This is a genomic window from Mesorhizobium sp. B2-3-4 (assembly GCF_006442315.1).
Lineage (GTDB): Bacteria > Pseudomonadota > Alphaproteobacteria > Rhizobiales > Rhizobiaceae > Mesorhizobium.
The window spans coordinates 1-84,609 of the sequence record NZ_VFVY01000028.1 but is presented as its reverse complement, the minus strand read 5'-3'; the positions used below and the strand labels follow the sequence as shown (position 1 = coordinate 84,609).

The following is an 84,609-nucleotide window of genomic DNA, read 5'->3' as shown; positions in this document are numbered from 1 at the left end:
AATCCAGCCAGCATCTTGAATCACAAACACCTTGATTTGGGAATCCTACGATTCTCTCAAAGCAGGAAACGCTCTAGCCTGGTGGCCGGGGGCAAGCGCGGATGCGTACCGGCAGTGGTTGGGCGCTCGGCTCCGCCAGAACCTACAAGCATGCCGCCATGAGTTTGTCGACGTCCACGTTCGGTGCCACGAATTCCTGTACGAAGTTCCCGTCCTTCAGCACCAGGACCCGGTCGCAGACCTTCGGCAACTCCTCTATCTCGCTGGACACGAAGATGATGCTTTTGCCCTCCCCGGCAAGCTGGCGAATGATGGCGTAGATTTGCGACTTCGCTTCGACGTCGACACCGCGTGTAGGCTCGTCGAGCAGCAGGATGCGGCTTCCGGCATAGACCCACCGGCCGATCACCACCTTCTGCTGGTTGCCGCCCGACAGGGTGCCGACCGGCGTGTCTATGCGCGCCGTTTTGACGCCGATGCGACGGACGATGTCACCTGCCGCTGCCTCCATCCTCGATGCCGAGATGACGCCGTTCACCGTCACTTTTGAAAAGTCGGTGGCAACGGTGTTCTCGTCGACGCCGAGCAACGGCAGGATTCCATCCTCCTTGCGACTTTCAGGGGTCATGCCGATCCCACTTTTCACCCGCTCGCCATACGAGACGCGGGTGATGTCCTTTTGATCGAGCAGGACCGTACCGGCACGTACGGCATCGAGCCCACCGATCGCCCTCAGAAGCTCGGTGCGTCCCGAGCCGAGCAGGCCGGCAAAACCGAGCACCTCGCCTCGCTTGAGGTCAAACGATACACCTGAAAGCTTCGGCGGCACGGCCAGATCGCGCACCGACAGCACGCTGTCGCCGCCCCTCGCTTGGCCGACCAACTGTTCTTCCTGCTCGCTGCGACCAAGCATCAGCCGGATGATCTCGGCGGTGTCGGCGCCGGCCACCTCGACGGTGGCCGCCACCTTGCCGTCGCGCATCACCGTAGCGGCCCGGGCGATCTGTCGGATCTCGCTCATGCGATGGCTGACATAGATCACCGCGATGCCGGCGGCGGCCAGATTGCGCACGGCGGTGAACAGGAGTTCGACCTCCGCGGCAGCAAGCGAACTGGTTGGCTCGTCGAGGATAACGAGCTTCGGTTCGCCAATCATGACACGGGCGATCTCGACGAGTTGCCGCTCGGCCGGGCTTAGCGTCCCGACACGGCGGCGGGGATCCAGCTTCAGCCCCAGCCGGGCCAGGGTTTCGCGCGCCTGATGTTCCATTTCGCCATGGGAGAGCACGCCCATGCTGGATGGCCAGCGGCCGAGGAACAGGTTCTCGGCGATGCTCATGCCGACAATCAGGCTCAGTTCCTGGTAGACCGCACGCACCCCCAGCCGGGCAGCTTCGACCGTGCGCTGGGTACCGAGGCCGTTCAGCGCGTCACCGTCGATGGAAACCTCGCCGCTGTCAGGCACGGTAGCACCTGTCAACAGCCGGATCAGCGTCGATTTCCCGGCACCGTTCTTGCCAAGCAGCGCGCGGACTTCGCCGCGGCTGATCTCGAAATCGACATCGTCCAGCGCCAGCACGCCGGGATAGTGTTTGGTCGCGCCACGTACGGTGGCGACCAAGGGCTGAGGATCCGGCTCGCGGGCGGTCTGCATGGACTGATCCTCCCAGCTTCTCGTCACGCGCCGAAAACACGGCGTTCGCGATAGCGCGTGACCAGGATATTGGCGAGCACGGCCGCGACAATGATGACACCGCGCACAACCTCCTGGAAGAACGGATTGATGCCGCGCAGCACCAGGCCGTTGCCGATCAGCGTGATGACAAAGACGCCAAGCAGCGTGCCGAGCATCGAGCCGCGTCCGCCTGACAGCGCCGTGCCGCCGATGACGACGGCAGCGATCACGTCGAATTCGAGACCGGATGCGGTGCCGGCATTTCCGGAACCGAGCCGCGCCGTCAAAAGCACGCCGGCGAGCGCTGCCATCACGCCCGAGGTCGTGAAGATCAGCACGCGGATGCGCGCGACGTTGATGCCGCACAGTTCCGCTGCATTGGCGTTGCCGCCGACCGCGAAGATCGACCGGCCGTAGGCGGTCTTCTGGCTTATGAAGGAAAAAATCGCGAACAGCACCAGCATGACGACGGCCGAGGTGGGGATGCCGAACATGTTGTCGGCAAGAATGTCGAGAAAGTCATTGTCTGGGAAGGTGACGGGCAGCGCGTTGGTGGTGAAGAAAGACATGCCGCGCAGCGCACTCCACAGGCCGAGCGTGGCAACGAAGGACGGCACTCCGAAAAAGGCGCGCAACGATCCGGCAAAGGTGCCGAGCGCACCGCCGATGGCAAGCGAAGCCAGAATGGCGAGCGCGACATTGACGTCGGCTTTCAGCATGAAGGCGAGACACACGGAGGTGAAGGCGACCATTGGCCCGACGCTGACGTCGATCTCACCGGCGATGATGATGAGCGTCACCGCCCAGGCGGCGATCGCGATCGAGGCAGCATCGCGCAGCAGGGAAAGATGATTGTTGGCCGACAGAAAGCCGTTGGTGGTCGCACCGAAGCCGAAATAGAGCAGCAGCAAGATGACGATCAGACCGATCTCGTTCATGTCGAGCGCAAGCAGGCGAAAGCCGCGCCGACGGCTGGTTGTGGTTGGGGTGGCGCTCATCGCAATCTTCCTCGTCAATGCCGGTGGCAGGTGTAGCGGACAGACCCGGTGAGGCTTTCCCCTGGCGCCAGCCTCACCAGCCCGCCGCCAGCGGGCATGTTATGCCCGTCGGCGCTGTGGCTCATCGGTTCGAAACAGAAAAAGTCATAGTCGTAGCCGGCATCGAAAGCCGGATCGGAGACAAAGACCAGGTAGCGGGAGAAGACCGGATCGGCATCGATTGCCAGCGAAAGCCGGGTCTCCGGCCAGTCGATGTCAGCCGCGCCGTTCCAGCCCTCGAAGACCGTATTGACCCAGCGATGCGGCAGAGAGCGCGGACTGGCAAAGTCGATATCGCCGGCGACTGGATGTTCGACGGTCGGCAGCCAGGAAGCATCCTCCTCCCAATAGGAGCGAGCGGCGGCCTTGAGCGTGGTCCCTCCCGTCAGCGGGAAATAGGGATGCCAGCCGAGGCCGAACGGCAGCGCCGCGGCGCCGCGATTGGTGACGGCAAGCGTCGTCGTCAGCGTGGATCCGGCAAGCGAAAAGCGCTGTTCGGCATCATAGGCGTACGGAGTGCCGGTGCCGCGATGGCTGAACGCAAGTGCCACCTCCGTGCTTGTGCGGTCGGCAATTTGCCATTCAGCGGTCCAGCCGTCGCCATGCAGATAGTGCTTGTCCCATTCCGTGTTGGGTGGAAGCGAACGCTCCGTGCCCTCGAAGACAAAGCGGTTGTCGCGCACCCGATTGCCGAAAGGCACGAGCGGAAAACAGCCTGACTTCAACGCCGCGCGTTCCCCTCCCTGCGGCGGCTCACGAAACAGCGGGATCTCAACACCGTGGGAGCGCGCAAGAAACCGCCACACCGCTCCGCCGGTCGTGGTGGCGGTAAGGCTCAGCGCTTCATTGGCGATTTCGATATCGGGCATCGCTCAATCCGGAAACTCTACGATGACTTTTCCGGACTTTCCGCCAGCCATCAGAGCATAGGCCTCCGGCGCCTTTTCCAGCGCGAAGGCGTCGGTGATAATGTCATGGGGGTGCAGACCCCAGGCGTCGAGGTCCTCGCAGCACTGATCCATATTGTGGACGCTGGTCACCCAGGAGCCGTAGATGGTCCGCTGGCGGTGCAGCAGATCGTCGCTGACATCGAACTCGACCTTGCCGGTTTCGCCGATATAGACGCAGCGCCCCCAGGTGCGGGTCGCCTGCAGCGCCAGTACCCGGCCGCGCGGATTGCCCGAACAGTCGATGGCGACGGCGGCACCGCCCTTGGTCAATTCATTGATCGCGTCGAGCGCGCCTGGTCCAGCAACGAGGCCATTATCGAGCAGTCCGAGCTTCCTCGCCGTCTCGACCCTATCGGGCTGGGTATCGACACCGATCGCCAGGCGTGCGCCGCGACCCTTGGCCAGCATGAGCGCCGCCATGCCGACCGGACCGAGGCCGACGACGAGCACCGCGTCGCTGCCGGAGACATTGCCGCGCAGAACCGCCTCGTAAGCGGTGCCGACACCGCAGGAGATAAAGCAGCCGTCGCGGTAGGAGAGCGTGTCAGGCAGATGCACGAGATCGCGCTCATCGGCGACCAGATATTCGGCATGGCCACCGTCGCGTTGCCAGCCATAGGCGGCGCGCTGCGGGTCGGTGCAGGAGATTTGAAATCCCCGGCGGCAGTTGCGGCAGAAGCCGCAGCCGGAAATATGATAGACCGCGACGCGGTCGCCGGGCTTGAAATGCCGGCAGCCGGCGCCAAGCTCGACAACCTGTCCCGCCGGCTCATGCCCCGCCACGACACCCTGGTAGGATGTGCGCGGATCGGCGCCGAGATGCTTGTGGTAGATGTAGTGGATGTCGCTGCCACAGATGCCCGATGCCTTCATCTTCAGGAGCACTTGGCCAATACCCGGCTGAGGACGGTCGATTTCGCGCAGGTCGACGGTGGAATTACCAGGAAGGTAGGCCGCAAGCATTTTTGGCATGACAAGGCTCCGAACCGTGGCTCGTTCGGCCGCGGGCAGTATCCAAGATTATCGGTTTCCCAGACAAGGCTGGCCGCCGGTATGCGGCGGCCAGCATCGCACAATTGGGGAGGATGCGATCAGGAGAGGCCGTCCTTGTGGGTTTCCAACCATTTCTTTGCATCGTCGGCCGATTTGAAGATCGAGATGCCCATGGGCACGATGATATCGGCGGCCTTCTTGCCCTCGGCGCCGTTTAAAGCCTGTTCGAGCGCCAGCTTGCCGATGCCTTGGCCGGACACGTCGGCAATCGCCTTCATCACCGAGAAGTCGGCGAGTTCGGTCGCCGCCGAAGATGTCATATCAGCCGCGAAGACGACGACTTTTCCGGCCAGGCCGCGCTGCTTGATGGTGCGCACCGCACCCGTGCCGGCATCGCCGCCTTCGCCGAAGAAGGCGTTGATGTCGGGATTGGCCGACAGCATCTGGTCGCTCACCGATACGGCATCGTCGAGCACGGTGCCGCGCTGGTTCGCCGCAATGACGTAACCCGGAAGCTTGGCTTTGAGCGCCGCTTCGAAGCCTTCGCGGCGCTTGACGCAGACTTCGACGAATTCGCAGTTCAGCACACCGATCTTCGGTGCCTTGATGCCCTGGGCGATGAAATAGTCGGCGGCAACGTCGCCGAGCTGACGGCCGAACTCGGTCGGATCGGCGACCACATAGGCATAAACATATTTCTTCATGTCGGCGTCGTTGATGCAGGTGTTGTAGCAGACGACAGGGATGCCTGCTTCATGGGCCCGCTTGATGGCGCGCACCGAGCCGTCGGCGGAGACGGCGGACAGAATGATCGCCTTGACGTTGGCCGAGATCAAGCGGTCGATGAAGGAGGCTTCGGCACCTGGATCGGCGCGCGCGTTCGTCTCGAGCAGATCAACCTTCTTTCCCATCGAGGTGGCGCCGTCCTGGATGCCCTTGCGCACGGCGGCATAGAAGCCAACATCGTCAAGATAGATGGCACCGATGCCGGTGGAATCGGCGAAGGCCGGCGCAGCGGCCGAGGCAAACGTGGCCACCGCGAGCGCTGCGATTGCAAACTGCTTGATTGATTTCATGACGTCCTCCCAACTGATGATGAATTGCGTCGTCGCGCCGCTGCACGCACGGCTCCCCCCTCCCAAGCTCGCCGTACTCCATCTGACTAGATCAGATCAAACTGTCATATAGATACTATGTTTTATGGGACTGTCAATGCATATTGAGCCCAGATTGGAGGCTAATAGGAATCGATTTTGCCATATTTGTGCGAAATCAACCCGATTGCCCTCGGCGCAGATATTTAATACATATGATCTATAGTGGCGTCGCGTGGCGAAGCGAGAGTACATAGGCGGGGCACCCCGAAAAGGCAGCCATCGTTGCGCGGCTTGGCGGGCACGCCTATGAGTTGCCCATGGCGAGGAACGGACATCATGGCATCTGACCTGAGCGTGGCTGAAGAGAGCTCATTTCATCGCGCCGAGCCTGACGGCGCAGGCGGCAGCCGGGTCCACGATTCCGTCGTCAATGTTCTGGGCAGCCGCATCCTTGGTGGCGTTTACCAGCCGGGGGACATGCTGCCGCGGGAAGAAGAGCTGTGCGCCATGCTTGGCGTCAGCCGCACATCGGTGCGCGAAGCAGTCAAGGTCCTCTCGGCCAAAGGGCTGGTAGAGGCGAGGCGCCGTGTCGGCGTACGTGTCCTGTCGCGCGATGATTGGCGGCTGCTCGATCCCGTGGTGCTGAGCTGGCACCCCGATATCCAGAACGACGGCGAACTGGTCTCCGGTTTGGTCGAGGCGCGCCGCATATTCGAACCGGCCGCGGCGGAACTCGCCGCCAGGCGCGCGACCGGCTCGGATCTCGCGGCGATCGAAGCTGCGTTCAACAGCATGCGCGATTCGATCCCGCATGACCTCGACGGGGTGTGCCGAGCGGACCTTGCCTTCCACCGCAGTGTGATCGCGGCAAGCCACAATGTCGTTCTGAAAGGGTTGATCGGGATGCTGGAGGCAGCCCTGAGCGCCTCGTTCCGCCTGACCAACACGCTGATGGAGGCGCAGTCGCGGGCACTGACGGCGCATCAGAACGTGCTCGAGGCTATTCGCTTGCGGGACACCGCCGGAGCCAGAAACGCGATGAACCGGCTTCTCGATATTGCTGCTGAGGACCTGCACACGAACTGATGGTCGCGCGGCTGTTCCAGCAGCGCGATCGTCGAATGTCCTGTGGTCAGAAAAAACGCCTCCTGAAGCATGGTCGAGCCGGCGAAGCCGGCCTACCTCGGTGTCGACCCGGTAGAGCGCCTGCTCGGCGACGTCCCGGACCGGAACCTCGCCAGGCCGGCGCGGGAAGTCACCCCTTGATGCCGGTCGCGGCGATGCCGCGCACGAAGTGGCGCTGCAAGGCCAGGAAGAAGATCGCCGTCGGCAAGGTCGCCACCACCGAGGAGGCCATCAGCACGCTCTGCTTCATCGACATGCCGGCTCCGCCAACCAGCGTCGCCAGCCCGACCGGAAGTGTACGTGTCTCGTCCGAGTTGGTGGCGATCAGCGGCCAGAAGAAATTGTTCCAGCTGGCAACGAAGGTGAAGATGGCGACCGTGGCGAGACCCGGCTTGGTCAGCGGCAAAAGGATGCGCCAGAAGAAGCCGAAGCGGCTGCAGCCGTCCATGATGGCGGCGTCCTCCAGTTCGCGCGGCACGGCCTGGAAGAACTGGGTGAGCAGGAAGACGCCGAAGGCGTTGGCCGAAGCCGGAACGGTCAGGCTGAAGATGCTGTCGACCAGGCCATAACTGTTCAGGCCGAGGAACAACGGCACAAACAGCAACTCATAAGGCAAAAGAAAGGTCGCGAAGACCACGCCCATGATGATGCGACGGCCGGGGAACTGCATGCGCGCCAGTGGATAGGCAGCCAGCGCGTCCACCGCGAGCGTCAGCACGGTGGTGATAATGCCGACAATGGCCGAGTTGCGAAACCAGGTCAGCATCGGAAAGCGCTGAAACAGCGCGCCATACGCCTCGAGTGTTGGCACATCCGGGATCCAGGTCGGCGGGTAAGCGTAGATTTCGCTTTCCGGCTTGATCGAAGTCACCAACATCCACAGGATCGGCGCGCCCCAGAGCGCCGTCACGACGATCATCAGCACATAGGCAAGCGAACGCCCGCCAAGCGACTGTCCGGCACGACTGGATCGCTGGTCCTGCATCAGATCGCCTTCATCAGCTTCATCTGGGCCAGTGAGAACACCAGTGTGATCAACAGCAGCACCACGCCCGCGGCAGCGGCCGGACCCATCTCGAAATTCTGGAATGCGGTCAGATAGATATATTGCACGATAACGAAGGTGCTTGCCTCCGGCCCGCCCTGCGTCATCACATAGGCCTGCCCGAAGACGCGCCAGCCATTGATTATGGTGAGCGCGGTGACCAGCGCCATGGCGGGCCGCAGCAAGGGCAGCGTGATGTAGACGAAACGCTGCCCCGGGCCGGCGCCGTCGAGCGTGGCGGCATCATGCAGGTCTTCCGAAATGTCCTGCAAGGCTGCCAGGAAGATGATCATGTTGGTGTTGACCGTCCACCAGATGGTCGTGATGGCCAATGCCGGCATCGACCAATGCGGATCCTTGAGCCAGGCGATGGGGTCGAGGCCGATCATGGTCAGGTAGTAATTGACGAGGCCGGTGCCCTTGTCGAACAACCAGCCCCACAGGATGCCCACCGTCGAGACCATGACGACATAGGGCAGGAACACCACGGTGCGCACCAAGGCGGTGCCCATGAGCTTCTGATCAAGCAGCATGGCAAGCCCGAGGCCGAGCGCGACCATCGGAAGCGCCGTCGGCAACAGCATGAAGACGGTAAACAGCGCCAGATAGGGCGACAGGAAGAGATAAGCGGCAAGCGTCATGCCGCTTCGCACCGCCCCGCCTTCCGGCGCGGAGGCACGGCGGGCCTTGGAACGGCCCGCCGGTTGTGATGAAACCGATGACATCAGCCCTTCTTCTGCAGCTGCGTGTCGAGGCCTTCCTTCATCGCCTTCAAGGCGTCCGGCACCGGTTTGGAGCCGCTGAGGGCTGCCTGCAGATTGGTGACCAGCGGCGTCGGCTTGTCGAAGGAGAACACAGACAGGTACTGCGGGATCAGCGGCTCGTAGACGATGTTGGGCAGGTCGTCGACGAAGGACTTGAAGTATTTGTACTGCTCGGTGCCGGTGAAGGCGGCGCTCTCGCGCACGGCCTTGCTCTGCGGGATGATGCCGACAGTCGTCGCGGGGGCTGCGAAATTGTCGAAGAACCATTTCATGAAGGTGCCGGCGGCGGCGAGCTTGTCGTCGCTTTTCTGCTTCGAGACCGCCATGCAGTGCGAGTTCGCCCACACGGCCGGCTTGGCGCCGAACACCGGCAGCTGCGCGGTCATGAAGTTCATCTTCTGCGCCATACGCAGATTGACCTCCCAAGGGCCGATGAATTTCATCGCGACCTGCTTCGAGGCGAAGGCGTCCTCGCCCTTGTTGCCACCGACTTCCGGATTGGTCACGCCATGCACGTTGATCAGATCTACGAGGTATTGCAGCGCCTTCTGCGAGGCGTCGCCGTCGACCGCGGCCAGGCCCTTGTCGTCGAGGAAGGTGCCGCCGTTCTGATACATCAGGCTGAACCAGATCCAGCGGGCCGTCGCCCACGTGTTCGGCAATTCGAAGCCATAGCGGGTGACCTTGCCGCTACCGTCCTTGACCGTGAGCTTCTTTGCCCATTCGAGGAATTCCTCGCCGGTCTTAGGCGGCTTGCCCGGATCGAGGCCGGCCTCCTGGACCATGTCGACATTGTAGTAGAAACCGAGCGGGTGCACGTCGAGCGGCGCGGCATAGACCTTGCCGTCGAAGGTCACGCCGGTGCGGCCGGCGTCAGGAACCTGCGACAGGTCGAGGCCGGACGAAGCGACGACATCGTCGATCGGGCGGATGACGTTGCGCGTGGCGAATTCCGGCAGTTCGGTGATGTGGAAGAGCACCAGGTCCGGCGCGCGCCCGCCGGCCGAGGAGACGACCCATTTGGAGAACAGCGTATCCCAGTCATAGCCGGTCGGCTCGACCGTGACGCCCTTGCCGCCCTTGTTGAAGGCATCGATCACGCCGTTGAGCGCCGTGGTGTTGTCGGCGCCGGTCCAGCCATGCCAGAGCGTGACATTCTGGTCCTGCGCGAAGGCGATGCGAGGCAGCGAACCCGCCAGCGTGGCGCCCGCGCCAAGCGCAAGCGCAAGCGCCTGCCGACGCGTCAACGGGGTTTTTGCGAAGACGTCATTTGCCATTTTTTCCTCCATTATGGCTTGTTGTCAGGGGTGGTGAAGCACGCTCAGGCCGCCATCCGCGACGAGGCAGGCGGCATTGATGAAGGGGCATTCGTCGGAGACGAGGAAGAGCACAGCCATGGCGATCTCCTGCGGCGTGGCGATCCTCCCGCCCGGGTGCAGCGCCAGCGTCTTGGCGCGCGCGGCCTCGGGATCGTCGAAGCTGTTCCAGTAGTCGATGACCGTCTGCGTCGCGACATAGCCGGGCGCCAGCGCGTTCACGCGCACATTGTTGCCGGCATATTCGATCGCCAGTGACTTGGTCAGGCCGATGAGCGCGTGTTTGGCGACGGGATAAGGAAAAGTGTGCGGGATGATGGTGAAAGCATGCGTCGAGGCTACGTTGAGGATGACGCCGCCACCTTGCTGGATCATACCGGGCAGCGCTGCCCTGGCGCAGTGCCAGGCGCCTTTCACATTCACATCGAGATTGCGCGTCCACTCGTCCTCGGTGGCCTCGAGCGGCGTCGAAAAGACGTTCATGCCGGCATTGTTGATGACGGTGTTGATCGGGCCGATGGCCTTCGCTGCCCCAGACATCGCGGCATCGATTGCCTTGGCGTCAGCAATGTCGGCCGCCGCATGCGCGACCTCTCCCAAGCGTGCGGCGCTTTCGGCAAGCAGGCTCGCGTCGCGGTCGACCAGGAACAGCTCGGCCTCTTCGCGCAGGCAGGCCTCGGCGATGGCGTAGCCGATGCCTTGCGCGGCGCCGGTGAGGAAGATGCGTTTTCCGGAGAGTCTTCCCATCAGCGCCTTCCCAATGCCGAGGACCGAAGATTGTCGAGTAGCACCGCCAGAAGCAGGATCACGCCGCGCACGATGTACTGGTAGAAGGCCGGGATGTTGAGCAGGTTCATCGCGTTCTCGGCGATGCCCATGATGAGTACGCCGACGATGACACCCGACATCGTCGCCCTACCGCCGGCGAGCGAAACGCCACCCAGCACGCAAGCCGAGATGACCGAGAGCTCCAGCCCGACCGCCGCGTTGGGCTGGCCCGAAGTGATGCGAGAAGCCAGGAGGATGCCGGCAATGCCGCAGACGACGCCCTGTAGCGCGAAGATCCAGATGCGCGTCCGGTCGACATTGACACCCGCCAGCCGCGAAGCCTCCGGATTGCCGCCGATAGCCAGCGTGTTCTTGCCGAACACGGTGCGGTTCAGCACAAAGCCGAAGATGCCGAACAAGACGGCCAGGACCCAGATCGGCGTCGGGATGCCCAGGAATTTCGACAGAGCGAGCTGATAGAAGTCAGGGCTGTTGATGCCGACGGCGCGGCCGTCGGAGGCAATCAGAGCCAGACCGCGCACGATCTGCATGGTGGCGAGCGTGGTGATCAGCGCGTTGATGCGGAATTTGGCGATGACGACGCCGTTGATGAAGCCGACGAATGCGCCGCAGGCGATTGCCGCCACAAGCCCGAGCAGGATCGAGCCGATATAGTTCGAGGCCATCACCGCGACCATGCCGGCAAAGGCGACGATCGAGCCGACCGACAGGTCGAAGTCGCGCGCGGCAAGGCAGAACATCATGGTGCAGGCGACGATGCCGACGGTGACCACCGACTGTAGCAGACCGAGCATGTTGCGGTCGGTGAGGAAATTCGGCACCAAGAGCGACACCAGCGCGAAGGCAACGATGAAGATGACGACGAGGCCCTGTTCGCCGAGCAAGAGCTTCTTCAACTGGTCGGTCATGGCAAAGTCCTTAGGATGCGATCGCGTCGGGGGTTTTGGTGTCAGGAAGGGCCGCGGCCAGGATCGTCTTCTCGGCGAACTGGTCGCGCGTCAGTTCGGCGCCGATGCGCCCGCCGCACATCACCAGGATCCGGTCGCAGATGCCCATCACCTCGGGCAGTTCTGACGAAACGACAATGATCGCCATGCCGTCCTCGGCAAGCTGGTAGAGCAGTTCGTAGATCTCGGATTTAGCGCCGACATCGATGCCGCGCGTCGGCTCGTCGACAATGAGGACGCGCACGCCCTGCTCCGACAGCCAGCGGCCGAGTATGACCTTCTGCTGGTTGCCGCCGGAGAGGTTGATGATGTCCTGCTTGCGCGACGGAGTGCGCACCTTGAGCTTCTTGATGAAGGTCTCGGCAGTGGCGATCTCGTTGGCGCGGTTCAAGACACCGAAGCGCGCGTGGTGGCGCCGCGAAGAGATGTTGATGTTCTCCTCGATCGAGCGGCCCTGGATGATGCCGTCATGCTTGCGGTCTTCCGAGCACAGCACGATGCCGGCGCGGATCGCCCCGTGCGGATCCGTGGCATGAACGACTTTGCCGTCGACGCTGATGGCGCCGCCCGAACGCGGATCGGCGCCGAACACCAGGCGCATCAGTTCCGAGCGGCCGGCGCCGATCAGGCCGAAGAAGCCGACGATCTCGCCGGCGCGTGCCTCGAAACTCGCCGGCGTCTTCAGTTTTGCCCCGGAGACGGCATCGACCTTCAGCCTGACATCGCCGGATTTGCGCGGACGAAAACCCCAGATGTCGGAGATTTCGCGGCCTACCATTTCGGCGACGACCTGGTCGCGGGTGACGCCTTCCAGAGACGTATGGTGCGCGGCGAGCTTGCCGTCGCGCAGCACGGTCAGGCTGTCGCAGAGCCGGAACACCTCGTCGAGCCGATGCGAGACGTAGATGATGACCTTGCCTTCGGCGCGCAGGCGATCGATCAGGGCAAACAGGATTTCGCTTTCGCGCGACGACAGCGACGAAGTCGGTTCGTCGAGCGCGATGACGCGCGCGTCGAGCATGACGGCCTTGGCGATCTCGACCATCTGACGCTCGCCGATGGACAGCGTCTTGACCTTGCGGCTGATGTCGATGTCGATGCCGGCCGATTTCAGCTTGGCGCCGACCTCATCGAGCATGCGGCGGCCGGCGATAATGCCGGCGCTGGCGGGGAAGCGGCCGAGGCTGAGGTTTTCGGCAACGGTGAGTTCCGGGACGAGTTGCAGTTCCTGATGGATGACGATGACGCCATTGTCGAAGGCATCCCGCGTCGATGAATAGGCCTGAACCTTGCCGTCGATGCGGATTTCGCCGGCATCGGCATGCTGGTCGCCGGAGAGGATCTTGATCAGGGTGGATTTGCCGGCGCCGTTCTCGCCCATCAGGCCATGCACGGCGCCCCTGGCGACGCCGAAGGAGACGTCCGACAGCGCCTTGACGCCCGGATAGGTCTTGGTGATGCGCGAGAAGTCGAGAAACGACACGAGCGCCGATCCTTCTTCAGTCATGACAAACAGGCGGCGGGATGAGCCGCCGCCTGTTTGTACAGGGAGGACTATTGGATGCCGAGGCCCTGGCGGACCTTCTGGTAATCGTCGCGCTTGGCCAGCGCGCCGGAGGTCAGGATCAGCTTCTCCGGTTCCTTGTTGTTGGCGACCCAGTCGTACATGTTGAGCGCCGTCTCGTAGCCATGGCGCTTCGGCGAAATGATCACCGTGCCGACAAAGCCGGTGGCGGCGGGCTTCTTGAACTCGTTGATCGCCGAATCGGCGCCGCCGATGCCGACGCCGATCATGCCGTCAGCCGGAATGCCGACGCTTTCGGACGCACGCACGGCGCCGAGCACGGCCTCGTCGTTGAGGCCGAAGGACACCCACTTCTTGATATCGGCATGGGCATTGAGCACCACCGTTGCCGCGTTGAGCGCGGCTTCGGTATCAGTCTTGGCCTGCGGCGCGTCAAAAATGTTCTCGGCCTTGAAGCCGTTCGCCTTCAGCACCGAGATGGCGCCTTCGACGCGGTCGACGGCGGTCGGCAGTTGGTCGTAGGAGACGCGGATGGCGCCGACCTCGTCGGCCTTCCAGCCGCGCGCCTTCATCTCGTCGACGATCGCCTGGCCGACGGCCTCGCCGATCTTGGTGGCCGAGATGCCCATATGCGGGACGTCTTCCAGCGCCTTGCCGTCGGCGCCGACCAGACGGTCGTCCACGGTCATCAGCTTGAGATTGTTGGCGGCGGCCTTGGCGACGATGCCGGGGCCGAGCTTCACATCGGGCGTGCAAACGATGAAGCCTTGCGCGCCCTGGGCGCCGAGATTGTCGATGGCCGACATCAGCTTCTCGCCGTCCTCGGCGCCTATCTTGACCAGGGTAAAGCCCTTCTCCTTGGCGGCCTGGTCGGCGAACTTCCATTCGTCCTGGAACCATGGCTCTTCGGGCTGTTTGACGATGAAGCCGATCTTGGTGTCCTGAGCATATGCGGCAATGGTCGTGGCGGACAGCACGGCAAGCGCGCCCGCGACGAGCGCGGTCTTCAAAAATCGCATGATTACCTCCCAGCGATAGGCCGGGCGCCCGGCCCGGGTGCTGGAGTCTGTAATTCTTTTTATCATACCGGTCAATTGATCTGGTATGATAATTAAGCTAGATGCTCTTACAAAGGATCGCTGGCGCAACCGATCGGCATCCGGTAAGGCCGGGATGGTTGCGCGAAATCAGTGAGTTCGCCGCCTTGGAGGAGGGCTGAGGTGACCGGGACGTCCAGGAAAACACAGAGCGACACCCGCCGCCCGCGCGTCATGCCCGACGTGACGAAGGCGCTTGCTTCCGACATTTTTTCCGGACGCTATCCGGCCGGATCCTCCTTGCCGACCGAAAACGAACTCGGCGTCGAATATGGGGTCAGCCGCACGGTCATCCGTGAGGCGTTGAAGGTGCTGGCCGCCAAGGGACTGGTGCTGTCACGGCCGCGAATCGGTACGGTTGTCTGCGAACAGGACAATTGGAACATCATCGATCCGCAGGTGCTGGCCTGGCATGCGCCGCATGCGCTGGACGACAAGCTGTTCGATGCCATCCTGGAAACGCGCCGCGCCATCGAACCGCTGGTCGCCGAACTCGCCGCGACCCGCGCGACACTGCAGGAGGTCGCCGACCTCGAAGCAGCATGGCGCGGCATGGCCGATGCCGGCGAGGATCTCGCCGCCTTCTCGCGCAGCGACGTCGTGTTCCACCAGATCGTCTATGCCGCCAGCCACAACCCGATCTTCCGCCAGATCGGCAATCTGATCGACACCGGGCTGAAATTCTCGCTGGAGGCGTCGGCGACGATTTCGCTTGAGCGGCGCATGGAAGCGGTGGCGGCGCACCGCGAGGTGGTCGAGGCGCTTCGCATGCGCGATGCCGCCGCCGCCAGGGCCGCGGCGAGCAAGATCCTCGACCTTGCGGCGCGCGATCTTCTCAGCGCCAAGAAACTCAAGACCAACTGAGACATGCCAGCATGAAAATCACGTCTTTGACCACCTATGTCGTCCCGCCGCGCTGGCTGTTCCTCAAGATCGAGACCGATGCCGGCGTCACCGGCTGGGGCGAGCCTGTGGTCGAGGGCCGGGCGCTGACCGTCGAGGCGGCGGTGAATGAACTCGCCGACTATCTCATCGGCAAGGACCCGCGCCTGATCGAGGACCACTGGACGGTGATGCACCGCGGCGGCTTCTACCGCGGCGGGCCGATCCTGATGAGCGCGATTGCCGGCGTCGATCAGGCGCTGTGGGACATCAAGGGCAAGGCGCTTGGCGTGCCCGTTCATGAGCTGCTCGGCGGCAAACTGCGCGACACCATCAAGGTCTATTCCTGGATCGGCGGCGACCGTCCGGCGGACGTGGCTGATGGCGCCAGGGAAATGGTGGCGCGCGGCTTCCAGGCGCTCAAGATGAACGGCACCGAGGAACTGCAGATCGTCGACAGCCACGACAGGATCGACGCCACGGTCGAGCGCGTCGCCATGGTGCGCGAAGCGGTCGGGCCCAATATCGGCATCGCCGTCGATTTCCATGGCCGCGTGCACCGGCCGATGGCGCGTATGCTGGTCAAGGAACTGGAGCCCTACCGGCTGATGTTCATCGAGGAGCCGGTGCTCTCGGAAAACCGCGAGGCGTTGAAGGAGATAGCCGCGCTTGGCTCGACGCCGATCGCGCTCGGCGAGCGGCTCTACAGCCGCTGGGATTTCAAATCGGTGTTCGCCGAAGGCGTCGTCGACATCATCCAGCCGGATCTGTCGCATGCCGGCGGCATCACCGAATGCCGCAAGATCGCGGCGATGGCGGAAGCCTATGACGTGGCGGTGGCGCCGCACTGCCCGCTGGGCCCGATCGCGCTGGCCGCCTGCCTGCAACTCGACGCGGTCAGCTACAACTGCTTCATCCAGGAGCAGAGCCTCGGCATCCATTATAACGGCGCCAACGACCTGCTCGACTATGCCGCCAACAAGGATGTCTTCCGCTACGAAGATGGCTATGTCGCCATTCCCGACGGCCCGGGCCTGGGCGTCGAGATCGACGAGGACTATGTCAGGGAGCGGGCCAAGGAGGGGCACCGCTGGCGCAACCCGATCTGGCGCCACAAGGACGGCTCATTCGCCGAGTGGTAAGTCGGCACAGGAGATACCGTATCGAATTCGCCGGTGCATGGTGACGTCCTCATGCAATATCGGCTGAGCACGGGCCGCGCGCCTTTTCAGCGAATCCAGCCGCCGCCGGGTTGTCCGGGATTCCCCTCACATCCGCGAGATGGAACAAGCATCAATTTCCAAAAACTTGTGTCTCTGGTCCGAATTGCGGCTAAGCCACGGAAAGACGAGACTATTTCCTAGCTCCGAGAGACCAGTGGCTAGAGAAGGACGTTTGGTGGAGCCAATCGGAATCGAACCGACGACCTCTTGAATGCCATTCAAGCGCTCTCCCAACTGAGCTATGGCCCCACTCCCGGCAATCAGCCGGCGCCGTTTCCGGCGAGAGATCGGCGCGGGTTGGAAGACCGCGCCGTTAGTGCAGGCGGCTTCTAACCCCGCCTTTCCGAGATATCAAGCCTGAATAGAGGCTTTTTATTCGGATGTTGCGAAAGCCGGCAAATGCCCGCTTTTCGCAGCCGATCAGACCTCGTCGTCGTCGTCGCCGACGCCGATCATGTCGGAGACGTCGTCGTCTTCTTCCTCTTCGTCGGCGAGGAACGTGTCGTCCTCGTCGTCGCCGAGGTCGACGTCATCCTCATCGTCGCCCAGGTCGGGAAGATCGTCGCCGCCCTTGGCCTCGTCATCGGCTTCTTCGAGCGAAACGATCTCGGCGCCTTCTTCCTCGTCGCCGTCCACTTCCTTCTCGGCCACTTCCTCGTCTTCCTCGAGGGCGGCAATCTTGCCATCCTCGAAATAGGAACGCGGATAGGTCTTGCCCGTATAGGGCGAGACGATCGGGTCCTTGTTCAGGTCGTAGAATTTTCGGCCCGTCTCAGGGTCGATACGCTTTGTGCCAAGTTCGGTTTTTGCCACGGCAAGCCTCGTGAATAAAAGAGTGGTCCCCTTAACCGCAGTTTGCAGCGCTGTCAAAGCCAAAAGCCGGCGTCACAAAACCATGGATTGAAGGGGCTCGCGCCAAGTGACGACCATGGGGATGACCATTTCGCCCCGCCGTGATACGAGACCGCCGCACCAAATGAAAAGCGCCGGTCAGCCGGCATTCCGTCCAGGGAAATTCCATGTCTCACGCCGCCGCTGCCAAGCCGGCCACCGCCCGCAAATCACAAGCCCTTTCCGGTACCGCGCGCGTGCCGGGCGACAAATCGATCTCGCACCGCTCCTTCATGTTCGGCGGGCTCGCCTCGGGCGAGACCCGCATCACCGGCCTGCTCGAGGGCGAGGACGTGATGCGGACGGGAGAAGCCATGAAGGCTATGGGCGCGCATATCGAGAAACGCGGCGCCGAATGGGTGATCCGCGGCACCGGCAACGGCGCGCTGCTGCAGCCGGAAGGTCCGCTCGACTTCGGCAATGCGGGCACCGGCTCGCGGCTGACCATGGGCCTGGTCGGCACCTACGACATGGAGACGACCTTCATTGGCGACGCCTCGCTGTCGGGCCGGCCGATGGGCCGCGTGCTCGAACCCTTGCGCCAGATGGGCGTGCAGGTGCTGAAGGCGACGCCCGGCGACCGCATGCCGATCACGCTGCATGGGCCGAAACACGCCGCCCCCATCACCTACCGCGTGCCGATGGCCTCGGCGCAGGTGAAGTCGGCGGTGCTGCTGGCTGGGCTGAACACACCGGGAGTCACCACCGTCATCGAGCCTGTCATGACGCGTGACCACACTGAGAAGATGCTGAAAGGCTTTGGCGCCAACCTGTCGGTCGAGACCGACGAGCGCGGCGTGCGCCACATTTTCATCGAGGGCCAGGGCAAGCTGACCGGACAGACCATCGCCGTGCCTGGCGACCCCTCCTCGGCCGGCTTCCCGCTGGTGGCGGCGCTGATCGTGCCGGGTTCCGACATCGTCATCGAGAACGTGCTGATGAACCCGACCCGCACCGGACTGCTTTTGACGCTGCAGGAAATGGGCGGGCAGATCGACATATTGAACCCGCGCAATGCCGGCGGCGAGGATGTCGCCGACCTGCGCGTGCGCTCCTCGGACCTGAAGGGCGTCACGGTGCCGCCGGAACGGGCGCCTTCGATGATCGACGAATATCCGGTGCTGGCGGTGGCTGCCAGCTTCGCCGAGGGCGAGACGCTGATGCAGGGGCTGGAAGAGCTGCGGGTGAAGGAATCCGACCGGCTGTCGGCCGTCGCCAACGGGCTGAAGCTCAACGGCGTCGACTGCACCGAGGGCGAGGCGTCGCTGGCCGTGCGCGGCAAGCCCGGCGGCAAGGGCCTCGGCGGCCATCCCAACGGCCTGGACACGACGGTGAAGACGCATCTCGACCACCGCATCGCCATGAGTTTTCTGGTGATGGGGCTGGCAACGGAGAGGCCTGTCACTATCGACGACGCCGCTATGATCGCGACGAGCTTTCCGGAATTCATGGGGCTGATGAAGGGTCTGGGCGCGGAAATCGGGTGATGTCAGGGGACTGGCTGGTCGTAGCAGCTTATCTAGGAGCTGCGCTGGTCCCGTATCTGATCGAACGCTTTGTCTTCAAAAAACGGCTGGGTGTTTTTGCCTTTCTGTTCTGGATTTTCGCCCTTCAAGTCACGATCCTTTACTTGTCGGTCGGAACCTCCGGATTTCTAGAAAACAAAGGCTGGGTGATTCTTGCAGGCGTTTTCAAAGCAATCGGAGCAATGGCCTTCATGACAATCGGCGTCATGCCTTTCATCGTATTGCCGTTGTCGGTTTTGATCGCCGCGTCGGTACTGGCGTTCCAGTTCATTAGGAACGTCAGATGAGTTCAACCTTCACCATCGCCATCGACGGTCCCGCCGGCGCCGGCAAGGGTACGCTCGCCCGGCGTCTCGCCGACCACTACCGCCTCAACCTGCTCGACACCGGCCTCACCTATCGCGCCGTGGCGCATGCTTTGCTGCAGGTCGGCCTGCCGCTCGACAATGTCTCGGCGGCCGAAACCGCTGCCCGCCAGGTCGATCTGGCGCGACTTGACCGCGCGGTCTTGTCGGCGCATGCCGTGGGCGAGGCTGCCTCGAAGGTGGCGGTGTTTCCTACCGTGCGGCGCATCCTGGTCGAAAAGCAGCGCGACTTCGCCAAGGCGCCCCCGGGCGCCGTGCTCGACGGGCGCGACATCGGCACGGTGGTGTGCCCCGACGCCGACATCAAGCTCTACGTGACGGCGAGTGCGGAGGTGCGCGCCAAGCGTCGTCTGGCCGAGATCGAAAGCATCGGCGGCACCGCTGATTTCGCCGAGATCCTTGCCGACATCGAACGCCGTGACGAGCGCGACATGGGCCGGGCCGACTCACCGCTCAAGCCCGCCGCCGACGCGCACTTGCTTGATACCAGCGAAATGGCTATAGAAGCCGCGTTTCTCGCGGCCATGGCTGTCATCGACGACGCATTGGCTAAAAGAAACAAGGCCTGATCCGGGTTTTCATGCTGCTTCCGATTGCCGGAGGCGAAGAAAATACCCATATCGGGCACGAACCAGCCTGCCAGCATTCTTCATGCGCCGGAATTGCCGCTCGAAAAGCGGCCCAGGGTTTTTTAACCCGGAATGACGGCAGGCCAACGCAACGCTAACCCACGGCGCCCGTCCCGCAGATGCGGGGCACTCCAGGAGAAAATATGTCAGCTGCAAATCCCACTCGCGATGATTTCGCGAGCCTGCTCGAAGAATCATTCACCACCGGCCACTCCGGCGAAGGTCAGGTCGTCAAGGGCACGATCACCGCGATCGAAAAGGACATGGCCATTATCGACGTCGGCCTGAAGGTCGAAGGCCGCGTGCCGCTGAAGGAATTCGGCGTCAAGGGCAAGGACTCCACCCTCAAGGTCGGAGACACCGTCGAAGTCTATGTCGAGCGCATCGAGAACGCGCTGGGCGAAGCCATGCTGTCGCGCGAGAAGGCTCGCCGCGAAGAGAGCTGGGTCCGTCTCGAAGAGAAATTCACCAAGGGTGAGCGCGTCGAAGGCGTCATCTTCAACCAGGTCAAGGGCGGCTTCACCGTCGACCTCGACGGCGCCGTGGCGTTCCTGCCGCGCAGCCAGGTCGATATCCGCCCGATCCGCGACGTTTCCCCGCTGATGCACAATCCGCAGCCCTTCGAGATCCTCAAGATGGATCGCCGCCGCGGCAACATCGTGGTGTCGCGCCGCACCGTGCTCGAGGAGAGCCGCGCCGAACAGCGTTCGGAAATCGTGCAGAACCTCGAAGAAGGCCAGGTTGTCGAAGGCGTCGTCAAGAACATCACCGACTACGGTGCGTTCGTCGACCTCGGCGGCATCGACGGCCTGCTGCATGTCACCGACATGGCCTGGCGCCGCGTCAACCATCCGACCGAAATCCTCAACATCGGTCAGACGGTCAAGGTGCAGATCATCCGCATCAACCAGGAAACCCACCGCATCTCGCTCGGCATGAAGCAGCTCGAGTCGGATCCGTGGTCCGAGATCGGCACCAAGTTCCCGATCGGCAAGAAGATCAAGGGCACCGTCACCAACATCACCGACTACGGCGCGTTCGTCGAGCTGGAGCCGGGCATCGAAGGCCTCATCCACGTTTCGGAAATGTCGTGGACCAAGAAGAACGTGCACCCCGGCAAGATCCTGTCGACGACGCAGGAAGTCGACGTGGTGGTGCTCGAGGTCGATCCGGCCAAGCGCCGCATCTCGCTCGGCCTCAAGCAGACGCTGGAAAACCCGTGGGAAGCCTTCGCGCGCAACCATCCGGTCGGCAGCCAGGTCGAGGGCGAGGTCAAGAACAAGACCGAGTTCGGCCTGTTCATCGGCCTGGAAGGCGACGTGGACGGCATGGTGCACCTCTCCGACCTCGACTGGACCCGTCCGGGCGAGCAGGTCATCGAAGAGTACAATCGCGGCGACATGGTCAAGGCGCAGGTGCTCGACGTCGACATCGAGAAGGAGCGCATCTCCCTCGGCATCAAGCAGCTGGCCCGCGACACCGTCGGTGAAGCAGCGACTTCAGGCGAACTGCGCAAGAATGCCGTCGTCACCTGCGAAGTCATCGGCGTGAAGGATGGCGGTCTGGAAGTGCGGCTGGTCGAAAGCGGCATCGAGACCTTCATCAAGCGCTCCGACCTTTCGCGCGACCGCGACGAGCAGCGCCCCGAGCGCTTCACCGTCGGCCAGAAGGTCGACGCCCGTGTCATCGCCTTCGACAAGAAGACCCGCAAGCTGCAGGTCTCGATCAAGGCGCTGGAAATCGCCGAAGAGAAGGAAGCCGTCGCACAGTATGGCTCGACCGACTCCGGCGCTTCGCTGGGCGACATCCTGGGTGCCGCGCTGAAGAAGCAGGGCAACTAAGTCCGGCCGGCGCCGCGCCTCGCGCGCGGACCGAAAATCAAGACAACCCGCGGGCCGCCAGGCTCGCGGGTTTTTTCATGGTCGAAGAGAGGCTTTCCCTTATCGGGATTGGCACAAGACAAAGATGCCGCAACCCCTTCAATTCCGCCCTTGCGGCTATAGGCTCACACGCATGTCGGAGAAGGATTGTCCATGAAGGTCGTCGAACTCTATCGCTATCCGGTCAAGAGCCTGCGCGGCCATCCAGTGCCGCGTGCCGACATCGAGACCATGGGCATGGCCGGGGATCGTCGCTGGATGGTCGTCGACAAGGGAGGACAGTTCCTCACCATTCGCCAGATACCGGCCATGACGACCGTAGACGTCGAGCATCGCGACGCGAGCATTGTGTTGAAACACGACCTGCATGGGTCCTTGGTCGTCGAAGTTCCAGGCCCTGACGCTGCGCTGCGTCCCGTCAAGATATGGAAGGACAGCGTCGTTGCGCGGCAGGCAGATCCGGCGGCCGGCGACTATCTGTCGGGCATTCTTGGCCGACCTGTCGATCTCGTCCATTTCGATGATCCAAAGAACCGACCGGTCGACCCGGAATTCGCCCAGCCTGGCGATTACGTCGGCTTTGCCGACGGTTTTCCACTGCTGGTCACCACGACGGGTTCGCTGAACCATCTGAACGGCCATCTTGCCAGGCCCGTGGAGATGGCGCGGTTTCGGCCGAACATCGTCCTCGACGCGCAGGGCGAATGGCCCGAAGACAGCTGGAAAGCGATCCGTATCGGCTCCGTGGAGCTGCGGATCGCAAAGCCTTGCGCGCGCTGTGTCATCACCACCCGCGACCCCCTCAGCGGCGAGCAGCCGGACCCGCGAGAGCCGTTGCAGACGCTCGGCAAACTCCATCGTTCCGCCAAGGGCGGCATTATTTTCGGCCAGAACGCCATTCCCAACAATGCGGGCACGATCTCCATCGGCGACGCCGTCGAGGTGATCGAGGCAGGCGTCTCGAACCTGAGGTAGCAGCAACCGGACGACCGGCCGCCTCGCCCAACCTCAGGCCCTGCCGCGGAGCGGCACCGGAATTCCGCCCGTCGCCTGACTGGCCGGCAGAAGAAGCAGGGCAACCAAGGGTTAGCCGCTTGCCGCGCGATTGTCATGCGGTTATCGGCAAAAACCCCGCCGGATCGATCCGGCGGGTTTTTATTTACGGCAAGATAAACTTCCTCGCGTATGTGCCAATCGTCCGAGGGAAGCCTTCCATGAGCCATGACGACGACAAAGCGGCAGCGCAATCTTCGCGACTGCTTCATCTTTACACCAAGGCTCCGGCTTTCTTCTGCTTCTGCGCAATGGCGGGCGTGATGATCGTCCTCTGGTCGCTGGGCTTCCGGCTCAACGGCGATGCGGACGATCTTCTGAAAATTCACGAAATCCGGACCTTGCTGGAGACCGGCAACATCTTCGACCGGACGATGCCCGGCATTGTCCAGCCCGAGCCCTACATCTCGCACTGGCCGTGGATCGTCGACCTACCCTATGCCGTCTTCGCGTGGCTGCTCGCGCCGTTCGCCGGTTTCGAGCCGGCGCTGACGGCGGTAAGCTTTGCCGTGCCGCTGCTGCTGTTGGCGCCCGCGCTCTACTTCTACAATCGGCTGATTGTCGCGATGGGCTTTGCCTATCCGGCCATGGCATTGCCATTGGCCCTGATCTTTGCCGCGCGCACCTTCTTCGAATACGCTCCTGACCGGATCGACTACCACAATCTGCAGATATTGCTTCTGCTCGCAGCCCTGGTTCTGCTGCTGTCGCAGAGCCGTCTTTCGGCTTTCGTCAATGGGCTGCTGACCGCCCTTGCGATCGCGATCAGCGCCGAATTCGCGCCGTACTTTGCCCTGGTGATGGCCATCTACGCCTTCGACTGGATCACAGGCCGCGACAAGGGTGCGGCAGGGATCACCAGCTTTGGGCTGGCCCTGGCGACAGGCGCGATCGCTTTGTTCGCCGCCATCGTCGCGCCTTCCGCCTATGCGGCGGTGAGATGCGACACATATTCAGTGCCGCATGTATTGGCGCTGACCGCCGCCGGGCTGTCATTCGCCGTCGTGCCCTGGTTGGTCGGGACGCGTGGCGGCTGGGCAATGCGGGCCGCGATCCTGCTGGTGTTTGCCGCCGTCAGCCTGGCGGTGCTGGTGATGTTGTTCCCGCAATGCAGGGGCGGCCCTTACGCCTTGATGGACGCCTATGTCCGCGACAACATGCTCAACCGGATTCTTCAGGAGAAGAGCCTGTTTCAGCGCTCCGATTTCGTTCTGTCGTCGGGCTTCCCGAGCATAGTACTGCTTTTCGTCGGCGCGCTCGCCCCGGTCGTCATTTGCATCGGGCCGCGGAGCCGCAGCCGACCTCTCGTCATACTGGCCCTGTTTTCACTGGTTGGGCTCGTGCTCGCGATCGATTATCTGCGCTACTTCCGCTATCTCCCGATCTTTTCAGGCATTGGCCTGATCTACGTGCTCGACAGCCTGCTGCCGTCAGGTTCGGTGCTGGGCCGCTACCTGAAATCTCCGGTGCCGCTGCCATCGCGCAGATACGCGCTGGTCTTGCCCGGTCTGGTCTTGTCCGCGGCCATCGCGCTGTACCACCTTGCGGTCAGGCCATCCGAGGGGGCGATTCCGGCCGCCGAATTCGCCGACAGTTGCAACCTCGATCATTTCGAACCGCTACAGGGCTGGCCTTCGGGCGCCATCGTCCTTTCGCCGCCGCTGATCGGATCGCGTTTCGTCGCCCTGGCAAACGGTCCGAAGGTGGTGACGATCGGCAACCATCCGTCGGCGCTGGGGATCGAACGGAGCTATCGCTTCCTCGACCCCAAGACCGCGGACCCGCGCGCTATCCTCGACGCGTCGAGGGCGACACATGTCGCGATCTGCGCCTGGCGGGGCCAGCCCTGGCGTGATCTTGAAACCGCCTACCCCTTCGCGGCGGCGCTGATGGAAGGCAGGCCGCCGACATGGTTGAAGGAATGTCCCACGGACGCCGCATCGCCGCTGCGTATCTACAGCTACCGCAACGCCGATGGATCGGATGCCGGCTGTCCGGCTTCACCGCCGCCTGCTCAGGCCCTGCCGTAGAGCGGCACCAGCGTTCCACTCATCGCCTGATTGGCCGGCGAGGCGAGATAGGCGATTGCCTCGGCCGCCGCTTCGAGGCTGACCCATTTGGTGAAATCGGCATCCGGCATGTCGGCGCGATTGGCCGGCGTGTCGAGTGTCGACGGCGCAACCGCGTTGACCAGGATACCCTTGCCCTTCAACTCTTCCGCCATCGCCACCGTCATGGCAGCGACCGCCGCCTTGCTGGCTGTATAGGCGACCATGCCGGCGCCGCGACGCGGGTCGAGCCCCGCGCGCGCCGTGACATTGACGATGCGGCCCGATGTGCCCGACGCCAGCATCGAGCGGATAGCGGCGCGACTGCACAGGAAGGTGGTGCGGGCATTGGTTTCCATCATCTCGGCAAAGGATGCCGATTCGATCTTTTCCACCGGCGCCATGGCAAAGCCGCCCGCCAGATGGATCGATCCCCACAAGGCCGGGACCTGGGAATAGAAGGCTTCGACCTTGGCGGAGTCCGACAGGTCGACATTGTGCGCGAGCTTGACATTGTCGTGCGCCGCGAAGGGGAAGTGCTGAGGTGCCGCGGCGTGCGCGTTCGGCACGTGGCAGATCGCGCCCTGTTCCAGCAGCCTGCCGACCACAGCTCCTCCGAGCGCGCCGGTACCGCCGGTCACAACGATATGCCTGCCTTCAAGTGTTTCCGTCATCCTGGACCGCTCCTGTCGCTTTTATGTTTTTTGTCGTTTGTTTGCCGCGCCGACGCGAAGCGTCGCGCCTTTCGCGCGATCACTCAACCGATATCTCGACATGGCAGCCGTCACGTCTTTGCATGCGTCATGGCACCGTCGAACAGCGAAGCTCTCCGGGCTCGGCGCTTGCCTGCCAGGAAACAAGCCGGCGAATGGTCCTGCGCGGATGGAAAAATCAGGGCCGGCTGAACATTCAAACGACCGTGATTTCGATGACGCGCGGCAGCCCGGTTGCCTGGGCGTGCTCCAGCGCCTTGGGCAAGGCAGCAATGTCGGCCAGCCTTTCGGAACCGATGCCGTAGGCTTCGGCCAGCTTGCAGAAATCCGGCGGCGCCGGCGACACGCCAACCGGTTCCACGCCGACATCGAGCATCGAGGTCTCGATCTCCCGGTAACCCCGGTTGTTCCAGACGACGAAGATGACCGGCGCTCCGGAATCGAGCGCCACGGCCATCTCCGGCAAGGTGAACTGGAAGCCGCCGTCGCCGGTCAGACAGACAACCGGCGCATCGGGCATTGCGAGTGCCGCGCCGATCGCCGCCGGAGGGCCATAGCCGAGGGCGCCGAAACCGGTCGCGGCGTTGAACCAGCCGCCTGGCCGGTCGTGGTCGTAATACAGGTTGGCGGCGTAGATCGGCTGGGTCGAATCCCCGACGATGATGGCACCGGGCAAGGCATCGCGGATCAGTTCCACGGCATGGACCTGTGCCGCATAGGCTGGGCTGAGCTCGGCAAAGGCGGCTTCTCGCCCCGCCGCGGCGCGGGCATCACCGTCTTCATCGGCGCCGTGGGCTGGATCGATCGCCGCAAGCAGGGCCTCGATCGCCTCGCCGCAATCGGCCTGGATGCCGACGGTCACCGGACGCCGCGCAAGCTGGTCGGCACCGATATCGATGCGGATCAGGTTTGAAGGCAGCACGAAGCCACCATCGCCATAGCCGTCATAATCGGTTGGCCCGAATTCGGTGCCGGCGGCGATCACCAGATCGGCGTCGGCCATCAGCGCGCGAACCGCCTTGAGGCTCGGGCTTGCCGGCACGCAAAGCCGATGGCGGTGCAGCAGCCCGCGCGCATTGGTCGTCTCGACGACCGGTGCGCCCAGTTTTTCGGCGAGCCGCCGCAGCGCAGCTTCCGCTTTCCTGGCACCACCGCCGGCAAGGATCAGCGGGTGGCGCGCCGCGGCAATGAGCCTGGCCGCGCTCGCAACAGCCGCGCCATCCGGCGCTGGCGGCGCCGCATTGCTGAGCAGGGCGGCGATGCCGTCCGCCGGCTTGACCATGACATCGGTCGGGATTTCAATATGCACAGGGCCGGGCCGCTCGGACGAAAACAGGGCGAAGGCCCGTGCCAACGCGCCGGGCAAATCGCTCGCCCCGGTCACGCGCAACGACAACAGCGCCACCTTCTCCATCATACCGCGCTGGTCGGGAAGTTCATGCAGGAAACCCAGCCCCTTGCCCAGCGTATCGGTGGCGTTGACGCCGGAGATGACCAGCATCGGCACCGAATCGGCGCGCGCCTGTCCCATAGCGGTGATGGTGTTGGTCAGCCCCGGCCCGGTGATGACGAAGGCGACGCCCGGCCTGCCGCTGGCGCGCGCATAGCCGTCGGCCATGAAGCCGGCGCCCTGCTCGTGGCGCGGCGTGACGTGACGGATGTTCGAACGCGCCAGGCCGCGATAGAGCTCGACCGTATGAACGCCGGGAATGCCGAAGACGGTATCGACGCCGTGGCCCTCGAGCAGCGAAATCAGCGCCTCGCCGATGGTGGTCATTGGTTTACTCCCCTCTCTTTTCTTTTCGAGGCAATTCCCAAGGGGAAACCACCTCTCACTTTTCCTGGAATTGCTCTAGCGGCGCGAGGCCGAGTTCGGTCTCGACGGCCTTGATGCCTATAGCCGCCAGTTCACCGGGCAGAAACATCTCGCCGGCCAGACAGCCTTCGATCCAGAGCCCGTCGATGACCGCATTGATGGCGATGGCATGGTGGCGAAGCTGGCTCGCATCGGGCTTGCGCTGTTCGGCCGCGAGCACCTCGGCGACGACCGCTTCCACCTCGTTGCGAAAGCCGAGATAGCCTTCACGATGGGCCCGCGCCAGGGCCGGATCGGCGCCGGCACGGCCGAGGAAGGTCGCCCACAGCGAAAACACCCGCGTGTCGATGATCGGCGCATTGAGGTTGGCAGTGACGAAAGCCGCAAGGCGTTGGCGCGGCGAGGCATCCTCGGCAACCAATGCCGCTTTGGCATGCTCGGTCATGCGACCGACCAGCGTTGCATAGGCTTCCTGCAGCAATTCCTCCTTGCCGGGGAAATAGTGCCGGATCAGCCCGGCGGTGACGCCGGCACGCAAGGCAATGGTGCGCAGGCTGGCGCCTTGCAGGCCATATTCCGCCACGCTGTCCAGGGTCGCCTCGATCAGATCCTGCCGCCGCCGCTCCTCGCCCTCGCGACGGAACTTGCGGCGCGCATTCATTGGCGCAGGATCGGTCGCGTCAGGCATGTCGGCCCGCCCTCGCAGGCGATGCAGAGCGCATCAGCGTCGAAGATTTCAACCGTGCATCCGGCTGCCTCCATCGCGGCCTTGGTCTTGGGGAAGCCGGCGACGGCAATGACCTTGAGCGGGCTGGTCGGCAGTACGTTCAGGCTGAGGCCGTTGGAAGCGGCGAACTCTTGCGGGTCGCCTTCGACCAGCCGGATGCCGCGTGCCTTCAGCATCTGATAGAAAGCAGCCGGCAAAAGCGGCGAATAGACCAATGCGAGGTCGTCGGCCAGCGGGCTGATCACCGACATCAGATGCAGGCATGCTTCCTCACCCTGCCAAAGCGGCAGATCGAAGCCATAGACCGAAATGCCCAGCGGCGTCAGCAGGTTGGAAACCTGCTGGATGCCTTCCTGGTTGGAACGGACACCGCGCCCGATCGCCAGCGTGCGTGCATCCAGCCACACGCAGTCGCCGCCTTCGACCTGGCCAGGGGCCTCGACGCGGCCAAGGATCGGAATGCCCAGTCTTTTGTAGGTCTCCTCGTGCAGCGAAGGCTCCCTGGCGCGCAATGGCTTGCCCATCGACAGGATCAGCGCACCGCGGTCCGTCATCAGCGACGGATCATGCGTGAACACCGAATCCGACAGTCCGTCGGCCCTGTCCTCGATCCACTCGATTTCAGCACCTGAAGCCGCCACCATTTCAGCAAGGACGGCGTGCTGCGAAGCCGCTTTCGCCGGGTTGAAGCCGGGGCCATAGTGCCATTGAGCACCATCGGCGCCACGCATGGCGTTGGCTGCCGACCGCATCAGCACGCGCCGCAGCGGTGCCGCCATCGACTGTGATCCGAAAGCGCTCATCGATGCCCTTTATTTGCTGAAAAAAATCGTGAAAATTTCATCGAAGGCTATTTATACACTTGCGCAACAAGGCCGCAAGTGCCGTAATGTGCGGGATTGACGGGCTCGCTCTGTTGGGTCCATGCTGAAGTCTGGAGCAGGGCAGTACAGCGTATGTTGGTTAGCCGGATAGACGTTCGACGAACTGCCGTCGGCCTTGTAGAGGTCACCCGGTGAGCGCGGTGGGAGCTGCCGCAATCCCATCCCGCGAGGCGCAGGACGGCGCCGCCGAAGCCATCCATGTCGAGAACCTGCACAAGAAATTCGGCCAGTTGCATGTGCTGAAGGGCGTGTCGCTGTCGGCGCGCGACGGCGAGGTGATCGCCATCATCGGCGGCTCGGGCTCGGGCAAATCGACGCTGCTGCGCTGCATCAACTGCCTGGAAAACCCGACCAGCGGCATCATCCGCGTCAATGGCGAGGAGATCAAGCTCAAGGCGGACAGCCACGGCCACACCGTCCCGGCCGACCGCCGGCAGATCGAACGCATCCGCTCCAAACTCGGCATGGTGTTCCAGAACTTCAATTTGTGGAGCCACATGACGCTGATCGAGAACGTCATCGAGGTTCCGGTGCACGTGCTGGGGGTCAAGCGCGACGAGGCTGTCGCCCAGGCCGAAAAGCTGCTGGCGCGCGTCGGGCTGGCCGAGAAGCGCGATGTCTATCCGGCCTATCTCTCCGGCGGCCAGCAACAGCGCGCCGCGATCGCGCGCGCGCTCGCCATCAATCCGCGCGTCATGCTGTTCGACGAACCGACCTCGGCACTCGATCCCGAACTGGTCGGCGAAGTGCTGAAAGTGATCGGCGATCTGGCGCGCGAGGGCCGCACCATGGTGCTCGTCACCCACGAAATGAAATTCGCCCGCGAGGTCGCGACACATGTCGTCTATCTCTACAACGGGCTGGTCGAGGAGGAAGGCCCGCCGGAGCAGATCTTCGGCGCGCCCAAGTCCGAAAGGCTCAAACAGTTCATCCGCAACATCGGCTAGGGAACAAGCCGGGACGGAAGAAAACCGGGAACCAACAACAAACTGGGAGTTCTGAAATGAAGACTGTTCTGAAGACATTCGCCGCGGCGTTGCTGCTCGGCGTCGCCGCCATGGGCGTGGCCAAGGCCGATCCGGTCAAGATCGGTGTCGCCGCCGAACCCTATCCGCCGTTCACCTCGCCCGACGCTTCGGGCAAATGGGTCGGCTGGGAGATCGACTTCATCGATGCCGTCTGCGCCGAGGAAAAGCTCGACTGCGTCATCACCCCTGTCGCCTGGGACGGCATCATCCCGGCGCTGACCACCAAGAAAATCGACCTCATCGTCTCGTCGATGTCGATCACCGACGAGCGCAAGAAGACGATCGACTTCTCCGACAAGTACTACAACACGCCGACCGCGATCATCGGACCGAAGGACCAGAAGTTCGGCGCCGCGCCCGACGATCTCAAGGGCAAGGTTCTCGGCGTCCAGGTGTCGACGGTGCATGCCGTCTACGCCAAGAAGCATTTCGGCGCCACGGCCTCCGAGATCAAGGAATACCAGACACAGGACGAGGCGAACAACGACCTGGCCGCCGGCCGGCTCGATGCGGTGCAGGCCGATTCCATCGCGCTCAAGGAATTCCTCAAGACCGACCAGGGCAAAGCCTGCTGCGACCTCAAGGGCATGGTCGCTCCGGACGATGAAGTGCTCGGACCGGGCGTCGGCGCCGGCGTGCGCAAGGAAGACACCGATCTGAAAGAGAAGATCAATGCCGGGATCAAGGCGATCCGCGCCAACGGCAAATATGACGAGATCTCGAAGAAGTACTTCGATTTCGACATTTACGGCGCCAGCACGCAGTCGAACTGACGACCCTCGCATGGGCTGGAGGACAGGGCGCTGACGCCCTGCCCTTCAGCCGGCCTGTCCACGCATGCTTGCCGCCGGCCGCTGGGGACCGGCGGACCGAGCCAGCAATCCGGGGGCGAAGCTGATCGAATCCCTTCTTCCGGCCTCGGCGGCCGGCATCATCGAACTCCTCTCGCCCGCGGACGGCGGCTGGGGCAAAACGCTCCTGGTCGGGCTCGTGCATTCGCTCGAGATCGCCGTCGGCGCCACGATCGTCGGCCTGCTGATTGGAACCTGGGGTGCCTATGGCAAGCTTTACGGCGGGCCCGTGGTGCGCGATCTGTTCGCGGTCTACACCACCGTGGTGCGCGCCGTGCCGGAACTGGTGCTGATCCTCCTGCTCTATTATGCCGGCACCGACCTGATAAACCAGGTGCTCACCGCGATGGGCTATCAGCGCGTCGACATCAGCGGGCTGGTGGCCGGCATTGCCGTGCTCGGCTTCGTCCAGGGCGCTTATTCGACCGAAGTCATCCGAGGTGCGATCCTCGCCATTCCGCAGGGCCAGATCGAAGCCGCCCGCGCCTATGGCATGTCTCCCGGCCTTCTGTTGCGGCGCATCACCCTGCCGGCGATGCTGCCCTTTGCCATTCCAGGCCTCGCCAATCTGTGGCTGATCGCGACCAAGGATACGGCGCTGCTGGCCGTCGTCGGCTTCTCTGAGTTGACGCTGGCGACGCGTCAGGCCGCCGGCGTAACCAAGGCCTATCTGGTCTTCTTCCTCGCCGCCGGCGTGCTCTATCTGTGCGTGACGCTGGTCTCGAACTTCCTGCTTGGCCGCGCCGAGAAATGGGCACGGCGCGGCATGCCTTCCATCAAGGAGGCAAGCTGATGGCCAACGAAACAGCCGTCATCGACACTGCCGCGCGCGCATCGCTCTGGCTGCAGCCGCATCGTATCGTGATGATCCTGATTGCGCTGGGACTGGTGGCGTCGGCCGCCTTCTTCATGCGCTGGGACTGGCTGCCGCAATATTGGGAAATGGGCCTGATGGGCATCTGGCGTGCCCTGTGGATCCTGGCCGTCACCTGCGCGCTCGGCTTCATGATCGCCGTGCCGGTCGGGCTGGCGCAGGCGGCAGGCTCGATCTGGGTCGCGGCGCCGGCGAAGGTGTTCTGCACCATCATACGCGGCACGCCGCTGCTTTTGCAGTTGTGGCTGCTCTATTACGGGCTGGGCTCGCTGTTCCCGCAATATCCCTGGATTCGCGAATCCTGGATGTGGCCTTACCTCAGACAGGCATGGCCGTACGGCGTTCTGGCGCTGACCTTGTCCTTCGCCGGCTATGAGGGCGAAGTGATGCGCGGCGCTTTTGCCGGCGTGCCCAAGGGTCAACTGGAAGCCGCCCGCGCCTTCGGCATGAGCCGTTGGAAGATATTCCGCCGCGTCTGGCTGCCTCAGGCCTTCTACCGGGCACTGCCGACGCTGACGGGCGAGACCGTGCTGCAGCTGAAATCGACGCCTCTGGTGGCAACCATCAGCGTCATCGACATCTTCGCCGTCTCGTCCAAGGTGCGGCAGGATACCTACCTCACCTACGAACCCCTGCTGCTTCTGGCGCTGATCTACATGACCATCACCGGCATTCTCGTTTTTGCCTTCAGCCGGATCGAAGCGCGGATACCGGTGAAGATAGGTTAAGGCAGTAGGCAATCACTGCCGCATTCACATTTCCATCCCGGTTCGCTATTCACTGGGCAAAGTCCCCTACTCCCTTACTCCCCTAGGATCGCCACGATGCAACTCAGTCTCGACCAGGCAACAGGACTGTGCCGGATGGCGGCGCTCGGCGCCGGCGCCAATGAGGAAGCGGCGCAATCGCTGACCGCCTCGATCATCGCGGCCGAGGCAGAGGGGCTGGCAGCGGTAGGGCTATCGCATTTCATCGATTACCTCGAAGCACTCGAGGCCGGCCGCATCGACGGCAATGCCGATCCGGTGATCACAAGGCCGGCGCTCGCCGTTTATCTCTCGGACGCGCGCGGCGGGCTGGCGCATACCGGCTTCGACCGCAGCATCGACGACCTCGCCAAGGCGGCAAGGCTGTTCGGCGTCGCCATCTTTTCGCAGAAGAACGCCTATACGTGCGGGGCGCTCGGCTACTTCACCGGCCGTCTGGCGGCGCAGGGCCTGGTGTCTTTCGCCGCCACCAATGGGCCGGCGGTTCTCGCCGGCTCGGGTTCGGTCAAGCCGGTCTATTGCACCAATCCGATGTCGTTCGCCGCGCCCGCCGCCGACGGCGCGCCGCTGGTCATCGACCAGTCGTCGAGCGCGACCGCCTTCGTCAACATCCGCGAGGCGGCGGAAGACGGCAAGAAAATTCCGGAAGGCTGGGCGCTCGACGCCAGCGGCAATTCCACCACCGATCCAGCCGCCGCCATGAAGGGCGCCATGCTTGCCTTTGGCGGGCAGCGCGGCGCCAACATCGCGCTGATGGTCGAAGTGCTGGCGGCGGGCCTGTCGGGCGCCAACTGGTCGCTCGACGCGCCGTGGTTCAGCGGCGGCCCCGACAGCCCTGGAACCGGCCTGTTCGTGCTTGCGGTCGAGCCGAAGCTGCTCGATCCGGATTTCGAGCAGCGCATGAAGGACCAGCTCGACCGGCTGCGCCGGCGCTATGGCGTGCATGTGCCCGGCCGCGCCAGGGCCGAAGCGGCCGAGAAGGCGCAGGCGCGTGGCATCACCGCGCCCAAGGCGGTGATCCAGCGCATCTCGGAATTCGCCGAGCGCTATTCGGCCTGAAATATTTCTTTTCTTTTCAGATAATTACCTGACCTTCTCCGCCGCAGGCGCGGTTGTGGGCGTTTTTTTTGCGTGGGTCCTGAACCTTTTCTGACGCCCGGGCGACCAACGTTTGTCCAGGGCAAGGCGAGCTTGCCCGATCCAGACCGGGGGAACAGCAAAATCACATCGAAAGTCTGCTCCGCGTGAAAGGCATCGCCTTTCGCGTCCCGGAAAACACAACCTCAAATCGAAGGAAGATCATTATGACCAACACCAAGACCACCATCCTGACCGCCGTCCTCCTGCTCGGTTCCTTCATGGGCGTCACGCAGGCGGCCAACCTCAAGGCCGCACCGGTCAAGCCGACCAACCCCGGCGTCATTACCGCCCCGAGCGGTGGCGCCACCGAGGACCACTACTGCAAGAACGGCCATGCGAAATTCGCCAATTGCAGCGCCGATTTCATCGCTGCCTGCAAGAAGGTCGGTGGCACCATGTCGGATGTTCAGGGCTGGGGTGGGCGTACTTGCTTCACGCCCTCCTGATACCGTCTCAGGTCAGGCCGCTCCGTCGGCCCCTGGCACCTCATGGATGTCATCCGGAAAACCCCGCTTCGGCGGGGTTTTCTGCGTCTGCCGTTCACCGCGCGAAACATGATTGCAATAGTTAACTTTTGTTAACTTGACTTGGCCGGACCCCTCGGGCGTTTGCGAAAGGCATGATCACAAAAACAGGAGTTCCTATGTCCACGACCACCGACGCCTCCCACGGCAAGCTGATTATTCCGGCGCTTGGCCGCCTGTATTCGTCACTGCACGACGTCGGCGAAACGGTGATGCGCGCCGTGGCCGGCATTTTCCTGACCGTCCACGGCTCGCAGAAGATCGTCAACCCTTTCGGCGCCGCCGAGATGGTCGAAGGGCTGGGCTTCTATCCCGGCGCCTTCTGGTCGCTGCTGCTCGCCTGCACCGAATTCTTCGGCGGCATCCTGATCGCCATCGGTCTCCTGACGCGACCGGCCGCCTTTGCCGGCCTGTTCGTGTTGCTGGTGACGGTCTGGTTCCACTGGGTCACCATGGGCCAGGGCTTCTCGGGCGCGGAGAAATCGCTGCTGTGGGCCGCGATCCTGCTGTTCTTCGTCATTCGCGGCGGCAACCGGCACTCGATCGACGCCCGTATCGGCAAGGCCTTCTGACATGCCCGAAAGAAGCGGGACGCGACGACGCGTCACCCTTTGCCTTTGATGCAAAACGGACTATGAAACGGCTCAGCCAAGCCATCTGGAACGCGCGCCGGAGCCCGCCATGACCGAAATCCTGCAGACCCCGAAGCTCGTCGTCGTCTTTGGCGGGTCGGGTTTTGTCGGCCGCCACGTCGTGCGCGCGCTCGCCAAGCGCGGCTATCGCATCCGGGTCGCCTGCCGGCGGCCCGATCTTGCCGGCCATCTGCAGCCGCTCGGCAATGTCGGCCAGATCCAGCCGGTACAAGCCAATGTGCGCGTCCGCTGGTCGGTCGACCGCGCCGTGCAAGGCGCCGACCATGTCGTCAACCTCGTCGCCATCCTGCATGAGAGCGGCCGGCAGAAATTCTCCGCCGTGCATGAATTCGGTGCCCGCGCCGTCGCCGAGGCGGCGCGCTCCGTCGGGGCCGGGCTCACGCATATTTCGGCGCTTGGCGCCGATCCGGACTCCGAATCGGATTATGCGCGCACCAAGGCGGAGGGCGAGAAGGCCGTGCTGGAGACGATTTCCGACGCCGTGATCTTCCGGCCATCGATCAATTTCGGACCTGAAGACGGCTTCTTCAACCGCTTCGCCAACATGGCGCGCTATTCGCCGGTGCTGCCGCTGATCGGCGGCGGCCAGACCAAGTTCCAGCCGGTCTATGTCGGCGACGTCGCCGAGGCGGTGGCGCGTTCGGTCGACGGCAAGATCGATGGCGGCCAGGTCTACGAACTCGGCGGCCCCAACGTGCTCACCTTCAAGGAGTGCATGCAGGAACTGCTCGCCGTGATCGAGCGCAAGCGCCTGCTGGTGCCGGTGCCGTGGTGGGTGGCAAACATCCAGGCCTCTATCCTCGGCCTGTTGCCCAATCCGCTGCTGACCAAGGACCAGGTGATGCAGTTGCGGGAGCACAACATCGTTTCGGACGAGGCGGCGAAGGCCAACCGGACATTGGCCGGGCTCGGCATCCAGCCGCAGTCGATCGCGACGATCCTGCCCAGCTACCTCTGGCGCTTCCGCGCCGCCGGCCAGTTCCAGCAGCGCAAGCCCGCCGTATAATTTCCGGAGGACCTTTGCCTAACGATGGCGGGCAGTGACCTGCATCGGCAGGCCACCTTGCGGCTGCGTGGTCAATTTCTGGACCGGCCAGGGTTTCGTGGCGGCGGTAACGTCGAACCGGAAGCGCGACAACAGGATGGCGAGCGCGATGATGGCCTCCTGCATGGCGAAGCTGGCGCCGATACAGACGCGTGGACCGGCGCCGAAGGGCAGATACTGGAAGCGGTCGATCTTTTCGCGGTTTCCCGGGTGAAAGCGTTCGGGCATGAACGCGTCGGGCTTGTCCCACAATTTCCGGTGGCGATGCACGACCCACGGCATCACCAGCACGGCCGCCCGCTTCGGGAGATGCAGATCCTTCCAGTCTTCCGCTTCGATCGGCTCGCGGTTGATCGACGGCGCCGGCGGATAAAGCCGCAGCGCCTCGTCGAGGGCGGCGCGTGTCAACGGCATGGCGTCCAGCCACTTTGTCGGGTCGGGCTCGCGCGCCAGCACCTGGTCGATCTCCGCTTCGATCCGGTCGCGCTCCCATGGCGCCTCGGCCAGGCAATAGAGCGTCCAGCCCAACGCACGGGCCGTGGTCTCGTGGCCGGCGCCGATAAAGGTGATGATGTTGTCCTCTACCTCCTGGCGCGTCAGCCCGTCCGGCCCTTCGGCCTTGAGCAGCAGCGTCAGGAAATCCTGCGGCACGGCCTCTGGGTCGCGCTTGAACGCCGCTTCGCGCAGCTTGACCGTGTCGGTCACGATCTTGCGGAAATAGGCCATGGTCTTGCGGCCACGGATGCGGGTGAGCCGAGGCAACCATTCCGGCGCGCGCAACAAATCGAGCGGATCGACCCGGCCCATGGTCTCGAACAGCCGGTCGATCTCGCGCGCGAAACTGCCGGGTTCACCGGCTATTTCACCCGAAAACAGGGTCTCGGCGAGGATGTCGTAGGTCAGCAGCGTCATGTCATGGGCGATATCGGACATGCCGCCGGCTTCGTAGCGGGTGACGAACTCCAGCGTGCGTTTCAGCATCGGCTGGGCGAAGCCGAAGATGTGGCGCGGCGTGAAGACCGGTGCCATCGCCTTGCGCGACCGCTTCCAGACCTCGCCCTCGGCGGTCAGCAGGCCATCGCGCAGGATCGGCCGCAGGATCAGCTGGCGAACTGTCGCCATCTTGTAGTTCCTGGCGTTGTCGATCAGCACGTGGCGGATGAGGCCGGGATCGTTGGCCACGATCAGCGCGCCGCCAACGCCGGTGGCTGAGATCCAGGGCTCGTTATAAGTGTGCTCGCCCCACAATTCGAGCGGGTTGCGGTAGACGATGCGCATCATCTCCAGCGTCGACGGCGGCGTCTTGCGCGGCGTCGGCGCCGGCGGAACGAAAGGCGCGGGCTTGGTGTCCATGGCGTGCTCCTGGCCAAGATGTAGTGGCTGGCAAAGCCGGCGTCCATGTGACCGAAGGACAAGTTCGACCGGACGGCAAGCCGCCCGTTCGAAAGCACCGCCGGCCCGGCAATTCGTTCATCCGATTGTGACCGTCTCTGGACTGCGCGGTCTTGCCCGGGCCGGCTCTGTGCCTTAGGTCACGGTCACCAACAGATACCACTAGTCGAGGAGCCCCACCCGTGAAGCATCGGTTGAACATCATCATCGGCAGCACGCGACCCGGCCGAGCCGGACCGGTTTTTGCTGAGTGGCTGGAGAAATTCGCGCGTGAACAGGGGCAGTTCGAACCGGTGCTGACCGATATCGCCGCGTTCCATCTGCCGGTGCTGGACGAACCGCATCATCCAAGGCTCGGCAATTACCAGAACGACCACACCAAGGCCTGGTCGAAGGCGATCGACGCCGCCGACGCGTTTGTCTTCGTGGCGCCGGAGTACAATTATTTCGCGGCGCCGGCGATCGTCAACGCGATCGACTATCTGGCGCGCGAATGGAAGTACAAGCCCGCCGCCATCTTCAGCTATGGCGGCGTCTCGGGCGGCCTGCGCGCGGCGCAGGCGCTGAAGCCGCTGCTGACCTCGGTCGGAATCGTGCCGATCCCGGAAGGCGTGGCGCTGCCGCTGTACCAGAAACTGCTCGACGGGAATGGCGCCTTCGACGCCAGCGAACAGGTCCAGGGCGGCACCAGGGCGATGCTGGACGAGCTGTTGCGCTGGAGCGAAGCGCTGAAGCCGATGCGTGCCGGCTGAACGAACCCGTTTCGGACAGGCTTGCTCGTGCCATAAAGAGGTGGAATGGTCGGCAAACGACTGAGCCGGGGGCGGTTCGACTTGCGTTTGCTGTTTGCCTTGCTGCTGATGTTTGCGACCACCGCAGCGGCGGTGGCCGAGCAGCGCGTGGCCTTGGTCATGGCCGATGACGACTACCGGCTGGTCCGTCCGCTCGCCAACCCTGTTCATGACGGCGAAGCGATGGCGGCGACGCTGAAGAAACTTGGTTTCGAGGTGGTGCTCGAAACCAATCGCGACCTCAGGCGCATGCGCCGGGCGCTCGACGATTTTCGCGAGGACGCCAAGGGCGCCGACGTGGCGCTGGTCTATTTCTCGGGCCACGGGGTCGAAATCTCGGGCGACAACCGGTTGCTGCCGGTCGATGCCGACGCCTCTTCGCTCGACGCCTTGCAAAACACCACCCTGCCACTGGAAGAGGTGCGCGACGCCGTGGCCGCCACCGCCAAGGTCGGGCTGATCGTGCTCGACGCCTGCCGCAGCGACCCCTTCTCGGGGAGCGGCGGTGACGGCCGGGGCGCGGCCTCGCTGGCCAAGGATGTCGCCGACAAGGTCAAGCCCGGTCTCGGGCGCGTCGGGCGGGCGGAAAACATCCTGTTCGCCTTCTCGGCCGCGCCCGGCGAGACCGCCGCCGACGGCACCGGCCAGAATTCGCCCTTCACCACGGCGCTGACCAAATATCTCGGCACCGACGGGCTCGAGATCCGCTCGGTGCTGACGCTGGTTCAGCAGGAGGTCTACGACCTCAGTCGCGGCAAGCAGCTTCCCTATGTCGAGAGCGGGCTGCCGAAGCTGTTCTTCGCCACCGCCGCCAAGGAGCAATTGCCGGAGCGCGAACGGCTGCTGCTGGCCATGGCCGACGTGACGCCGGACATGCGCGGCGAGGTCGAGCGGATCGCCAGCGACGCCGACATGCCGCTGGCGCCGCTCTACGGCGCCCTGATCAGCACCGACACCAGCCATCTGTCGGCGGCAAGCCTCGACGCCAGGCTCCGCGAAGCGGCGGACGCTTTCGTCAAGGTGCGCGGCGAAATGAAGACGCTTGCCTCCGATGATCCGCAAGTGACGGAATTGCGCCGGCAGGCGGAGGAGCAACTGTCGCTCGGCGCATTCGACGGTGCGCGCGCCATCCTTGCCAAAGCAGCCGATATCGACAATGTCTCGCGCCAGGCGCTGAAGGCCAATTTCGTCAGCCGCACCATGTCGGAGGCCGCGACGCTCTATCTTTCGGGCGGCGCGGCGCGGGCCGATCTCGACTACACGGCGGCCATCAAGGACTATGAAACGGTGCTTTCGCTCTATGGCGAGGCAGGGCAGTCTTCACTGACGCTCGACGATGCCGACCGGCAGATCCGCACGCTGGACGAACTTGGCAAGCTCTATGTCACCACGGGCGACATCACCGCCGCCGGACGCGCCTACGAAGCGCTGCAGGCCAATCTGGAGCAGCGCGTCAAGCGCGAGAGCGACCCGAGCGTTCGGCGCGACCTCGCCGTCAGCCACACCAAGCTCGGCAATATCCAGGTCGCGCTCGGAGACCTGCCATCGGCCTTGCAGAACTATCAGACCGCGCGCTCAATGCTGCGCGACCTTGTCGTGGCCGAACCGCGGCGGCTGAACTGGTTCGGCGACCTGGCCACGGCTGACGACAAGATCGGCAATGTGCTGGTGACGCAAGGCGACCTGGCCAGCGCCGAGCAGGTCTATCAGGAAAGCCTTGCGGTCAAGCAGCAGCTCGCCGCCAACGAGCCGGACCGTGCCGACCTGCAGCGCGACCTGACCATCGCCTATGACGAGCTCGCCGGCCTTGCCCGTACCGCCGGCCGGCTGGACGATGCGCAGGCTGCCTATGAAGAGAGCCTGAAGGTCCGGCTTGTGCTTGCCGGGAAGGCTCCCGACAACGCGGAACGGCAACGCGACGTGTCTGTGAGCTATGACACGATCGGCGACCTCAAACGCGAGCGCGACGACCCCGCCGGCGCGCTTGCGTCCTATCAGGAGAGCCTCGCGATCGTCGAACGGCTCGTCGGCCGCGACCCCGGAAATACCGAACTGAAGCGCGATCTGTCGGTCGGCAACGCCAAGATCGGCAATGCGTTGAGCGATCAGGAGAACTGGCCGGCGGCCCTTTCGGCCTATCGGGAGGCGCTGTCGCTGGCCAAGGCTCTGGCCGACAGCGATCCGCACAACAGCGACTGGCAGCGCGACCTGTCGGTCAGCCTCGAAAAGGTCGCGGGCGTGCTCGCCATCCAGGGCGATCGCAAGGGCGCGCTCAAGCTCTATCTCGACAGTTTCGTCATCGCCGACAGGCTGGCCAAACTCGATCCAGCCAATTCGGACTGGCAGCGCGACCTGTCCATAACACTCTCCGAGATCGGTATGCTGCGGATCAAGGAGCGCGACATCACGGGTGCGCGCCAGGCGTTCCAAGACAGCCTCGATATCCGCCAGCGACTCGCCCATGCCGATCCCGGCAACGCCACCTGGCAGCGCGATCTGGTGGTCGCCATGATCGATTACGCGCAGGTCGCCAAGAATCCGAAGGCGGTGCTTTCCCAGGCGCTCGACATGACACTGGAGCTCGACCGCAGCGGCCGGCTGGCGCCGCGCTACAAATTCATGATCAAGTTTCTCAGGGGCCGGCTGGCCAAGCTGAAATAGGGCCCGGGGTAAGCTCGAGCCGAAAGCCGGCTTTCCCGCCCGCAAATCCCGCCAAACCTTGGAAAATCCGGCATTTGCGCCTATATCTAGGCCATCAAAGCGGCGCGATTCGGAGCTAATTTCCAGCGCTGGACCAGCAGTATCCATCAGACAGGTTTTCATGAGCGATCAGACTGAAAGCGCCAATGGCGCGGAAGCCGAGTACGGCGCCGATTCCATCAAGGTTTTGAAGGGGTTGGATGCCGTCCGCAAGCGGCCGGGCATGTATATCGGCGACACCGATGACGGCTCGGGCCTGCATCACATGGTCTACGAGGTGGTGGACAACGCCATCGACGAGGCGCTGGCGGGCCATGCCGACCTGGTGTCGGTGACGCTCAATCCCGATGGCTCGGTGACGGTCATCGACAATGGCCGTGGCATTCCGACCGACATCCATCCCTCGGAGGGCATATCGGCGGCCGAAGTGATCATGACGCAGCTGCATGCCGGCGGAAAGTTCGACCAGAACTCCTACAAGGTGTCGGGCGGCCTGCATGGCGTCGGCGTTTCGGTGGTCAACGCGCTGTCGGCCTGGCTAAAGCTCAGGATCCGCCGCAACGGCCAGATTTTCGAGATGAGCTTCACCCATGGCGATGCCGATGCACCGCTGAAAGTGACCGGCAGCTACGAACAGGACAAGCAGCCGGGCACCAATGAAGGCCGCAGCGGCAGCGAGATCACATTCTTCCCGTCCGCCGAGACCTTCACCATGGTCGAGTTCGACTTCGGCACGCTGGAGCACCGGCTGCGCGAACTCGCCTTCCTGAACTCCGGCGTGCGCATCGTGCTGACGGACGCCCGTCATGCCGACGTGGTGAAGCATGAGCTGCACTATGACGGGGGCCTGGAAGAATTCGTCAAATATCTCGACCGCGTCAAGAAACCGCTGATCGAGAAGCCTATTGCCATCAGGGCCGAGCGCGACGGCATCACCGTCGAGGTGGCGATGTGGTGGAACGACAGCTACCACGAGAATGTGCTGGCCTTCACCAACAACATCCCGCAGCGCGATGGCGGCACGCATCTGGCCGGTTTTCGCGGCGCGCTGACGCGCCAGATCACCGGCTATGGCGAGTCCTCGGGCCTGACCAAGAAGGAAAAGGTTTCGCTGATCGGCGACGATTGCCGCGAAGGCCTGACCGCCGTGCTGTCGGTCAAGGTTCCCGATCCGAAATTCTCCTCGCAGACCAAGGACAAGCTGGTCTCGTCGGAAGTCCGTCCGGTGGTCGAAGGGCTGGTCAACGAAGCGCTCGGCACATGGCTCGAAGAGCATCCGTCCGAAGGCAAGGTGGTCGTCGACAAGGTTATCCAGGCGGCCGCGGCGCGCGAGGCGGCGCGCAAGGCTCGCGACATCACCCGCAAGACCTCGCTCGGCGTCACCTCGCTGCCCGGCAAGCTGGCCGACTGCCAGGAACGCGACCCGGCGAAATCCGAAATCTTCATCGTCGAGGGTGACTCGGCCGGCGGCTCCGCCAAGGGCGGCCGTTCGCGCCAGAACCAGGCGATCCTTCCCTTGCGCGGCAAGATCCTCAATGTCGAGCGGGCGCGCTTCGACCGCATGCTCTCGTCCGACATGATCGGCACGTTAATCACCGCGCTCGGCACATCGATCGGCAAGGATGAATTCAACGCCGACAAGCTGCGCTACCACAAGATCATCCTGATGACCGACGCCGACGTCGACGGTGCCCATATCAGGACCTTGCTGCTGACCTTCTTCTTCCGGCAGATGCCGGAGCTGATCGAGCGCGGCCACCTCTATATCGCCCAGCCGCCGCTCTATAAGGTGACGCGCGGCAAGAGCTCGCAATACATCAAGAACGAGAGCGCCTTCGAAGAGTTTCTGATCGATTCAGGGCTGGAGGAAGCCTCGCTTACCCTTGGCTCCGGGGAAGTGCGGACCGGACAGGACCTGCACGGCGCCGTTGCCGATGCGCTGGCCGTGCGCCAGCTCATCAACGGCCTGCACACGCGCTACAGCCGCAACGTCGTCGAGCAGGCCGCGATCGCCGGCGGTCTCAACCCCGAGGTCTTCAGCGATCTTGGCCGCGCCAACGCCATGGCGGAGCGGATTGCACAACGCCTCGACATCATCGCCGAGGACACCGAGCGCGGCTGGACCGGCCGCATGTCGACTTCGAATGACGGCAGCGGCGGCTATGTCTTCGAGCGCACGGTGCGCAGCGTGAAGGAATACGCCCATCTCGACATGGGACTGATCAATTCCGCCGACGCGCGCCAGCTCGACCGTTACGCGCAGCGCCTGAGCGAGGTCTATGGGACGCCGCCGGTGCTGCGCCGCAAGGATGTGTCCGAAACCGTCTCGGGACCACTGGCACTGCTCAACGCTGTCTTTGCGACCGGACGCAAGGGGCTGACAATGCAGCGCTACAAGGGCCTCGGCGAGATGAATGCCGAGCAGCTCTGGGAAACCACGCTCGACCCGAACGTGCGTTCGCTGCTGCAGGTCAAGGTCAATGACGCGACCGATGCCGATAGCCTGTTCTCGCGGCTGATGGGCGACGAGGTGGAACCCAGGCGCGAGTTCATCCAGGACAACGCGCTGTCGGTGGCCAATCTGGATATCTAAGACCGTAGCGACGTTCTGAAAAAGCGCACCAGGGCGGCGTTCAGGCGCCGATGAAACGCCGCCCGGTCGAAACCGGGCGCGTCGACGCAGATACCCGGCGCCATGGCGCGCAGTCTGGCGCCGCATGGCGGCAGGAACGCATAGTGGCCCGCCATCGGTTCGACATGATACTGCGGCGGCCGCGGCAGTGCCGAGCGAATGTGCTCCTCATACCACGGGCCTGGCTGATGCCGGTCGTCGGCCGCGCCCCAGAGGAGCACCGGGATTTGCACCGAAGCGAGGCCGGCGCGGTCAAAAGTGAAACCGAAGGACGGCGCGGCGGCGGCAATGGCGCGGATGCGCGGGTCGGGCTTCCATACATCCGGCGGCGGCAACGCGCCGGCAACGGACTGGACTCCGGCCTTGGCCAGTGTGATGCAAAGATCGTGCTTGGGATTTGCCGCGCAGTAGGGGTCGATCCTGCCGAGTTCAGGTATCCCGCCCGCTTCCACGAGGACGGCAAAGCCGCCATTCGAGAAACCGAAAGCGCCGATGCGCTGCTGATCTATGGCCGCGTGCCCGCGCCAGTCCTTCAGCATGAAATCGATCAGCCGGCTGAGCTGCGCGGGCCGGCGCCACAACATCAGCACCTTGCTCTGGTCGTCATAGGTATCGCCGGCATGGCTGACCGCGGCGACGACGAACCCGGCTCTGGCCAAGGCGATCGCCGTATCATAATGGCCGGCATAGGATCCGCCGCCGCCATGCGAGATCACGATGAGCGGCAGCGCACTCCCTTCCACCGGGCCGGACGGGGCGACACGCTGGGTAAAATTTTCCAGCGGCACATCCCGCGGCTCGGCTGACGTTGGGTACCAGACCCCGGCAACCAGCGGCGGTTCGGCGCCATTCGGGATCCGAACGGTTTCAAAGCCGACAGGCGAGCGATCCGCCGCCTTGTCGGCAACCGAACTGTCCGCGTTCGGATCGACCGGCGTAGCTGCCGTGGTGGGCATGGCGCCGCAGAGACCGGAGATCAAGACCAGGCCGACGAAAATTGCCGAGCGCGACCGGCTGACAAAAGACCAAAGGCGCTGGGCTTCCGCCTTTCGCACCGCGATGAAAATCCTCAAAGTCATCCGGCTCACTCGCCAGGGGAAAATGGCGCTTCGAAGGAAGCGGCGGGCTTGTCCGACGGGTTCAGGGTTCACTTTATAGTGTGCGACCTGCACCCCGCTCCGGTGGCAATCGCATTCGCAGAATCGGCGCGGCGATTTGTTCCCTATCCGGCAAACAAAATCATTTCACAGCGCGCCGGAACGGAAGCGTCAGCCGGACATTGTGACACCATCGATCACAATTTCTTGCAAGGAGACCTTCATGGGACGCGGCATTCTGCTCTGGTTGCTCGGCATTCCGATCCCGATCATCATTCTGATCATGCTGTTCGTACGATAGGAGGAGGGTCATGCAATCCTCCCTATCGGCCGTCGACGTTTCGGCCTCGACAGAATCCTCGTCCACAGCCGTCAGTTGGGGGCCGATCATTGCCGGGGCCTTCGCTGCCTCGACATTGACGTTCATCCTTATGTTGCTCGGCTCAGGGCTGGGGCTCACGATGGTGTCGCCATGGTCCGGTTCCGGCGCCTCGCTGACCACTTTCGCCGTGTCCGGCGCAATCTGGCTGATCATCGTGCAATGGCTGTCGTCCGGCGTCGGAGGCTATCTGGCCGGACGGTTGCGGACCAAATGGGTCGGCATCCACACCGACGAGGTTTATTTCCGTGACACCGCGCATGGCTTCCTAGCCTGGGCGCTGGCGACATTGCTGGTCGTCGGCGTGCTTGGCTCAGCCCTGTCGTCCGTGCTTGGCGCAGGCGTGCAGGCGGCTTCCACCGTGGCGTCGGGGGCCGCCATGGGCGCATCGGCAGGCGCTTCCGCCAATGCCGGCAGCGCCTCGACCGACAATGCGACGTCCTATCTCGTGGATTCGCTGTTTCGCCCGGCGGATGCCAGCAAGCTGGCGGCGGCCGGTCCGGACGGTGATGCGGCAGCGGTCGGACAGGCGTCGCGGATCCTGATCGCGAGTGCCGCCGCAGGCGAGATTTCGGCTGACGACAAGACCTATCTGTCGCAGCTGGTCGCCGCCCGCACCGGCCTTTCGGAGGCCGATGCCAAGGCGCGTGTCGATGCGCTGGTGGCCAAGGTCGAAGACGCCAAGGTCAAGGCCAAACAGGCCGCCGACACCGCCAGGAAAGGCAGCGCCACTTTTGCCCTGCTTGGCGCCCTGTCGCTGGTCATCGGCGCCTTCATCGCCAGCGCCGCCGCAGCCCTTGGCGGCAGGCAAAGGGATGACGAGGAGGCCGTATTTCTCAGCAACCGCTGAGCGCGGCTACCATTTCGAAATGAAATAGCCCGGTTTGCGACCGGGCTCTTTCATTTCATCAGCCTCGGCGTGCAATGAAGCTACCGTATTGCGTGCTGCCGCAGCCAACCGATCGCGAGATTCAGGATCATCGGCACGTTCTCGCCCGTCTCGGCAGCGCCCGCGAGCTCGGAGAGCCGCATGGCGGCGGCGAGGAGGAAGACCCGTCGCGGATCGAGCCCGTTGCCGGTACGCGCCTCGTAGGCGCGCATGCTCCGCAGGGCCAGATCGGGATCGATGAGCGATACCTGCACGAATTCGCGATGCGGCGGGCCGAAGCCGGAATCGGCGAAGTCGAAAATGCCTGTGAGCCGCCCCCGGTCATGGTCAAAAGCCATGTTCCAGCCATGCGCGTCGAAGAAGCCGTAGACCTCACCGAGCGGTCCGGGCCGAGTTCATGATACGCCTTGATCGCCACTTCAGCCTCCCGGCGCAGCTCCGGCGGCAAGAGCGCCCAGACTGGCGCGAGCGTTTCGTCCGCTGTGTCCCACCAGCCGACCGGCTCGGCACCGGCGGCCCGCATGACGGCGGGACCGATAGCATGAAGCTCGGCGAAGAACAGGGCGAGATCGTCCGCGAGCCGCGCCCGCGCCGTCTCGTCCAGCTTCGCGTAGTCGGCCGGTTCCAACGTCCGGCCCGGCAGTTTGCCATGCATGGAAAACAGCGGCGGTCCGGGATGGATCGTCATATGCGGCACCGGCATCATCACAAACGGCCGGACGGCTTCGAGCAGCCGGGCTTCCCGCAGTAGCGCGGCCTCGGCCTCCTTCCCTTGCGGGAACTTGAAGATATAGCGGTCGTCGACCTCGACTGCGAGGCTGTGCCATCCGCGGCCGGCGACAGCGAATGTCGAGCCGGCCAGGCGCGGATGGGCTGCGATGACCGCGTGCCGGCATTCCGCCGGCACGTCCCCGGGCAAGGACAGGCCGGTCAGTGATCCATCGCCTTGACGATTTCCTCGGTCATCTTCTTGGCGTCGCCGAGCAGCATCATGGTGCCGTCCTTGTAGAACAGCGTGTTGTCGATGCCGGCATAGCCGGAACCCAGCGAGCGCTTGACGAACAGGCAGGTGCGCGCCTTGTCGACATCCAGGATCGGCATGCCGTAGATCGGCGACGACTTGTCGTCACGCGCCGACGGGTTTGTCACGTCGTTGGCGCCGATGACATAGGCAACATCGGCCTGCGCGAACTCCGAATTGATGTCCTCCAGCTCGAACACTTCGTCGTAAGGCACATTGGCTTCGGCGAGCAGCACGTTCATGTGGCCAGGCATGCGGCCGGCGACAGGATGGATGGCGTATTTGACGTCGACGCCATTGGCCTTGAGCTTGTCGGCCATTTCGCGCAGCGCGTGCTGCGCCTGGGCGACCGCCATGCCGTAGCCCGGCACGATGATGACCTTCTGCGCATTCATCATCAGGTAGGCGGCATCGTCGGCCGAGCCCTGCTTGACGGTGCGCTCGATGCCGTCATCGGCGGCCGCCGCCGTCTCGCCGCCGAAGCCGCCGAGGATGACGGAGATGAAGCTTCGGTTCATGCCCTTGCACATGATGTAGGACAGGATGGCACCCGACGAGCCGACCAGCGCGCCGGTGATGATCAGCGCCAGATTGCCGAGCGTGAAGCCGAGAGCCGCGGCCGCCCAGCCGGAATAGGAATTCAGCATCGAGACGACGACCGGCATGTCGGCGCCGCCGATGGGGATGATGAGCAGGATGCCGAGCACCAGCGAAGCAGTGACGATCAGCCAGAAGATCAGCTTCGATTCCGTGGTGACCAGCAGCACGATCAGCACGACCAGGGCGATGCCAAGTGCCGCGTTGATGAAATGGCGGCCGCCGATCATGATCGGCTTCCCGGACATGCGTCCATCAAGCTTGAGGAAGGCGATGACGGAGCCGGTGAAGGTGATGGCGCCGATGGCGACGCCGAGGCTCATCTCGACCAGCGCCTGGGCGTGGATGTCGCCGGCGGTGCCGATGCCGAAGCTCTCCGGTGCGTAGATGGCAGCCGCCGCGACCATGACGGCGGCGAGGCCGACGAGGCTGTGGAAGGCGGCGACCAGCTGCGGCATCGAGGTCATGGCGATGCGGCGCGCGGTAACCGCGCCGACGCCGCCGCCTATGGCGAGGCCGAGCACGATCAGGCCGAAACGGCCGGCCGAAGGGGTCGCCAGCGCCAAGGTGGTGGCAATGGCGATGCCCATGCCGATCATGCCGTAGAGATTACCCTGGCGGCTGGTGGTCGGATGCGACAGGCCGCGCAAGGCCAGGATGAACAGGATGCCAGACACCAGATAGAGGAAGGAGGCGAGATTGACGGTCATGGCTTAGTCCAATGCCTCCAGCTTACCCGCGGGGAATTCGACTTTCTCGAATTCGGGGTAGATTTTCCTTATTATCGTCAATTGCTTCGGTTCATCGACCCGCATCAGATACCATCGGCTGCCATCGAGAAGCGCCAATGTCTGGCTATGGGCGGCGACCCGCTGCTTGTGACCGTCCTTGTCGAGGATCATGATCGTTTCGGTGGGCAGCAGCGCGTAGGGCGTGCCGTTTTCCATCTCCCGATACTGCACGCCGTCAGCATCCATCCGGAAAGATTCGACGCTCACCCTCTTTTGCACATCGTCCCATGCCGCCTGCATCTGTTTTTGCAGCTGATCGACGGTGAGGCCGGTGGAGCTTGAAAAATAGTCCAGAATCTTCGGAGACGTCATGCCGAAGACATGACCCATGTCGTTGGCTCCGAAAGCGGTCTTGAACTCCTCCACCGTCGCCAGGAGAGCCTGCTTCTCGACATCCGTCGGCGGACGAGCCCAGCCGGCGCCGACGGCGGCAAAGGCAGCCAGCAAGAGAGCAAGCAGCGTTCTATACATTGCATCCCTCCTCCCAAAGGCCATGAGCGCGCCCGACCTGCCTCACTTGTCCTTTTTCTTGTACATCGCCAGCATGCGCTGGGTGACCAGGAAGCCGCCGAAGATGTTGACCGAGACCAGCATCAGCGCAACGAAACCGAAGCCGGCGGCGACGCCGGAGGCCGCGATGCCGACAGCGAGCAGCGCGCCGACGACGATCACCGAGGAGATGGCGTTGGTGACGGCCATCAGCGGCGTGTGCAAGGCAGGGGTCACCGACCAGACGACATAGTAGCCGACGAAAATAGCCAGCACGAAGATGGCGAAGCGGAACACGAAGGGATCGATGGCGCCGCCCGACAGCGCGTGCGCGGCATCACCCGCAGCGTCGGCGCCGCCCGGCGCGTTGGCCAGGTTCTGCACCGCGAGCCTGACGGCAGCACTTGCCTGGTCGAGCTGATCGAGGGCTTTCTGCAGGGTCTGATCCATCACGCGGTGCCTTTCGACTTTGGCGAGGAGGACTTGGATGCGGCAGGTTTCTTGGCTGTCGCTTTTTTCGGGGCGGCAGGTGTCGAAGCATCGGCCACCATGGTCGTGGCCGGGATCGCGGCCGGCTCGACATAAGGCTGCTGGTCGGCCTTGGCGAAGGCCGGATGAACGACCTTGCCGCCATCGGTCAGCATGGTGGCCTTGACCAGTTCGTCGTCACGCTTGATGGCAAGCGTTTTCGTCGTCTTGTCGACCAGCGTTTCGACAAAGGTGAAGAGGTTCTTGGCGTAGAGCAGCGACGCCGATGCGGCGATGCGGCCGGGCACATTGAGATGGCCGACGATCTTGACGTTGTTGGCGGTGGTGACGACTTTGCCGGCGTCAGCGCCCTCGACATTGCCGCCACGCTCGACGGCGAGATCGACGATGACCGAGCCCGGTTTCATCGAGGCGACCATGGCCGCGGAAACCAGCTTCGGCGCCGGCCGGCCGGGGATCAGCGCCGTGGTGATGACGATATCCTGCTTGGCGATGTGCTCCGATGTCAGCGCAGCCTGCTTGGCCTGATATTCCTTCGACATTTCCTTGGCATAGCCGCCTGCCGTCTCGGCCGCCTTGAACTCCTCGTCCTCGACCGCGAGGAACTTCGCGCCAAGCGAGGCGACCTGTTCCTTGGCGGCGGGGCGCACATCCGTGGCGGTGACGACCGCGCCGAGACGGCGCGCGGTGGCGATGGCCTGCAGCCCGGCGACACCGACGCCCATGATGAAGACTTTTGCCGCCGGCACGGTGCCGGCAGCGGTCATCATCATCGGCAAGGCGCGATCATATTCCGAAGCGCCGTCGATCACGGCCTGGTAGCCGGCAAGATTGGCCTGCGACGACAACACGTCCATCGACTGCGCGCGGGTGATGCGCGGCATGAATTCCATCGAGAAGGCGGTGACACCCGCCTTGGCCAAGGCCGCGACAGCGGCATCGTTGCCGTAGGGATCCATGATGGCGATCACTGCGGCGCCGGATTTGTAACTTTTCAGCTCGGCGTCCGTTGGCCTGCGAACCTTCAGCACGACATCGGCCCTGGCGACATCCGTGGCCTTGCCGATGACGGCACCTGCCTTGGCGAATTCCTCGTCCGGGATACGCGAACGGGTGCCGGCGCCGGTTTCGACGATCACGTCGAAGCCAAGGCCCGCCAGCCGCTTCACCGTATCGGGCGATGCCGCGACACGCGGCTCGTTCGCCTCAAGCTCGCGAGGAATGAAAACCGTCTGTCCCACCGCATGATCCTTTCGGCTGGAACCTGTCTGCGCGAAATGTCAACCGGGATATCCGGCTACGTCAACCGCAAGAGGGTTTTGGAAGGTCTATCGCAGAATGAAGGCGCCAACGGCCAGAATAAGCACGAACAGGATGGTCGCCGAGAAGAAGCCGCCCGCAAAGAAGCCGAAAGCCATTGCCAGAAGCAGCGCGCCGCAGAAGAGCGAGCCATATTTGGCCAGCGCCAGAAAGCCCGCATAGGTGCGGTCATGCTCGGCATAGTCCATCTTCGCGCCCAGCTCTACAGGACCGGTCGGCGTGTGCTCAGCCATAGGAATACCCCTTCGAAGACATCTTTCAGGCACATACCGAAAAGCCGGGCGGAGAGCAATGGCGCTATTGCCGCATCGCAGCCGACAACTGCCTCAAGGGAAAATTGAAACTGCGGCCGATCGCCTTGCCTGACGGGCACCTGTCGCCGCCGGCCACCGGCGTTACGGGTAAGCCCGATTGAACCTGCTGTGAGAATTTGGCGATTCAGGAGGACGCCGCGCAGGGCTATCGTCGCGGAACGAACTTGGTTGGTGAAGCCATGACAACGCCCACACAGACATTTGACTGGGATGGCACGATCATCGCATGGGGAAGCGTCGGCTCGGGCCCTCCGATCGTTCTCGTGCATGGCACGCCGTTCTCCTCGCATGTCTGGCACCGGGTCGCGCCTGAATTGGCGCGCGACCATACGCTGTATTTCTACGATCTTCCCGGTTACGGGCGATCCGACAAGCGGGAAGGCCAGGACGTTTCGCTCGGCATCCAGAATGGCGCACTGGCGGCAATTCTGGCTTTTTGGAAACTCGACCGGCCGAAAGTCGTCGCCCATGATTTCGGCGGCGCCACCGCCTTGCGTGCCCATCTCATCGACGGCTGCGACTATGACAGGTTGTTGCTGATCGATCCGGTAGCGGTGCGGCCCTGGGGGTCGCCTTTTGTACAGCACGTGCGGCAACACCAAGCCGCCTTCGCGGGCGTGCCGGAATACATCCAGGCGGCGATCCTGAAAGCCTATGTTTCGGGCGCCGCGTTCAAGCCTTTGTCGGACAGCGAACTGGAGCCCTACATCGCGCCGTGGACAGGGCCGGTGGGCCAGCCCGGTTTCTATCGGCAGATCGCCCAGATGGATCAGCGTTTCACCGACGAGGTCGAACCGCTCTATGCGAACCTGCGCTGCCCGGTGGCCTTGCTATGGGGACAAGAAGATCGCTGGATCCCGCCGCGGAACGGCCACAGGCTGGCGGCCATGCTGCCGGGTTGCGCCTTGACGCTCGTCCCCGGCTCCGGCCACCTGATGCAGGAAGACGCGCCCGAAGCGATCGTGGCCGCGGCGCTGCGTTTCTTCAGCGACTGAAGGCCTCAGCCGGCAAGGTGCGGGAACAGGCCGAGCAGCCCCACGACAATCAGATAGAGCGCGACGATGTAGTTCAGCAGCCGCGGCATGATGAGGATCAGCACGCCCGCTATCAGCGAGATGAGCGGCGTGAGGGCAAGCTGGGAAACATGCATGTCGTTGTCCTTTCCAGAAGCGACGGCACCAATCCCGCTGATGCCGCCACTCACAACGCGCTCGGGCCTGGAAAGCTCCCTCGCGACGCGCGGCTCGCACCGCACGCGGCCATGGCGACGATCGGTCTGGGACGGTCCTGCGCGCTCAGGCCGCCTCGAAATACTTGGCGGTCGGCAGAATGGTCAGCGGCGCCAGTTCACCCCTCTTGGGGCGCTGGAAAAGCATGCGCTGCTCGAACGCCGTGGAATGGAAGAACGGGAAACGATCGAGCGTCGCCTGCATGTTCTCGGAGCATTTAGACTGGAACAGATGCACCGGAACGGTAAGGCCGGGATAGTTCCGTGGCGGCACGGCCTGCTCGGAACGGAAGATGCGATGATAGAACGCCGAATGCTCTTCCTTGATCGCCGTCAGGCAATAGGTCGGCTTGAAGTGGCTGCAGGCGACCACCGCCAGCCTCAGCGTGATGTAGGGCAGCACCCGCAGGCTGCTCGACCATTCGAGATCGGCGGCGAACCGGCTCGGGTCGACGAAAGTCTCGCCGGACGCCAGACGCCGCGCCAGCACATCGCCGAAAACATCGGTGCTGGGTGACACTGGATATCGCGCGCTGGCGTAGTGGATTCTGATGGTGCTGACGAGCGTGCCGTCGAAGAAGACGCCAAACCGATAAGAATTGGGAAGATCGTCGAAGCTGTCCTTCACCATGCGCGAAGCATCCGGCTTCACCATGCCAGCATGAAGATAGGAATTGTAGCGAAGCCTGTATATCGCTTCCAAATCCTCTGCGCCGTCGCAAAGGCGATACTCAACGTGCTCCAGAACATCCATGATGTGATCTGAGAACACCGAGGGACGATTCTTATCCCTGCTCGACGCCGCCGCCAGGGGCGTACCCAACAACTTGTTTTCCATTTGGTCCTCGCACCACCGCACAAGGACAATAGCGAAGCGCGGGAAGAACCAGAAGCAAAATTGCGAGCTTTCGCGTTTACCCTAAATTAACGTTAACAAATGGTAAACCACGAACACGAGCCGGCTGGCGGCCTACGCCAATGATTGCAAAGCGATGTCAGGTGGTGGCGCGCTTGCGGGCCGGCGCCAGTTCGGCGGCGAAGGGCCAAGTCACATTGGACATGGTTTCAATGCCTGACGCGCTGAGCGCCGCGCCGAAGAGGAAACCCTGGACCAGATCCGGCTTTACCGAATGCAGAAGAACCTTGAGCTGCTCGAACGTCTCGACGCCTTCGATGGTGACGGTGAGCCCCAGGATGCGGGTCAGGTCGACGACGCCCTTCAGCAGCTCGAGCGAGCGCGGATTCTGGGTGACATCCATCACGAACGACCGATCGATCTTGATCTTGTCGAGCGGCAGCTTGTGGAGATAGCTCAGGCTCGAGTAGCCGGTACCGAAATCGTCGAGGGCGATGCGAACGCCAAGCTGCTTCAGTTCCTCGATATATTGGCGCGTCAGCGATTTGTCGTCGAGCAGCGCGGTTTCGGTGACCTCGATCTCGAGGCGGCCGGCGGCAAGGCCCGAGCTGGCCAACGCATCGCGGACCTTCTGGATGACGTCGCGGTTGCGGAAATCCCGCGCCGAAAGGTTGACCGAGACGCTGGTCTGGTCCGGCCATTTGGCGCATTCCGTGCAAGCCGCCTGAAGCACGAAGGTGCTGATTTCGGAAATGATGCCCATTTCCTCGGCCAGCGGAATGAAGATGCCGGGCGAAATCGGCCCGAGATCGGGATGGTCCCAGCGGCAAAGCGCCTCGCAACTGGCGATGCGCATTGTGTTCATCGCCACGATCGGCTGGTAGACGACCCGCAGGTCCTTGCTTTCGACGGCGCTGCGCAGGTCCGCCTTCATCAGCTGGCGGTTGCGGAACGCGGCGTCCATCGCGGCCTCGAACAGCCGCCAACCGTTCTTGCCAAGTTCCTTGGCCTTGTAGAGCGCCAAATCCGCCTTGACGATCATGGCGTCCACATCGGTCCCGCCGACCTTGGACAGGACGGCACCCGCGCTGGCCTGGATTCGCAGCCCATGACCCGCGACGTCGACCTCTCCCTGCAGCTCGGCGAAAATCAGGTCGAGCAGGCTTGCCAGGTGGCTTTCGTCCTCGATGCGGTCGAAGAACAGCATGAACTCGTCACCACCGAAGCGGCTCACGGTGAGGCCTTGCCCGGCTATGGCCGCCAGCCGCTCGGCAACGGCGTAAATCAACCCGTCTCCGACAGGATGGCCGAGCGTGTCGTTGACGCTCTTGAAATCATCGAGATCGACGACGGCGAGGCCGCACAGGCGATCGCGGTCGCCGGAGGCCATCAACTCACCGACCAGTTCATGGAAGTAAGCGCGATTCGGAAGGCCCGTGAGGTTGTCGTAGCGCGCCATGAAGCGGATCTTTTCCTCGGCTTCGACACGCGCCGTGACATCCTCGAAGGTGATGACACCCAGTTCCTGGTTGCCTTCGCGGGCCGAGAATTCGAAGTGCTGGCCGTTGGAGAAGGAGACCAGCACCTTGCGATCGCGCCCCTCGCGCAGCGCACGCGTCAACTGCGCCTCGACATAGCGGCAGTCCTTCGGCGCCAGCATGCCGCCGGCAACGCCGCGCAGCAGCAAGGAATGGATCGACCGCCCGAGCAGCTGGTCAGGCGATTTGAGCGACATCAGGCGGGCGGCCTCGGCATTGCCGACGACGACCTTGCCGTCGGGACCGAGCATGACCAGGCCGTGCGACATGGTGTTCAAGGCGCGATTGAAGCGCTGCGCGATCTGCCGCGCCTGCTTGTGTCCGACAACGGCCGAAAACAACACGTTGCGGACGTGGTCGGCGCTGCCCTTGATGATGAACATGAACGGAATGATCAACAGGCCGAGCACGACATAGGGGACGTCGAATCTGAGGATGAGCGCGGCGGCGATCGGCCCGACGAAGGTGATCGCGAAGATCATGACCATGCGCGGCGAACCGTAATTGCGGCCGACGACGGTCACCAGCGAGGACAGCGTTACGGACAGCGCCCCGATTTCGGCATAGGAATCCGAGTAGACATAGATGGAGATAAAGCAGAAAAGCCCCAGCAGCAGCCCTTGCAGGCTGCCTTTCAGGATGTATTCACGCTCCCACTTGGTCGCGTCCGCGGCATCGCGCATCTCGGCGCCCGAGCGGTGAAACCGCCGCAGGCTGAAGTAGCGCCAGACACCGATGCCGAGCATCGCGCCGGCGAGAACCAGGAAGATGGGCTGGCCGTTGCGCCAGTACACCATGAGGCTGATCACAGCGTGGCAAAGTGCGCCGATGACCAGCATATGCGCGTTGTCGAACAACGAGCGCACAAACTGGATATAAACATCCACAGGGATGTTATCGGTTTTTGTTCTGCCCATTACTGGCGCCCAATGAGCCCCAGCCTTGGCATAGTCCCATTAAAAAACCTTTAGCTTGGGCTGAAACGCCTGATTTTTGGGCGTTTCTTGGTTCACTCGGCGGCCTGGAGTTCCGGCCTTGCCGAAGCCGCCGCCAGGCGATCGAGCAACCGGCGGCGCTCGGCCGCCGCTTTTTCGGCGCTGGCCTGGCGGACATGGCCATAGCCGCGGATCAGCGCCGGGACCGAGACCAGGGCTGTCGCGGCCTCGATTTTGCCCGGTGCCAGCGAACCGGCGACCAGTTCGAGATCGGCCTCGTACTGCGCCAGCAATTGCCGCTCCATGCGCCGCTCGGCGGTGTAGCCGAAGAGGTCGAAAACGGTGCCGCGCAGGCCCTTCAACGCCGCCAGCAGGCGAAAGCCCTTCATCATCCACGGACCGAAGCTCGACTTCCTCGGTTTGCCGTCATTGCCGCGGCGGCCCATGATCGGCGGCGCGAGATGGAATTCGAGCTTCTCGTAGCTCTGGAACTGCTTGCCAAGCTCGGCGGCGAAAGAGCCATCGGTGTAGAGCCGGGCCACCTCGTATTCGTCCTTGATCGCCATCAGCTTGAACAGGCTCTTGGCGGCGGCCTCGGCCACGGCGGTCGAACCCGGTACGGCTTTGGTCTCCGCCGCGCGCAAGGCGGCGATCCTGTCGGTGTAACGCCTGGCATAGGGCGCGTTCTGATAGGCGGTGAGGAAGGCGGCGCGGCGGGCGATGATCTCGTCGAGCGTCTCGGCGGCAGGGGCAGCCTTCCCGGCGACGGCCTGACCCGGCTGGGCGACGAGGCCGCGCACGAAATCAGGCTGATGGGCGGCACGGCGGCCCCAGCGGAAGGCGGCGATGTTCATCGCCACCGCCTCGCCATTCAATTCGATAGCCTTTTCAACGGCTTCAGCCGAGAGCGGCAGGCCACCATGCTGGAAGGCAAATCCGAGCATGAACATGTTGGCGCCGAGCGAATTGCCGAACAGGGCGGTTGCGGTTCGGGTGGCGTCGAAGAAATGCGCCTTGTCGTCGCCGGCGGCGGCACGGATCGCCTTTTTCAGGCGCTCGACCGGCAGCGAGAAATCGGCCGAGCGGGCGAACTCGCCGGGCATGATCTCGGCGGTGTTGGCGAGGAAGATCGTATGGCCCTCGCGCACCGCCGTCAGCACCTTCTTGGCGCCCGACACGACGAGATCGCAGCCAAGCACGAGATCGGCCTTGCCGGCCGAAACGCGGATGGCATGGATATCATCGGGCGTGCGGGCGATGCGGACATGGGTGAAGACCGAGCCGCCCTTCTGGGCAAGGCCGGCCATGTCGATCATGCCGCAGCCCTTGTCCTCTAGATGCGCGGCCATGCCAAGCACGGCGCCCACGGTGACGACGCCGGTGCCGCCGACGCCGTCGATGATCGCCGCCCAGCCCTCGACGCCGAGCGGGAATTCGGCCGGCGCCGGCACGCCTTCGAGCGGATCGGTTCCGCCGGCGAGGCCTTCAGCCTTGCGGATCCTGGCGCCATGCACGGTGACGAAGGATGGACAGAAGCCGTTGACGCAGGAGAAATCCTTGTTGCAGCTCGACTGGTCGATCTTGCGCTTGCGGCCGAACTCGGTCTCGACCGGCTGGATCGAGACGCAATTCGACTGCACGCCGCAATCGCCGCAGCCTTCGCAGACCAGTTCGTTGATGAAGACGCGCTTGTCGGGGTCGGGAAAAGTGCCGCGCTTGCGGCGGCGACGCTTTTCGGCGGCGCAGGTCTGGTCGTAGAGCAGGATCGAAACGCCCTTGACGTCGCGCAGCTCGCGCTGGACGAGGTCGAGGTCGTCGCGATGATGAATGGTGGCGCCGCTGGGGAATTCGGCCTTCCCCGCATATTTGCCGGGCTCGTCGGTGACGATGGCGATGCGGTCGACGCCTTCGGCGCGCACCTGCCTGGCGATCATGTCCACCGTCAGGCCGCCCTCATGCGGCTGGCCGCCGGTCATGGCGACCGCATCGTTATAGAGGATCTTGTAGGTGATGTTGGCCTCGCTCGACAAGGCGAAGCGGATCGCCAGCGTGCCGGAATGGTTGTAGGTGCCGTCACCGAGATTCTGGAAGATATGGTCGCGTTTTGAAAATGGCGCCTGGCCGACCCATTGCGCGCCCTCGCCGCCCATGGCGGTGAAGCCCAGCGTGTTGCGGTCCATCCACAGCGCCATGAAGTGGCAGCCGATGCCGGCCGCGGCGATCGAGCCGTCCGGCACCTTGGTCGAGGAATTGTGCGGACAGCCCGAACAGAAGAAGGGCGTGCGCGAGCCGATGTCGGTGGCGTCGGCCAGCATCGCCTGGAACTGGCGCAGCTTCGCGACCCTTGCCGAAATCTCCTCGGACGGGCCGATGGTCTTGACGATCCTCTCGCCAAGCGCGATGGCGATCTCGTTCGGGTCGAGCGCGCCCTTGGCCGGAAACAGCCAGTCGCCGCGCTCGTCCTTCTTGCCGATAATGACCGGCTGCGAGGCCGTGCCGTAGAGGCTCTCGCGCAGTTGCACCTCGATCAGCGAGCGTTTCTCCTCGACGACGACGATGGTGTCGAGACCGCGCGCGAACTCGGCGATGTGCTGCAGGTCGAGCGGCCATGGGCAGCCGACCTTGAACAGCCTGATACCGATACGGTTGGCGGCGGCCTCGTCGACGCCGATATCCTCCAGCGCCTGGCGAACGTCGAGATAGCTCTTGCCCAGCGTGATGACGCCGAGTTTCGGATTGCGGCCGCCCGAATAGACGATGCGGTTCAGCCCATTGGCATGGATGAAGGCGGAGGCCGCGGCACGCTTGTGCTCGTGCAGTCGCTCCTCCTGGCCGAGCATGTCGATCTCGTGGCGGATGTTGAGGCCGCCCGGCGGCATGTCGAACTCCGGGACGACGATGTTCAACCGTTCGAGTGAGGCATCGACCGAAGCCGTCGATTCGATGTTGTCCTTGACGCATTTGATCGCCGCCCAGGTGCCGGCGAAGCGCGACATGGCAAAGCCGTACAGGCCGTAGTCGATGATTTCCTGCACGCCGGCCGGGTTGAGGATCGGCACCATGGTGTCTACGAACAGGAACTCGGTGGCATGCGCATTGGTCGAGGATTCGGCCATATGGTCGTCGCCCATCAGCGCAAGGACGCCGCCATGCCTGGACGAGCCGGCGAGATTGGCATGGCGGAACACATCGCCCGAGCGATCGACGCCGGGGCCTTTGCCGTACCAGACCGAGAACACACCATCATGGGTGCCCTCACCGAGCAGTTCCGTCTGCTGCGAGCCCCAGCAGGCGGTGGCTGCAAGTTCCTCGTTGAGGCCGGGCTGAAAGACGATGTCGGCCTGGGCGAGCTGTTTCTTCGCTTTCCAGAGCTGCATGTCGAGCCCGCCGAGCGGCGAGCCGCGATAGCCGGAGACGAAGCCGGCCGTGTTCAAGCCGGCGCGGCGGTCGCGCTCACGCTGCATCAGGAGCATGCGGATGACCGCCTGCGCGCCGGACAGGAAGATGCGCTCCTTTCCGAGATCGAACTTGTCGTCGAGCGCGACGTCATGCAGCGTCATCAGGTATTTCCTCTGCGAAGGCAGCGCGGGGGATGCGGCCAACGTCGGGGTCGGATGACGCATCCTTTCTCCCCTTGCAAGGCAGGTCAAACAAAATCGCAGGGACCAGCCAACGCGCAACAAACGGTCCGGCGGACACGGAAATGCGCATCAAAGCGCGTTTCCATGCCCCGGCGGCGCAGGAAAATTCCAGTGGAATCGGGATGTTGCCGGAAAGTCGTCAGCCGGCCTTCGAACAGTCCGGCTTCGGTTCGCCCGGCAGCTTGCCGTCGGGATGGCCGGCGAGGTCGGGGTTGGCGGTGTAGAGCTGGTCGATGACCAGCGGCCGGTCGGGCAGGATCGACTGATCTTCCGTCGACATCAGCGTGGTGTCGATGGTCTGCAGCACGGCACCGTCGGCGTCCTTGATATCGATGGCGATCGCATAGGGCTTGTTCTTGACGATACAGGTCAGCGCCGGGCTCTCCAGGCTCACCTTGTCGAGCTTGGGCCAGATCTTCTGCTCGACCACCAAGGGGGCGCCGCCGGCAGGATTCTGGAAGCTGGCGACCGCCACCTGGCCGTCTCCCATCGGCCGCAACGGGCGCAGCGTCACGACATAGGTCGCCCGGGCAAGGCGATAGTTGAAAACGAATATCTTGCCCGAGACCTCGAACAGCTTGCCTGCGCCGCCGGTATCGCGGCAGGCGCCAAGCGCGATCGACGCGACCAGCGCCGCGCCAAGGACGATCGAACGGAGGAGATTTCTAGGCATTTCTGACCTCATTGGTCGCCTTGCGGCGGCGATAGTGACGGCTTGCCTTCTGCCGGTTGCCACAGACCGCCATGTCGCACCAAAGGCGGCTGGAATTGCGGCTTCTGTCGACGAACAGCCAGGTGCAGTTGGGACAGATTCTCAGCCTGGCGACCGTGTCGTCGCGCAACAAGGACAGCGCCGAAACCGCCAGCGCCGCCTCGAAGGCGATCGGCGTCGCCGGATCCCCGAACGGCCGCTCCGTGATACCTATCTCGGTCGCGCCGCCGGCCAGGCCGTCGGCGCAGGCCCGCAGGAACTCAGGCAGATCGGCGGTTGCCAGCGCGCCGTTCGAGACCGCGCCGCGAAACAGCCGGTCGGTCGCTTCGCGGATCGACAGCACGACGGGCGCGATAGCCGCCGGCGAGGACGCCACCAGCTCCCTGCCGCCAAGCTCGGCGGCGCGATAGCCGCTGGCCGCCTCGGCGAAGCGGCCGATCTCGGCCGGATCGGCGAAGCGGTCGAACATGCGTTGAGGATCGCCGCGCAACACGACGGTGTTGGCCGTGTCGAGTGCGAGCAGGCCGCCGGTAAAGCGGTGTGGGGTCCAGGCAACCGTCATTTCCCGGAAATCTAACCGATAAATCGTGTTTGACAAGTTAGATTCGGAGATGCAAACCTCCGATGCGCACGGTATCGTCGTCTCTGTCTCGGGCGTTCCGCCACCCGCTCCGCGCTTGGGCGGCACGCTTCTGGTGTTGTTGAGCATGCTCTATTTCTTCCAGCAGGTGCTGAACGGGCTGCATTCAGGCGCGCTCTACGCGCTACTTGCCTTCGGCTACGTGCTGACCAACGGTATCCTTCACCGCACCAACCTTGCCTATGGCGCGCTGTTCGCCTTCTGCGGCCAGACGATGATCCTGACTGTCGCCTTCGGCTACCAGGCGCTGTGGCTGACGCTGCTGGCCTCGGTGGCGCTCGGTGTCGTCGCGGCCTTGCTCTACGCGGCGCTTATCAGCCATGTCCTGTCGCGCAGCGTCTTCGAGCCGTTGGCCGACCGTACGCCCAACGCCATCGTGGTGACGACGCTCGGCATCCTGCTCGTCCTGTCGGAAGCGAGCCGCATCGCCGCCGACACGCATGATCTGTGGCTGCCGCCAATGCTGGCCGAGCCGATCGTTTTCGCCGAGGCCGCCGGCTTCAAGGCGACGCTGACCCTCATCCAGCTGCTCGACTGCGCGGTGGTCCTGGCGGCGGTCGCGCTCGCCACCTGGGCCTTCGCCCGCTCGAATTTCGGCCGGTGCTGGCGCGCCGTCTCCGACGACCCCCGGGCAGCAGCCCTGTGCGGCGTCGACGTGCGCAAGGTGTTCCGGCGTGCCGTGCTTCTAGGCGGCCTGTGCGCCGCGCTGGCCGGTGTCATGGCCAGCCTCTACTACGGCAATGTCAGCTTTGGTTCCGGCCTTGTCTACGGGCTGAAAATCCTGTTCGTGACCTCGGTCGGCGGCTATCTGTCGCCATCACGCGCGGCACTGGGCGCGGCTGCCTTCGGCATGGCCGAATCGCTATGGGCCGGCTATTTTCCGATCGAATGGCGCGACGGGTGGATGTACCTGTTCCTTGTCGCCATGCTGATCCTGATCGGCGCCGGCCGCGACCAGACCAAGATCGCCTGACGCCATCAGACTTTGGTTGCATGACGCCTCGTCATGCCGCGGTTTTCCACGGTCCCTTGCCGACCGGCGGATCGCACGGGCCCTGCTCGTGTTGACCAACCGGACCACGCACTGCATACCGTTGGACCAGGCAGCGCAACACGAGGGGGGATCGGGCGCGCCGCCGGCACCAGGGAGGAATGCATGGCAGGGCTTCTCGCTCTCTCCAGAACGATCGACCGTATGAACGAATTCATCGGCAGATGGATCTCCTGGCTGATCCTGCTGGCGATCCTGGTGAGCGCAGGCAATGCCGTGATCCGCAAGGTGTTCGACACATCCTCCAACGCATGGCTGGAATTACAGTGGTACCTGTTCGGCGCCGCCTTCATGCTGGCCGCCGCCTACACGCTGAAGCAGAACGAGCACATCCGCATCGACATCGTCTACGGCCTGTTCCCGCGCCGCGTGCAGCACTGGATCGACCTTCTCGGCCACCTCTTCTTCCTGATGCCCTTCGTGACGCTGATGGTGATCTATTTCGTTCCCTATGTGTCGCTCTCGTTCCGCAGCGGTGAAATGTCCACCAATGCCGGCGGGCTGATCATCTGGCCGGCCAAGGCCATCCTGCTGGTCGGCTTCTTCCTGTTGGCGCTGCAGGGAATCTCCGAAATCATCAAGAAGATCGCCATCATGCGCGGCGACATGGATGATCCTAACCCGTTCATCTCGGCGCATGAGCAAGCGGAGCTGGAGGCGAAGGCACTCGCCGACGATGCCAAGGCGCTCGCCCAGGAGGCGCGCCCGTGATCGAATTCATCGCCCAGAACATGGCGCCGATCATGTTCGCCTCGCTGATCGTCTTCCTGCTGATCGGCTACCCCGTCGCCTTTTCGCTCGCCGCCAACGGCTTGCTGTTCTTCTTCATCGGCGTGCTGGTTTCGCCCTATTCAGGCGGCTCGATCAATCTTGCCTGGCCGTTGCTGCACGCCCTGCCGGACAATTTCTACGGCAGCCGGGTGATGTCCAACGACACGCTGCTGGCGATCCCGTTCTTCACATTCATGGGCATCGTGCTCGAACGATCGGGTATGGCAGAGGACCTGCTCGACACGATCGGCCAGCTGTTCGGCCCCATTCGCGGCGGCCTCGCCTACGCGGTGATCTTCGTCGGCGCGCTGCTCGCCGCCACGACCGGCGTGGTTGCGGCATCGGTCATCGCCATGGGGCTGATCTCGCTGCCGATCATGCTGCGCTACGGCTATGACCGGCGGCTGGCGTCGGGCGTCATCGCCGCGTCGGGCACGCTCGCCCAGATCATCCCGCCCTCGCTGGTGCTGATCGTGCTTGCCGACCAGCTTGGCCGGTCGGTCGGCGACATGTATGCCGGCGCGCTGATCCCCGGCCTCGTGCTCACCGGCCTCTACATGCTCTATATCCTGATCATGTCGATCGTCCGGCCGAATTCGATGCCGGCGCTGCCGCTGGAGGCCCGCACGCTCGGCCATGGCGTGCTGTCGCTGCTGGTCGCGCTTCTCGTGACCGGCGCGGTCTCATACGCGGCCTACCGTTATCTCGAGCCAGCCCATGGCGACAATGCCGACATTCTTGGCGCCTGCGTCGGTGTGCTCCTGATCTATCTGGTGGCGGTCGCCGACCAGCGGCTCAGTTTCAACATGATGTCGCGGCTGGCACAGCAGGTGATCATCGTTTTGATCCCGCCGCTGGCGCTGATCTTCCTGGTGCTCGGCACCATCTTCCTCGGCATCGCCACGCCGACCGAGGGTGGTGCCATGGGCGCGGTCGGCGCCCTGGCGATGGCGGCGATCAAGGGCCGGCTGTCGATGGACGTGGTCAAGCAGGCGCTGGCGTCGACGACGAGGCTGTCATCCTTCGTGCTGTTCATCCTGATCGGCGCGCGCGTCTTCTCGCTGACCTTTTACGGCGTCAACGGCCATCTGTGGGTCGAGCATCTCCTGACCTCGCTGCCGGGCGGCGAGGTCGGCTTCCTGATCGGGGTCAACATCCTGGTCTTCGTGCTGGCCTTCTTCCTCGATTTCTTCGAGCTGGCCTTCATCATCGTGCCGCTGCTGGCGCCGGCGGCCGACAAGCTCGGCATCGACCTGATCTGGTTCGGCGTGCTTCTGGGCGTCAACATGCAGACCTCCTTCATGCATCCGCCCTTCGGCTTCGCGCTGTTCTACCTGCGTTCGGTCGCCGCCCGCGTGCCCTATCTGGACCGCCTCACCGGCAAGCAGATCGCGCCGGTCACCACCGGCCAGATCTACTGGGGCGCGGTGCCGTTCGTCTGCATCCAGGTGATCATGATCGGGCTCACCATCGCCTTCCCGCAGATGGTGATGCACTACAAGGGCACGGCAGTCGATCCAGGCACCATCGACTACAAGGTGCCCGAGGTGCCCGGCCTCTCGCCGCTCGGCGCGCCCGATGGCGGAGCTCCCGCCAATGGCGCATCCGTACCGGCCGCGCCCGGAACACCCGACCTGTCGCAGCCGCCGAATTTCGGCGATGCGCCACCGACCAAGCCGGCGACGCCCGCGCCGGACCTGTCGCAACCACCGAATTTCAACTGATGGGAGCCGCGCCATGAAAGCCGTGCGGCTGGAAGCGGTGGGCAGCATCGCCCTGCGCGAGCTCGCCAAACCTTCTCCCGGGCCGGACGACCTCCTGGTGCGGATAGAGGCTTGCGGTGTTTGCGGCACCGACCGCCATCTGTTCCACGGCGAATTCCCCTGCAAGCCGCCGGTGACGCCCGGACACGAATTCTCCGGCATTATCGAAGCCGTCGGCTCCAGCGTCTGCGGCTTCTCGATCGGCGACCGTGTCACCGGCGATCCCAACATCGCCTGCGGGCGCTGTAGCCACTGCCATGCCGGCCGCGTCAATCTGTGCAGCAATCTCACCGCCATCGGCATCCACCGCGACGGCGGCTTTGCCGACTATGTGGTGATGCCGCAGAAACAGGCGTTCATCCTGCCGGCGAGCCTGAAACCGACACATGGCGCGTTCTGCGAGCCGCTCGCCTGCTGCCTGCACGGCGTTGACCTCGCGGGGATCAAGCCCGGCAGTTCGGTTGTCGTGCTCGGCGGCGGCGTCATCGGCCTGCTCACCGTGCAATTGGCCAGGCTTGCGGGCGCCACGACCATCATCCTGTCGACCAGGCAGGCGTCGCGACGCGACCTTGCCAGGGAGCTCGGCGCGACAGTGACGGTCGACCCCACGGCCACCAATGTCATCGACGCCATCGCCGCGCCGGCCGGACTGGCGCCTGGCGGCGCGGACGTGGTTTTCGAATGCGCCGGCGTGCGGGAAACCGTCGAGCAGTCGATGCGGATCGCCAGGGCCGGAGGCACCGTGGTCATTGTCGGCGTGACGCCGCAAGGCATGAAGGCAGAGTTCGAGCCCTTCGATCTTCTGTTCCGCGAATTGAAGGTCCTTGGCTCCTTCCTCAACCCCTACACCCACGGCCGGGCGGCCGAGCTCATCGCCTCGGGCGCGATCGAGGTCGACCGGCTGATTTCGCGGCAGGTGGCGCTGGAGGAAGCGCCGGCCGTGATCGCCAATCCACCGGCTCCGGGCGAGGTCAAGGTGCTCGTGGTGCCGGGCCATGCCTGAGCCACCGATTGCGGCGGTCCGCTTGCCGTCTCGCCGCCGATCGGCTATCCAGCCAGCGCCGAAAAAGACATGGCCGGTTCGGTAGTCCGGTCTCTCCCGTTCTCGAACGGGGGCCTGTTCGCCGCATGGTTGTGCGTGAGAACCCGCGGCCGGCAAGCGAGGCGAACGCCCGTGGGCCGGCTGGGTCATGTCCGGTTGTCCATGCCCTCGCCGCTCTTCACGGTCCACAGCCAAGCCTGTCCGCCTTCAACCAGCGACAGGATTGAGACTCATGAAACTGAACCACGCCAATCTCGTCACATCGGAAGTCGCCGCCCTTGCCGGCGTCTTCACCAGCCATTTCGGCTTCGAACTCCTTGCCATGCGCGGCAAGGATGCCTTCGCCGTGCTGCGCGGCGCCGACGGCTTCGTCCTCAACCTTATGATCCCAGGCAAGGGAGAAACCGCGACCTATCCCGACGGTTTCCACGTCGGCTTCTTTGTCGACAATCCGGAGCTTGTGCGCCGGAAGCGGACCGAGCTTGCCGAGGCCGGCCTCGCGCCGGGCGAGGTCCAGGAATTGACGCGCGGCAGCGGCAACACGACGACCTTCTACTGCTCTGTCCCAGGTAGGATTCTCATCGAAGTCAGTGCCTCACGAGCCTGAAAAGAAAGACCCCGGACGAGCGTCGTCCGGGGTCTTTCGAAATGAAGGACGGGAAGCCTACAGCTTGCCGTTGCGCTGCTGGACCATCATGAAGGTGTCGTAGTTGTATTCGGCGACCTGCGCCCAGAGATAGTGCTCCTTGCGGAAGCCCTTGATCGATTCCCAGATCTTCTTGAACGGCGCGTTCGAGGCTTCCATTTCGGTATAGACCTCGTTGGCCTTCTCGAAGCAGGCGGCCATGATCTCCTGGCTGAACGGACGCAGCTTGGCGCCGCCGGCCACCAGCCGCTTCACCGCGGGCGGGTTCACATAGTCGTATTTCTGCAGCATGTCGGCGTCGGCGGCCTGCGCAGCGGTGCGCAACAGCGATTTGTACGTCGGCGAAAGTTCTTCGTATTTCGCCTTGTTGAACATCAGATGGACGGTCGGGCCGCCTTCCCACCAGCCGGGATAGTAGTAATAGGGCGCGACCTTGTAGAAGCCCAACTTCTCATCGTCATAGGGGCCGACCCATTCGGCGGCGTCGATCGTGCCCTTTTCCAGCGCCGGATAGATGTCACCGCCGGCGATCTGCTGCGGCACGACGCCGAGCTTCTGCACCACCTTGCCGGCAAAGCCGCCGATGCGCATCTTGAGGCCGGAGAGATCGGCCACCGTATTGATTTCCTTGCGGAACCAGCCACCCATCTGCACGCCGGTGTTGCCTCCCGGCAGGCCGAACAGGCCTTGCGTGGCGAGAAATTCGTTGAACAGGTCGATGCCGCCGCCGTGGTAATGCCAGGCATTCATGCCGCGCGCGTTGAGCGAGAAGGGAACCGCGGCACCCAGCGCCCAGGTCGGGTCCTTGCCCCAGTAGTAATATGCCACCGTGTGGCAGGCCTCGACGGTGCCGGCCGTGGTGGCGTCGGCGGCCTGCAGGCCGGGAACGAGCTCGCCGGCGGCAAAGACCTGGATCTGGAAATTGCCGTCCGTGGCTTCCGACAGCATCTTGGAGAACACTTCGGCGCCGCCATAGATGGTGTCGAGCGACTTCGGGAAGGACGACGCCAGCCGCCATGTCACCTTGGGGTTGGACTGGGCGATGGCAGGCGCGGCAAGCGTGGCGGCGGCCGCGGCGGCGCCGACGCCGGTGACGCCGGCCCTGCGGATGAATGAACGACGATCCATGAGGTCCTCCGTTTTGGATCAACAGACCGACACAGGGACATCCTCCGTACCCGCATCGGCTCGCGAAACAATACACGGGCAGGGAGTCGAGTCCAGCACGGCGGCCGGATTAGACGACGGGCTGTGCGGGCCTGCAACTATAGTCTAACGCCGGGTTTCGTGGCCTATGCGAGATGCCTAAACTTGGCATGGAAAAATTGGCAGGGATCGCCTATTTTGGAGGCAGGATATCCCTTGCAAGATGGAAACCGGACCCAAAATGCACCAGCCGCTCGTCGCCATATCGACCGACGTCCGTCAATTCGACAACTACACTTGGCATGCCGCCCCGCAACAATATCTGGAAGCGGCGATTGCAGGCGCTGGCGTTTTCCCCTTGCTGGTGCCCTCGTTCGGCGACCGGCTGGATTTCGACGAGCTGCTGTCGTCGGTCGACGGCGTCATGCTGACCGGCTCGAAATCCAATGTCGACCCGGCACTTTATGGCGGCGATGCGAGCGAGGCCAACGGCCCCTATGATCCGGCGCGCGACGCCACCACGCTGCCGCTGATCCGCAAGGCGCTCGAGCGCGGCGTGCCGCTGCTGGCCATTTGCCGCGGCATCCAGGAGCTGAACGTGGCGCTGGGCGGCACGCTGGGCACCGAAATCCAGGAGCGCGAGGGTTCGCTCGACCACCGCGCGCGGGTGAGCGACATTCAGGACGAACGCTTCGCCATCCACCAGAGCATTTCGATCAAGCCCGACAGTTGCCTGGCCGGCGTGTTCGGGGCGGGTGAGATCAAGGTCAATTCGCTGCACCGCCAGGCGATCGACCGGCTCGGATCGAAGCTCGAGATCGAGGCTGTCGCCACCGACGGCACCGTCGAAGCGGTTTCGGTCAAGGGCGCCCGCGCCTTCGCCGTCGGCGTTCAGTGGCATCCCGAATATTGGGTCAAATCGGACAGCAACTCGGCCAAGATCTTCCGGGCCTTCGGCGACGCGGTCCGGTTGCACGCGGCAGCGAAGGCCGGCGCCCGCGCAGCGGCGGAGTAGTTAGTCTCCTGATTTCAAATTACCGTCGGCCGCAAGCGACAGCAACGGGAGCGTCGGCGCATAGGATTCGTAGCCGTCGCCATCGGCAACGGCGAAGGTGACGATCGGATCAATGCCATTGGCGCTGAAGGCGACAGTACCATCCTGTCCGTCGCGCCAGAATTTCGCCTGCTCGATGCCCGGCAGGAGCCGGCGGCAATTCGATGCCACCGTCAGCAGCGACAGGCCATCCGAGACAGATGCGCCGCGCGTGACCGCGCACGCGTCCTCATCGCCATTGGCGACCAGCCTGTAGGTGTTGGACGGGGTGGCCTCTTCGGCGGCGCTTTCAACACTGCCGCCATGAAACAGCTGAACGCCGCCAAACAAGGCGGCGGCCCCGATCAAAGCGGAAAGCGTCTTCATCCTGAACTTCATCCACGCGTACTGACAGGATGCAGAATGATTCCAAAGGGTTAAGCCGACGTTAATAAATATGGCAGCGTCAATGGCTCAAACGCGGGCTTTCACCGCGGCCGTCTCGGGCACGGGTGTCAGCGGCCTGCGCTCGCTGAACCAGGACACCAGATTGTCGACGCACAGATCGGCCATGGCGCGGCGCGTATGCTCCGAGGCCGAGCCGACATGGGGCAACAATGAAGCATTTGGCGCATCGATCAACGCCTTGGGGACATTCGGCTCGTCGGCGAACACATCGAGGCCGGCGGCGGCGATCGTTCCATCGGCAAGCGCGGCGACAAGCGCCGCCTCGTCGACCGTGCTGCCGCGGCCGATATTGACGAAGACACCGTTGGCGCCGAGCGCCGACAGGATCTCGGCATTGACCGCGTTGCGCGTCGAAGCACCGCCCGGCGCCACCGAAATCAGCGTGTCGACCGCCTCGGCCAAGCCCTTCAGCGTTGGATGGTACTGATAGGAGAGGCCTTCGACACGACGCCGGTTGTGATAGGCGACCGGCAGGCCGAACGCCTCCAGGCGCCGGGCAATGGCCTGTCCGATACGGCCCATGCCGAAAATGCCGACGCGGCGCGCACGCAAAGTCAGCCGGCTCAGCGGATAGTGGCCCTTGCTCGCCCAGTTGCCGGCGCGCAGCCAGGTTTCGGCGCGCGGCAGGTCGCGGACGGTGTTGATCAGCAGCCCGATCGCGGTGTCGGCGACCTCCTCGGTCAACACGTCGGGCGTGTTGGTGACCATGATGTTGTTGGCCCGGGCGTGGCCGACATCGACCGAATCGTAGCCGACCCCGAACGAGGTGATGACTTCGAGATTGGGCAGTGCATCCATCATCGCCGCGCTGATGCCGGCAAAGGATGCAATGCCGCGCACGGTGCGGCGCATTTCGTCCGTGACCAATGCCGGATCCGCGCGTTCGATGCCGACGCGCCTGAACGTCCTGTCGATGCGATCGGCGGCGTGGCCGGTGAAATCCGCCGGCACCAGAACGGTGACGGTTTGCAACGCTTCAGCCTTGGTCATGCACGCTCCACCGGCTTGCCGGTCGACTGGCGCACATGCAGTTCCGGCTTGATCAATTCCTGCGAGGGCCGCACCGTCTGCCCGTTGAGCTTGTCGAGCAGCGCGCTGGCGGCGCGCCGGCCAACCTCGCGCTGGCCGTTCCAGACGGTGGTGAGCGCCGGCGTGGCGATCGCCGCCTCCTCGAGATCGTCATAGCCGGTGACGGAGATGTCGATGCCCGGCACCAGGCCGGCACGCGCGATACCGTTCATCAGGCCGATGGCGACGAGATCGTTCCAGCAGCACGCCGCCGTCGGCCTGTCCTTCAGCGCCAGGAACTGCCCGGCGGCCTCGAAGCCTGCCTGCTTGGTACGCGGGCCTGATATGCGCCAGGACGGCCTGACCTCGAGCCCGGCCGCTTCCATGGCGTTGAGATAGCCCTGATAGCGGTCACGCCCGGTCGAGGTCTGGTCGGTGCCGCCGACCATGGCGATGCGCTTGTGGCCGAGCGAGATCAGGTGGTTGGTGGCAAGCGCCGTGCCATAAGCGTCGTCGCCGCGAAACACCGGCACGTCGGCGCCCTCGACGGTGCGCGCGATCAGCACCGCCGGCAGGCCGTTCTCCTCGGCCATCAGGATATCGGAGGCCGGCGTACCGATGGCGGGCGACATGATGACGCCGTCGGCGCCGAGCTGCAGCAGCGTATCGATGAAGGTGCGCTGCTTTTCGAGCTGGTCGTAGTGATTGGACAGGATGAAGGTCTGCCGGCTGCGGTCGAGCTCGCTTTCGATCGAGCGCAGGATCTCGGCGAAGAACGGGTTCATGATGTCGTGGACGACGACACCGACGATGCCCGAGCGCGAAGTGCGCAACGAGGCGGCGCGGCGGTTGTAGATGTAGCCGATGGCGCGCGCATGTTCCTTGATGCGGTCGCGCGTCGAGCCGGCGACCAGCGGGCTGTCGCGCAATGCCAGGGACACGGTGGCCGTGGACACGCCAAGCGCGTCCGCGATCGTCGACAGCTTGATCTTCTGTGCCAGCCTTTCGCTCCCCGTCGTTTTTTTAAACTGTTTAAGGGCGGCCTTATGCCATCGATCGGGGCCAAATCAAAGTTTTTTTGCCAGCGCCTCCGCCTCGACATCGGAAGCAGCGCGGCTGCGCAGCCTGAGCCGGTGTTCACGATGGACGATGTAGAGGCCGCTGGCGACGATGATGGCGGCGCCGACCAGCGTCCAGCGGTCGGGAAACTGCTTGAAGACAATCCAGCCGGAGAGGATCATCCACACCATCTGCGAATAGGGATAGGGCGCCAGCGCCGTGGTCGTCGCCAGCCGGTAGGCCTGAACCAGCAGCCAGTGCCCGACACCGCCGAAAAAGCCGAGCATGAGCAGCACGAACCAGTGCCAGCCATCGTGCGGCAGCGAGAAGGAGAACGGCAGCAGCGGCAGGAGCAGCACGGCGGGTGCCAGCGCAGAGAACAGGATCAGGCTTTCCGACGTCTCGGTCGCCGACATGCGGCGCGTCATGATGACATAAAAGCAATTCGACAGCATCGAGCCGAGCGCGAAGAGATGCCCGATGCCGAAAACGCCCACGCCTGGCCTGGTGATGATCAGGACTCCGACGAAAGCCGTCAGAATGGCCAGCCAACGCCGCCAGCCAGCCCATTCGCCAAGCAGCGGGCCGGCAAGCGCGGTGATCACCATCGGCCCGAAGAAATAGATCGATGTCGTCTCGGCCAGTTGCAGGGAGCGCAACGCCAGGACGTTGAACACGGTCGAGCCGAACAGGAAGGCGCCGCGCAGCACATGTGCCGGCAGGTTGACCGGGCGAAACCGCGCCGGCTCGCGCCAGCCACGCAGCAGCGCCCCAACCAGCACGACATGCACCGCAAAGCGCACCCAGGCGACGATCAGGACAGAGACGCCGGCAAGAACGAGATATTTGCTGGAGGTGTCGAGGAAGGTGAAGAAGACATAGGTGGTCAGCATGCACAGGATCGCCACCGGCGGCGTCGCGCTTTCGACATTTCTTTGGGAAGGATTCACGTGCAGGCCGGGGAAAAGCGGGGCTGAAACCCACCTTTGCGGGAATTGTTGCTTGCCGGCAAGCCAATTGTCGCCCGCTGCCGCGCCTGGGGTCGCTGGCACAACAATAGCCGCCGTCAGGCTTAGTCTCCGGGGGCTAACTATGCATCCGGGCACCCTTGGTGATCTTGTCGACCACCTTCTTCTCGGCGCGCAACGCGATGCCGACCACTTTGGCGTCTTCGGGCGCGAATTGCGCGAAGACGGCGCGGTTGCCGGCGTCGAAGCCGGTCGCGAACATCTCCTCGACATAGAGCGAGGTGGTTACGCCACGCTCCAGCGCGCGCCGGTGGATGTCGCTCAGCGTCGCCTGGTCGGCAGAAAGCACGATGACCGGCTGGATCGACAGCGGGTTGTAGAGATTGCCTGACCGGTCGCGATAGGGCTCGCCGATGATATCGGGGAACTGCGCGACGATGCCGCTGGTCAGGAAGGCGGTGACGTTGAGTTTCTGCCAGACCGGCAGGTCTTGGCGCAGGACGATTGCAAATTTCGTGTCGAACATGAGAAAATGAGCCATTCCGGGTTGCGCCCCGATAGCGAGGCTAAGGCAGACGATGTCGTTCGAACTAGACCGCCAGGCCTTCGAGGGTCTTGGACGTTTGTGCGTCGATGAAGCAGAAAACTGCATCATTTCCGCTCCCGATCCCGCAGGCATGGAACGCATCGAAGCCCGGTTTCACGGCAGTGCCTTCGATATGCACAGGCATGACACATACGCGGTCGGGGTGACCCTGCACGGCGTACAGACGTTTCGCTATCGCGGCGCGACGCGCCACAGCCTGCCAGGCCAGATCATCGTGCTGCATCCGGACGAACTGCACGATGGCGGCGCCGGCACCGACGCCGGGTTGCGCTATAGAATACTCTACCTTGAACCGTCGCTGATGCTTGGCTGTCTTGGCGGCGCATCATTGCCCTTTGTCGGGGATGGCGTGGTGAGCGATAGTGCATTTTGCACGACGCTGCTTTCGGCGCTGGGTCCGCTGGACCAGGAGCTAAACGAATTGTTCGTCGACGACTTCCTGACGCAGCTGATGCAGGGCCTGAACCGGCATGCCGGCCAGCCGTCGAAACCGATCGGCCGAACGGCGTGGCGGGCGGCGACGCTGGCGCGCGACTATCTGACGGAAAATCTGGACCGGGCGGTTCGTTCCGACGAACTGGAGGCGGTTACCGGGCTCGACCGCTATGCCTTATCCAGGCATTTCCGGGCGGCCTTTTCCACCAGCCCGCATCGTTTCCTGTTGATGCGCCGGCTTCAGCACGCGCGGCGGATGATCGCCGCCGGCGAACCCCTGGCGCAGATCGCGGTCGAAGCCGGCTTCAGCGACCAGAGCCATTTCAACAGGCAATTCAAGAAAGCGCTGGGCATGACGCCAGGGCGCTGGTCGACGCTGGTGCGCGGTCCGGCCGCGGCGGCAGCCTGACCGGCAAGATCAGTCGTCTGACTCGGCGTCGTCGTCGATCAGGACCAGTTCCTCGTTGGAGAGGTTGGCCTCGATGCGGGCGAGCAGCTTGAACAGCGCCTTCTGGTCCTTCTTGTCCAGGCCCTTGAGCGCCTGCTTTTCTGTCTTCTTGACCGACTTCTCGATGGCGCGGATGGTTTCGCGGCCGGTCTCGGTGAGGAAGATATGCGCCTGGCGCGCATCGGCCTCGGACGCCCGCTTCTCCAGGAAACCCTGCGCCTGCAGCCGATTGATGGTCTTGGTGATGGTGGGCGGACGCACACCGAGACGCCCTGCCAGATTGCCCGGCGTCTGGCCGTCCTCGCGGTCGAGCGCCAGCATGATCTGGTCCTGGCCGGCGTAGAAGCCGTGCGCCAGAAGCCTGGCCGCCAGCGCGGTCCTTGCCAGCCTTGCCGCCGAATGCAGCCGGCTCATCGTCGCAGTTTTGTCCGCCTTGGCCATGGTCATCCCTCTTCGGCCACACCGGTAGCGGCAGCATAGACGGAGCCAGCCGGTTGGCAATCGACGATCAAAAAGATTCCGGCTTGTGAAACAGCTTTGCCGGCAAGCATTGCGGTGCCCGCCGTGGCTAATGCCAGATGTTTATTTCAGTTAGATGACAAACGACTTTTCGCGCACAGAAATCGCCGGCACGGGACGCGGTTTGCCTGCCACGGCGCCACGCCTCGACGTCGCCCATCATGCTTTCCCGCCGACACCGGACCGGCAGGCTTGGCCCAGTGGTTTGCAGCGTGCAAAAGCCCGGCACACACACTATATGGAGCCGACAATCCCTTTTCCTGGCCTTCAGGGCCCAGAGACTTCGAGGCAAGCCATGAGCGAAGCGCAGACGCAAATCCCCGTAACCGTCCTGACCGGCTATCTCGGCGCCGGCAAGACGACGCTGCTCAACCGCATCCTGTCGGAAAACCATGGCAGGCGTTACGCCGTCATCGTCAACGAGTTCGGCGAGATCGGCATCGACAACGACCTGATCGTGGAATCCGACGAGGAAATCTACGAGATGAACAATGGCTGCGTCTGCTGCACGGTGCGCGGCGACCTGATCCGCGTCGTCGAAGGCCTGATGCGCCGGCCCGGCCGTTTCGACGCCATTGTCGTCGAGACCACGGGACTCGCCGACCCGGTGCCGGTGGCGCAGACCTTCTTCATGGACGACGATGTGCGCTCCAAGACCAAGCTCGATGCGGTCGTGGCGCTTGTCGACGCCAAGCATCTGCCGCTGCGGCTGAAAGATTCCAAGGAAGCCGAGGACCAGATCGCCTTCGCCGACGTCGTCGTGCTCAACAAGACCGACTTGGTCACGCCCGATGAACTGGCCAAGGTCGAAGCCACCATTCGCGCCATAAACCCGGCGGCGAAGATCCACCGGACCCAGCGTTCCGGCGTGCCGCTGACCGAGGTGCTGGACCGCGGCGCCTTCGATCTCACCCGCGCGCTGGAGAACGACCCGCATTTCCTCGAAGCGCATGATCACGACCATGATCATGAATGCGGTCCGGATTGCGACCACGATCATCACCATCACGATCATGACGGACATGATCACCATCACCACCATGATCATGCCCATGCGTCCGACATCCACGACGTGACTGTGAAATCCGTGTCGCTGCGCGGCGGCGAGATGGATCCGAAGAAATTCTTCCCCTGGATCGAAAAGGTCACCCAGATGGAGGGGCCGAACATCCTGCGGCTGAAAGGCATCATCGCACTCAAGGGCGATGATGAGCGCTATGTCCTGCAGGGCGTGCACATGATCATCGAGGGCGACCACCAGCGCCCTTGGAAGGATGGCGAAAAGCACGAGAGCCGGCTGGTCTTCATCGGCCGCGAACTCGACGCCGAGCGGCTGAAGAAGAGCTTCGAGGCCTGCCAGGCGGGTTGATTTCCCGACTTTATGGCGCTAGCGCTGCCCTACTTTCCTTCTCCCCTTGTGGGAGAAGGTGGCCTCGCGAAGCGAGGTCGGATGAGGGGTGTTCCAGCTTGGCAAGGACGGCGATCCGTCACCCACCCCTCAACCGTCTCGGCGCTGCGCGCCGATCCACCTTCTCCCACAAGGGGAGAAGGCAGTCGCTCCCTGGCCACGCCAGCGCTGACCACACACGCTGACGACCAAAAATCTCGAATGGAAATGATCTCGCATGCCCACAGTCGCTCCGCTTGATCTCGAAGGCCATTGCGTCGCCGCCGTCTTTCTTGGCGATGTACCGCATTTCGCGCTGGCCGACGGCGCGGTGCACCGGCTCGACAATGGCCACAAGACGGAGCAGGCCAATGACGGGCTGCTCGCCGCCTTCCACGACGCGGCCAACGACCGGCTGATCACCGGCGGCGAGGATGGCAAGGTGTTTGCCGTGAAGGCCGGCGGAGAGATCACCGAACTGGTGAGCGCCGGCAAAAAGTGGATCACCAGCGTCGCCGCCGGGCCGCAGGGCGCCATTGCGTACTCCACCGGCAAGACCGCCTTCGTGCGCTTCGCAGATGGCAAGACCCGGGAATTTACCCATCCGCGCTCGGTCGAGGGGTTGGCCTTCTCGCCCAAGGGCATGCGCTTCGGCGTCGCCCGCTACAATGGCGCGACGCTGCATTTCCCGGCCGCCGAAGGCAAGCCGGTGGAGCTCGAATGGGCCGGAGCCCATACCGGCATCACATTTTCACCCGACGGGGCGTTCCTGGTCACGACGATGCAGGAAAACGCCTTGCATGGCTGGAAGCTCGCCGACGGCAAGCACATGCGCATGAGCGGCTATCCCGGCAAGGTCAAAAGCCTGTCCTGGAGCGTCAAGGGCAAATGGCTGGCAAGCTCGGGCGCGCCGGCGGCGATCGTCTGGCCGTTCTCTGCCAAAGACGGCCCGATGGGTAAGGCCCCGCTGGAACTCGGCACGCGCGGCAACGCCATGGTGACGGCGGTCGCCTGCCATCCAAGCCAGGATGTCGTGGCCGTCGGCTATGACGACGGCATGGTCATGGCGGTGCGCTTCGCCGATGCCAAGGAAGTGCTGCTGCGGCGCCCGGGCAAGGACGCGATCACCTCGATGATGTGGGACAAGGAAGAACGCCGCATCGCCTTCGGCAGCGCCGCCGGCGACTGCGGCGTCATCGATATCACGGGTTAGCCAGTAGGGAATAGGGATGCCTACTGCCTACTGCCTACTGCCTACTGCCTACTGCCTACTCCGCCCCGCACGAGACCTTGCCGGTGAGTTCAACCGGCTTGCCGTCCTGGTCCTTGTCGGTGGCGGCATCGTAGATGGCGAGCGTATAGCGGCCGTCATAGACGCCTTCATCGCTGGTCTTGGTCAGGATCGTCAGTTCGACCGAGTTCAACTTTTCCGCGACCTCGTGCTCGCGATAGATGTTCAGCCGCAATTCCTCGCCGTCGAGCCAGTACTGCGTCAGGTTCGAATCCTCGAACACGGTCTTGCGCAAGCTGTCGCCGGCAGGCCGGCCGGGGATCTCGAGATCGCCGCGAAAGTTGAAGGTCGGACCACCCATGCCCCTGGTGACGCCGGCCTCGACCTGGAATATCGCCGCCTTGTCTTCGGCCGAGCACCAGATGCCGCCGCTGGCGAACGCCGTTCCCGTCGACAGCAAAAAGCCAAGCCCGCAGATAAAAGTCCGCATTTTCTCAACCCCCGTTGCGGCTGCAATTGACGCCGACTTCGCCGGCAGGGTCAAGCCGCGCTGGCGAGGCTGAGCCAATGCAGCACGGACGCGCGGCCAATTGCGGTTGCCGACAATGTCTGGCTATGAGGATTTAGGATTGGCCGGGAGGAACTGGCCAGAGGGGTTTTCATGCACAGCAGCGACAGTTCAGGGACCATCGGCGGCATCAGCCGCGACCGCATCGCGCAATTGCGCGAGAGCGAGGGGTTTGAGTTCCGCAAGGCGCGGCCGAAATCGCAGGCCAAGGTCGGCAACGGCCTGCCCGGTTTCTTTGGCGGCGTGCCGATGCACTGGATGAACGACTGGCCGACGCCGTTTCCGATCCTGGTCGACAGCGCCCGGGGCGCTACGATTACCGATCTGGACGGCAACAGGCTGGACGATTTCTGCCTTGGCGATACCGGTTCGATGTTCGGCCATTCGCCGCCGCCGGTGGCGCGCGCCATTCGCCGCCAGGCCGGGCGCGGCCTGACCTATATGCTGCCTTCGGAAGACGCACTGGCCATCGGACCGCTTCTCGCGCAGCGCTTCGGCCTGCCATTCTGGCAGATCGCGACGACGGCGACCGACGCCAACCGTTTCGCGCTGCGCGTCGCGCGCGCCGTCACCGGAAGGGAAAAGATCCTGGTCTTCAACGGCTGCTATCACGGCTCGGTGGACGAGACGATGGTGCGGCTGATCGACGGCAAACCCGTCAACAGGCCGGGACTGGCCGGCGAATTCCGCGACCTGACCCGAACCGCCAAGGTCATCGAGTTCAACGACGTCGCGGCACTCGAAGCCGCCTTGAAGGACAGGGATGTGGCCTGCGTCATCGCCGAGCCGGTGCTGACCAATTCCTGCATGGTGCTGGCTGATCCGGGCTTCCACGACGCACTGCGCAGGCTGACCCGCGCGGCCGGCACGCTGCTCCTGATCGACGAGACGCACACGATCTCGACCGGTCCCGGCGGCTACACCAGGAAATACGGGCTGGATCCCGACTTTTTCGTGCTGGGCAAGCCGATCGCCGGAGGCGTGCCGGCAAGCGTGTGGGGCATGAGCGAAGAGGTCGCCTCGCGCTATGCCGACTACAACAGGACGAAAGAGCCGGGCTATTCCGGCATGGGCACGACGCTGTCGGCCAATCCTCTGCAATTCGCGGCGATGCGCGCCACGCTCGAAGAGGTGATGACCGAGCAGAATTATGACCGCATGGATCATCTGGCGCGGCGGCTCGATGCCGGGCTGACCGGTGTCATCGACCGCTACCGCCTGCCCTGGCATGTCGCGCGTGTGGGTGCCCGCGTCGAGTTCATCTGCGCGCCAGGCCCGCTGCGCAACGGCGCCGAGGCGGAGGGCGCGCATGCGCCGGAACTGGAGGCCGCTATCCATGTCGCGCTGGTCAACCGCGGCGTGCTGATCGCCCCCTTCCACAACATGATGCTGATCTCACCGGCAACGTCAGGCGTCCAGGTCAACCGGCTGATCGATGCCTTTGGCGCGGTTGCGGCGAAGCTTGCGGCATGAGACAAGCCCTCAGGCCAACCCGAGTTCCATCATGACTTCACCTTCGGGCTCGACGCCCACCGAGGCGCAAGCCTTCCTCGACGCCCATCCCGAGATCGAGGCCTTCGACATCGTGCTGACCGATGCCAATGGCGTCGGGCGCGGCAAGATCGTGCGCCGTCACGAGCTGAAAGGCATTTTCGAGGGCGGGCGGCACATGCCGATCTCGATCCTCGGCCTCGATATCACTGGCGAGGACGTGCACGAAACCGGGCTGATCTGGGACAGCGGCGACGGCGATCTCAGGGCCTGGCCGATCCCCGGCACGCTGGTACCGCTCTACGGCACGAACCCGGCGCGCGGCCAGGTGCTGATGGCGATGTACCATCTCGACGGCCAGCCTATGTCTTCGGATCCGCGGCTGGCGCTTGCCCGGCAGGTCGAGAGGCTTGCGGCCAAGGGCCTCTATCCGGCTGGCGCCTTCGAACTGGAATTTTTCCTGCTGGCCAATGAGCGCGATGCCGACGGCAAGGTGCGGCCGGCTCACGCGGTGCTCGATGGCCGCGTGTCGGGCAAGACGGAGGTTTATTCAGTCGACCATCTGCACGGCATGGAGCCGCTGTTCTCCGACATCTATGCCGCCGCCAAGGCGCAAGGCATTCCAGCCGAGACGGTGATATCGGAATATGCGCCTGGCCAGTACGAACTGACGCTGAACTACCGCAAGGACGTGATGCGGGCGGCCGACGACCTGGTCATGCTGAAGCGGCTGGTGCGGGCGCAGGCGCGCCGTCACGGCGTCACTGCCTGCTTCATGGCCAAGCCGATCGAGAAATATGCCGGCTCGGGCATGCATTTCCACGTCTCGCTGCAGGACAAGGACGGCCGCAACGTCTTTTCGGAAGCCGACGGCGAGAGCTGGTCGCTGCCACTGCTGCGCGGTCTCGGCGGGCTGATCCAGACGATGGCGGAATCGATGCTGGTGTTTGCGCCGCACGCCAATTCCTGGCGGCGCTTCGTCTCGCAATCCTACGCGCCGGTGGCGCCGACCTGGGGGGTCAACAACCGCTCGGTGGCGCTGCGCGTGCCGGCTGGCGACGCAAAGAACCGGCGCATCGAGCACCGGCCGTCGGGTGTCGACGCCAATCCTTATCTGATCGCGGCGACGGTGCTTGCCGGCATCGTCAAAGGCCTCGACGAAGGCCTCGACCCCGGCCCTGAAACCACCGGAAACGGCTATGAGGCCGCGGTCACCCGCACCACCATGCCGGTCGACTGGCGCGCCGCGATCGATGCGGCACGAGCATCCAGCTTCCTGAAGGGCGCGCTCGGCGAAGACCTGCACCGAACCTTCGTGGCGATCAAGCAATCCGAGTACCTGCGTGTGGCGCGTACGGTCAGCGAACTGGATTATCATCTTTATCTGCACGAGGTCTGATCGCCCGGCCCTCACAGACATGGCGATCACGTTGGGGCCAACGATCAGGGTGCGCAGCGTCAGATCAGCGGCTCTTCGGCGGTCCGATAACGGGCCGGAGCGGTGGCCCAATGAAATGCCCCCGCCAAGGCCCCTAATATTATTCCCAGCGCAACGACACCGTTCCAACCGAACCGGCTCATCAACCAGCCGCTCACCACCGTGCCAAACGCCCCGCCCACGAATGTGGCCGTCATGTAGAGGCTGTTGATGCGGCCCTGTGCCTTTGAATCGACCGCGAAGGCACGGGTCTGGTTCGACACAAGGCCCGCCTGCACGCCGATATCGAGCACGATCACTCCAATGACCAGCAGCGCAAGCGAGGCATTTGCGCCAAAGAGCAACAGGTAGGCGAGGGTCACGCTTGCGATGCTGGCGCCGATCACATAACGCGTTCCCTTGCGGTCGGAAATACGACCACCGATCGATGCAGCAAGCGCGCCCGCCGCACCGATGATGCCGAATCCGCCCGCCCATGCGCTGCCGAGATGCCAGGGGCCATTCGCGAGGAGCGCCGCGAGGTTCACCCAGAAAGCGTTGAAGCAAGCCCACAGCAACGCCTGCACGATCATGGATTCGCGGAGCGGGCGGTTGTCGCGCATCAGCGGCCAGAGCGAGGCGAGAAGCCTGCCGTAGGAAAGATTTGTCGACGAAACGCCCTTCGGCAGCAGCGACAGCGCGACAACGGCCGCGGGCACCATCAACGCTGCCTCCACGCCGTATACCGCGCGCCAGCCATAGGCCTGGCCCACCACGCCCGCAACGGTGCGTCCGACCAGGATGCCGATCATGATGCCGCTGGCCACGGTGCCGACATTGCGGCCGCGCTCCTGGGGTTTCGACATCGTGCCGGCGAACGGCACTAACTGCTGCGGCACGCAGCTGACCACGCCGATGCCGAATGACACGGCCGCCAGGGCCCAGACATCCGCTACGAAGCAAGCGACGATGTCCAGCACGAAGGCGACGACGATCTGGCCAAGCACCAGCTTGCGGCGGTCGAAGCGATCGCCCAGCGGCAACAGCAGCGCCAGGCCCGTGGAAAAGCCCAGCAACGCTGCACCGGCCACCAGATCCACGGCGGTCAAGGTGGAATGGAAGCCGCTGGCGATCAGCGGCAGGATCGGCTGCACGCAATAGAGGTTGGTGATCACCGCTCCAGCGACGATCGCCATCATAAAAATCTTCCCGCGTGAGGCGATCGCGGGGGCGGTAGCTGTCGAGGGGATGTTCACGGCTGGCTCCTTGATGGGTGTGCCCAAGAAGCTATGTCCTTGCTGAAACCAAGATAATCTGGCAATATCGGGAAAGATTCTCTCAAAAATCCAGAGAGTTTATGAACAGCCTGGAAGCCATGGCCATCCTGGTCGCCGTCGTCGATGCCGGCAGCCTTTCAGGCGCGGCGCGCAAAATGGGCGTGCCGCTGGCCACGGTCAGCCGGAAGCTGGCTGAGCTGGAAGGGCACCTGCACACACGGTTGCTCCATCGCACCACGCGTCAGCTGTCTCTGACCGAAGCCGGGGTCTCCTATGTCGCTGCCTGCAGGCGTATTCTCGAAGAGGTGGGCGAGGCGGAACGGGCAGCCACGGGCGAGTACGCCTCGCCGCGAGGCGAGCTGGTGGTGACTGCGCCTGTCGTGTTCGGCCGGTTGCACGTCGTGCCCGTGGTCGCCGATTTCCTGGCCCAGTATCCGGAGATCGACGTCAGCCTGGTCTTTATCGACCGGGTCGTGCATTTGCTCGACGAGCAGGTGGATGCCGCCATCCGCATAGGCAATCTTCCGGATAGCAACCTCATGGCTTCCGGAGTGGGCACGGTGCGACGGGTGGTCTGCGGCAGCCCGGCCTATTTCGACGCCCACGGCGTCCCGGAGAAGCCGCGCGATCTCGCCGGCCACCAATGCATCAGTTTCGAGGTCCTGGCTTCGCGCCGCGCCTGGGTCTTCGGATCCGGCCGCGGGGAGCGGTCTATTCCCGTGCACTCCCGGCTTACGGTGAATACGGCCGAGGCGGCCATCGAGGCGGCCATGCTTGGCGTCGGACTGGTCCGCGTGCTGTCCTACCAGGTGGCAGACGCAGTTCGCAGTGGCGGGTTGCGCGTTGTGCTCGATGCGTTCGAAGCCGTACCGCTCGCCATCAACCTCGTACACACTGGCCAGGCGCCCCTGCCTTTGAAACTGCGCGCGTTCCTGGATTACGTGGCGCCACGCCTGCGCGAGCGAACGCAGGCAATCCTGGCCTGATCCGCAGCTACGGCCTCGACCCATAGCTCGAAACCACCGGGAATGACTGCACCGCCGACCGCACGAGGTCTGATCGCAAAGACGCCATGCAGCGATCACGTTCTCTCCGCCTGCATCAAATGAGGTAGTAATTTAACCCTCCAGAACATATCATGAACTAATGAGCGTGCTTTCCGTCCGTGAAAAACTGGCTGTACTGTCCGATGCCGCCAAATACGACGCCTCCTGCGCTTCATCGGGCTCGGCGAGGAAAGACTCGTTGAAGTCGGGGGGCATCGGCTCCACCGAAGGCATGGGCATCTGCCATTCCTATGCGCCGGACGGCCGCTGCATTTCGCTTTTGAAAATCCTGCTCACCAATTTCTGCATCTACGACTGCAGCTATTGCATCAACCGTTCGTCCTCGAATGTGCGGCGCGCCCGCTTCGGCGTCGACGAGGTGGTGAAGCTGACCATGGATTTCTACCGGCGCAATTATATCGAAGGCCTTTTCCTGTCCTCGGGCGTCATCCGTTCGCCTGACGAGACCATGGGCGAAATGGTCGAGGTGGCGCGGCGGCTGCGGTTGGAGGAAAGGTTCTCCGGCTACATCCACCTGAAAACGATCCCTGAGAGTTCGGCGGAGCTGATCGAGAAGGCCGGGCTCTATGCCGACCGCTTGTCGATCAACGTCGAATTGCCCACCGATGAGGGCGTCAAAAAACTGGCGCCTGAAAAGAAGCCGGAGACAATCCGGCTTTCCATGGCGAGCCTGCGCCGGAAGATGGAGGAGAAAGCCGAGCCAACACTGCGCACCAAGAAGCGCGAACGCTTCGCGCCTGGCGGACAATCGACGCAGATGATCATCGGCGCGGACAAGACCTCCGACGACGGCATTTTGCACACCAGCGCCCGGCTCTATGGCAGCTACCATCTGCGGCGCGTCTATTATTCGGCGTTCAGTCCGATCCCGGATTCATCGTCCTCGTTGCCGCTGCAGAAGCCGCCTTTGATGCGCGAACACCGGCTCTACCAGGCCGACTGGCTGATGCGCTTCTACGGCTTTTCGCAACCGGAAATCCTGGCTGGCAGCAGCGATGGCATGCTTGACCTTGCCATAGACCCCAAGCTCGCCTGGGCGCTGCGCAACCGGGGGCGTTTTCCCGTGGACGTCAACCGCGCCGACCGCGAAGCGCTGCTCAGGGTGCCCGGGCTCGGCACCAAGGTGGTGGCGAAGATCCTGGAGACGCGCCGCCACCGGCGGTTGCGGCTGGAGGATGTCGGCCGGCTCTGCCACTCGATCGCCAAGCTCCGGCCCTTCATTATTGCCGAAGGCTGGTCTCCCGGGGCGTTGACCGACAAGGCAGGCCTGCGCGGCAACATCGTGCGGTCCTGCGAGCAACTGGCGCTGTTTTGATCATGCAGCCGGCCGAACTCGACCTCACCCGCTATTCCGTCTGGCTTGAAGGCGAGACCGATTTTGCCGGCTGGCGCGACGCGGCGCGGCGGCTCGCGCTGAACGAGATCAGGCCGGAGGACATCGGCTGGCACGTGGCGGCCAGTTCCGATCGGCCGCAGAACGATCTGCCGGAAGTGCCACGGGACGCACAACTTGTCGTGCCGCGCGAATTCATCGACCATGCCGAAACCGCCTTCTGCCACTGCGACCCCGGCCGTTTCGCCTTCCTCTATCGGATGCTGTGGCGGCTGCGCACGGAGCCGAGGCTGCTGGCGATCGCATCGGATCCCGACACCAGGCGCCTCGAGACCATGGAAAAGGCCGTGCGGCGCGACAGCCACAAGATGCATGCCTTCGTCCGCTTCCGCAAAATCGCCGATGGCGGCGAGGAACGCTATGCCGCCTGGTTCGAGCCGGACCACTTCATCGTCGAGCGCAACGCGGATTTCTTCGTCCGCCGCTTCACCGGCATGCGCTGGACGATCCTGACGCCTTACGCTTCCGCCGACTGGGATGGCGAAAGGCTTGCCATCGGGCCAGGCGCCGCCAAGGCCGACGCGCCCGATCAGGACGACACAGAAGCGCTGTGGCGGACCTATTTCGAGAACATCTTCAATCCGGCGCGGCTGAAGGTGAAGGCCATGCAGAAGGAGATGCCCAAGAAATATTGGCGGAACCTTCCCGAGGCCTCGCTCATTCCTGACTTGATCGCGGGAGCGGACAAGGCCGCTATAGAGATGATTGCCAGAATGCCGACGACGCCCGCCCCGCACCATGCCAAGGTGCAGGCAAAGCATTGGCCGATGAGGGAACCAGCCGAGGCGACGGATGAGATCTCCGCCGAAACCATCTCGGAACTGCGCGACGCCGCGAAAGGCTGCCGTCGCTGCCCGCTGTGGCGCGACGCCACGCAGACCGTGTTCGGCGAAGGACCAGACAACGCCAAGGTGGTGTTCGTCGGCGAACAGCCCGGCGACCAGGAAGATCTCGCCGGCAAACCATTTGTCGGCCCTGCCGGAAAAGTGTTCGACGCCATTTTGGATGACGCCGGGGTCGACCGCCAAAAGGTCTATGTCACCAACGCGGTCAAGCACTTCAAGTTCGAGCCGCGCGGCAAGCGGCGCATCCATTCCAAACCCAATGCCGGCGAAGTGCAGGCTTGTCGCTGGTGGATCGACAGGGAGTTCGCGCTGATCAAGCCGGAGCTTGCCGTGGCGCTCGGCGCGACGGCGGCGCTGTCCTTGCTCGGCAAAGCAATCCCGGTGACCAAGATGCGCGGGCAAGTGGTGGAGCGCGAGGATGGATTGCGGGTTTTCATCACGATCCATCCGTCCTTCATCCTGCGCATTCATGAGCCTTCGGAGAAGGAAGCGGAGCGCGCACGGTTTTTGCAGGATATGCGGGAGGTGAAGCGGTTGATGGCGGCTTGATCGGACGGTTGGTCGGCGCCGCCCCTTGTATCTGCACGGAGGAGAGTTTGTGCGATGTAAGCGACTGAGCCTCGGACCGGATGGCCATCC

77 protein-coding genes, 1 tRNA gene and 1 pseudogene are annotated in these 84,609 nt (G+C 63.8%); 38 read left to right on the top strand and 41 right to left on the bottom strand.

Annotated features, from left to right (window positions below; translation table 11 throughout):
• Positions 1-142 precede the first annotated feature (142 nt).
• The 5 genes from FJ967_RS30680 to FJ967_RS30660 form a co-directional block, all read right to left on the bottom strand.
• Positions 143-1,654 carry a sugar ABC transporter ATP-binding protein gene (locus tag FJ967_RS30680; protein WP_140736056.1) on the bottom strand — a complete coding sequence of 504 codons (1,512 nt, stop codon included), beginning with the start codon at positions 1,652-1,654 and terminating at the stop codon, positions 143-145.
• A gap of 23 nt (positions 1,655-1,677) precedes the next feature.
• Positions 1,678-2,673, bottom strand: coding sequence for an ABC transporter permease (locus FJ967_RS30675; RefSeq protein ID WP_140736055.1), 996 nt, complete (start codon positions 2,671-2,673; stop codon positions 1,678-1,680).
• A gap of 14 nt (positions 2,674-2,687) precedes the next feature.
• Positions 2,688-3,581: an aldose 1-epimerase gene (locus FJ967_RS30670; protein WP_140736054.1), complete on the bottom strand. Its 894-nt coding sequence runs from the start codon at positions 3,579-3,581 to the stop codon at positions 2,688-2,690.
• Positions 3,582-3,584: 3 nt separating this feature from the next.
• Positions 3,585-4,634, bottom strand: coding sequence for a zinc-binding dehydrogenase (locus tag FJ967_RS30665; RefSeq protein WP_140736053.1), 1,050 nt, complete (start codon positions 4,632-4,634; stop codon positions 3,585-3,587).
• A gap of 119 nt (positions 4,635-4,753) precedes the next feature.
• Positions 4,754-5,731 (bottom strand): substrate-binding domain-containing protein, encoded by a 978-nt coding sequence (locus FJ967_RS30660; RefSeq protein ID WP_140736052.1) that lies wholly within the window; start codon positions 5,729-5,731, stop codon positions 4,754-4,756.
• Positions 5,732-6,088: 357 nt separating this feature from the next.
• On the opposite strand from FJ967_RS30660, the gene FJ967_RS30655 reads away from it, so the two are divergent.
• Positions 6,089-6,838: a FadR/GntR family transcriptional regulator gene (locus tag FJ967_RS30655; protein WP_181176203.1), complete on the top strand. Its 750-nt coding sequence runs from the start codon at positions 6,089-6,091 to the stop codon at positions 6,836-6,838.
• 169 nt (positions 6,839-7,007) lie between these two features.
• On the opposite strand, the gene FJ967_RS30650 is transcribed toward FJ967_RS30655, so the two are convergent.
• The 7 genes from FJ967_RS30650 to FJ967_RS30620 form a co-directional block, all read right to left on the bottom strand.
• On the bottom strand, positions 7,008-7,862 hold the full coding sequence (locus tag FJ967_RS30650; protein WP_140736050.1) for a carbohydrate ABC transporter permease: 855 nt from the start codon (positions 7,860-7,862) through the stop codon (positions 7,008-7,010).
• Positions 7,862-8,647: a sugar ABC transporter permease gene (locus tag FJ967_RS30645; RefSeq protein ID WP_181176202.1), complete on the bottom strand. Its 786-nt coding sequence runs from the start codon at positions 8,645-8,647 to the stop codon at positions 7,862-7,864. The genes FJ967_RS30650 and FJ967_RS30645 overlap by 1 nt, the downstream gene beginning before the upstream one ends.
• Positions 8,647-9,963: an ABC transporter substrate-binding protein gene (locus FJ967_RS30640; protein WP_181176201.1), complete on the bottom strand. Its 1,317-nt coding sequence runs from the start codon at positions 9,961-9,963 to the stop codon at positions 8,647-8,649. The genes FJ967_RS30645 and FJ967_RS30640 overlap by 1 nt, the downstream gene beginning before the upstream one ends.
• Before the next feature lie 24 nt (positions 9,964-9,987).
• The gene (locus FJ967_RS30635; RefSeq protein WP_140736047.1) at positions 9,988-10,752 is read right to left on the bottom strand and encodes an SDR family oxidoreductase; all 765 of its coding nucleotides are present in this window, start codon (positions 10,750-10,752) and stop codon (positions 9,988-9,990) included.
• Positions 10,749-11,699: an L-arabinose ABC transporter permease AraH gene (gene araH, locus FJ967_RS30630; protein ID WP_140736046.1), complete on the bottom strand. Its 951-nt coding sequence runs from the start codon at positions 11,697-11,699 to the stop codon at positions 10,749-10,751. The genes FJ967_RS30635 and araH overlap by 4 nt, the downstream gene beginning before the upstream one ends.
• A 10-nt stretch (positions 11,700-11,709) precedes the next feature.
• The gene (araG, locus tag FJ967_RS30625; RefSeq protein WP_140736045.1) at positions 11,710-13,221 is read right to left on the bottom strand and encodes an L-arabinose ABC transporter ATP-binding protein AraG; all 1,512 of its coding nucleotides are present in this window, start codon (positions 13,219-13,221) and stop codon (positions 11,710-11,712) included.
• Between the two features lie 71 nt (positions 13,222-13,292).
• Positions 13,293-14,282, bottom strand: coding sequence for an arabinose ABC transporter substrate-binding protein (locus FJ967_RS30620; RefSeq protein WP_140736044.1), 990 nt, complete (start codon positions 14,280-14,282; stop codon positions 13,293-13,295).
• A 252-nt stretch (positions 14,283-14,534) separates the two neighbouring features.
• On the opposite strand from FJ967_RS30620, the gene FJ967_RS30615 reads away from it, so the two are divergent.
• The gene (locus tag FJ967_RS30615; RefSeq protein ID WP_246675442.1) at positions 14,535-15,224 is read left to right on the top strand and encodes a FadR/GntR family transcriptional regulator; all 690 of its coding nucleotides are present in this window, start codon (positions 14,535-14,537) and stop codon (positions 15,222-15,224) included.
• Positions 15,225-15,235: 11 nt separating this feature from the next.
• Positions 15,236-16,384 carry a galactonate dehydratase gene (gene dgoD, locus FJ967_RS30610; protein ID WP_140736042.1) on the top strand — a complete coding sequence of 383 codons (1,149 nt, stop codon included), beginning with the start codon at positions 15,236-15,238 and terminating at the stop codon, positions 16,382-16,384.
• Between the two features lie 254 nt (positions 16,385-16,638).
• On the opposite strand, the gene FJ967_RS30605 is transcribed toward dgoD, so the two are convergent.
• Both FJ967_RS30605 and FJ967_RS30600 read right to left on the bottom strand, forming a co-directional pair.
• A tRNA-Ala gene (locus FJ967_RS30605) sits at positions 16,639-16,714 on the bottom strand.
• Between the two features lie 171 nt (positions 16,715-16,885).
• Positions 16,886-17,278, bottom strand: a complete 393-nt coding sequence (locus FJ967_RS30600) for a TIGR02300 family protein (protein WP_140736041.1) — start codon at positions 17,276-17,278, stop codon at positions 16,886-16,888.
• A 206-nt stretch (positions 17,279-17,484) separates the two neighbouring features.
• Between FJ967_RS30600 and aroA the strand changes: the two genes are divergently transcribed.
• The 6 genes from aroA (at position 17,485) to FJ967_RS30570 (ending at position 24,839) form a co-directional block, all read left to right on the top strand.
• A complete protein-coding gene (gene aroA / locus FJ967_RS30595) occupies positions 17,485-18,843 on the top strand; it encodes a 3-phosphoshikimate 1-carboxyvinyltransferase (protein WP_140736040.1) in 1,359 nt (452 codons plus the stop codon).
• Entirely contained in the window at positions 18,843-19,169 is a 327-nt protein-coding gene (locus tag FJ967_RS30590) for a hypothetical protein (RefSeq protein ID WP_140736039.1), read from the top strand. Before aroA ends, FJ967_RS30590 begins: the two co-directional genes overlap by 1 nt.
• Positions 19,166-19,816: a (d)CMP kinase gene (gene cmk, locus FJ967_RS30585; RefSeq protein ID WP_140736038.1), complete on the top strand. Its 651-nt coding sequence runs from the start codon at positions 19,166-19,168 to the stop codon at positions 19,814-19,816. Before FJ967_RS30590 ends, cmk begins: the two co-directional genes overlap by 4 nt.
• Positions 19,817-20,019: 203 nt before the next feature.
• Positions 20,020-21,717, top strand: a complete 1,698-nt coding sequence (gene rpsA, locus FJ967_RS30580; RefSeq protein WP_140736037.1) for a 30S ribosomal protein S1 — start codon at positions 20,020-20,022, stop codon at positions 21,715-21,717.
• A 192-nt stretch (positions 21,718-21,909) separates the two neighbouring features.
• Positions 21,910-22,731 (top strand): MOSC domain-containing protein, encoded by an 822-nt coding sequence (locus tag FJ967_RS30575; protein WP_140736036.1) that lies wholly within the window; start codon positions 21,910-21,912, stop codon positions 22,729-22,731.
• Between the two features lie 239 nt (positions 22,732-22,970).
• Entirely contained in the window at positions 22,971-24,839 is a 1,869-nt protein-coding gene (locus FJ967_RS30570) for a hypothetical protein (protein ID WP_140736035.1), read from the top strand.
• On the opposite strand, the gene FJ967_RS30565 is transcribed toward FJ967_RS30570, so the two are convergent.
• The 4 genes from FJ967_RS30565 to FJ967_RS30550 form a co-directional block, all read right to left on the bottom strand.
• Positions 24,824-25,531 (bottom strand): SDR family NAD(P)-dependent oxidoreductase, encoded by a 708-nt coding sequence (locus tag FJ967_RS30565; RefSeq protein WP_140736034.1) that lies wholly within the window; start codon positions 25,529-25,531, stop codon positions 24,824-24,826. The genes FJ967_RS30570 and FJ967_RS30565 overlap by 16 nt on opposite strands.
• Before the next feature lie 235 nt (positions 25,532-25,766).
• Positions 25,767-27,347, bottom strand: coding sequence for a 5-guanidino-2-oxopentanoate decarboxylase (locus FJ967_RS30560; RefSeq protein WP_140736033.1), 1,581 nt, complete (start codon positions 27,345-27,347; stop codon positions 25,767-25,769).
• Positions 27,348-27,402: 55 nt separating this feature from the next.
• Positions 27,403-28,074, bottom strand: coding sequence for a TetR family transcriptional regulator C-terminal domain-containing protein (locus tag FJ967_RS30555; RefSeq protein WP_140736032.1), 672 nt, complete (start codon positions 28,072-28,074; stop codon positions 27,403-27,405).
• Positions 28,044-28,916 carry a dimethylarginine dimethylaminohydrolase family protein gene (locus FJ967_RS30550; RefSeq protein WP_140736031.1) on the bottom strand — a complete coding sequence of 291 codons (873 nt, stop codon included), beginning with the start codon at positions 28,914-28,916 and terminating at the stop codon, positions 28,044-28,046. Before FJ967_RS30550 ends, FJ967_RS30555 begins: the two co-directional genes overlap by 31 nt.
• On the opposite strand from FJ967_RS30550, the gene FJ967_RS33550 reads away from it, so the two are divergent.
• From FJ967_RS33550 to FJ967_RS30510, 9 genes are all read left to right on the top strand, one after another.
• Positions 28,843-29,016, top strand: a complete 174-nt coding sequence (locus FJ967_RS33550) for a hypothetical protein (RefSeq protein ID WP_181176206.1) — start codon at positions 28,843-28,845, stop codon at positions 29,014-29,016. The two genes, FJ967_RS30550 and FJ967_RS33550, sit on opposite strands and share 74 nt — an antisense overlap.
• Before the next feature lie 112 nt (positions 29,017-29,128).
• Positions 29,129-29,944: an ABC transporter ATP-binding protein gene (locus FJ967_RS30545; protein ID WP_140736030.1), complete on the top strand. Its 816-nt coding sequence runs from the start codon at positions 29,129-29,131 to the stop codon at positions 29,942-29,944.
• A gap of 56 nt (positions 29,945-30,000) precedes the next feature.
• A complete protein-coding gene (locus FJ967_RS30540) occupies positions 30,001-30,798 on the top strand; it encodes a transporter substrate-binding domain-containing protein (RefSeq protein WP_140736029.1) in 798 nt (265 codons plus the stop codon).
• Positions 30,799-31,003: 205 nt separating this feature from the next.
• Positions 31,004-31,669, top strand: coding sequence for an ABC transporter permease (locus tag FJ967_RS30535; protein WP_140736062.1), 666 nt, complete (start codon positions 31,004-31,006; stop codon positions 31,667-31,669).
• A complete protein-coding gene (locus tag FJ967_RS30530; RefSeq protein WP_140736028.1) occupies positions 31,669-32,478 on the top strand; it encodes an ABC transporter permease in 810 nt (269 codons plus the stop codon). Before FJ967_RS30535 ends, FJ967_RS30530 begins: the two co-directional genes overlap by 1 nt.
• Positions 32,479-32,574: 96 nt before the next feature.
• Positions 32,575-33,576, top strand: a complete 1,002-nt coding sequence (locus FJ967_RS30525) for an Ldh family oxidoreductase (protein WP_140736027.1) — start codon at positions 32,575-32,577, stop codon at positions 33,574-33,576.
• Positions 33,577-33,821: 245 nt separating this feature from the next.
• Positions 33,822-34,103 (top strand): hypothetical protein, encoded by a 282-nt coding sequence (locus FJ967_RS30520; RefSeq protein WP_140736026.1) that lies wholly within the window; start codon positions 33,822-33,824, stop codon positions 34,101-34,103.
• A 197-nt stretch (positions 34,104-34,300) separates the two neighbouring features.
• On the top strand, positions 34,301-34,753 hold the full coding sequence (locus tag FJ967_RS30515) for a DoxX family protein (RefSeq protein ID WP_140736025.1): 453 nt from the start codon (positions 34,301-34,303) through the stop codon (positions 34,751-34,753).
• A gap of 109 nt (positions 34,754-34,862) precedes the next feature.
• On the top strand, positions 34,863-35,840 hold the full coding sequence (locus FJ967_RS30510; RefSeq protein ID WP_140736024.1) for a complex I NDUFA9 subunit family protein: 978 nt from the start codon (positions 34,863-34,865) through the stop codon (positions 35,838-35,840).
• An 18-nt stretch (positions 35,841-35,858) separates the two neighbouring features.
• On the opposite strand, the gene FJ967_RS30505 is transcribed toward FJ967_RS30510, so the two are convergent.
• Positions 35,859-37,232: a cytochrome P450 gene (locus FJ967_RS30505; RefSeq protein WP_140736023.1), complete on the bottom strand. Its 1,374-nt coding sequence runs from the start codon at positions 37,230-37,232 to the stop codon at positions 35,859-35,861.
• 221 nt (positions 37,233-37,453) lie between these two features.
• On the opposite strand from FJ967_RS30505, the gene FJ967_RS30500 reads away from it, so the two are divergent.
• The 3 genes from FJ967_RS30500 (at position 37,454) to gyrB (ending at position 43,355) form a co-directional block, all read left to right on the top strand.
• Complete coding sequence (locus FJ967_RS30500) at positions 37,454-38,023, top strand: NADPH-dependent FMN reductase (RefSeq protein ID WP_140736022.1); 570 nt, start codon at positions 37,454-37,456, stop codon at positions 38,021-38,023.
• Between the two features lie 81 nt (positions 38,024-38,104).
• On the top strand, positions 38,105-40,723 hold the full coding sequence (locus tag FJ967_RS30495) for a caspase family protein (protein WP_140736021.1): 2,619 nt from the start codon (positions 38,105-38,107) through the stop codon (positions 40,721-40,723).
• A 160-nt stretch (positions 40,724-40,883) separates the two neighbouring features.
• Positions 40,884-43,355, top strand: a complete 2,472-nt coding sequence (gene gyrB / locus FJ967_RS30490) for a DNA topoisomerase (ATP-hydrolyzing) subunit B (protein WP_140736020.1) — start codon at positions 40,884-40,886, stop codon at positions 43,353-43,355.
• Here the strand turns inward: gyrB and FJ967_RS30485 are convergent.
• Positions 43,352-44,473, bottom strand: a complete 1,122-nt coding sequence (locus FJ967_RS30485) for a dienelactone hydrolase (protein WP_140736019.1) — start codon at positions 44,471-44,473, stop codon at positions 43,352-43,354. The two genes, gyrB and FJ967_RS30485, sit on opposite strands and share 4 nt — an antisense overlap.
• 329 nt (positions 44,474-44,802) lie before the next feature.
• Here FJ967_RS30485 and FJ967_RS30480 point away from each other — a divergent pair, with 329 nt between their 5' ends.
• The gene (locus tag FJ967_RS30480) at positions 44,803-45,720 is read left to right on the top strand and encodes a hypothetical protein (RefSeq protein ID WP_140736018.1); all 918 of its coding nucleotides are present in this window, start codon (positions 44,803-44,805) and stop codon (positions 45,718-45,720) included.
• A gap of 80 nt (positions 45,721-45,800) precedes the next feature.
• Here FJ967_RS30480 and FJ967_RS34055 read toward each other — a convergent pair.
• Positions 45,801-46,106 (bottom strand): annotated as a pseudogene (locus FJ967_RS34055) (phosphotransferase); the annotation flags it as partial.
• Between the two features lie 194 nt (positions 46,107-46,300).
• Between FJ967_RS34055 and FJ967_RS34050 the strand changes: the two are divergent.
• Complete coding sequence (locus FJ967_RS34050) at positions 46,301-46,510, top strand: hypothetical protein (RefSeq protein WP_281405694.1); 210 nt, start codon at positions 46,301-46,303, stop codon at positions 46,508-46,510.
• A 179-nt stretch (positions 46,511-46,689) separates the two neighbouring features.
• Here FJ967_RS34050 and FJ967_RS30470 read toward each other — a convergent pair whose 3' ends face one another.
• The 5 genes from FJ967_RS30470 to FJ967_RS30450 form a co-directional block, all read right to left on the bottom strand.
• Positions 46,690-48,087: an NAD(P)(+) transhydrogenase (Re/Si-specific) subunit beta gene (locus tag FJ967_RS30470; RefSeq protein WP_140736017.1), complete on the bottom strand. Its 1,398-nt coding sequence runs from the start codon at positions 48,085-48,087 to the stop codon at positions 46,690-46,692.
• Between the two features lie 3 nt (positions 48,088-48,090).
• Entirely contained in the window at positions 48,091-48,615 is a 525-nt protein-coding gene (locus FJ967_RS30465; protein ID WP_140736016.1) for a hypothetical protein, read from the bottom strand.
• A gap of 66 nt (positions 48,616-48,681) precedes the next feature.
• Positions 48,682-49,110, bottom strand: a complete 429-nt coding sequence (locus FJ967_RS30460) for a proton-translocating transhydrogenase family protein (RefSeq protein WP_181176199.1) — start codon at positions 49,108-49,110, stop codon at positions 48,682-48,684.
• Positions 49,107-50,387, bottom strand: coding sequence for a Re/Si-specific NAD(P)(+) transhydrogenase subunit alpha (locus FJ967_RS30455; RefSeq protein WP_140736015.1), 1,281 nt, complete (start codon positions 50,385-50,387; stop codon positions 49,107-49,109). The genes FJ967_RS30460 and FJ967_RS30455 overlap by 4 nt, the downstream gene beginning before the upstream one ends.
• 87 nt (positions 50,388-50,474) lie before the next feature.
• Positions 50,475-50,699, bottom strand: a complete 225-nt coding sequence (locus FJ967_RS30450) for an aa3-type cytochrome c oxidase subunit IV (RefSeq protein WP_140736014.1) — start codon at positions 50,697-50,699, stop codon at positions 50,475-50,477.
• A 260-nt stretch (positions 50,700-50,959) separates the two neighbouring features.
• Here FJ967_RS30450 and FJ967_RS30445 point away from each other — a divergent pair, with 260 nt between their 5' ends.
• A complete protein-coding gene (locus FJ967_RS30445) occupies positions 50,960-51,775 on the top strand; it encodes an alpha/beta hydrolase (RefSeq protein ID WP_140736013.1) in 816 nt (271 codons plus the stop codon).
• Between the two features lie 5 nt (positions 51,776-51,780).
• Here FJ967_RS30445 and FJ967_RS30440 read toward each other — a convergent pair whose 3' ends face one another.
• From FJ967_RS30440 to FJ967_RS30415, 6 genes are all read right to left on the bottom strand, one after another.
• Entirely contained in the window at positions 51,781-51,930 is a 150-nt protein-coding gene (locus FJ967_RS30440; protein ID WP_140736012.1) for a DUF3096 domain-containing protein, read from the bottom strand.
• Between the two features lie 145 nt (positions 51,931-52,075).
• The gene (locus tag FJ967_RS30435; RefSeq protein WP_348643127.1) at positions 52,076-52,711 is read right to left on the bottom strand and encodes a hypothetical protein; all 636 of its coding nucleotides are present in this window, start codon (positions 52,709-52,711) and stop codon (positions 52,076-52,078) included.
• A gap of 292 nt (positions 52,712-53,003) precedes the next feature.
• Positions 53,004-55,319 carry an EAL domain-containing protein gene (locus tag FJ967_RS30430; protein WP_140736011.1) on the bottom strand — a complete coding sequence of 772 codons (2,316 nt, stop codon included), beginning with the start codon at positions 55,317-55,319 and terminating at the stop codon, positions 53,004-53,006.
• Between the two features lie 92 nt (positions 55,320-55,411).
• The gene (locus tag FJ967_RS30425) at positions 55,412-58,897 is read right to left on the bottom strand and encodes an indolepyruvate ferredoxin oxidoreductase family protein (RefSeq protein WP_140736010.1); all 3,486 of its coding nucleotides are present in this window, start codon (positions 58,895-58,897) and stop codon (positions 55,412-55,414) included.
• 220 nt (positions 58,898-59,117) lie between these two features.
• Entirely contained in the window at positions 59,118-59,651 is a 534-nt protein-coding gene (locus FJ967_RS30420) for a hypothetical protein (protein ID WP_181176198.1), read from the bottom strand.
• Positions 59,644-60,252, bottom strand: coding sequence for a CGNR zinc finger domain-containing protein (locus FJ967_RS30415; protein ID WP_140736008.1), 609 nt, complete (start codon positions 60,250-60,252; stop codon positions 59,644-59,646). The genes FJ967_RS30420 and FJ967_RS30415 overlap by 8 nt, the downstream gene beginning before the upstream one ends.
• A gap of 145 nt (positions 60,253-60,397) precedes the next feature.
• On the opposite strand from FJ967_RS30415, the gene FJ967_RS30410 reads away from it, so the two are divergent.
• The 5 genes from FJ967_RS30410 (at position 60,398) to FJ967_RS30390 (ending at position 65,564) form a co-directional block, all read left to right on the top strand.
• Positions 60,398-61,303: a branched-chain amino acid ABC transporter permease gene (locus FJ967_RS30410; RefSeq protein ID WP_140736060.1), complete on the top strand. Its 906-nt coding sequence runs from the start codon at positions 60,398-60,400 to the stop codon at positions 61,301-61,303.
• A 183-nt stretch (positions 61,304-61,486) separates the two neighbouring features.
• Positions 61,487-62,092 carry a TRAP transporter small permease subunit gene (locus FJ967_RS30405; RefSeq protein ID WP_140736007.1) on the top strand — a complete coding sequence of 202 codons (606 nt, stop codon included), beginning with the start codon at positions 61,487-61,489 and terminating at the stop codon, positions 62,090-62,092.
• Entirely contained in the window at positions 62,092-63,876 is a 1,785-nt protein-coding gene (locus FJ967_RS30400; protein WP_140736059.1) for a TRAP transporter large permease subunit, read from the top strand. Before FJ967_RS30405 ends, FJ967_RS30400 begins: the two co-directional genes overlap by 1 nt.
• A 13-nt stretch (positions 63,877-63,889) precedes the next feature.
• Positions 63,890-64,918 (top strand): zinc-dependent alcohol dehydrogenase family protein, encoded by a 1,029-nt coding sequence (locus FJ967_RS30395; protein WP_140736006.1) that lies wholly within the window; start codon positions 63,890-63,892, stop codon positions 64,916-64,918.
• A 271-nt stretch (positions 64,919-65,189) separates the two neighbouring features.
• On the top strand, positions 65,190-65,564 hold the full coding sequence (locus tag FJ967_RS30390; protein ID WP_140736005.1) for a VOC family protein: 375 nt from the start codon (positions 65,190-65,192) through the stop codon (positions 65,562-65,564).
• A 57-nt stretch (positions 65,565-65,621) separates the two neighbouring features.
• On the opposite strand, the gene FJ967_RS30385 is transcribed toward FJ967_RS30390, so the two are convergent.
• On the bottom strand, positions 65,622-66,731 hold the full coding sequence (locus tag FJ967_RS30385; RefSeq protein WP_140736004.1) for a TRAP transporter substrate-binding protein: 1,110 nt from the start codon (positions 66,729-66,731) through the stop codon (positions 65,622-65,624).
• 241 nt (positions 66,732-66,972) lie between these two features.
• On the opposite strand from FJ967_RS30385, the gene FJ967_RS30380 reads away from it, so the two are divergent.
• Entirely contained in the window at positions 66,973-67,764 is a 792-nt protein-coding gene (locus tag FJ967_RS30380) for a gamma-glutamyl-gamma-aminobutyrate hydrolase family protein (protein WP_181176197.1), read from the top strand.
• On the opposite strand, the gene FJ967_RS30375 is transcribed toward FJ967_RS30380, so the two are convergent.
• From FJ967_RS30375 to FJ967_RS30355, 5 genes are all read right to left on the bottom strand, one after another.
• On the bottom strand, positions 67,765-68,169 hold the full coding sequence (locus FJ967_RS30375; RefSeq protein ID WP_140736003.1) for a hypothetical protein: 405 nt from the start codon (positions 68,167-68,169) through the stop codon (positions 67,765-67,767).
• A gap of 87 nt (positions 68,170-68,256) precedes the next feature.
• Positions 68,257-69,240, bottom strand: coding sequence for a 2-hydroxyacid dehydrogenase (locus FJ967_RS30370; RefSeq protein ID WP_140736002.1), 984 nt, complete (start codon positions 69,238-69,240; stop codon positions 68,257-68,259).
• The gene (locus FJ967_RS30365; protein ID WP_140736001.1) at positions 69,237-70,259 is read right to left on the bottom strand and encodes a LacI family DNA-binding transcriptional regulator; all 1,023 of its coding nucleotides are present in this window, start codon (positions 70,257-70,259) and stop codon (positions 69,237-69,239) included. Before FJ967_RS30365 ends, FJ967_RS30370 begins: the two co-directional genes overlap by 4 nt.
• 66 nt (positions 70,260-70,325) lie before the next feature.
• Positions 70,326-71,267: a DMT family transporter gene (locus tag FJ967_RS30360; RefSeq protein WP_140736000.1), complete on the bottom strand. Its 942-nt coding sequence runs from the start codon at positions 71,265-71,267 to the stop codon at positions 70,326-70,328.
• A 136-nt stretch (positions 71,268-71,403) separates the two neighbouring features.
• Positions 71,404-71,811 (bottom strand): DUF2000 family protein, encoded by a 408-nt coding sequence (locus tag FJ967_RS30355; RefSeq protein ID WP_140736057.1) that lies wholly within the window; start codon positions 71,809-71,811, stop codon positions 71,404-71,406.
• A gap of 52 nt (positions 71,812-71,863) precedes the next feature.
• Between FJ967_RS30355 and FJ967_RS30350 the strand changes: the two genes are divergently transcribed.
• Positions 71,864-72,736, top strand: a complete 873-nt coding sequence (locus FJ967_RS30350) for an AraC family transcriptional regulator (RefSeq protein ID WP_140735999.1) — start codon at positions 71,864-71,866, stop codon at positions 72,734-72,736.
• A 9-nt stretch (positions 72,737-72,745) separates the two neighbouring features.
• On the opposite strand, the gene FJ967_RS30345 is transcribed toward FJ967_RS30350, so the two are convergent.
• Positions 72,746-73,216, bottom strand: coding sequence for a MarR family winged helix-turn-helix transcriptional regulator (locus FJ967_RS30345; RefSeq protein ID WP_140735998.1), 471 nt, complete (start codon positions 73,214-73,216; stop codon positions 72,746-72,748).
• A gap of 373 nt (positions 73,217-73,589) precedes the next feature.
• Here FJ967_RS30345 and FJ967_RS30340 point away from each other — a divergent pair, with 373 nt between their 5' ends.
• The gene (locus tag FJ967_RS30340; RefSeq protein WP_140735997.1) at positions 73,590-74,663 is read left to right on the top strand and encodes a GTP-binding protein; all 1,074 of its coding nucleotides are present in this window, start codon (positions 73,590-73,592) and stop codon (positions 74,661-74,663) included.
• Positions 74,664-74,919: 256 nt separating this feature from the next.
• Positions 74,920-75,894 carry a WD40 repeat domain-containing protein gene (locus FJ967_RS30330; protein WP_140735995.1) on the top strand — a complete coding sequence of 325 codons (975 nt, stop codon included), beginning with the start codon at positions 74,920-74,922 and terminating at the stop codon, positions 75,892-75,894.
• A gap of 55 nt (positions 75,895-75,949) precedes the next feature.
• On the opposite strand, the gene FJ967_RS30325 is transcribed toward FJ967_RS30330, so the two are convergent.
• Positions 75,950-76,402 carry a hypothetical protein gene (locus FJ967_RS30325; protein ID WP_140735994.1) on the bottom strand — a complete coding sequence of 151 codons (453 nt, stop codon included), beginning with the start codon at positions 76,400-76,402 and terminating at the stop codon, positions 75,950-75,952.
• Positions 76,403-76,573: 171 nt separating this feature from the next.
• On the opposite strand from FJ967_RS30325, the gene FJ967_RS30320 reads away from it, so the two are divergent.
• Positions 76,574-77,953 (top strand): aspartate aminotransferase family protein, encoded by a 1,380-nt coding sequence (locus tag FJ967_RS30320; RefSeq protein WP_140735993.1) that lies wholly within the window; start codon positions 76,574-76,576, stop codon positions 77,951-77,953.
• A 31-nt stretch (positions 77,954-77,984) separates the two neighbouring features.
• Positions 77,985-79,370: a glutamine synthetase family protein gene (locus tag FJ967_RS30315; protein WP_140735992.1), complete on the top strand. Its 1,386-nt coding sequence runs from the start codon at positions 77,985-77,987 to the stop codon at positions 79,368-79,370.
• Positions 79,371-79,429: 59 nt separating this feature from the next.
• Here the strand turns inward: FJ967_RS30315 and FJ967_RS30310 are convergent, their stop codons facing one another.
• On the bottom strand, positions 79,430-80,587 hold the full coding sequence (locus FJ967_RS30310) for an MFS transporter (protein WP_140735991.1): 1,158 nt from the start codon (positions 80,585-80,587) through the stop codon (positions 79,430-79,432).
• A gap of 158 nt (positions 80,588-80,745) precedes the next feature.
• On the opposite strand from FJ967_RS30310, the gene FJ967_RS30305 reads away from it, so the two are divergent.
• From FJ967_RS30305 to FJ967_RS30295, 3 genes are all read left to right on the top strand, one after another.
• Complete coding sequence (locus tag FJ967_RS30305) at positions 80,746-81,651, top strand: LysR family transcriptional regulator (RefSeq protein ID WP_140735990.1); 906 nt, start codon at positions 80,746-80,748, stop codon at positions 81,649-81,651.
• 160 nt (positions 81,652-81,811) lie between these two features.
• Positions 81,812-83,047, top strand: coding sequence for a putative DNA modification/repair radical SAM protein (locus FJ967_RS30300; RefSeq protein WP_140735989.1), 1,236 nt, complete (start codon positions 81,812-81,814; stop codon positions 83,045-83,047).
• Positions 83,048-83,049: 2 nt separating this feature from the next.
• Complete coding sequence (locus FJ967_RS30295; protein WP_140735988.1) at positions 83,050-84,519, top strand: UdgX family uracil-DNA binding protein; 1,470 nt, start codon at positions 83,050-83,052, stop codon at positions 84,517-84,519.
• The last annotated feature ends 90 nt before the right edge of the window (positions 84,520-84,609 follow it).

What these genes read in the sequence shown, in the direction of transcription:
- FJ967_RS30680 (WP_140736056.1), bottom strand. Translation starts at nt 1,654, where the DNA reads ATGCAGACCGCCCGCGAGCCGGATCCTCAGCCCTTGGTCGCCACCGTA.
- FJ967_RS30675 (WP_140736055.1), bottom strand. Translation starts at nt 2,673, where the DNA reads ATGAGCGCCACCCCAACCACAACCAGCCGTCGGCGCGGCTTTCGCCTG.
- FJ967_RS30670 (WP_140736054.1), bottom strand. Translation starts at nt 3,581, where the DNA reads ATGCCCGATATCGAAATCGCCAATGAAGCGCTGAGCCTTACCGCCACC.
- FJ967_RS30665 (WP_140736053.1), bottom strand. Translation starts at nt 4,634, where the DNA reads ATGCCAAAAATGCTTGCGGCCTACCTTCCTGGTAATTCCACCGTCGAC.
- FJ967_RS30660 (WP_140736052.1), bottom strand. Translation starts at nt 5,731, where the DNA reads ATGAAATCAATCAAGCAGTTTGCAATCGCAGCGCTCGCGGTGGCCACG.
- FJ967_RS30655 (WP_181176203.1), top strand. Translation starts at nt 6,089, where the DNA reads ATGGCATCTGACCTGAGCGTGGCTGAAGAGAGCTCATTTCATCGCGCC.
- FJ967_RS30650 (WP_140736050.1), bottom strand. Translation starts at nt 7,862, where the DNA reads ATGCAGGACCAGCGATCCAGTCGTGCCGGACAGTCGCTTGGCGGGCGT.
- FJ967_RS30645 (WP_181176202.1), bottom strand. Translation starts at nt 8,647, where the DNA reads ATGTCATCGGTTTCATCACAACCGGCGGGCCGTTCCAAGGCCCGCCGT.
- FJ967_RS30640 (WP_181176201.1), bottom strand. Translation starts at nt 9,963, where the DNA reads ATGGCAAATGACGTCTTCGCAAAAACCCCGTTGACGCGTCGGCAGGCG.
- araH (WP_140736046.1), bottom strand. Translation starts at nt 11,699, where the DNA reads ATGACCGACCAGTTGAAGAAGCTCTTGCTCGGCGAACAGGGCCTCGTC.
- FJ967_RS30620 (WP_140736044.1), bottom strand. Translation starts at nt 14,282, where the DNA reads ATGCGATTTTTGAAGACCGCGCTCGTCGCGGGCGCGCTTGCCGTGCTG.
- FJ967_RS30615 (WP_246675442.1), top strand. Translation starts at nt 14,535, where the DNA reads ATGCCCGACGTGACGAAGGCGCTTGCTTCCGACATTTTTTCCGGACGC.
- dgoD (WP_140736042.1), top strand. Translation starts at nt 15,236, where the DNA reads ATGAAAATCACGTCTTTGACCACCTATGTCGTCCCGCCGCGCTGGCTG.
- aroA (WP_140736040.1), top strand. Translation starts at nt 17,485, where the DNA reads ATGTCTCACGCCGCCGCTGCCAAGCCGGCCACCGCCCGCAAATCACAA.
- FJ967_RS30590 (WP_140736039.1), top strand. Translation starts at nt 18,843, where the DNA reads ATGTCAGGGGACTGGCTGGTCGTAGCAGCTTATCTAGGAGCTGCGCTG.
- cmk (WP_140736038.1), top strand. Translation starts at nt 19,166, where the DNA reads ATGAGTTCAACCTTCACCATCGCCATCGACGGTCCCGCCGGCGCCGGC.
- rpsA (WP_140736037.1), top strand. Translation starts at nt 20,020, where the DNA reads ATGTCAGCTGCAAATCCCACTCGCGATGATTTCGCGAGCCTGCTCGAA.
- FJ967_RS30575 (WP_140736036.1), top strand. Translation starts at nt 21,910, where the DNA reads ATGAAGGTCGTCGAACTCTATCGCTATCCGGTCAAGAGCCTGCGCGGC.
- FJ967_RS30570 (WP_140736035.1), top strand. Translation starts at nt 22,971, where the DNA reads ATGAGCCATGACGACGACAAAGCGGCAGCGCAATCTTCGCGACTGCTT.
- FJ967_RS30565 (WP_140736034.1), bottom strand. Translation starts at nt 25,531, where the DNA reads ATGACGGAAACACTTGAAGGCAGGCATATCGTTGTGACCGGCGGTACC.
- FJ967_RS30560 (WP_140736033.1), bottom strand. Translation starts at nt 27,347, where the DNA reads ATGACCACCATCGGCGAGGCGCTGATTTCGCTGCTCGAGGGCCACGGC.
- FJ967_RS30555 (WP_140736032.1), bottom strand. Translation starts at nt 28,074, where the DNA reads ATGCCTGACGCGACCGATCCTGCGCCAATGAATGCGCGCCGCAAGTTC.
- FJ967_RS33550 (WP_181176206.1), top strand. Translation starts at nt 28,843, where the DNA reads ATGGCGTTGGCTGCCGACCGCATCAGCACGCGCCGCAGCGGTGCCGCC.
- FJ967_RS30550 (WP_140736031.1), bottom strand. Translation starts at nt 28,916, where the DNA reads ATGAGCGCTTTCGGATCACAGTCGATGGCGGCACCGCTGCGGCGCGTG.
- FJ967_RS30540 (WP_140736029.1), top strand. Translation starts at nt 30,001, where the DNA reads ATGAAGACTGTTCTGAAGACATTCGCCGCGGCGTTGCTGCTCGGCGTC.
- FJ967_RS30530 (WP_140736028.1), top strand. Translation starts at nt 31,669, where the DNA reads ATGGCCAACGAAACAGCCGTCATCGACACTGCCGCGCGCGCATCGCTC.
- FJ967_RS30525 (WP_140736027.1), top strand. Translation starts at nt 32,575, where the DNA reads ATGCAACTCAGTCTCGACCAGGCAACAGGACTGTGCCGGATGGCGGCG.
- FJ967_RS30520 (WP_140736026.1), top strand. Translation starts at nt 33,822, where the DNA reads ATGACCAACACCAAGACCACCATCCTGACCGCCGTCCTCCTGCTCGGT.
- FJ967_RS30515 (WP_140736025.1), top strand. Translation starts at nt 34,301, where the DNA reads ATGTCCACGACCACCGACGCCTCCCACGGCAAGCTGATTATTCCGGCG.
- FJ967_RS30510 (WP_140736024.1), top strand. Translation starts at nt 34,863, where the DNA reads ATGACCGAAATCCTGCAGACCCCGAAGCTCGTCGTCGTCTTTGGCGGG.
- FJ967_RS30505 (WP_140736023.1), bottom strand. Translation starts at nt 37,232, where the DNA reads ATGGACACCAAGCCCGCGCCTTTCGTTCCGCCGGCGCCGACGCCGCGC.
- gyrB (WP_140736020.1), top strand. Translation starts at nt 40,884, where the DNA reads ATGAGCGATCAGACTGAAAGCGCCAATGGCGCGGAAGCCGAGTACGGC.
- FJ967_RS30485 (WP_140736019.1), bottom strand. Translation starts at nt 44,473, where the DNA reads ATGACTTTGAGGATTTTCATCGCGGTGCGAAAGGCGGAAGCCCAGCGC.
- FJ967_RS30480 (WP_140736018.1), top strand. Translation starts at nt 44,803, where the DNA reads ATGCAATCCTCCCTATCGGCCGTCGACGTTTCGGCCTCGACAGAATCC.
- FJ967_RS34050 (WP_281405694.1), top strand. Translation starts at nt 46,301, where the DNA reads ATGAAGCTCGGCGAAGAACAGGGCGAGATCGTCCGCGAGCCGCGCCCG.
- FJ967_RS30470 (WP_140736017.1), bottom strand. Translation starts at nt 48,087, where the DNA reads ATGACCGTCAATCTCGCCTCCTTCCTCTATCTGGTGTCTGGCATCCTG.
- FJ967_RS30450 (WP_140736014.1), bottom strand. Translation starts at nt 50,699, where the DNA reads ATGGCTGAGCACACGCCGACCGGTCCTGTAGAGCTGGGCGCGAAGATG.
- FJ967_RS30445 (WP_140736013.1), top strand. Translation starts at nt 50,960, where the DNA reads ATGACAACGCCCACACAGACATTTGACTGGGATGGCACGATCATCGCA.
- FJ967_RS30440 (WP_140736012.1), bottom strand. Translation starts at nt 51,930, where the DNA reads ATGCATGTTTCCCAGCTTGCCCTCACGCCGCTCATCTCGCTGATAGCG.
- FJ967_RS30430 (WP_140736011.1), bottom strand. Translation starts at nt 55,319, where the DNA reads ATGGGCAGAACAAAAACCGATAACATCCCTGTGGATGTTTATATCCAG.
- FJ967_RS30425 (WP_140736010.1), bottom strand. Translation starts at nt 58,897, where the DNA reads ATGACGCTGCATGACGTCGCGCTCGACGACAAGTTCGATCTCGGAAAG.
- FJ967_RS30420 (WP_181176198.1), bottom strand. Translation starts at nt 59,651, where the DNA reads ATGCCTAGAAATCTCCTCCGTTCGATCGTCCTTGGCGCGGCGCTGGTC.
- FJ967_RS30415 (WP_140736008.1), bottom strand. Translation starts at nt 60,252, where the DNA reads ATGACGGTTGCCTGGACCCCACACCGCTTTACCGGCGGCCTGCTCGCA.
- FJ967_RS30410 (WP_140736060.1), top strand. Translation starts at nt 60,398, where the DNA reads ATGCTCTATTTCTTCCAGCAGGTGCTGAACGGGCTGCATTCAGGCGCG.
- FJ967_RS30405 (WP_140736007.1), top strand. Translation starts at nt 61,487, where the DNA reads ATGGCAGGGCTTCTCGCTCTCTCCAGAACGATCGACCGTATGAACGAA.
- FJ967_RS30395 (WP_140736006.1), top strand. Translation starts at nt 63,890, where the DNA reads ATGAAAGCCGTGCGGCTGGAAGCGGTGGGCAGCATCGCCCTGCGCGAG.
- FJ967_RS30390 (WP_140736005.1), top strand. Translation starts at nt 65,190, where the DNA reads ATGAAACTGAACCACGCCAATCTCGTCACATCGGAAGTCGCCGCCCTT.
- FJ967_RS30385 (WP_140736004.1), bottom strand. Translation starts at nt 66,731, where the DNA reads ATGGATCGTCGTTCATTCATCCGCAGGGCCGGCGTCACCGGCGTCGGC.
- FJ967_RS30380 (WP_181176197.1), top strand. Translation starts at nt 66,973, where the DNA reads ATGGAAACCGGACCCAAAATGCACCAGCCGCTCGTCGCCATATCGACC.
- FJ967_RS30375 (WP_140736003.1), bottom strand. Translation starts at nt 68,169, where the DNA reads ATGAAGACGCTTTCCGCTTTGATCGGGGCCGCCGCCTTGTTTGGCGGC.
- FJ967_RS30370 (WP_140736002.1), bottom strand. Translation starts at nt 69,240, where the DNA reads ATGACCAAGGCTGAAGCGTTGCAAACCGTCACCGTTCTGGTGCCGGCG.
- FJ967_RS30355 (WP_140736057.1), bottom strand. Translation starts at nt 71,811, where the DNA reads ATGTTCGACACGAAATTTGCAATCGTCCTGCGCCAAGACCTGCCGGTC.
- FJ967_RS30350 (WP_140735999.1), top strand. Translation starts at nt 71,864, where the DNA reads ATGTCGTTCGAACTAGACCGCCAGGCCTTCGAGGGTCTTGGACGTTTG.
- FJ967_RS30345 (WP_140735998.1), bottom strand. Translation starts at nt 73,216, where the DNA reads ATGGCCAAGGCGGACAAAACTGCGACGATGAGCCGGCTGCATTCGGCG.
- FJ967_RS30340 (WP_140735997.1), top strand. Translation starts at nt 73,590, where the DNA reads ATGAGCGAAGCGCAGACGCAAATCCCCGTAACCGTCCTGACCGGCTAT.
- FJ967_RS30330 (WP_140735995.1), top strand. Translation starts at nt 74,920, where the DNA reads ATGCCCACAGTCGCTCCGCTTGATCTCGAAGGCCATTGCGTCGCCGCC.
- FJ967_RS30325 (WP_140735994.1), bottom strand. Translation starts at nt 76,402, where the DNA reads ATGCGGACTTTTATCTGCGGGCTTGGCTTTTTGCTGTCGACGGGAACG.
- FJ967_RS30320 (WP_140735993.1), top strand. Translation starts at nt 76,574, where the DNA reads ATGCACAGCAGCGACAGTTCAGGGACCATCGGCGGCATCAGCCGCGAC.
- FJ967_RS30315 (WP_140735992.1), top strand. Translation starts at nt 77,985, where the DNA reads ATGACTTCACCTTCGGGCTCGACGCCCACCGAGGCGCAAGCCTTCCTC.
- FJ967_RS30310 (WP_140735991.1), bottom strand. Translation starts at nt 80,587, where the DNA reads ATGATGGCGATCGTCGCTGGAGCGGTGATCACCAACCTCTATTGCGTG.
- FJ967_RS30305 (WP_140735990.1), top strand. Translation starts at nt 80,746, where the DNA reads ATGAACAGCCTGGAAGCCATGGCCATCCTGGTCGCCGTCGTCGATGCC.
- FJ967_RS30300 (WP_140735989.1), top strand. Translation starts at nt 81,812, where the DNA reads ATGAGCGTGCTTTCCGTCCGTGAAAAACTGGCTGTACTGTCCGATGCC.
- FJ967_RS30295 (WP_140735988.1), top strand. Translation starts at nt 83,050, where the DNA reads ATGCAGCCGGCCGAACTCGACCTCACCCGCTATTCCGTCTGGCTTGAA.